78 protein-coding genes, 1 tRNA gene and 1 pseudogene are annotated in these 91,633 nt (G+C 71.3%); 50 read left to right on the top strand and 30 right to left on the bottom strand.

All coding sequences use genetic code 11. The features are described 5' to 3' along the window. Positions 1-185 precede the first annotated feature (185 nt). Complete coding sequence (locus A3IC_RS0134470) at positions 186-857, top strand: C40 family peptidase (RefSeq protein ID WP_425387373.1); 672 nt, start codon at positions 186-188, stop codon at positions 855-857. A 105-nt stretch (positions 858-962) separates the two neighbouring features. On the opposite strand, the gene A3IC_RS0134465 is transcribed toward A3IC_RS0134470, so the two are convergent. Both A3IC_RS0134465 and A3IC_RS0134460 read right to left on the bottom strand, forming a co-directional pair. Next, on the bottom strand, positions 963-1,640 hold the full coding sequence (locus A3IC_RS0134465; protein ID WP_020554637.1) for a LuxR C-terminal-related transcriptional regulator: 678 nt from the start codon (positions 1,638-1,640) through the stop codon (positions 963-965). Then, positions 1,637-2,899, bottom strand: coding sequence for an ATP-binding protein (locus tag A3IC_RS0134460; RefSeq protein WP_052173942.1), 1,263 nt, complete (start codon positions 2,897-2,899; stop codon positions 1,637-1,639). The genes A3IC_RS0134465 and A3IC_RS0134460 overlap by 4 nt, the downstream gene beginning before the upstream one ends. Before the next feature lie 133 nt (positions 2,900-3,032). Between A3IC_RS0134460 and A3IC_RS0134455 the strand changes: the two genes are divergently transcribed. Further along, complete coding sequence (locus tag A3IC_RS0134455) at positions 3,033-4,316, top strand: PspC domain-containing protein (protein WP_020554635.1); 1,284 nt, start codon at positions 3,033-3,035, stop codon at positions 4,314-4,316. Between the two features lie 64 nt (positions 4,317-4,380). Next, on the top strand, positions 4,381-4,842 hold the full coding sequence (locus A3IC_RS58180) for a hypothetical protein (protein ID WP_020554634.1): 462 nt from the start codon (positions 4,381-4,383) through the stop codon (positions 4,840-4,842). A 70-nt stretch (positions 4,843-4,912) separates the two neighbouring features. Here the strand turns inward: A3IC_RS58180 and A3IC_RS0134445 are convergent, their stop codons facing one another. Together A3IC_RS0134445 and A3IC_RS70275 are read right to left on the bottom strand one after the other, a co-directional pair. Continuing rightward, the gene (locus A3IC_RS0134445) at positions 4,913-5,830 is read right to left on the bottom strand and encodes a glutathione S-transferase family protein (protein WP_020554633.1); all 918 of its coding nucleotides are present in this window, start codon (positions 5,828-5,830) and stop codon (positions 4,913-4,915) included. Positions 5,831-5,900: 70 nt separating this feature from the next. Then, a complete protein-coding gene (locus A3IC_RS70275) occupies positions 5,901-7,592 on the bottom strand; it encodes a M23 family metallopeptidase (RefSeq protein WP_020554632.1) in 1,692 nt (563 codons plus the stop codon). A gap of 376 nt (positions 7,593-7,968) precedes the next feature. Here A3IC_RS70275 and icmB point away from each other — a divergent pair, with 376 nt between their 5' ends. From icmB to A3IC_RS0134400, 7 genes are all read left to right on the top strand, one after another. Then, the gene (gene icmB, locus A3IC_RS0134430; protein WP_020554630.1) at positions 7,969-8,379 is read left to right on the top strand and encodes a coenzyme B12-dependent isobutyryl CoA mutase small subunit; all 411 of its coding nucleotides are present in this window, start codon (positions 7,969-7,971) and stop codon (positions 8,377-8,379) included. An 89-nt stretch (positions 8,380-8,468) separates the two neighbouring features. Continuing rightward, positions 8,469-9,821 (top strand): SWIM zinc finger family protein, encoded by a 1,353-nt coding sequence (locus tag A3IC_RS0134425; RefSeq protein WP_040877638.1) that lies wholly within the window; start codon positions 8,469-8,471, stop codon positions 9,819-9,821. Positions 9,822-9,964: 143 nt separating this feature from the next. Continuing rightward, positions 9,965-11,443 carry a DUF5691 domain-containing protein gene (locus A3IC_RS0134420; protein WP_020554628.1) on the top strand — a complete coding sequence of 493 codons (1,479 nt, stop codon included), beginning with the start codon at positions 9,965-9,967 and terminating at the stop codon, positions 11,441-11,443. A gap of 100 nt (positions 11,444-11,543) precedes the next feature. Next, positions 11,544-12,131: a Uma2 family endonuclease gene (locus A3IC_RS63025; RefSeq protein ID WP_052173941.1), complete on the top strand. Its 588-nt coding sequence runs from the start codon at positions 11,544-11,546 to the stop codon at positions 12,129-12,131. Positions 12,132-12,243: 112 nt separating this feature from the next. Next, positions 12,244-13,320 carry an ATP-binding protein gene (locus A3IC_RS0134410; RefSeq protein WP_020554626.1) on the top strand — a complete coding sequence of 359 codons (1,077 nt, stop codon included), beginning with the start codon at positions 12,244-12,246 and terminating at the stop codon, positions 13,318-13,320. Further along, entirely contained in the window at positions 13,320-15,611 is a 2,292-nt protein-coding gene (locus tag A3IC_RS0134405) for a DUF5682 family protein (RefSeq protein ID WP_020554625.1), read from the top strand. Before A3IC_RS0134410 ends, A3IC_RS0134405 begins: the two co-directional genes overlap by 1 nt. Further along, on the top strand, positions 15,608-16,771 hold the full coding sequence (locus A3IC_RS0134400) for a VWA domain-containing protein (RefSeq protein ID WP_020554624.1): 1,164 nt from the start codon (positions 15,608-15,610) through the stop codon (positions 16,769-16,771). The genes A3IC_RS0134405 and A3IC_RS0134400 overlap by 4 nt, the downstream gene beginning before the upstream one ends. Positions 16,772-16,872: 101 nt before the next feature. On the opposite strand, the gene A3IC_RS58170 is transcribed toward A3IC_RS0134400, so the two are convergent. Next, positions 16,873-17,529: a Uma2 family endonuclease gene (locus A3IC_RS58170; protein ID WP_020554623.1), complete on the bottom strand. Its 657-nt coding sequence runs from the start codon at positions 17,527-17,529 to the stop codon at positions 16,873-16,875. Between the two features lie 371 nt (positions 17,530-17,900). On the opposite strand from A3IC_RS58170, the gene sucC reads away from it, so the two are divergent. Next, on the top strand, positions 17,901-19,076 hold the full coding sequence (sucC, locus tag A3IC_RS0134390; protein WP_020554622.1) for an ADP-forming succinate--CoA ligase subunit beta: 1,176 nt from the start codon (positions 17,901-17,903) through the stop codon (positions 19,074-19,076). A gap of 16 nt (positions 19,077-19,092) precedes the next feature. Next, the gene (sucD, locus tag A3IC_RS0134385; protein ID WP_020554621.1) at positions 19,093-19,977 is read left to right on the top strand and encodes a succinate--CoA ligase subunit alpha; all 885 of its coding nucleotides are present in this window, start codon (positions 19,093-19,095) and stop codon (positions 19,975-19,977) included. A gap of 88 nt (positions 19,978-20,065) precedes the next feature. Here the strand turns inward: sucD and A3IC_RS63020 are convergent, their stop codons facing one another. After that, positions 20,066-21,190 (bottom strand): RNA polymerase sigma factor, encoded by a 1,125-nt coding sequence (locus A3IC_RS63020; protein ID WP_020554620.1) that lies wholly within the window; start codon positions 21,188-21,190, stop codon positions 20,066-20,068. A 131-nt stretch (positions 21,191-21,321) separates the two neighbouring features. Between A3IC_RS63020 and A3IC_RS0134375 the strand changes: the two genes are divergently transcribed. Then, positions 21,322-23,091: a cell division protein PerM gene (locus A3IC_RS0134375; protein WP_158696205.1), complete on the top strand. Its 1,770-nt coding sequence runs from the start codon at positions 21,322-21,324 to the stop codon at positions 23,089-23,091. Here A3IC_RS0134375 and A3IC_RS0134370 read toward each other — a convergent pair. Continuing rightward, positions 23,088-23,750 (bottom strand): hypothetical protein, encoded by a 663-nt coding sequence (locus tag A3IC_RS0134370; RefSeq protein ID WP_020554618.1) that lies wholly within the window; start codon positions 23,748-23,750, stop codon positions 23,088-23,090. The genes A3IC_RS0134375 and A3IC_RS0134370 overlap by 4 nt on opposite strands. Positions 23,751-24,061: 311 nt before the next feature. On the opposite strand from A3IC_RS0134370, the gene purN reads away from it, so the two are divergent. Beyond that, positions 24,062-24,706, top strand: coding sequence for a phosphoribosylglycinamide formyltransferase (purN, locus tag A3IC_RS0134365; protein ID WP_020554617.1), 645 nt, complete (start codon positions 24,062-24,064; stop codon positions 24,704-24,706). After that, entirely contained in the window at positions 24,703-26,286 is a 1,584-nt protein-coding gene (gene purH / locus A3IC_RS0134360) for a bifunctional phosphoribosylaminoimidazolecarboxamide formyltransferase/IMP cyclohydrolase (protein WP_020554616.1), read from the top strand. Before purN ends, purH begins: the two co-directional genes overlap by 4 nt. Before the next feature lie 85 nt (positions 26,287-26,371). Here purH and A3IC_RS0134355 read toward each other — a convergent pair whose 3' ends face one another. Beyond that, complete coding sequence (locus A3IC_RS0134355) at positions 26,372-26,995, bottom strand: RDD family protein (protein WP_020554615.1); 624 nt, start codon at positions 26,993-26,995, stop codon at positions 26,372-26,374. Between the two features lie 235 nt (positions 26,996-27,230). On the opposite strand from A3IC_RS0134355, the gene A3IC_RS58160 reads away from it, so the two are divergent. The 3 genes from A3IC_RS58160 (at position 27,231) to A3IC_RS58155 (ending at position 30,794) form a co-directional block, all read left to right on the top strand. Next, positions 27,231-29,420 (top strand): FUSC family protein, encoded by a 2,190-nt coding sequence (locus A3IC_RS58160; protein ID WP_158696204.1) that lies wholly within the window; start codon positions 27,231-27,233, stop codon positions 29,418-29,420. Beyond that, a complete protein-coding gene (locus tag A3IC_RS0134345; protein WP_020554613.1) occupies positions 29,417-30,274 on the top strand; it encodes a bifunctional methylenetetrahydrofolate dehydrogenase/methenyltetrahydrofolate cyclohydrolase in 858 nt (285 codons plus the stop codon). The genes A3IC_RS58160 and A3IC_RS0134345 overlap by 4 nt, the downstream gene beginning before the upstream one ends. 139 nt (positions 30,275-30,413) lie before the next feature. Further along, positions 30,414-30,794 carry a DUF3017 domain-containing protein gene (locus A3IC_RS58155; RefSeq protein ID WP_020554612.1) on the top strand — a complete coding sequence of 127 codons (381 nt, stop codon included), beginning with the start codon at positions 30,414-30,416 and terminating at the stop codon, positions 30,792-30,794. A 51-nt stretch (positions 30,795-30,845) separates the two neighbouring features. Here the strand turns inward: A3IC_RS58155 and A3IC_RS0134335 are convergent, their stop codons facing one another. Further along, complete coding sequence (locus A3IC_RS0134335) at positions 30,846-32,225, bottom strand: type I glutamate--ammonia ligase (RefSeq protein WP_020554611.1); 1,380 nt, start codon at positions 32,223-32,225, stop codon at positions 30,846-30,848. A 232-nt stretch (positions 32,226-32,457) separates the two neighbouring features. Between A3IC_RS0134335 and A3IC_RS0134330 the strand changes: the two genes are divergently transcribed. After that, on the top strand, positions 32,458-33,447 hold the full coding sequence (locus tag A3IC_RS0134330) for a malate dehydrogenase (protein ID WP_020554610.1): 990 nt from the start codon (positions 32,458-32,460) through the stop codon (positions 33,445-33,447). Positions 33,448-33,717: 270 nt separating this feature from the next. Here A3IC_RS0134330 and A3IC_RS0134325 read toward each other — a convergent pair whose 3' ends face one another. Beyond that, positions 33,718-34,677, bottom strand: coding sequence for an ADP-ribosylglycohydrolase family protein (locus A3IC_RS0134325; protein ID WP_020554609.1), 960 nt, complete (start codon positions 34,675-34,677; stop codon positions 33,718-33,720). Positions 34,678-34,826: 149 nt separating this feature from the next. On the opposite strand from A3IC_RS0134325, the gene A3IC_RS0134320 reads away from it, so the two are divergent. Further along, positions 34,827-35,321: a MarR family winged helix-turn-helix transcriptional regulator gene (locus A3IC_RS0134320; RefSeq protein ID WP_020554608.1), complete on the top strand. Its 495-nt coding sequence runs from the start codon at positions 34,827-34,829 to the stop codon at positions 35,319-35,321. A 685-nt stretch (positions 35,322-36,006) separates the two neighbouring features. Here A3IC_RS0134320 and A3IC_RS0134310 read toward each other — a convergent pair. Continuing rightward, positions 36,007-37,326: a cytochrome P450 family protein gene (locus tag A3IC_RS0134310; RefSeq protein WP_020554606.1), complete on the bottom strand. Its 1,320-nt coding sequence runs from the start codon at positions 37,324-37,326 to the stop codon at positions 36,007-36,009. After that, positions 37,323-37,556: an SCO4848 family membrane protein gene (locus tag A3IC_RS58150; protein WP_040877625.1), complete on the bottom strand. Its 234-nt coding sequence runs from the start codon at positions 37,554-37,556 to the stop codon at positions 37,323-37,325. The genes A3IC_RS0134310 and A3IC_RS58150 overlap by 4 nt, the downstream gene beginning before the upstream one ends. A 106-nt stretch (positions 37,557-37,662) precedes the next feature. Between A3IC_RS58150 and A3IC_RS58145 the strand changes: the two genes are divergently transcribed. Continuing rightward, the gene (locus A3IC_RS58145; protein WP_106669090.1) at positions 37,663-38,871 is read left to right on the top strand and encodes a D-alanyl-D-alanine carboxypeptidase family protein; all 1,209 of its coding nucleotides are present in this window, start codon (positions 37,663-37,665) and stop codon (positions 38,869-38,871) included. Positions 38,872-39,046: 175 nt separating this feature from the next. On the opposite strand, the gene A3IC_RS0134295 is transcribed toward A3IC_RS58145, so the two are convergent. Genes A3IC_RS0134295 through trpS form a run of 3 tightly spaced genes read right to left on the bottom strand, consistent with a single transcriptional unit; the run spans position 39,047 to position 41,711 of the window. Beyond that, positions 39,047-40,087, bottom strand: a complete 1,041-nt coding sequence (locus A3IC_RS0134295) for a YihY/virulence factor BrkB family protein (RefSeq protein ID WP_158696203.1) — start codon at positions 40,085-40,087, stop codon at positions 39,047-39,049. Positions 40,088-40,129: 42 nt separating this feature from the next. Beyond that, complete coding sequence (locus tag A3IC_RS0134290) at positions 40,130-40,672, bottom strand: 2'-5' RNA ligase family protein (RefSeq protein ID WP_020554602.1); 543 nt, start codon at positions 40,670-40,672, stop codon at positions 40,130-40,132. Positions 40,673-40,682: 10 nt separating this feature from the next. Next, a complete protein-coding gene (gene trpS, locus A3IC_RS0134285) occupies positions 40,683-41,711 on the bottom strand; it encodes a tryptophan--tRNA ligase (protein ID WP_020554601.1) in 1,029 nt (342 codons plus the stop codon). Positions 41,712-42,145: 434 nt separating this feature from the next. Here trpS and A3IC_RS58140 point away from each other — a divergent pair, with 434 nt between their 5' ends. Both A3IC_RS58140 and rocD read left to right on the top strand, forming a co-directional pair. Further along, positions 42,146-43,054: a dimethylarginine dimethylaminohydrolase family protein gene (locus A3IC_RS58140; RefSeq protein ID WP_052173939.1), complete on the top strand. Its 909-nt coding sequence runs from the start codon at positions 42,146-42,148 to the stop codon at positions 43,052-43,054. Positions 43,055-43,243: 189 nt separating this feature from the next. After that, entirely contained in the window at positions 43,244-44,518 is a 1,275-nt protein-coding gene (gene rocD / locus A3IC_RS0134275) for an ornithine--oxo-acid transaminase (RefSeq protein WP_020554599.1), read from the top strand. A 114-nt stretch (positions 44,519-44,632) separates the two neighbouring features. On the opposite strand, the gene A3IC_RS0134270 is transcribed toward rocD, so the two are convergent. Together A3IC_RS0134270 and A3IC_RS0134265 are read right to left on the bottom strand one after the other, a co-directional pair. Then, a complete protein-coding gene (locus A3IC_RS0134270) occupies positions 44,633-45,235 on the bottom strand; it encodes a TetR/AcrR family transcriptional regulator (RefSeq protein WP_020554598.1) in 603 nt (200 codons plus the stop codon). Positions 45,236-45,293: 58 nt separating this feature from the next. After that, entirely contained in the window at positions 45,294-46,262 is a 969-nt protein-coding gene (locus A3IC_RS0134265) for an acyl-CoA desaturase (protein ID WP_079026853.1), read from the bottom strand. A gap of 344 nt (positions 46,263-46,606) precedes the next feature. Here A3IC_RS0134265 and A3IC_RS0134260 point away from each other — a divergent pair. The 5 genes from A3IC_RS0134260 (at position 46,607) to pth (ending at position 50,992) form a co-directional block, all read left to right on the top strand. Next, positions 46,607-46,679 (top strand) — tRNA-Gln (locus tag A3IC_RS0134260). Between the two features lie 172 nt (positions 46,680-46,851). Then, positions 46,852-48,390: a bifunctional UDP-N-acetylglucosamine diphosphorylase/glucosamine-1-phosphate N-acetyltransferase GlmU gene (glmU, locus tag A3IC_RS0134255; protein WP_040877624.1), complete on the top strand. Its 1,539-nt coding sequence runs from the start codon at positions 46,852-46,854 to the stop codon at positions 48,388-48,390. Then, positions 48,387-49,364: a ribose-phosphate diphosphokinase gene (locus tag A3IC_RS0134250; RefSeq protein WP_020554595.1), complete on the top strand. Its 978-nt coding sequence runs from the start codon at positions 48,387-48,389 to the stop codon at positions 49,362-49,364. The genes glmU and A3IC_RS0134250 overlap by 4 nt, the downstream gene beginning before the upstream one ends. A gap of 410 nt (positions 49,365-49,774) precedes the next feature. Next, the gene (locus tag A3IC_RS0134245; protein WP_020554594.1) at positions 49,775-50,353 is read left to right on the top strand and encodes a 50S ribosomal protein L25/general stress protein Ctc; all 579 of its coding nucleotides are present in this window, start codon (positions 49,775-49,777) and stop codon (positions 50,351-50,353) included. Positions 50,354-50,395: 42 nt separating this feature from the next. Further along, positions 50,396-50,992, top strand: a complete 597-nt coding sequence (pth, locus tag A3IC_RS0134240; protein WP_020554593.1) for an aminoacyl-tRNA hydrolase — start codon at positions 50,396-50,398, stop codon at positions 50,990-50,992. Between the two features lie 101 nt (positions 50,993-51,093). Here the strand turns inward: pth and A3IC_RS58135 are convergent, their stop codons facing one another. Next, entirely contained in the window at positions 51,094-51,576 is a 483-nt protein-coding gene (locus A3IC_RS58135; RefSeq protein WP_020554592.1) for an SUKH-3 domain-containing protein, read from the bottom strand. Position 51,577: 1 nt separating this feature from the next. Next, positions 51,578-52,093, bottom strand: a complete 516-nt coding sequence (locus A3IC_RS58130; protein WP_020554591.1) for a YwqJ-related putative deaminase — start codon at positions 52,091-52,093, stop codon at positions 51,578-51,580. A gap of 289 nt (positions 52,094-52,382) precedes the next feature. Here A3IC_RS58130 and A3IC_RS0134225 point away from each other — a divergent pair, with 289 nt between their 5' ends. The 7 genes from A3IC_RS0134225 to A3IC_RS69075 all read left to right on the top strand — a co-directional run bounded on the left by A3IC_RS0134225 (position 52,383) and on the right by A3IC_RS69075 (position 59,551). Further along, positions 52,383-53,441, top strand: coding sequence for a Gfo/Idh/MocA family protein (locus A3IC_RS0134225; protein WP_040877623.1), 1,059 nt, complete (start codon positions 52,383-52,385; stop codon positions 53,439-53,441). Next, positions 53,441-54,406 (top strand): NAD-dependent epimerase/dehydratase family protein, encoded by a 966-nt coding sequence (locus A3IC_RS0134220; protein ID WP_020554589.1) that lies wholly within the window; start codon positions 53,441-53,443, stop codon positions 54,404-54,406. The genes A3IC_RS0134225 and A3IC_RS0134220 overlap by 1 nt, the downstream gene beginning before the upstream one ends. Before the next feature lie 97 nt (positions 54,407-54,503). Continuing rightward, on the top strand, positions 54,504-55,667 hold the full coding sequence (locus tag A3IC_RS0134215) for a DegT/DnrJ/EryC1/StrS family aminotransferase (RefSeq protein ID WP_040877622.1): 1,164 nt from the start codon (positions 54,504-54,506) through the stop codon (positions 55,665-55,667). Then, positions 55,667-56,377 carry an acetyltransferase gene (locus A3IC_RS0134210; protein WP_020554587.1) on the top strand — a complete coding sequence of 237 codons (711 nt, stop codon included), beginning with the start codon at positions 55,667-55,669 and terminating at the stop codon, positions 56,375-56,377. The genes A3IC_RS0134215 and A3IC_RS0134210 overlap by 1 nt, the downstream gene beginning before the upstream one ends. Beyond that, on the top strand, positions 56,367-57,503 hold the full coding sequence (locus tag A3IC_RS0134205) for a DegT/DnrJ/EryC1/StrS family aminotransferase (RefSeq protein ID WP_245599751.1): 1,137 nt from the start codon (positions 56,367-56,369) through the stop codon (positions 57,501-57,503). The genes A3IC_RS0134210 and A3IC_RS0134205 overlap by 11 nt, the downstream gene beginning before the upstream one ends. Next, positions 57,500-59,023, top strand: coding sequence for an MBL fold metallo-hydrolase (locus A3IC_RS0134200; protein WP_020554585.1), 1,524 nt, complete (start codon positions 57,500-57,502; stop codon positions 59,021-59,023). The genes A3IC_RS0134205 and A3IC_RS0134200 overlap by 4 nt, the downstream gene beginning before the upstream one ends. Positions 59,024-59,395: 372 nt before the next feature. Further along, entirely contained in the window at positions 59,396-59,551 is a 156-nt protein-coding gene (locus tag A3IC_RS69075; protein WP_020554584.1) for a hypothetical protein, read from the top strand. Between the two features lie 142 nt (positions 59,552-59,693). Here A3IC_RS69075 and A3IC_RS0134190 read toward each other — a convergent pair whose 3' ends face one another. The 3 genes from A3IC_RS0134190 to A3IC_RS0134180 all read right to left on the bottom strand — a co-directional run bounded on the left by A3IC_RS0134190 (position 59,694) and on the right by A3IC_RS0134180 (position 63,277). Then, on the bottom strand, positions 59,694-60,950 hold the full coding sequence (locus tag A3IC_RS0134190) for a nucleotide sugar dehydrogenase (RefSeq protein ID WP_026219071.1): 1,257 nt from the start codon (positions 60,948-60,950) through the stop codon (positions 59,694-59,696). Between the two features lie 56 nt (positions 60,951-61,006). Beyond that, a complete protein-coding gene (locus tag A3IC_RS58125) occupies positions 61,007-61,636 on the bottom strand; it encodes a hypothetical protein (RefSeq protein WP_020554582.1) in 630 nt (209 codons plus the stop codon). A gap of 174 nt (positions 61,637-61,810) precedes the next feature. Beyond that, on the bottom strand, positions 61,811-63,277 hold the full coding sequence (locus A3IC_RS0134180; protein WP_020554581.1) for an aldehyde dehydrogenase family protein: 1,467 nt from the start codon (positions 63,275-63,277) through the stop codon (positions 61,811-61,813). A gap of 264 nt (positions 63,278-63,541) precedes the next feature. Between A3IC_RS0134180 and mfd the strand changes: the two genes are divergently transcribed. From mfd to A3IC_RS0134165, 3 genes are all read left to right on the top strand, one after another. Then, on the top strand, positions 63,542-67,099 hold the full coding sequence (gene mfd / locus A3IC_RS0134175) for a transcription-repair coupling factor (protein ID WP_020554580.1): 3,558 nt from the start codon (positions 63,542-63,544) through the stop codon (positions 67,097-67,099). A 198-nt stretch (positions 67,100-67,297) separates the two neighbouring features. Next, a complete protein-coding gene (locus A3IC_RS58120; RefSeq protein WP_158696202.1) occupies positions 67,298-68,017 on the top strand; it encodes a SurA N-terminal domain-containing protein in 720 nt (239 codons plus the stop codon). Positions 68,018-68,038: 21 nt separating this feature from the next. Next, a complete protein-coding gene (locus A3IC_RS0134165; protein ID WP_026219070.1) occupies positions 68,039-69,091 on the top strand; it encodes a nucleoside triphosphate pyrophosphohydrolase in 1,053 nt (350 codons plus the stop codon). A 57-nt stretch (positions 69,092-69,148) separates the two neighbouring features. On the opposite strand, the gene A3IC_RS0134160 is transcribed toward A3IC_RS0134165, so the two are convergent. Genes A3IC_RS0134160 through sdhC form a run of 4 tightly spaced genes read right to left on the bottom strand, consistent with a single transcriptional unit; the run spans position 69,149 to position 72,541 of the window. Then, complete coding sequence (locus tag A3IC_RS0134160; protein ID WP_026219069.1) at positions 69,149-69,931, bottom strand: succinate dehydrogenase iron-sulfur subunit; 783 nt, start codon at positions 69,929-69,931, stop codon at positions 69,149-69,151. After that, positions 69,928-71,685: a succinate dehydrogenase flavoprotein subunit gene (sdhA, locus tag A3IC_RS0134155; protein ID WP_020554576.1), complete on the bottom strand. Its 1,758-nt coding sequence runs from the start codon at positions 71,683-71,685 to the stop codon at positions 69,928-69,930. The genes A3IC_RS0134160 and sdhA overlap by 4 nt, the downstream gene beginning before the upstream one ends. Positions 71,686-71,712: 27 nt before the next feature. Next, positions 71,713-72,159 (bottom strand): succinate dehydrogenase hydrophobic membrane anchor subunit, encoded by a 447-nt coding sequence (locus A3IC_RS0134150; RefSeq protein ID WP_020554575.1) that lies wholly within the window; start codon positions 72,157-72,159, stop codon positions 71,713-71,715. Position 72,160: 1 nt separating this feature from the next. Next, a complete protein-coding gene (gene sdhC / locus A3IC_RS0134145) occupies positions 72,161-72,541 on the bottom strand; it encodes a succinate dehydrogenase, cytochrome b556 subunit (protein WP_040877621.1) in 381 nt (126 codons plus the stop codon). Between the two features lie 395 nt (positions 72,542-72,936). Here sdhC and A3IC_RS0134140 point away from each other — a divergent pair, with 395 nt between their 5' ends. The 10 genes from A3IC_RS0134140 (at position 72,937) to A3IC_RS0134095 (ending at position 87,116) form a co-directional block, all read left to right on the top strand. Further along, positions 72,937-74,844 (top strand): methylmalonyl-CoA mutase family protein, encoded by a 1,908-nt coding sequence (locus tag A3IC_RS0134140; protein ID WP_052173937.1) that lies wholly within the window; start codon positions 72,937-72,939, stop codon positions 74,842-74,844. Further along, the gene (scpA, locus tag A3IC_RS0134135) at positions 74,841-77,057 is read left to right on the top strand and encodes a methylmalonyl-CoA mutase (RefSeq protein ID WP_020554572.1); all 2,217 of its coding nucleotides are present in this window, start codon (positions 74,841-74,843) and stop codon (positions 77,055-77,057) included. Before A3IC_RS0134140 ends, scpA begins: the two co-directional genes overlap by 4 nt. Beyond that, on the top strand, positions 77,057-78,055 hold the full coding sequence (meaB, locus tag A3IC_RS0134130) for a methylmalonyl Co-A mutase-associated GTPase MeaB (protein ID WP_020554571.1): 999 nt from the start codon (positions 77,057-77,059) through the stop codon (positions 78,053-78,055). Before scpA ends, meaB begins: the two co-directional genes overlap by 1 nt. Positions 78,056-78,218: 163 nt before the next feature. Further along, complete coding sequence (locus A3IC_RS0134125; protein ID WP_026219067.1) at positions 78,219-79,448, top strand: amidohydrolase; 1,230 nt, start codon at positions 78,219-78,221, stop codon at positions 79,446-79,448. Between the two features lie 400 nt (positions 79,449-79,848). After that, positions 79,849-80,961 carry a BMP family lipoprotein gene (locus tag A3IC_RS0134120; RefSeq protein ID WP_020554569.1) on the top strand — a complete coding sequence of 371 codons (1,113 nt, stop codon included), beginning with the start codon at positions 79,849-79,851 and terminating at the stop codon, positions 80,959-80,961. Between the two features lie 128 nt (positions 80,962-81,089). Further along, on the top strand, positions 81,090-82,706 hold the full coding sequence (locus tag A3IC_RS0134115) for an ABC transporter ATP-binding protein (protein ID WP_020554568.1): 1,617 nt from the start codon (positions 81,090-81,092) through the stop codon (positions 82,704-82,706). Continuing rightward, entirely contained in the window at positions 82,703-84,034 is a 1,332-nt protein-coding gene (locus A3IC_RS0134110; RefSeq protein ID WP_020554567.1) for an ABC transporter permease, read from the top strand. Before A3IC_RS0134115 ends, A3IC_RS0134110 begins: the two co-directional genes overlap by 4 nt. A gap of 29 nt (positions 84,035-84,063) precedes the next feature. Next, positions 84,064-85,380 (top strand): ABC transporter permease, encoded by a 1,317-nt coding sequence (locus A3IC_RS0134105; RefSeq protein ID WP_020554566.1) that lies wholly within the window; start codon positions 84,064-84,066, stop codon positions 85,378-85,380. 5 nt (positions 85,381-85,385) lie between these two features. Next, the gene (locus tag A3IC_RS0134100) at positions 85,386-85,775 is read left to right on the top strand and encodes a cytidine deaminase (protein WP_020554565.1); all 390 of its coding nucleotides are present in this window, start codon (positions 85,386-85,388) and stop codon (positions 85,773-85,775) included. A 54-nt stretch (positions 85,776-85,829) separates the two neighbouring features. Further along, positions 85,830-87,116, top strand: coding sequence for a thymidine phosphorylase (locus tag A3IC_RS0134095; RefSeq protein ID WP_020554564.1), 1,287 nt, complete (start codon positions 85,830-85,832; stop codon positions 87,114-87,116). Between the two features lie 195 nt (positions 87,117-87,311). On the opposite strand, the pseudogene A3IC_RS72700 reads toward A3IC_RS0134095, so the two are convergent. Then, positions 87,312-87,485, bottom strand: a pseudogene (locus A3IC_RS72700) (putative quinol monooxygenase); the annotation flags it as partial. Positions 87,486-87,682: 197 nt separating this feature from the next. Next, positions 87,683-88,351, bottom strand: coding sequence for a nitroreductase family protein (locus A3IC_RS0134085; protein WP_020554562.1), 669 nt, complete (start codon positions 88,349-88,351; stop codon positions 87,683-87,685). A 68-nt stretch (positions 88,352-88,419) separates the two neighbouring features. On the opposite strand from A3IC_RS0134085, the gene A3IC_RS0134080 reads away from it, so the two are divergent. Next, positions 88,420-88,818 carry a winged helix-turn-helix transcriptional regulator gene (locus A3IC_RS0134080; protein WP_040877620.1) on the top strand — a complete coding sequence of 133 codons (399 nt, stop codon included), beginning with the start codon at positions 88,420-88,422 and terminating at the stop codon, positions 88,816-88,818. Between the two features lie 72 nt (positions 88,819-88,890). Here A3IC_RS0134080 and A3IC_RS69070 read toward each other — a convergent pair whose 3' ends face one another. Then, complete coding sequence (locus A3IC_RS69070; RefSeq protein WP_020554560.1) at positions 88,891-89,061, bottom strand: hypothetical protein; 171 nt, start codon at positions 89,059-89,061, stop codon at positions 88,891-88,893. 64 nt (positions 89,062-89,125) lie between these two features. Then, positions 89,126-90,328, bottom strand: coding sequence for an MFS transporter (locus A3IC_RS58115; protein ID WP_020554559.1), 1,203 nt, complete (start codon positions 90,326-90,328; stop codon positions 89,126-89,128). A 135-nt stretch (positions 90,329-90,463) separates the two neighbouring features. Between A3IC_RS58115 and A3IC_RS0134065 the strand changes: the two genes are divergently transcribed. Then, entirely contained in the window at positions 90,464-91,429 is a 966-nt protein-coding gene (locus tag A3IC_RS0134065; protein WP_052173936.1) for a LysR family transcriptional regulator, read from the top strand. The last annotated feature ends 204 nt before the right edge of the window (positions 91,430-91,633 follow it).

Raw genomic sequence — 91,633 nt, 5'->3', positions numbered from 1 at the left:
TCACCAAGCAGCAGGGCACCGCGAACCAGACGCAGGCCCGGATCACCGAGGAACAGACCGCGCTGAACGCCCTGCGCGATCAGATCGGTGTCCTGGCGGCCAACCAGTACCGCANCGGNGGCCTGCCGCCGTCGCTCTCGCTCGCGCTCAGCGGNGACCCCGAGGGTTACCTGCAGAAGTCGCAGATGATGNCNCAGCTCGACGGCCAACAGGCCGCCAAGCTGAAGCAGATCGCCGCGCAGGCCCGGGTTCTCCAGCAGGACCGCACCGAGGCCTCCTCGCAGCTCGCCGAGCTGGAGAAGCTGCGCACCGAGCTGAACAAGAACAAGACCGAGATCCAGACCAAGCTCGCCGAGGCCCAGCGACTGCTGAACACGCTCAGCGAGAAGCAGAAGAAGGAAGTCCTCGACTCCGACGAGCACGTGGGCAACACCGATACGCGTGGCACCGACCGCAGCTCGCGGGACAAGCCCGACACGCCGCCGCCGGCCACCAATGTCCCCGTTTCCGGCCGGGCGGCAGCCGCGGTCGCGTTCGCGCGGGCGCAGATCGGCAAGCCGTACGTGCCCCGGGGTGTGGGCCCGGACTCCTACGACTGCTCGGGATTGACCCAGGCATCGTGGAGGGCCGCCAACGTCAAGCTGTCCCGCACCACCTGGACCCAGGTCAACGACGGCCAGCGGGTCTCCAAGGACGCGCTCCAGCCCGGCGACCTGGTGTTCTTCTTCGCGGACAACTCGCACGTGGGCATCTACATCGGTGGCGGGCAGATCATTCACGCCCCGCGGCCGGGCAAGAACGTGACCATCGCGCCGGTGAACTCGATGCAGTTCTACGCGGCCGTTCGACCCGGTTAGGCCCGCCGGTCCCGCATACGGACCTGGACAGCGCCCTTTCCCGGATTCGTTCCGGGAGAGGGCGCTGTCGTTGTTCCCGGCTCCGCGTGCGGTCGGGGGCAGGGGTCAGACCAGTCGCCGGTCGGTCGCCCAGCGGGTCAGCTCGTGCCGGTTGGACAACTGCAACTTGCGCAGCACGGCGGACACATGGGTCTCCACGGTCTTGACCGAGATGACCAGCCGGCGGGCGATCTCCTTGTACGCGTAGCCGCGCGCGATCAGCCGCAGCACCTCGCGCTCGCGCTGGGTGAGTCGGTCCAGATCCTCGTCGATCGGCGGCACGTCGGTGGCCGCGAACGCGTCCAGTACGAAGCCCGCCAGACGCGGCGAGAACACCGCGTCGCCCTCGCCGACCCGGCCGATCGCCCGGATCAGCTCGTCGCCGGTGATCGACTTGGTCACGTAGCCCCGGGCCCCGCCGCGGATCACTCCGATCACGTCGTCGGCGGCGTCCGACACCGACAGCGCCAGGAAGCGCACGGCCGGGATCAGCGACGCGCACTGGCGCAGCACCTCGACCCCGCCGCCGCCGGGCAGGTGCACGTCCAGGAGCACCACCTCCGGGCGCGTCTCGGTGACCACGGCCACCGCGCTCGCGACGTCGTCGGCCTCGCCGACCACCTCGACCGCCTCGCCGATCTCGGCGCGCACACCGGTGCGGAACATCCGGTGGTCGTCGACCAGGACCACCCGGGTGCGGGTCGTCCCCTCGGGGTGCTCGGTGCCGATCTCGGTGGCGTTCACGCGTTCGTCCTTCCCACAGCGGCCCGGCCGGCGTCGGCGCGGCGCATCTCCAACTCGACCTCGGTGCCCTCGCCGAGGTCGCTGCGGATGTGCGCGGCGCCCCCGTTGCGGCGCATGCGCCCGATCACGGACTCTCGCACACCCAGCCGGTCGGCGGGCACGCCGTCCGGGTCGAAACCGGGACCGCGGTCGCGGACGAAGACCGTCACCGTGTCCTCGTCGGCCTCGCCGAACACCGAGATCGCCGCTCCGCCCGCGTACTTCGCCGCATTGACCATCGCCTCGCGGGCGGCGGCCACCAGCGCCGCCAGCTTGTCGTCCACCGGGCAGTCTCCCACGCACACCACCTCGATCGACACGCCGTGCGCGTCCTCGACCTCGGCGGCGGTCGAGCGCAGCGCGGCGGCGAAGGTGCGGTCCGGCTCCTCGCCGTCGGGGCGGTACAACCACGCGCGCAGCTCGCGTTCCTGGGCGCGGGCCAGCCGGGCCACCTCGCGCGGGTCGTCGACCTGGCGCTGGATCAGGGTCAGCGTGTGCAGCACCGAGTCGTGTACGTGCGCGGCCACTTCGGCCCGCTCCTGAGCCCGGATCCGAGCCCGGCGCTCGGCGCCCAGCTCGCGGGTCTGCCGGAGCAGATACGGGCCGAAGATGACCAGCAGCCCGACCAGGAGCAGGCCCGCCCCGCGCATCGCGGCCAGCGCGTCGCCGATGCCGCCCCGGCCGAACGAGAAGAACACCAGGCCGGCCAGTACCAGCACGGCGCCGACGACGGTGCGCAGCGCGCCGGCCACCCGGCTGCGGCCGTCGAGCGAGAACCACCGATCGCGCTGCGACTCGTCGGCCTGGCGCCACAGCAGGATCACGCCGGGCCCGGCCACCAGCAGCGGCCAGATCCAGTCGCCGACCTTGGTCCCGCTCGTGGTCGCGCCCACGCCGGTGAGCATGGTCGCCGCGATCAGCACGATGATCAGCGCGAGCGCCTGATGCCGCTCCCGCCCACGTTCGCGCATGGGCGGGGCGGGAGTTGCCCGGCCCTGCGGTACGAAGATCCAAAACGCCGCGTAGAAGGCGATCCCCAACCCCGCGAAGAAGGTCAGCGCGACGAAGGCGATCCGCAGCAGCAGCACCTCGACACCGAGGTGGTCGGACAGGCCGCGTGCGACGCCGCCGGCGAGCCGGTGCGACGAGGCGCGCCGGAGTCCGGGGATCGGCTGCGCGGGCCTGACGGGTGCGGCGGGCGGTGGATATACGGCGGTCACACGACCGATCGTCACACGCCGGCAAGTCCGTACGCATCAGGGCCCGACCCTGATTCGCCCTCGGGGTCGAACCAGGGGTACGCCAGGGCCGAGCCCGATGGGAAGCGGGCCCCGGGGGCGCCACGATGGACCCATGAACGACGACACGAAACCCGGTATCTCGGCCGGCGACCGGGCCGGCGACGTCCCGGGCGGCCCTGCGGGGTCGTCCGCGGCGCCCACGACGACCATTCGCCCCCAACTCCTGCGCAGCACCGAGGACCGGATGGTCTCGGGCGTGTGTGGGGGCCTCGGCGAGCATTTCGGCCTCGACCCGGTGATCTTCCGCATCGTGTTCGCGGTGCTGTCGCTCTTCGGCGGGGTGGGCGTACTGGTGTACAGCCTGGGCTGGCTGTCGATCCCGGCCCGCGGTGAGGAGCAGCCGATGCTGCGCCGAATCCTCGCCGGGAAGTTCGACTACGGGGCGTCGGCAGCCACCGTGGTCGCCGTCATGGGGGTCGCCTTGTTCTTCACCTACCTGGACTCGGGCTTCGGCCCGTCCGTTCCGCTGTTGATGATCACCGCCGTGGTGCTGTTCATGGTGTGGTCCGACACGAAGAAGAAGCAACAGGCCGCCGTCGACGCGGCCGGGGTCGCGGCGATGGCGTCGGCACCCGCCCAGGTCGACACCCGGCCGGACGACGCGACGGTGCCCGGGCCGCCGATGTGGTGGCAGGTGCCGGGCGCGGGTTCGGCGTCCGGGGACGAGGAACCGCCCGCGCAGGCGCCGGCGCCGCAGCGGCCCAGGTGTCCGCGCTCGTACGTGTCCCTGGCCACGCTGTCGGTGGCCACCATGGTCGGCGGTCTGCTGTGGGTGCTCGACCACACCGGGGCCGTGGAGGTGACGTTCACCGTCGCGATCGCGATCCTGCTCGGCATCGTGGGCCTGGGCCTGCTCGCGGGGACCTGGTTCGGCCGGGCGCGGCTGTTGATCCTGCCCGCCCTCGCGCTCACCGCGCTGCTGACCGCGGTCACCGCGATCAGCGTGCCGCTCACCGGCCCGTCGGGCGAGCGCACCTACACGCCCACCACGGTCGCCGCGCTGCCGGCCTCCTACCGCCTGGGCGTGGGCACGATGGACATCGACCTGCGGCGGCTCGACCTCGGGCCGGGCGGCAGCGCGACGGTCAAGGCCCGGATCGGCGCCGGGCAAATCCAGGTCTGGGTGCCCGATGACGTCACGGTGGTGTTCAAGGGCGGCGTCGACCTCGGACAGGTGCGCACGCCGACCGGCCGGGACGACGGCTACCGTCCGGAGCGCACCGAGACCACGGCTCCGGCGGTCGGGCCCGGGCGCGGCACGATCACACTCGACCTGAAGGTCGGCGTCGGCGACGTCGAGCTGCTGGACGGGGACGACGGGCGGGAGCCGCGATGAGCGCGTCGATCGACACCCGAACGACCCGGCGCAGGAGCGTGACCCGGATGGAGGGCGATTCCCGATGAGGCTGAACCGGTACCGCTTCGACCCGATGGCGCTGATTGCGGGCACCGTCTTCGCGGGCATCGCGATCGCCTACCTGCTGCGTGCGTCCGGCACGCTGACGGTGCGCCCCGAGTGGGTCCTGGCCACCGCGGCGATCGGGGTGGGCCTGGCCGGGCTCGCGGGAGCGCTGTGGGCGATGCTGCCCGCGCGCGAGTCCGCGCGGACGGCGTCGATGAGCCGGGTGGCGCCCGCGACCACGTTCGCGCCGACCGCGTCCCACCCGACGGGGGAGGCCGTGGTCGGGCCGCACGCGGGCGCGGCGGTCGGGGGCGAGCCCCATCCGGGTGCGCCGCACGCGGTCGGGGACGAGCCGGACGCGGCCGCGGCGGTCGAGACCGAGGACGATGTCGCGGCCGACCCGGTGGTCGAGGACGAGCGCCCGGACCGGGACCCGCCGACCGTGGACCCGACCGGGTAGCCGCCGGGCGCCACGAGGAGCGGGGGTGGGCCGTCGGCCCACCCCCGCTCCTCGTCGTGCCGTGCCCGCCTCAGCCGCGCCCGTGCGGTGTGTGCCACAGCGCCGGGTCCGGCCCCTTGGGCACGACGCCGGTCGGATTGATCCGGTCGTGGGTGACGTAGTAGTGCCGCTTGATGTGGTCGAAGTCGACCGTGTCGCCGAAACCTTCGGTCTGGAACAGGTCGCGGGCGTAGGCCCACAGGGCCGGATACTCGGTCAGCTTGCGCAGGTTGGTCTTGAAGTGACCGTGGTAGACCGCGTCGAACCGGACCAGTGTGGTGAACAGCCGGATGTCCGCCTCGGTGATCGTGTCGCCGACCAGGTAGCGCTGCCCGGCCAGTCGCTCCTCCAGCGCGTCCAGACGGGCGAACAGCGCGTCGAACGCGGCCTCGTACGCCTCCTGCGTGGTGGCGAACCCGCAGCGGTACACGCCGTTGTTCACGTCCCGGAACACGTCCGCGTTGATCGCGTCGATCTCGGCGCGCAGCCGCTCCGGGTACAGGTCCGGCGCGCCCGCGCGATGCAGCGCGGTCCAGCGGGTGGAGAGGTCGAGGGTGATCTGCGGGTAGTCGTTGGTGACGACGTGGCCGGTGCGCAGGTCGATGATCGCGGGCACCGTCACCCGGCCGCCGTAGGTCGGATCACTGGCCCGATAGGCGTCGGCCAGGAACGCCAGGCCGGTGACCGGATCGCGCCCGTCGGGGTGATTGGTGAACCGCCAGCCGGTCTCGTCCCGGATCGGGTCCACGATCGACAGCCCGAGCGCGTCCTCCAGCCCGAGCAGGCGCCGCACGATCACCGCCCGATGCGCCCAGGGACACGCCAACGACACGACGAGCTGATACCGGCCGGCCTCCGGGTCGGGTCGCCCGGTGAACCGATTGCCCTGCCGGACGAACTCCCCGCTTTTGCCCGACTCGGCCGTGAACTGCGCCTCGGAAGTGGTCATGCGTCCACGGTAGATCGCCGAGCCCGAAACCGGCCGCTCCCGGGCCGTGACCGGCCCGGCGCGCGCGTCCTCAGGTCGGGTCCAGGCCGTTCGCCCGGAGCCAGGGGAGCGGGTTGATCGGGGCGCCGCCGCCCGGGCGGACCTCGAAGTGCAGGTGCGGGCCGGTGCTGTTGCCGGTGTCGCCGCTGTAGGCGATCACGTCGCCCGCCTTGACCGGGCCGGAGCGGACCTTGGCCCGGGTCAGGTGGCAGTACCAGGTCTCGGTGCCGTCCTTGGCGGTCAGGATCACCATGTTGCCGTAGGCCGAGTTCACCTCGGTGCGGACCACGCCGTCCATCACCGCGTACACCGGCGTGTTCAGGTCGACGGGAAAGTCGATTCCGGTGTGCGTGTGCGCCCAGCGGGAGCCGGACGAGCCGAAATAGGCGCTGAGGCCGCGCTGAGCGACCGGGAGCACGTACTTGGGCCTGAGGGACTCCTTGCGCTTGCGCTCGGCTTCCTGGGCCCGTTGTGCCTCTTCCTGACGCTCCTGGAGCGAGATCCGGGCTTGCGTGCGGCTGGCCCGCTCGGCGAAGTCCTCGGCGCCGACCTGGAGGTCCATCAACTGCTTGTCCATCGGCGACATCAGCGGCAGGTCCTCGCCGCCCGCCACCGGGTCCGCGTCCTTGGTCTCGGCGCCCGCCGTGTGCAGGCCGCCGACCGCGGCGACGGCCATCGCGGCCGCGCCCATCACCGCGAGCGGTGCGCCGGCGGTGAGCGGGAACGCGCGTTTGCGCTTGACTCGGGCCTTGTCGGCGGCTTCCTTGGACTTCGCGTCCTTGGACTTCGCCTCCTTGACCGGCCGGCCCCGCCGCTCGACGGCCGGCTCGACCCGTACGTCGGCCGGCTCGGCCTCGTTGTCGGTCGGAGCCGGCACGCTGTCGTCGTGGTCACCGGGATCGAACGCGGGCTCGACCGGCGCGCGGGTCGTGCCGTCGTCGAACAGGTTCGTCGTCGAGCGGTTGCCACCGGACCACATGTCGGCGTCGTCGCGCGCCGGGACGGGGGAGAACCAGGTGTCGGATTCCCAGGCGGCGGTGTCCGAAGCGGCGTACCACATACCGGTGTTCGAACCGCCGTCCCAGGACGGGTCGACGTACGGCGTCGCCGGCGCGGTCTGGACCGCGGTGTCGGTGCCCGCCCAGGTCCGGGTCTGCCCCTGGGGGTCGTAGGCGTCGTACGCGCCGCTTTCGGGTACCGCCGCGTAGCCGTACGCGCCGGTCGCGTCGTAGCCGGTGCCGGTGTCGTAGCCGCCCGTGACCGCGGTGTGCGCGCCGCTGCCGTATCCGTCCGGCGACCCGGACCCGTCGGCTCGGCCGTACGCGTCGTAGGCCGGGACGGCGGTGTATCCCGAGGAGTCGTAGGCGGGTTGGTACCCGGAGGCGTCGTAACCCGAGGAGCAGGAGGCCGCGGAGCCGTAACCCGGCGCGTCGTAGCCGGCGGAGGCGTGGTTCGACGAGGCGTAGTCGACGGCGGCGTAGGTCCCGCTCGCGTCGTATCCGTCGTACGACGCGGCCGGCACGCTCCACCCGCCCGAGGAGTCGACCGCCTGGTACCCGGAACCGGTCGCGTACGCGTTCGCGTCGTACCCGTTGGCCTGGCTGTACCCCTGGTCGTAGCCGCCCTGTAGCGAACCGGGCGGGCCGTAAGGGGAGTACGCGCCCTCGGCGTCCGGGGCGTAGCGACCCTGCTGATCCTCGCTCGGATAGCGAACGTCCGTCACCTACGTCGCCTTCGTCTCGGGGGCTGGTCGGAATCGGACTGTAGTGCTCTTGACGTTCACAGGACAATCCTCGCGATAAGAACCGCAGGTCAGGCCGCCGAGCGGGTGAAGCGGTTCGGCGCGGCCGAACCCGCTCGGGCGAACCGCGGGCCGGCGCCCGCGATCGACCGGTCGCACCGTCCGGCCCGCACGTGCGATCGAGGTGTCGCCCCGGCGGTGCGGCTCGACCGCGGCGGCCGCGACGACGCGTCGATCGGGTGTGCGCTCGCGCGGGACTTTCGTGGCGCGCGGGCCGGCCCGGGACCACCTTGGGCAGGTCGTCGCGGTGGCGGGCTACGCTCCGGGCGAGGGCTTCGCTACGTATATGGAGGCAGTGATGGGTGTTCCCGGACCGATCAGGATCGTGGTGGCCAAGCCCGGACTCGACGGGCACGATCGGGGCGTCAAGGTGGTCGCGCGCGCGCTGCGCGACGCGGGCTTCGAGGTGGTGTACACCGGCCTGCACCAGACCCCGGTCCAGATCGTCGAGACGGCCATCCAGGAGGACGCCGACGCGATCGGCCTGTCCGTGCTCTCCGGCGCGCACATGACGCTGTTCGCGAAGGTCATCGAACTGCTCAAGGAGCGCGAGGCCGAGGACATCCTGGTGTTCGGCGGCGGGATCATCCCGGAGGAGGACGTTCCGGAGCTGAAGCGGATCGGCGTCGCGGCGGTCTTCACACCGGGCGCGCCGACCACGGACATCGTCGACTGGGTCCACGCGCACGTGGCGACCACCCCTGCCTGAGCGGGCACTTCACCCGGTTCCGGACAACCGGCGGGCTCGTTGGATCGGCTCGTGCACACGTGTCGGTGCGGGCCCGTACCGTGACCGTCATGCTGGAACGGTGGACCGCGGAACAGGTGCTGGCACTCGCGCCTGACGTCGCGTCAGGCAAGGCCGGGAGCAGGTTGGCGGTGCCGCGACCATGGTCGGCCGCCGGCGCCGCGGAGTTCGCCGGCGGGGCCGGCGCGGTGTGGGGCGTGTGCGCGGGAAGCGGTGCCACGCCGTACCGCACCGTGGTCGATCTCACCGGCCCCGCGTCGCAATGCTCGTGTCCCAGCCGCAAGTTCCCGTGCAAGCACGCACTGGGCCTGCTGCTCCTGTGGGCTGCCGACCCGGTGGCCGTGCCGGCCGACGCGACCGCCCCCGACTGGGCCGACACGTGGTTGGACGGGCGCCGGGCACGGGCCGAGAAGGCCGCGTCGGCCGGGTCCGCGCCGGCCGACCCCGTCGCGGCCCGGCGGCGGGCCGACCAGCGCACGGCCCAGGTCGCCGAGGGCGCCGAGCGGTTGCGCCGCTGGCTGGCCGACCGGGTCCGGCAGGGCCTGGCGGGCACCGAGCGTGAGGGGTACGCCATGTGGGACGGCATCGCCGAGCGCATGGTCGATGCCAAGGCGCCGGGGCTGGCGGCCCGGCTGCGCGCCGCCGGGGCGATACCGGCGTCCGGGGCGGAGGGTTGGCCGGGCCGCCTTCTCGAGGACTACGCCGAGTTGTGGCTGCTCCTGCGCGCCCACGAACACGCCGACGACCTGGACCCGTCCCTGGTGGCCGGGCTGCGGGCGCGGATCGGCTGGACCGTGGACGCGGAGGATGTGCTGCGCAACGCGCGCGAGGCGGGCACCGTGGTGCGCGACCGGTGGCTGGTGCTGGGCAGCCGGGACAGTACGGACGGCAATCTGACCGAGCGTCGGATCTGGCTGCGCGGCGAGCGCTCCGGCCGACCGGCGCTCGTCCTGGCCTTCGGGCCGCAGGGGCGTGCGCCGCAACTGGCGTTGCCGGTGGGCCGATCGATCGAGGCCGACGCGGCCTTCCACGACGACGCGGTGCCGCTGCGGGCCGCGCTCGGTGAGCGCGCCGGCGCGCCGGTGGAGGGCGGGGAACCGACGGGGGTCGGCCCGGAGGAGGCCACCTTGGGCTATGCCGAGGCGCTACGCAGCGAACCGTGGCTGGAGGCTTGGCCGGTGGTGCTGGCCGACGTGGTCGCGGTGCCGGAGCCGATGGGGTGGCGGATCGCGGGCGCGGACGGGTTCTGGCTGCCGGTGGATCGGGCGCGGACCGGCGAGCAGGCGTTGTGGCGGCTTTCCGCGATGTCCGGGGGCGTGGGGCTGACCGTGTTCGGCGAGTACGGCGCGCGCGGATTCGTCCCGGTGACCGCGTGGCACGAGGGCCGGGCCGTGCAGTTGTAGCCGACCGCGCGCCCTACCCGCCGGCCTCGACTGCGGTCTCGGGTCTCGGCAGGGGGCGTCGCGGGATCGGCCCGGGAGGGCCCGAAAACCATCACCGGTGTCGGTCGGCACTGCCGATCGGCCTGTGCGGAAGGGGAGTTCGGATGCGGGTGGCGGATCCGGTATGGGACGACCTGGTGTCGGCGGCGTTGGTGGGCACCGGACGGCGACCGGCCGCGGAGTTGCCCGCGCAGGACGCGCTCGGGACGCTGGCCGCGCGGGTGGACCGGGCGGACGAGGCGGTGCGGTTGCTCGATCTGGCCGCGATCGTGATGGTGCACCGGCGTGCGGGGCGGCGGGCGCCGGCGGGTGCGCCGCCGGCGCCGTGCGCCGAGGTGGACACGCGGCCGTCGGTGCCGGGGCGGGCCAGGGCGCGGCTGCGGATCCTGCTCGAGGGCGACGGGATGGACTTCCTGCCCGAATGGCTCGCGCTGGCCCGCGCGGCCGGACTGCGCGCGCCCGAGTCCGAGTTGCCCGCGCTGTTGACGGCCGCGCGCTCGCGGACGGATCTGCGCGAGATCGTGGCCGACCTGGCCGGCCCGCGCGGACGCTGGCTGGCCGGGCTCAACCCGGAGTGGGCCTGGCTGACCCGGATCGCGGTGCCGGAACCCGACGATCCGGTCGAGCTGTGGCGGCACGGGCGCTTCGGCGAGCGGCTCGCCGCGTTCGAGGCGCTGCGCACCGATGACCCGGACGCGGCCCGGGGGCTGCTGACCCGGGTCTGGAGCGCCGAGCCCGCCGAGGATCGTGCGGTGTGGGTGGCGGCGCTGGGTACCGGGTTGTCGGCGAGCGACGAGCCGTTCCTTGAGGAGGCGCTGGACGATCGGGCGAAGGTGGTTCGGGTGGCCGCCGCGCGGTTGCTCACCGAACTGCCCGGCTCGGCCTTCGCGGCTCGGATGCGCGAGCGGGCCCTGGCCTGCCTGCGGCCCGGCGGCGCCGGTCGGATGCTGGTGGTGCCGCCGAGCGGATGCGATGCGGCGATGCGGCGGGACGGCATTGCCGAGACGTCGCCGACCGGGCGCGAGGACCACTCGTGGTGGCTGGGCGAGATCGTCGCGGCCACGCCACTCGCGGTGTGGCGGGAGGTGTTCGGGGCCGGCCCGGAGGAGATCGTGGCGCGGGTGTTGCCGCGCCGGTTCGCGGAGGACGTCCGGGACGGGTGGGCCCGCGCGGCGGTGCTCCAGCGCGACGTCGGCTGGGCCCGGGCGCTGGCCGGGCGCGGCGCGCCCACCCGGCTGCTGACCGTGCTGCCGGCGGCCGAGTGCGCCGAACACGTGGCCCGGCACATCGCCGCGCACGGGCTGTCCGAGGCGCTGCAACTGCTGACCAACTGCCCGGCGCCGTGGCCGGCGACGCTGGGCGACGCGGTCCTGGACGCACTCGCGAGCGCGGCCGAGGGCGGCGGCTACCCGTGGAGCTTCAGCGGTGCCCGGGACGTGGCCGGCCGCGGTCTGGACCCGGCCGTGGTCGATCGCGTGGAGCACCTGGCCGCCGGGGACGGCGAATGGCCCAAGGCGTTCCGGGCCCTCGCCGACACCCTCCACTACCGGGCGACGATGCGCGCGGAACTCCTGGACAACTGACCTGCGGGCCCGCTCGCGCCGGGCGGGGGCCGAATCATTCGTCCGAGTGGATGGGCGTATGTCCCACGCCCGGCGGACCTCGCCGCGAGAGGATGGGCGGGTGACCGACGATGCGGATCAGATCGACCCACTGGCGAACCTGCGCCTGACCGCCCTGAGAATGTTGCGCGATTCCGGCGAGTTTCCCGAGAGCGTGCGCTGGGAGGCATCTCCGGCCGGCCTGGTCATGCAGGCATCGCCGGACTGGGAGTACGCCCGGATCCTCACGGGCTTGCGCCATCTGCTCGAACCGGCGCTTCCGGCCGAGATCCTGGTGCTGGAGGGCGTTGCCTTCGTGGTGGGCGTCGGCACCGAACGCACGCCCGACCTCGTCGTCCTCGATCCCCGCAAGAAGGCCGAATTTCGGGACGGGCACGCGACGTCCGCATCAGGGGCCTGGATGTTCGTCGAGGTGACTTCGGACAGTACGCGCCGCGTCGACCTGCGGGAGAAGCCCGACGAGTACGCGCGGGCCGAGGTGCCCGTGACGCTGATCGTGGATCGGCAAAAGCACGAGGTGATCGTGCACTTCGAGCCGGTCGACGGGCGGTACACGTTCACCGAGCGTGTGAGGGCCGGGGCTCCGGTGCGCCTGCCCGAGCCGTTCGACGTGACCATCGAGACCGGGTTCCTGCTCGATCACCTGTGACCTCGGCGGCCCGGAAGGTGTCGGACCCGGGCGGCAGGATGGGTTCTGTTCGGGTTTGTTCGAGCCTTGGGGGAGCGCCGTGACTGTGTCCGCTGAACCGGTTGAGCAGAGTGTGCTTCGGGCCCACGCCGAGGACGCGTTCGCCGACGAACTGGCCGCGCTCGCCGCCGCCGACGAGCGCCCCCGGCCGCCGCGTTGGAAGCTCTCGCCCTGGGCGGTGGCCACCTACCTGCTGGGCGGCACGCTGGCGGACGGGACGGTCATCTCGCCCAAGTACATCGGACCCCGGCGGATCATCGAGGTCGCCGTCACCACCTTGGCCACCGACCGCGCGCTGCTGCTCCTGGGCGTGCCGGGCACGGCCAAGACGTGGGTGTCCGAGCACCTGGCCGCCGCCGTGTGCGGCGATTCCACGCTGCTGGTCCAGGGCACCGCCGGCACTCCCGAGGAGGCCATCCGCTACGGCTGGAACTACGCGCAACTGCTCGCGCACGGGCCCAGCCGCGCGGCCATGGTGGCCGGCCCGGTGATGCGCGCGATGAGCCACGGACTGGTCGCCCGGGTAGAGGAGTTGACCCGCATCCCGGCCGACGTGCAGGACTCGCTGATCACCATCCTGTCCGAAAAGACGCTGCCCGTACCGGAGTTGAACGACGAGGTGCAGGCCGTGCGCGGGTTCAACCTGATCGCCACCGCCAACGACCGCGACCGCGGCGTCAACGACCTCTCGTCCGCGCTGCGCCGCCGGTTCAACACGGTGGTGCTTCCGCTGCCGGCGACCGCCGACGCCGAGGTGGACATCGTCAGTCGCCGGGTGGCCCAGCTCGGCTCCTCCCTCGACCTGCCGCCGGTGGCCGCCGCCGAGGCCGAACTGCGGCGTGTGGTCACGGTGTTCCGCGAACTGCGGGCCGGCCTGACCGAGGACGGGCGGACCAAGCTGAAGACCCCGTCCGGGACGTTGTCCACCGCCGAGGCGATCTCCGTGGTCACCGGCGGCCTCGCGCTGGCCGCACACTTCGGCGACGGCGTGCTGCGCTCGGCGGACGTGGCCGCGGGCATCCTGGGCGCGGTGGTCAAGGATCCGGCGGCGGACACCCTGGTCTGGCGCGAATACCTGGAGACCGCGGTGCGTCCGCGCGCCGACTGGCAGGACTTCTACCGGGCCTGCCGCGCCGCGGACCGTGCCTGATGGCGAACCCCCCGGTCGACCCGCCGATCCTGCTGGGCGTGCGGCACCACGGGCCGGGTTCGGCCCGGGCGGTGGCCGCCGCCCTCGCGCAGGTCGAGCCCGACATCGTGCTGATCGAGGGCCCACCCGAGGCGGACGTGCTGCTGTCCTTCGCCGCCGACCCCGACATGCGACCGCCCGTCGCGCTGCTCGCGCACGCGGCCGACGATCCCGGGCAGGCGGGCTTTTGGCCGTACGCCGACTTCAGCCCCGAGTGGGTGGCGATCCGGTACGCCGGTGCGCACGGCGTGCCGATCCGCTTCGTCGACCTGCCGGTCGCGGTGTCCTTCACGCTCGACCGGGCCCGCAAGGAGCGCGCCGAGACCGCCCCGCCCGAGGACGAGGAGGCCGCGCCCGCCCCGCCGCGGGTCGACCCGATCGCCGAACTCGCCCGACTGGCCGGCCAGGACGACCCGGAGCGCTGGTGGGAGGACGTGATCGAGCACCGGCTGCCCACTGGCGGCGACGCGCTGACCCCGTTCGCCGCGCTCGCCGAGGCGATGGCCGCGCTGCGCGAGGACGAGCCCGAGCCCGACGCGACGGCCGAGCCCGACGTCGAGCGGCTGCGCGAGGCACACATGCGTCAGTGCATCCGGTCCGCGCGCCGCGCCGGCCACCGGCGGATCGCCGTGGTGTGCGGCGCCTGGCACCTGCCCGCGCTGGCCCGACTTCCCTCGGCCGCCGCCGACCGCGCGCTGCTGGCGCCGCACCGGGCCAGGGTCAAGATCGAGACCACCTGGGTGCCCTGGACACACCGGCGGCTGGCGCAGAGCTCCGGCTACGGCGCGGGCGTCGCCTCACCCGGGTGGTACCGACACCTGTACACGAACACCGACGAACGCGAACTGTTGCCCCGCTGGTTCGTCCGGATCGCATCACTGCTGCGCGAGGCGGGCCATCCGGTGTCCTCCGCGCACGTGATCGAGGCCACCCGGCACGCGAGCGCGCTGGCCGCGCTGCGCGGTCGCCCGCTGGCCGGCCTGGACGAGACGATCGAGGCGGTGCGCGCGGTGATGTGCGACGGCGTGACCGGGCCGCTCGCGCTGGTGCACGACGCCCTCGTGGTGGGCGATGCGATCGGTGAGGTACCCGACGCGGTGCCCGCCGTACCGCTCCAGCGCGATCTGTCCCGCGAGCAGCGCCGACTGCGACTGAAGCCCGAGCCCTCCGCCCGCGAACTCGAACTCGACCTGCGCAAGGAGTCGCACGCCGACCGCAGCCGGCTGCTCAACCGGCTCGCCCTGCTGGACATTCCGTGGGGTGTGCCGGCCCGGGCCCGGGAGAGCAAGGGCACCTTCCGCGAGACCTGGCGCCTGGACTGGCAGCCGGAGTTGGCCATCCGGGTCGCCGAGGCCGGCGTGTGGGGGACCACCGTGCTCGCCGCCGCCGCGGCCCGCACGGCCGACCTGGCGATCCGGGCCGAATCGCTCGCCGACGTCACCGAGGTGGCCGAGCGCTGCCTGCGCGCCGACCTGCCCGACGCGCTGCCGCTGATCATGCGCGTGTTGGACCAGCGGGCCGCGCTGGACACCGACGTGGTCAAGCTCGCCGAGGCGCTGCCCGGGCTGGTGCGCGCGCTGCGCTACGGCGACGTGCGCGGCACGGACACCTCCGCGCTGGGCACCGTGGTGGCCGGCCTGGTGGTCCGGATCTGTGTCGGACTGCTGCCGGCCTGCGCGGGTCTGGACGACGACGGCGCCAAGGCGATGCGCCGACACCTGGACGCCGTGCACGCCGCCGTACAACTGCTGAGCGACGAACAACAGCAGGAGTGGTACGCGACCCTGGACCGCCTGGCCGACCGGGAAAACCTGCCGGGCCTGCTCACCGGCCGGGCCACCCGACTGTTGCTCGACCTGGGCCGGCTCGACCCGCGGGCGGCCGCTCCGCGGTTGGCCCGGGCGCTGACCCGAGGCGTTCCGCATCGCGAATCGGCCGCCTGGATCGAGGGCTTCCTGGCGGGCGGCGGCATGCTGCTCGTACACGACGAGCGGCTGATGGCCCTGGTCGACGAGTGGATCACCGACACCCCCGCCGACCTGTTCATCGAGATCCTGCCGCTGCTGCGGCGCACCTTCGCCACCTTCGCGGCGGCCGAACGCCGCATGCTCGGCGAGCGGGTGCGCACCCCCGCACACCCCGCCGCCCAAGCCGCGACCGCCGACCTGTTCGACCCCGGGCGAGCGGACGCCACGCTGCCGTTGCTGGCCGAGATCCTCGGCCTCGAACGCCGAAAGGTGAGCACCCGATGAGCGAGAGCACGGCCGACGAACGTCTGCGCCGCTGGCGGCTGCTGCTCGGCGGCGATGCGGACGGCACCGGCTACGGGCCCACCGGCGAGGACATCCGAATCGACCGGGCCCTGGCCGCGCTGTACCGCCCACAGACCCCGGCGCCGCGCGGCAGCAGACGCGGCAACGGCCCGCGCGCGGCCGGCCTGGGCGCCTCCGCGCCCTCGGTGGCCCGCTGGCTCGGCGACATCCGCGAGCACTTCCCGGCGGGCGTCGTACAGATCCTCCAGCAGGACGCGATCGAGCGACTCGACCTGACCCGGCTGCTCCTGGAGCCGGAGATGTTGGCCGCCGTCGAACCCGACGTACACCTGGTGGGCACCCTGCTCTCGCTCAACAAGCTGATGCCCGAGGCCACCAAGGAGGCCGCCCGCGCGGTGGTTCGCCGGGTCGTCGACGACCTGGAGCGCCGGGTCGCGCAGCGCACCACGAGCCTGGTCCAGGGCGCGCTGGACCGAGCGGCCCGGATCAACCGCCCGCGCCACCACGACATCGACTGGAACGCCACGATCAAGGCCAACCTCAAGCACTATCAGGCCGAGCACCGCACGATCGTCCCGGAGCGCCTGGTCGGCTACGGGCGGCAGCGGCACGGGGTGCACAAGGACGTGATCCTGTGCATCGACCAGTCCGGCTCGATGGCGGCCTCGGTGGTCTACGCGTCGGTCTTCGGCGCGGTGCTGGGCTCGATGCGCTCGCTCAAGACCTCACTGGTCGTCTTCGACACGAGCGTGGTCGACCTCACCGAACAACTGAGCGATCCGGTGGACGTGCTGTTCGGTACCCAACTCGGCGGCGGCACCGACATCAACCGCGCGCTCGCCTACTGCCAATCGTTGATCGGCCGCCCGGCGGAGACGGTCGTGGTGCTGATCAGCGACCTGTACGAGGGCGGTGTGCGGGACGAGATGTTGCGCCGCGCCGCGACCATGCAGGCCGCCGGCACCTCGTTCGTCACCCTGCTGGCCCTCTCCGACGAGGGCGCCCCCGCGTACGACCACACCAACGCGGCAGCGCTGGCCGCCCTCGGCAGCCCGGCCTTCGCGTGCACCCCCGACCTGTTCCCGGAGGTGATGGCAGCGGCGATCCAGGGACTGCCGCTTCCGGTGCCGGAGGCGTAGAAGCGCCCGGAATTCGACCTTCCTCGTGTGGGTCGATCCCGGAGAGGGCGGTCCGATGGTCCGGAACGGTGCCGACCGGTGGTTGCTTGCGACCCGAGACGTCAGGTGAACGCGGCGGTGTCGAGGGTGGGGAGGCCATCCGGGAGTTCGAGCTTGGTACCCAACGCCACATGATGTGCGACGTTGTATCCGGAGTCGACGCCACGATCGACCGGCTCGGAGTAGGCGATCGCCTCACGTTTCCGACGGTCGATCAGCACGTAGATCGGGATCCCCGCCCGGGCGTACGCTCGGTACTTGTCTTCCCGGTCGATCGAGGCATTGCCCGGAGAAGTGATCTCGCCGACAAGGTGAAGCATGGTTGAGGGATACCAACCATCATGGTTCTTGCGGAACGCGAGGTCGGCTGCGTTGGCACGACGGTACTGCACCGCGAAATCCGGGATGAAAGCCGCGGTTACGCGGCCGTCACCATCGGGTTCCGGACAGTAGCCGACTCCCGCCACCGCGTGGGCGACGCCTGCGGTCCGAAGCATGACCAGGATGTCGATCGCCCAGAAGTTGTGCTCCTCGTCGGCGGGCGGCGCCATGCGGTAAATCCCCTCGATGAATTCCACGCGGATCCCCGGGGGAACCGGGAGCGTGGCGATGAACTTCGTCGGGTCACCGACCACGTCCACAAGTGACGTGGTCGGCGGCGCCTCCTCCGCGAGCGCTGTCACGTCTGCTCCTTCGTCGGGACCGACTTGCGCGTCCATGCTGTCCGCTCCGTTCGTTCATTGGCTGGGATTCCGGGTAAGTGTGATTGTCGGCTGGGAGGCTTCGGCGTGGGATCGGCCACACCCCTATCGTTACGTTCCGTTTCGGCGTGTTCCCTGTGTCACGGTGGAACAGGCGTAAACGGGCGGATCTCGACACTCGGCGGGGGCGAGGGTGTGAGGTGCCCGGGGAGTGCGACCAAGACCCTGATTCGGGTCGGGCCATCCCGCCCGATAACCTGCAAGGCGGATCAGCTACGCGTGCGGACGCCGTCCACCAGACCTGGGGGCGAGCCTGCCGGACCTGTGCGACGACGGACGCGGCTGCGCATGTTCCGCATATCCGATCGCGATCACAAGGACGGACCCGCGTGGACCTGTTCGAGTACCAGGCGAGGGATCTCTTCGCTAAGCACGGTGTGCCGGTTCTGCCCGGTGAAGTCGTCTTCACGCCGGAGGAGGCACGGGCCGCCGCCGAGCGCATGGGCGGCAAGGCCGTCGTCAAGGCGCAGGTGAAGGTCGGTGGCCGCGGCAAGGCCGGTGGCGTCAAGCTGGCGTTCAGCACCGACGAGGTCGTCGAGAAGACCGAGCAGATCCTCGGTCTCGACATCAAGGGCCACATCGTCAAGAAGGTCATGCTGGCCGGGCTGGCCAAGCCGGTGGACGAGTACTACGTATCGTTCCTGCTCGACCGCACCAACCGCACCTTCCTCGCGATGGCGTCGGTCGAGGGTGGCGTCGAGATCGAGGTCGTCGCCGAGGAGAACCCGGACGCGCTCGCGAAGATCCCGGTCGACGCGATCGAGGGCGTGACCGAGGCCAAGGCCCGCGAGATCGTCGAGGCGGCGAAGTTCCCGGCCGAGCTGCACGACCAGATCGTCGCGACCCTGAAGACGTTGTGGACCGTCTTCGTCGAGGAGGACGCCACGCTCGTCGAGGTCAACCCGCTGATCAAGTCCGAAGAGGGCAAGATCATCGCGCTGGACGGCAAGGTCTCGCTGGACGAGAACGCCGACTTCCGGCACCCCGACCACGAGGCGCTCGAGGACAAGGACGCGGCCGACCCGCTGGAGGCGGCGGCCAAGGCCAAGGGCCTCAACTACGTCAAGCTCGACGGCTCGGTCGGCATCATCGGCAACGGCGCGGGTCTGGTCATGTCCACGCTCGACGTGGTCGCGTACGCCGGGGAGAACCACGGCGGCGTGAAGCCGGCCAACTTCCTCGACATCGGCGGCGGCGCGTCCGCCGAGGTGATGGCGAACGGCCTGGAGATCATCCTGGGCGACGCCGACGTCAAGTCGGTGTTCGTCAACGTCTTCGGCGGCATCACCGCGTGCGACGCGGTCGCGAACGGCATCGTGCAGGCGCTCGAACTGCTGAAGCAGAAGGGCGAGGCGGTCACCAAGCCGCTCGTCGTGCGTCTGGACGGGAACAACGCGGAGCTGGGTCGCAAGATCCTCACCGACGCGAACCACCCGCTGGTCCAGCAGGTGGACACCATGGATGGCGCGGCCGAGCGGGCCGCCGAGCTCGCTGCCGCGAAGTAAGGGAGACCGACCCAACATGGCTATCTTCCTGACCAAGGACAGCAAGGTCATCGTCCAGGGCATGACCGGCTCCGAGGGGATGAAGCACACCCACCGGATGCTCGCCTCCGGGACGAACATCGTCGGTGGCGTGAACCCGCGCAAGGCCGGCACCACGGTCGACGTGGACGGCACCGAGGTACCCGTATTCGGCACCGTGGCCGAGGCGATGAAGGCCACCGGCGCGGACGTCACGGTGGTCTTCGTGCCGCCGAAGTTCACCAAGGACGCCGTGGTCGAGGCCATCGAGGCCGAGATCGGCCTCGCGGTGGTCATCACCGAGGGCGTGCCGGTGCACGACACCGCGCAGTTCTGGGCGCTCGCCGGCGCCAAGGGCAACAAGACCCGGATCATCGGCCCGAACTGTCCTGGCCTGATCACCCCGGGTCAGTCCAACGCGGGCATCATCCCGGCCAGCATCACCAAGCCGGGCCGGATCGGTCTGGTGTCCAAGTCGGGCACCCTGACCTACCAGATGATGTACGAGCTGGCCGACATCGGCTTCTCGACCGCCGTCGGCATCGGTGGCGACCCGATCATCGGCACCACGCACATCGACTGCCTCCAGGCGTTCCAGGACGACCCGGAGACCGACGCGATCGTGATGATCGGCGAGATCGGCGGCGACGCCGAGGAGCGTGCCGCGGCCTACATCGCCGAGCACATCACCAAGCCGGTCGTCGGCTACGTCGCGGGCTTCACCGCCCCCGAGGGCAAGACCATGGGCCACGCCGGCGCCATCGTCTCGGGCTCGTCGGGCACCGCGCAGGCCAAGCAGGACGCGCTCGAGGCCGTCGGCGTCAAGGTCGGCAAGACGCCGTCCGAGACCGCGCGCCTGATGCGCGAGATCATGGCGGGCTGACCCACCGGTCACCCGTGACCCACGACGCCCCGCGCGCCGCCCTCCAGGCGGCGTGCGGGGCGTCGTGGTTTTCGGACGGACCCGGTGGTCAGCGCGGCGGCACGCGCCGCAGGCCGTTGTCCAGGCAACTCGTGTCCAGCGTGTACCCGGTCTCCGGGGCCAGCAGCGCGGCCGGGCCGATCAGGGCCAGCCGACCGGGCGCGGACAGTGCCGTCGAGGCCGGGCCCGACTGTCCGCGCACGGTGGGGGCCGCCGGGCGGATCAGCGGCGTGATGGACGGCGGCGCGCCGGCGGTCTCCGGGACGGGCGGCCGCGGCCGGCCGGCCGAAGTCGATTCCGGCGCGGCGGCCGCGGGCCCCGGCGGGGCCGCGGCCGGCTCGGGCGGGGCCTCCCGCTCGGCGGGCACCGGCGGCAGCCTGCGCGCGGCCTCCGAGCCGGTGATCGGCTGGACCCGGTAGCCGCCCCGCGCGTCGCGCGAGGTGCCCGGAGTGAGCAGCCGGGGCAGCGAGGCGATCAGCAGGGCGATGATCGCCGCCGTGACCACCGCGGCCAGCACCGAGGTCCGGGCCCTGCTGCCCATCCGGGACACGCGCGGACCGGGCACGCGCGGTTCGTGGCGAGCCGCGAGGTCGCGGGTGATCGTGCTCAGGAAGTCGTGTGCCTCGGGGCAGTTCGGCGACGGGCCGGTCAGTGCGGGCACCAACTCGGCGAGGTCCTCGTGTGCGCGCAGGAGCCGGATCCGGGTGCCCTCGGTGGTCGCCTCGGTCTCGAACGCGACCTGCTCCGGCGGCATCCCGAACAGGTGGCGCAGCACGAACACCCGCCGACGATGGCCGGGCACCCGCTGGAGCGCGCGCAGGAGCGCGATGTCCTGGTCGCGACGCGTGTCGTCCTCGGCGTGCGGGACGACCCGGCCGGTGCGGTCCGGATGCGGTACCAGTCGCCAGACGGCGCGCCGCAGCAGGAACCGATGACCGAGCGCGAGGTCGCCCGCGAGGGTGCGTACGTAGGCGGCGTCGGCGGGGGTGTCGCCGACGTCCGGCAGGTCCCGCCAGACCAGCGCGAACGCGCGCCGGGTCACGTGCGCGGCCCGGGCGGGGCTCGCGGTCAACAGATACGCGTAGCGCGCGATGTCGGGTGCGATCGCCGCGTACAGGGCGTCGAAGCCCGTGGCGCGCCCGCGCGGGTCGGTCCGCTCGTCGTCGATGCCCATGGGGGCCTGAGGTACCCGAGGGTCGATTGATAATGCGTATTCAATGACTTCAATCGATCAAATGGGGTGTTCTGTCACGCCTGATGGCTATATGCGGCTCGGATCGTGGCCGCGTGGGCAGCATGGGGAGCGTGACCGAAACGCCGGAAACCGAGTACGGCCCGTCGTCGCCCCGGACGGCGGCCGGACCCGTCGCGTGGGCGGACGTCGAGCGCCTTCCGGCCTTGCCGCCCGGGGCTCTCGGGGAGGCCCTCGGCCGAACATCCGAGCCGTTGCCGGACGCGGTACCGGACGCGGAGTCCGGCCCGCCCGACGAGCCCGCGCGGGTATCCGGGCCGCCCAAGCCGCCGGAAGCCGCCGCGGCGCCGAAAGCAGCGGATCCGCCGGACCTGCCCGAGTCCGCCGAGTCCCGCGAGTCCCGCGAGTCCCGCGAGTCCCACAGGCCATCCGACGCCGACGCACCCGAGCTCCCCGCGCCGCCGCCCGGCCTGGAATCGCCTTCGATCGTCCTCCTCCGGCCCAGGCCCGGTCGGCCGCCCGGCGCGCTGCCGGTGTCGACCCCCGTCGAGGCTCCCGGCGGGCCCGCGCGGCCCCGAGCGCGGCCGTCGGGCCCACCGCGGCCGAGTCGTCCGCCGGTCGCCGTCCCGGCCGGCCTCCGGGGCGTCGCCGCACCGGCCCGCCTCGCCCGCCGCCGCCCCGACACCGCCCGGATCGTGCAGGCCCTCGCCCGAGGAGTGGCGTCCGCGCTGCTCGTGGTCGGGGCGGGGCTCGGCACCGTGGCGCTGCTCGTGCTGATCGTGGCCATGTGCGGAGCCACCTCGGGCGGCTTCGACCACCCGTCGGCGCTGCTGCGCGTGATCGGCGGGATCTGGCTCGCGGCGCACCACGTCGGCTTCGAGTTCGTCGAGATCAGCCACACCGCGACCGGCTCGGTCGAACCGAACGTGACCGTCGTACCACTGCGGCTGGCCCCGCTCGGCCTGACCGTGCCGCTGATCTGGCTGCTGTGCCGGCTCGGCCGACGGCTCGCGGACGGCCTCGCCGGGACCGCGATCGTGCTCGGGTCGCAGGCGCTGGTGTACACCGGGCTGATGTACGCGGTGGCGGCCGGCGTGGACACGGCGAGTGTGCGGCCGGTGTCCGGCACGGTCGCGATGGCGGCACTCGGTGTCCTGGCGGCGGGAGTGCTGGGTGCGTTCGGGCCCGCGCTGGTTCGGGTGCCGGCCGTGCGCGCGAGCCTGGCCTCGGCCGCGGTGCTCGCGGCGGGAGGGGCGCTCCTGGTGCTCGCGTGCCTGTTCGCGCACGCCGGTCAGGTCCGCATCGCGCTGGCGCTGACCACACACGACGCGATCGGTTTCGCGGCGCTGGCCGTGCTGTGCGCCGTGCTGGTGCCCAACGCGATCGTGTGGGCGGTGTCCTACGCGGCCGGCACCGGGTTCGCGCTCGGCGCGGCCACCACGCTCGCGCCCACCGGCAGTACGTTCGGCCCGCTGCCCACGCTGCCCCTGCTCGCCGCGCTGCCCGGTCCCGCCACGGTGCCTTCCGCCGCGTGGGCGCCCGCCGTGCTCCCGCTGTTCGCGGGCATCGTGGCGGGCTTCTTCGCGGCCCGTGCCGAGCCGCCCCGAGCCTGGCGCGCGGTCACCTCGCACGCCGCCGGGGCGGGCCTGGGGGTCGGCCTGCTCACCCTCGCCTCGACCCGACTGGCCTCCGGCAGCGCGGGCCTGGCCGACCTCGCCGAACTGGGCCCGAACGTGTGGCGCACCGCCGCCGCGCTGAGCGTCGAGATCACGCTGATCGCCGCCCCGACCGCCCTGGCCGCGACCTGGTGGCGCGGTCGGGAGAACCCGAAGGCCGCCTCCACCGAAGCGGAGACGGCCCTCGGAACCACCGGCCCGTCCTAGATCGTGCCGTCCACGAGGAAGTGGTAGCGCTCCGGCAGCTTGTCCAGGCAGCGTTGCTCACCGGTCTTGGTGAGCGCGCTGTCCATGCAGTCGTAGTAGTCCTTGTTGACCGCCTCGAACGTCCACACGCCCAGCACGTAGACCACCGCGATCGCGCCGGTGACCAGGCCGGCGAGTGCGGCGCCGGAGCGGGAGCCCGCCGGTCGGCGCACCCGGGGTCGGTGGGTCGGCCCGCCCGGGGCGTGCCCCGGGTGCCGAGCGGTGCCGCCCGGGCCCTCCTCGATCCGCGGCCCGGCCGAGGCTGGCGTCGTCCCGCGCACCGTCCGGATGCCGAGCACCAGGGCGACCACGCCCAGCACCACGCCGAGCACCAGGCCCAGGTCGGACGGCAGGAACAGTGCGAAGAACACCGCCCACACCCCCGACCACAGCGCCAGTCGGCCATTGCGGACCCGGATGTCCTTCGGGTCGGGCTGCTCGCGCGGTTCGCGCGGCGCCCGCTGTGGCCGGTCCTCGCGGCCGTGCCGATCGCCACCGTTGCCGCCGTCCCCTCGCCCGTTGCCGGGCACGTTCCACGGGGCGGCCGGCGGGCGATCGGGCGTACCCTCCGGCGGCGGGGCGTAGGGATCCCGCTCGTCGGTCTCGTTGCCGGTACTCATCCTCTGCCTGCCCTCGTCGTGCCGGATCGCGGGATTCCCTTCCCAGGATCGTACGTGTGCGGGGTGCACCGTAGCCGGGCGGCGGCGCCGAGAGGCCCCCAGGCCCCGTCACCGGCCCCGTCGCCGGTATCCCACCCCGCCGGTTCGGTACTGCCTACCCCCTGACGCTATCGTTGCCGACGTACGGGCGCCGCTCCGTGTTCCCGCCTCCTGTCGGGGAACGCCCGCCGAACCCGTGCGAGATCCCGGCGAGAGCCCGAATCCCTTTGGTGCCCCTCCCGCCCTTCCCTTCCGGAAAGAGCCGAAAAGCAGTGGCCGTTCACGCCCCGCGTACCCCCGGGCCGGCCCGGCTCGTCGTCCTGGTCTCCGGCTCCGGTACCAACCTCCAGGCCCTGCTCGACGCGTGCGCGGATCCCGCGTACGGCGCGAGCGTGGTGGCCGTGGGCGCCGACCGCGAGCACATCGCGGGGCTGACCCGGGCCGAGCGGGCCGGAGTCCCCACCTTCGTGGAGCGGGTGGGCGACCATGCGGATCGGGCCGGTTGGGATGCCGCGCTCGCCGACGCGGTCGCCGCGTACGAACCTGATCTGGTGGTCTCGGCCGGCTTCATGAAGATCCTGGGCCCGCGTTTCCTGGCCCGCTTCGAGGGACGCACCGTCAACACCCACCCCGCACTGCTGCCCTCGTTCCCCGGCGCGCACGGCGTCCGGGACGCGCTCGCGTACGGCGCCAAGGTGACCGGTTGCACGGTCCACCTCGTGGACGCCGGCGTGGACACCGGGCCGATCATCGCTCAGGGCGTCGTCACGGTCGAGGACGGCGATCACGCCGACGGCGGTGAGGCGCTGCACGAGCGCATCAAGACTGTCGAGCGCACCCTGCTCGTCGAGGTCGTGGGCCGGCTGGCCCGCGAGGGCTACCGCATCGAAGGAAGAAAGGTCCGGATCCCCGCATGACTTCCGCCGCCCCCACCCCCAGCACCGAGAACGAGGCACGTCGCCCCATCCGTCGCGCGTTGATCAGCGTGTACGACAAGACCGGCCTGGAGGAACTGGCCCAGGGCCTGCACGCGGCCGGTGTCGAACTGGTCTCCACCGGCTCCACCGCGGCACGGATCGCCGCCGCGGGCGTGCCCGTGACCAAGGTCGAGGAACTGACCGGCTTCCCGGAGTGCCTGGACGGCCGGGTCAAGACCCTGCACCCGCGCGTGCACGCCGGCATCCTGGCCGACCTGCGCCTGGAGTCGCACCGCGCGCAGCTCGAAGAGCTGGACGTACGACCGTTCGACCTGGTCGTGGTCAACCTGTACCCGTTCACGCAGACCGTCGAGTCGGGCGCGACCGCGGACGAGTGCGTCGAGCAGATCGACATCGGCGGCCCGTCGATGGTCCGCGCCGCGGCCAAGAACCACCCCTCCGTCGCGGTGGTGACCAGCCCGGACCGCTACGCCGACGTGCTCGCCGCGATCGAGGCCGGCGGCTTCGACCTCGCGCAGCGCAAGCGGCTCGCGGGCGAGGCGTTCGGGCACACCGCCGCGTACGACGTCGCGGTCGCCTCCTGGTTCTCGAACAGCTACGCGCCGGCCGACGAGGAGAGCTTCCCGGCCTTCCTCGGCTCGGTCCGTCGCCGGGAGAACGTGCTTCGCTACGGCGAGAACCCGCACCAGGCCGCGGCCCTGTACGTGGACGGCACCGGCGGCCTCGCGGGCGCCGAGCAGTTCCACGGCAAGGAGATGTCCTACAACAACTACATGGACACCGACGCGGCCCGACGCGCCGCGTACGACCACGAGCAGCCCTGCGTGGCGATCATCAAGCACGCCAACCCGTGCGGGATCGCGATCGGCGAGAACGTCGCCGAGGCGCACCTGAAGGCACACGCGAGCGACCCGGTGTCCGCCTACGGCGGCGTGATCGCGGTCAACCGGCCGGTGAGCGTGGCGATGGCCGAGCAGGTCGCGGAGATCTTCACCGAGGTGATCGTCGCGCCGGACTACGAGGACGGCGCGGTCGAGGTGCTCGCCCGCAAGAAGAACATCCGGGTGCTGCGCGCTCCCCAGGCGCCGCGCACGCCGGCCGAGTTCCGCCAGATCGACGGCGGGCTGCTGCTGCAGAACGCGGACCGCTACCAGGCGCCCGGCGACGACGCGGCGGCCTGGACGCTGGCCACCGGTGAGCCCGCCGACATCGAGACGCTGCGCGACCTGGTGTTCGCCTGGCGCTCGGTGCGTGCGGTCAAGTCCAACGCGATCCTGCTCGCGTCCGGCGGCGCCACCGTGGGCGTGGGCATGGGCCAGGTCAACCGGGTCGACTCGGCCAAGCTGGCCGTACAGCGGGCCGGGGAGCGGGCGGCCGGCTCGGTTGCCGCGTCCGACGCGTTCTTCCCGTTCGCCGACGGCCTGGAAGTGCTGATCGCGGGCGGGGTGCGGGCGGTGGTCCAGCCCGGCGGCTCGGTCCGCGACGAGCAGGTGGTCGAGGCGGCGCGCGCGGCCGGGATCACCATGTACTTCACCGGGACCCGGCACTTCTTCCACTGAGCCGCCGACGGCACCGGCCGACCGAAACACACGCGAGGCGCGACCCCGGGCGGGGTCGCGCCTCGCGCGCCGAGTGCGGTGGTGCTCAGACCTTGACCACGACCGTCGAGCAGACCTTGTCCGCGAACGTCTGCTTCTTCGAGTCCCACAGCGGCCACAACCAGCCGACGTAGCACGCGATCGAGTCCAGGAAGTGGGCGATCTGGCGGACGAAGGCCATCCCGAAGCCGGTGGGCATCCCGTCGCTCTCGCGCAGCACCTTGATCCCGACGGCGCCCTTGCCGATGGTCTGGCCGGTCTTGCCCTGGCGGTAGAGCTGCCAGAGCCCGAAGGCGAACAGCAGCAGGCCGCCGACGACCATCACCACGACCGGGCCTGGTCCGCCGTCGTAGCTGGTCGTCTCGCTGCCGTCGAGGTGCTCGGTCACGGTGCTCTCGCTCCCGAACCACAAGAACCCGCCGAGCAGGGGTATCGCGGCCAGCATCATGACGAGCGCGTCGAGGAGGGTCCCGCCCACGCGGCGGCCCCAACTCGCGCAGTAGTCGCCGAGGTTCTGCGGTGGGCCGTAGCCGTAGGGCTGGCCGTAGCCGGCCTGCGGGCCATAGCCGGGCTGACCGTACGCGGGCTGACCGTAGGCGGGCTGACCGTAACCCTGGCTCTCGGCGCCGTAACCGGGCGGCGGGCCGTACGGACCCGGAGGTTGGGACATGCGGAAACTCTCCCCTGGGAACGCGCACACGTGGTGTGCGACGCCGATGGCCCCGGGTTTCGTCGACGCGCGAGCGCCGTGACGGGCCCGGCGTCGCCCCCACCACCCGGGAGCCTGTTGGAGGCGGCACCCTACACCGAGGCGGTTGGCACTCGGTAGGTCTTCGGCGGGTCCGGTGATCGGGATCATGAGGCGGGACTTGGCATTCCCGGCCAAAGGTGCGTTGCATGGGAGCATGCAGGATCAGGCGACCCCGGAACCCCAGCCGCAACGCGCACCACTCGCATTGCCGCCGGGGCCCTCGGCGGCCTCCTCCGACCCGCCCACGCTGCCTCCGTTCCCGGCGGTGCACCCGCCCGAAATGGGCCCGCAGAACCAGATCAAGCCGCTGGTCACGCTCACCGGCAAGCGCTTCACCTGGGCGGCCGGGGTGCGCGCCGCGCTCGGCGTGGGCATCCCGTTCGCGATCGTCACCGCGACCCTGGGCGTCGGCTACGGCACGTTCGCCGCGCTGGGCGGCTACACCGTCCTGTACGCGGCCAAGGAGCCCTACGCGCGCCGGGCGATCACCCTCGCGCTGGTCGGCCTGGGCCTGGCCCTGGCGCTGACCCTGGGCTCGCTCGCGGCCGGCACCGCGTTCCTGTACGTGCCGGTGATCACCCTGGTCGCCACCGTCGCCACCTTCCTGTGCGGCGCGCTGCAGGTGGACCGCCCCGGCGGGTACATGTTCACCCTGGTCTGCGCGATGGGCGCCTTCCTGCCGCACCAACCCGACATGGTCCCCGAGCGGGCCGCGCTGGTGCTCGCGGGCGCCGCCGGCGCGTGGCTGGTGTCGATGTCCGGCTGGCTGCTTCGCCCACGCCACCCCGAGCACATGGCGCTGGCGGCCTGCTTCGAGGCGCTCGCCGACTTCTTCGCCTCGATCGGCGACCAGCCCAGCGACGCCGCCCGACACCGCGCGTCCGAGACGGTGCACAGCGCGTGGGTGAGCGTGTTGCGCGCGGACACCAAGCGCAATCGGCGCACCGGCGAGGCCCGTCGACTGCGGGTGTTGTGCCGGCGCGCGCTCGACCTGTTCCAGGCCGCACAACTGCTGGCCGTGGAACGAACCCGGCCGCTGCCACCGGAGATCGCGGACACCGTGCGCGCACTGGCCGGCGCGGTCGGGCAGCCCACGTTGGTCCCGGTCATGCCCGCGGTACTCGCCGACACCGAGACCGCCGCCGAACGCTACCTGCGCACGGTACTCAGGGCCGCCGCCGCGGAGGCCGGCCAACCGGCGGTGAAGGAGGGCGAGATCATCCCGGGCCGACGGCCCACCGCCGGCGAGCGCATGCGCGCCGCGTTCGACCGCTCCTCCCTGGTTCCGCCGACCGCGCTGCGCACCGGGCTGGGCGTCGGCTCGGCGACGCTGGCCGCCGCGCTGCTGCCGGTGGTGCACCCGGTGTGGGTGGCCATCGCGGCTGGCGCCGCGCTCCAGGGCGGCAACGTCGTGCTCGACTTCGGCCGGGTGCTGCAACGGGCGATCGGCACGCTCGTCGGCGTCGCGGTGATCGCGCTGTTCTTCCACGACCTGATGCCCAACGCGTGGCTCGTGGTGATCGCCGTCGCGCTGCTGTTCGGCGCGACGCAGACCGTGATCGCCCGCAACCTGGCCGTGGGCGCCGCGTGCGTGACCCCCGTCGGCCTCTTCCTGGCCGCCACCGGCCAACCCGGTGCACACGTGGGCGACCTGGCCGCCACCCGGGTGATCGACACCGTCCTGGGCCTGGCCGTCGGCCTGACCGCGAGCCTGGTGTTGTGGCCGCGCGCGTCCGCGACCCGATTGCCGCGCCAACTCGGCCGGACCATCCGGGCCGAGGCGCTGCTGCTGCGGGCCACCGTCACCGGTCGGATCGTGGACGACCGCGCCTGGGGCAGCACCCGCCGGGCGGCCCGGCGCGAGCTGCTCGACCTGTGGAGCGTGTACGAGGCGGCGCTGGGCGAATTCACCGGCCGCCGACTGGACGCCGAGCGGTTGTGGCCCGCGATCGTGACCGCCCAGCGGCTCGGCTACCGGTTGATGACCGCGCCGGAGACCTACCGCACCGAGCCGCCCGAACCGATCCCCGCGGACGACCTCGACCGGCTGGACGCCCATCTGGCCGAACTGGCCTCGGCCGCCGAGGAGCGCCGCTCTCCGGTGCTGCCCGAACAGCCGGATCTGTGGGGGTATCCGGTACTGCGCCAACACCTGAAGCGACTGGGTCGCACGATCGCCCGGGCGAACGAGGCACTGCCCGCCCGGCAGTTGCCCGAGTTCGTCCAGCGGCGCATCCTGGCCCCGCCGGCCCGGCTCCTGTACGGGGCCCGCCGCGCGGCCGGCACGGATACGGGACAATCGCAGCGACCGGCCCCAAACCGTGGACCAGGAGACAGAACTTGAAGGCGCAGATCCTCGACGGCAAGGCCACCGCCACCGCCATCAAAGCCGAACTCGCCGTTCGGGCCGAGGCACTGAAGGCCCGAGGCATCACGCCGGGTCTGGGCACCGTGCTCGTGGGCGACGACCCCGGCAGCCACTCGTATGTGCGCGGCAAGCACCGCGACTGCGCCCAGGTGGGCATCGCCAGCATCCAGCGCAACCTGCCCGCGGACGCGACGCAGGAGCAGGTCGAGGACGTGGTCCGCGAACTCAACGCGGACCCGGCCTGTACCGGCTACATCGTCCAGCTCCCGCTGCCCAGGCACCTGGACGCCAACCGGGTCCTGGAGCTGATGGACCCGGACAAGGACGCCGACGGCCTGCACCCGACGAACCTGGGCCGGCTGGTGCTGGGCCAGGAGGCGCCGCTGCCGTGCACCCCGCGCGGCATCGTCGAACTGCTGCGCCGGCACGACATCGAGATCAACGGCGCCGAGGTGTGCGTGATCGGCCGAGGCGTCACCGTCGGCCGCCCGATCGGCCTGCTGCTCACCCGACGCACCGAGAACGCCACGGTGACCCTGTGCCACACCGGCACCAAGGAACTGCCGTTCCACGTGCTCCAGGCGGACGTGGTCGTCGCCGCGGCCGGCGTGCCCGGCCTGATCAGCGCGGACATGGTCAAGCCCGGTGCGGTGCTGCTGGACGTGGGCATCACCCGCACCGAGCACGGTCTGGTCGGCGACGTGCACCCGGAGGCGTACGAGAAGGCCGCCTGGGTGGCCCCGATGCCCGGCGGGGTGGGTCCGATGACCCGCGCGATGTTGCTCACCAACGTCATCGAGGCCGCCGAGCGGCAGGTCACCAGTCTGTGATCGAACCGCGTCGGGCCCCGGGCCCGGGCCGCGCGATCGGGGGCGTCCGCCCGCGACCCGCGACTCGCGCCCGCCGGGTCCGGGGCCGACGCGGTCCCGGTCATGCCTGGCGCCGCCGGATGAGGAGAGGTGGGACCCTGTGGCAACGGCTCGGGGGCGACGCAAGGACGGCAGGAAGAAGGAGCCGGGCACCTACCTGCCCGAGGGCGGTGCCTCGCCGGCCGGGCCGGGGCCGCTGCGGGAATGGCCCGCGATGGCGGTCTTCGCCTGCCTGATCGCGGCCCTGCTGACCGCCGCGCTCGACGGCTTCCGGATCGCCGCGGTCCTGATCGCGGGCACCTTCCTGGTCGCCGCGACACTGCGGCTGTTCGTATCCGACGTGGGAGTCCTGGCGGTGCGCAGCCGGTTCACCGACGTGGGCGTACTGCTGTTCTTCGGCGCCGCGGTACTGCTCCTGGGGCTGAGCATCCCCGATCCGCTCGTCGATCTGCCGTGGGTGCCCAAGCGCACCGGTTCGTAGGCTCGCGGACGTCGGGCCGAGGGGAGAGCCCTTCCTCGGCCCGACGGCACGTCAGTACAGCCGGCGCGCCTCGCCGGCGATCTCGCTCGGGGTCATCCCGGCGGCCCGGACGATCTCGGCCCGGCGGACCGCGGTGATCGCGTCGAACAGCGTCTCGCCCAGCGCCTCGCGCAGCACCGCGCTCGCCTCCAGAGCCGCCAACGCGGCGGCCGGTGACTCCGGCAGCCTGGGTACGCCGCCCGCCGCGGACGGATCGCCCGGCACCTCCACCGGCAGCCGCAGTCCGTCCTCGATGCCGGCCAGCCCGGCCGCGATCACCGTGCCGACCACCAGGTACGGATTGGCCGTCGCGTCGAAGCACTTGAGCTCCGCGTTCGCCGTGTGCTGCCGCTCGCCCGCCATCCCGGTGACCAGCCGCAGCGCCGCCTCCCGGTTCTCCAGGCCCCAGCAGCGGTACACGCCCGCCCACTGCGCCGGCACCAGTCGCAGGTGGCTGGCCGCCCCCGGGGCACCGATGGCCAGCAGTGCGGGCAATTCGCGCAGGACGCCCGCCAGGAACGCCTCGCCCTCGCGGGTCAGACCCCGCGGCCCCTCGCCGCCGTGGCACAGGTTCATCCCGTCGCGCCACGGCGAGAAGTGCAGGTGGGCGCCATTGCCCACCTCGCCGGGCAGCACGCAGGGCGCGAAGGTGACCGCGTGCCCGTGCCGGGCGGCGACCGCGCGGATCGTCTCGCGCACCAGCACCGTGGTGTCCGCCGCGCCGACCGGGTCCTCCGGCGCCACGGAGACCTCCAACTGGCCCGCCGCGTACTCCGGGTGCACCTGCAACACGCTCACGTCCTGGGCGGCGAGCGCGCGGGTCAACTCGCGCAGTTGGCCGGACACCCGGACCACTCGGGACATCCCGTACGCGGCCTTGTGGAAGGCGGGTACGAAGCGGCCGGCCGAGTCCTCGGTGCCGGTGACCCACTCGACCTCGAAGCCCATCCGCAGCGACAATCCGCGCAGCCCGGCACGCGCGGCCATCCGCCGGGCGAAGGTGCGCTGGCAGCCCGCGTACGGCACGCCGTCCTGGGTGTAGCGGTCGCCGGGCGCCCAGGCCCAGCCCGGCTGCGCGGCCAGCGGGCGCAGCGCCGCCAGGTCGGGGATCAGCCGCAGATCGCCGGCCGGCCCGCCGACCAGCGTGCCGGCGGTGATCGAGTCGTCGGCGAGGAACACGTCGAAGACGGGGGAGAAGCCCACGCCGTGCGTGGCGACCGCGTCCAGGCGTGCGTAGGGGATCGTCTTGACCCGGGTGATGCCGGCGTTGTCCACCCAGCCGAGGGCGACCACGTCGATCGGGTCGGGCGCATCGGCGTCGACCGTCGCCGATGCGCCGAGCGGGCCCGAGGCGGGCCCGCGGGTCGGCTCGGCCGGGTCCGACGCGTGCATGAGTCACCCTCCGGGATCGATCGGGTTCGGTGGGTGACGAACCTACCGGTCGGTTCCGTCGAAACGAAAACCCGGCGGTCGGAAACCGGTTCGGGGCGAACCTCACACCCGTGGTTGGCAAAGCGGCCCCGGGGGCCGGAGTAATGTGGCCGCGAAAAGTATCTCGATGCCGAGCTACCGGCGGACTGCCATCGGCGTCGGATCCCGCCGCAGCAGAGGAGACCCGCGCGCAATGTCCCGTACCCCCGTCAACGTCACCGTCACGGGCGCGGCCGGTCAGATCGGCTATGCGCTGCTGTTCCGCATCGCCTCCGGTCACCTGCTCGGCCCCGACACCCCCGTGCGCCTGCGTCTTCTGGAGATTCCGCAGGCGGTCAAGGCCGCCGAGGGCACCGCGATGGAGCTCGACGACTGCGCGTTCCCGCTGCTCGACGGGATCGACATCTTCGACAACCCGACCGACGGCTTCGCGGGTGCGAACGTGGCCCTGCTGGTCGGTGCCCGTCCGCGGACCAAGGGCATGGAGCGTGGCGACCTGCTGGCCGCCAACGGTGGCATCTTCAAGCCGCAGGGCGAGGCGATCAACGCCGGCGCCGCGGACGACATCAAGGTGCTCGTGGTCGGCAACCCGGCCAACACCAACGCGCTGATCGCGCAGCGGCACGCGCCGGACGTACCGGCCGAGCGCTTCACCGCGATGACCCGGCTGGACCACAACCGCGCGCTGACCCAGCTCGCCAAGAAGACCGGCGTCGCGGTCACCGACATCGCGAAGCTGACCATCTGGGGCAACCACTCGGCCACCCAGTACCCGGACGTCTTCCACGCGCAGATCGCCGGCAAGAACGCCGCCGAGGTGGTCGACGACCAGACCTGGCTCGCGGACACCTTCATCCCGACGGTCGCCAAGCGCGGCGCGGCGATCATCGAGGCGCGCGGCGCGTCCTCGGCGGCGTCGGCGGCCAACGCGGCGATCGACCACGTGCACACCTGGGTCAACGGCACCGCCGACGGCGACTGGACCTCGATGGGCGTCGTCTCGGACGGCTCCTACGGTGTGCCCGAGGGCCTCATCTCCTCCTTCCCGGTCGTCTGCAAGGACGGCAAGTGGGAGATCGTCCAGGGCCTGGACATCAACGAGTTCTCCCGTGGCCGGATCGACGCGTCGGTGCAGGAGCTGGCCGAGGAGCGCGACGCGGTGCGCGAGCTGGGCCTGATCTGACGCCGGATCCGGCCGCTTGAGCCGACTGCGGGATCCGACCGCCTGATCCCGTCCCGGGCCGGGACCGGGGACCGTTCGCCGGTTCCCGGTCGCGGTGGCGATCGATCGACGGTGACGGCTGGTTGCCGAACAAGGGCGGGCCGAACGGCCCGCCCTTGGTGTGTTCCGGGACCCTGCTCGGCACGATCGTGATGCGGGTGCCGAGCACCGGGTGTTCGTCCCGGCGCCGGTCCGGCACCTCTTCCGGGTGCCGTACGTCGGTCGCGGATTTCAGGTCCGGTCCGCCGGCCGCACGCCGCCCGTGTCGACCCAGCCCGGGATCGGCTCGCGGGCGGTGAGCCAGGAATCGTGGATGTCGGCCAGACCCGTGCGCGATGCCACCACGCCTGCCGTGATCGCGCAGGTCGTGTCGACGTCGCCCATGCCCCGGGCCGTTTCCCACAGCGCGTCGGCCAAAGTGTCCAGGTGGTGGGCCGCCGTCCACAGGGCGAACGGGACGGTGTCCGGGGCGCTGATCCGGGTGCCGTTGCCCAGCACGCTCACCGCGTTGCGGACCGAGGAGTCGGCCCGCAGCCGGGATGCGGTGCGGATGCCGGCGGCCACGTCGCTCTCCGGTGTGTGCTCGGCCACCTCGGTCAGGAACTCGACCGGATCCGGGGCCGGTTCGTCCCGCCCGCGGGTCGCCAGCGCCGCCGCGATCGCCACCGCGACCGCGCCCGCCGTCGCCTCCGGGTGGGCGTGCGTGGTCTCGGCGGAGCGCTCGGCCTCGGCCGCGACGTAGGAGAGGTCCTCGTCGGCGTGCCACGCACCCAGCGGCGCGACCCGCATCGCGGCGCCGTTGCCCCACGAGCCCTGGCCCTCGAATTGACGGCGCGTCACCTCGCGCCACGACTCGCCCTCGTGGATCGCGCGCAGCACCCCGTGCATCGACGGACCGTAGCCGCGATGCGGGTCGGCCGTGTAGGACGCGGCGAAGTGCGCGGCCAGTGCGTCCTGATCGACGTCGTCGCACAGGTGCAGGACGCGCAGCACGGACAGCGCCATCGCGGTGTCGTCGGTCCAGTACCAGAGCTCGGCCTCGGGTGCGATCCGGCGGGCCTGACGCTGGGTCGCTTCGGCGCCCTTGTAGGAGAACCACTGTTCGCCGAAGGCGTCGCCGAGGGCGAGTCCGTGCAGGGCACGAGCGGCGTTCGCGACGCGTCGGGTACGGTGCGGGCGGCTATGGTTCATGCGCCTCACCCTGCCGGCCGGGCCCGGCTCGAGCCAGGGATTTCCCGGGTGCTCGAAGCCGCTCGGATCCGCCGGAAAGTGTCGGATATTGCTCAGTCTTATCTCGATATCAAGAGGCTCGGCATCGAACGACTCGCTAGAATGATCCCATGAAAGACGAGGTCGACCGGCTTGTCGCGGCATGGAAGCGGGAGCGCCCGGACCTCGATGTCGAACCCCTCGAAGTACTGAGTCGGGTCACCCGACTGGCGAGGCACCTGGACCGCGCCCGACGTACCGCGTTCTCCGCGCGCGACCTCGAACCGTGGGAGTTCGACGTGCTCTCCGCGCTGCGCCGGGACGGCGCGCCGTATCAGCTCTCGCCCGGCCAGTTGCTCACCCAGACCCTGGTGACCTCCGGGACGATGACCAATCGGATCGACCGCCTCGCCGCCAAGGGCCTGGTGCTGCGACTGCCCGACCCGGACGACCGACGCGGTGTGCTGGTCCGGCTGACCGAGGACGGTCGCGATCGGGTCGACGCGGCGATGGCCGAGCTGCTCGGCCAGGAACGGGCCATTCTGGCCGGCCTGACGGTCGATCAGCAGGCGGCCCTCGCCGGGCTTTTGCGTTCCCTTGTCGCGCCGTTCGACAACCACGCCTGAAACAAACCTCTTTGACCATCTCATGGCCATGATTCACTCTTAGTGATCAAATGTATCAAGCACCCGTTGTGTGCCGGGAACGGCTGCCTGTAGACAAGTCCCTGTTGGGAGCGGAACCGCAAGGGTTCGCCTCGGGGAACAGGAGCAGGGCATGAGGTGCATCATTCGTCCGATCGGCGGCCGGCGCGCGGCGCGCGATCGTGCCGACCGACCCACTCCCGCCGAACTCGCCGCACTGACCGGGCACGACTAGCCCCGGTCCCTCGGGGTGGGGGGAACGGCCTCGCTCATGACCGTGAAGGCGTCTTGGGGAAGTAACGCCGGAACGGTCGGACGGCGGCGGCCGAGGGGTGACACGCCGGGGAAGCGTGGGGGCAGCGAACGCAGGGGGACGGGTGGGGGAAAGCGTGGGGGGAAACGCGGGACGGGCACAGAGGAAGCGGGGCGGGGAAGCGGGGCGGGGAAGCGCGCGCGGGGGCGATGAAACGAGGGGGTCGGGGGCGACTCGGGGAGAAGGGTAGTCGGGGGTAGGTACGGCGGCGGCCCGGTGGATGACGATCCACCGGCCCGCCGCCGTGTTCGCGCGAAGGCGCCGGAACACGAACCTGTCGCCCGAAATCCGGACCCGCGTTCGATTTCCACCCGCCTTCGATCCCGACTCGCCTTCGACCCCGGCGGGATCGGCTCAGTTCGCCGACGATCCCGCTTCCGGTGATTCCGCTGTCGCGGATCCCGCGTCCGGCGTGCGCGTCTCCGGTGTGAAAGTCACCGGCAGCCGCTGCAACCCCCGCATGATCAGCCCGCCGCGCCAGCGCAGTTCGTCCTCGGGCAGCGCAAGCCGTACGTCCGGCAGCCGGCTCAGCAGCGTGCCGATCGCGATCTGGCCTTCGAGCCGGGCCAGCGGTGCACCGATGCAGTAGTGGATACCGTGCCCGAACGCGAGGTGCTGGTTGTCCGCGCGGGCCGGATCCAGCAGGTCGGGCTCGGCGAATCGGCGCGGGTCCCGGTCGGCCGCCGCGAGGACGACCAACACCGGCTCGCCTGCCGGGATTCGCGTGCAGCCGATCTCCAGCTCGGTGGTGCTGAATCGCCACGTGGCCACCTCGACCGGCCCGTCGTAGCGCAGCAGTTCCTCGACCGTGGGCGCGAGCAGCGTCGGGTCGGCCTGGACCGCGAGCCGCTCGGTGTCGTGCGTGAGCAGCGTGAGCAGGCCGTTGCCGATCAGGTTGACGGTCGTCTCGAAGCCGGCGAAGAGCAGGATGAAGGCCATTGCCGCGGCTTCGTCCTCGGTCAGGTGTTCGCCGTGGTCGCTCGCCCGGATCAGCCCCGAGATCAGGTCGTCGTCCGCATCGGTGAGGGTCGCGCGCTTGCGATGGATCAACTCCGCCAGGTACGTGCGCATGTGCCGCACCGCCCGGGCCACCCCGCCACGCGGGCCCGAGCCGTGCCGGATCATCATCCCGGCCCAGGTCCGGAAGTCCGCCTGGTCCTCCTCGGGCACCCCGAGCAGGTCGCAGATCGCGTAGATGGGCAGCGGGAACGCGAAGTCGTGGATCAGATCGGCCTCGCCGGTGCGCGCGAAGTCGTCGAGCAGGCGGTCGGTCAGGGCCTGGATCCGAGGCCGGAACTCCTCCGCCCGGCGCGGCGTGAACGCCTTCGACACCAGCCGGCGCAGCCGGGTGTGGTCCGGCGGGTCGAGGTTGAGCAGGTGCGCGCCGACGCCGGAGCGCTGTTCGCCGGGCACCCCGACCTTGCCCTGCTTCCAGGCCGCCTCCGAGTGCCGCGGGTCCTTGCTCAGCCGCTGATCGGCGAGCGCCTGCTTGGCGTCCGCGTACCGGGTGACCAACCATGCCTCGACGCCGCTGGGCAGCGTGGTGCGGTGCACGGGCGCGTACTCGCGCAGGTGCGCGTAGGCCGGGTACGGGTCGGCGATGAACTCGCGCGAGAACAACTCGGGTCCGGCCGGCACCGCGTGCGCCGGGCATCGGGTGGGGTCGTCGGTCACGGCTGCGGGGTCCGCGCCGCCCGCAGGCCCTTGACGCCGAGCCAGCCGATCGCGTTGCCCGCCGCGAACGAGACGATCGTCAGCGCCAGATGGATCAGGAAGAACGTGGTCGCGCCGTCGTTCCAGGACCGGTCGTCGGCCCAGATGTTCTTGAGGAAGTTCGGCCACAAGATCCAGCTCCAGATGCCGAACAACACCAGACAGGCGGAAATACCTCGGCCGATCCTCAACGTGAAGCACCCGTTCCCGGTCGAAAACTCAGCGAATTTGTCCGGATTCAGTATGCGGCGGCGCGGCCTACGCACCGCAGCCGGGGGCCGACAGTACGCTCATCACATGTTTGATTGGTTCCGGGCTTCTCGGAAGCCGGCCGTGTTCTGTGCTGCCGCGTTCGTTTTCGCGGTCGGTCTTGCTCCTGCCGCCCGGGCCGCCGGTCCCGTCTCGGATCCGCAGCCGCCCTCGCCGATGTCGGATCTGGGCGGGCCACGTCTGGCCCAGTCCGGCGTCCAGAGCGACCTGCCGCCCGGCGCACCGCCGTTGCCCGACGTCGAGGGCTGGGCCTGGGTGGTCGCGGACGCGGACACCGGCAAGATCCTGGCGGCGAAGAACCCGCACTGGAAGTTGCCGCCGGCCAGCACGCTCAAGATGTTGTTCGCCGACACGGTGCTGCCCAAAATCGACCGGAACACCACCCATCAGGTGGTGCCCACCGATCTGCAGAACCTGGGCGAGGGCAGCAGCCTGGTCGGGATAAAGGAGAACGAGACCTACAAGGTCGAGGATCTGTGGCGGGGCGTGTTCCTGCGCTCGGGCAACGACGCGGTGCACGTGCTGTGCGCGATGAACGGCGGCGTGTCCGCGACGGTGCGGCAGATGAACGAGCGGGCCAAGCAGCTCCAGGCGGGCGACACGAACGTGGTCTCGCCGGACGGCTACGACGCGCCCGGGCAGGTCTCCAGCGCGTACGACCTCGCGCTGTTCGCCCGCGAGGGGCTCAAGAACAACGACTTCAGGTCCTACGCGAGTACGAAGGTCGCCGACTTCCCGGGCGTGGCCGGGTCCAAGTTCCAGATCCAGAACACCAATACGATGCTCGGCCAGTATCCCGGCATGATCGGCGTCAAGAACGGCTACACCACCAACGCCGGCAACACCTTCGTCGGCGGGGCGCAACGCGGCAACCACACGCTGCTGGTGAGCCTCATGCACGTCGAGGGCAAGGGCAAGACCTACGAGGAGACCGGGAAGCTGCTCGACTGGGGCTTCGCCGCGCTGGCCCAGGCGAGGCCGATCGGCGCGCTGGTCGAGCCGCTCTCGGTGCCGGGCGAGAAGAAGGACAAGGGCCCGAAGCCGACGGACGCCAAGGGCGGCGAGGCCAAGACCGCGCAGGCGGCGTCCTCTTCGAAGGACAAGGGCTTCAACTGGGGCCTGTGGGCGGGTCTGGGTGTGCCGGCGGCACTCGTGATGGGCGGCGGCGTGCTGTTCGCCCTTCGGCGGCGCGAGGGGCATTCGGGGGTTCGGTTCGAGGATGACTACCTGCGGTAGCCGTTGGTGGGCTTGAGGTGGCCTCAAACGCCGGCCGGGCTGGTGGGCGCTTGGCTCGGGCTGGAAGGTGGGCTCGAGTCGGCCCGGCCGAAGGGTGCTTGGTTCGGGGTGGAAGTGGGCTCGAACTCCCGGCGAACCGAGGGTGTTTGGTTTGGGTCGGCGGGGCCGGGGTGGGTTATCGGCGGTTTCGGGTGAGGCGCTCCAGCAGGATGCCGAGTGTGGCGGTGCCGGCGATCGCCAGGCCGTAGGCGCGGGCCGGGTGGGAGTGCTTCGCGGGGTATCCGGTCAGGTCCAGCGGTGGTTCGGCCGCCGCCTTCTCGGCCGCGGCGTCGGCGTTCTCCTCGGCCTCCGCGGCCTCCTGCGCGTTGGCCGTCCACGCCGCGCAGAACAGCAGCAGTCGGACCACGAAGTAGATCCACAGGAGCAGTGCGACCGGCACGGCGAACGCGCCGTACGCGCTCTTGCCCGCGACACCCGAGATGTATCCGGACACCAACAGCTTGAGCACCTCGAAGCCGATCGCGCCGATCACCGCGCCCTTGACCGCGACCGCGCGGCTCATGGTCAGCCGGGGCATCCCGACCAGCAGGTAGACGAACAGCACCACACTCGCGCCGACCGCGACCGCGAACGCGGCGATCTGCAGCAGGATTCGGCCGACCGGCTGGTGTTCGAGCCCGATCGAGTCGGACAACTGCCGGATCACGATGGTCGCGAACGCGGACGCGCCCACCGACAGGGCGAGCGCCAGCCCCAGGCCGATCAGCACACCCACGTCGGCGACCTTGCGCACGATCACATTGCCGGGTTCCTCCTCCACGTCCCAGATCGCCCGGATGGACGAACGGGTCGCGTCCACCCACCCGGTGCCGGACATCAGGAGCAGCACGCCGCCGATCGCGCCGACCGCGCCCGCGTTGCGCACCAGCGCGTCCAGGTCGAGCTTGTCCGCGATGCCGGGGATCTGCTCGGAGATCTTGTTCTGCATGCGTTGGACCTGGGACTCGTCCAGCGTCGCGGCCACCACCGCCGCCGCGAGCGTGATCAGCGGGAACAGCGACAGGAAGCCGTAGTAGGTCACCGCCGCGGCCAGCCGATTGCCCTGCCGATCGCCGTACCGCGAGTACGCCCGCCACGTCGGACCGATGACCGGGATCCTCGCCAGTCGTTCCTTGATCGCCACGGCTGACTGCTGCCCCTCCGATGCCCGAACCACACGCGACTCCACTTCGTGACCTCCCGCGTGGCCACGAAGGCGTCACACGGGCAGGGGACCTGGCAACGATTGGCCGAACGCGAAGTCGCGTTGCGGACGCCACACCCCGTCGGCGCCGTGCTCGTACAGACTGAAGCCCCAGATCGGGAAGACCGCGTCGTAGTCCACGAGTTCGGCGAACGCGAGGTCGAGCATATGGTCCGGCAGGTGGTGGGCGACGGTCACATGCGGGTGGTACGGGAAGTGCGACTCGCGCTCCAGCGGCCCGGATCGCACCGCGGCCTCGATCCGTTCACACTCCGGGATGCCGCGCGCGACCTGGACGAACACCACCGGCGAGGTCGGCCGGAAGGTGCCGGTGCTGCGCAGGTGTATGTCGAACGGGGCCTCGCCGGCGGCGACCGCGCGTAGATGTTCCTCGACCTCGGACATCGCCTCGTCGGCCACCTCGGTGGGCGGCAGGAGGGTCACGTGGGTCGGGATGGCGTTCGCGAGCGGATCTCCGAACCCGGCGCGGCGAGCCTGGAGCTCACTGCCGTAGGGCTCGGGGATCGCGATCGACACCCCGATGGTGCGCTTCGCCATGTGCTGCGCCTCAGACTCCCGTCCGGCCGGTCACCGGGGGCAGGAAGCCGACACGGTCGTACGTCTTGGCCAGTGTCTCGGACGCCACCGCGCGAGCCTTCTCCGCACCTTGGGCGAGCACCCTGTCCAGCTCGTCCGGGTCGTCCAGGTACGTGCGCACGCGATCCTGGAAGGGCTCCACGAATTCGACGAGCACCTCGGCCACCTCCTTCTTCAGGTCGCCGTAGCCCCTGCCCGCGAATCGCTCCTCCAACGCGGCGATCGAGGTGCCGGACAGCGCCGAGTGGATGGTGAGCAGATTGGACACGCCCGGCTTGTCGGCCTCGTCGAAGCGCACCTCGGTGCCGGTGTCGGTGACCGCGCTGCGGATCTTCTTCGCGCTGACCTTGGGGTCGTCGAGCAGATTGACGATGCCCTTGGGCGCCGAGGCCGACTTGCTCATCTTGATCGCCGGGTCCTGGAGGTCGACGATCTTGGCCGTCTCCTTGACGATGAACGGCTTGGGGACGACGTAGGTCTCACCGAAGGTCGAGTTGAAGCGCTGCGCGATGTCGCGAGTCAGCTCCAGGTGCTGGCGCTGGTCCTCGCCGACCGGGACCGCGTCCGCCTGGTAGAGCAGGATGTCCGCGACCTGGAGCACCGGGTAGGTGAACAGGCCGACCGTGGTGCGGTCGCTGCCCTGCTTCGCGGACTTGTCCTTGAACTGGGTCATCCGCGCGGCCTCGCCGAAGCCGGTCACGCAGTTCATGATCCAGGCGAGCTGCGCGTGCTCGGGCACGTGGCTCTGCACGAACAGGGTGCAGCGCTCGGGATCGAGACCGGCCGCGAGCAGCTGCGCGGCGGACGTCCGGGTGCGGGTGCGCAATTCCTTCGGATCCTGCGGAACCGTGATCGCGTGCAGGTCGACCACACAGTAGAAGGCATCGTGGCTGTCCTGGAGCGGCACCCACTGGCGGATCGCACCCAGGTAGTTGCCCAGGTGGAACGAATCCGCGGTGGGCTGGATTCCGGACAGAACACGGGGACGCGTCGATGCCATGCCGCCATTCTCTCAGGCGCGTGAGGCGGATCCGGTCAGGGGAGCCGCGCGACTCCCGCGCCGGGCGCACAACAAAGCGCGTGGGCGCCCCGGGAAACACGCAACGATCGTGCGGTGGTGGACAACGCAGGCGCCTTTACTCCCCTTTCGAACGCGGCCTAGGCTGTGCAAGGCCGATACAGAGGGTCGTCGACCGCACATCCACGGTGACGCCCGGGTGCGGCTCCCGGCCTGCCGTCTTGCACCGGCCTGCCGCCATGCACGGCTACACCAACGGCACGGCACATCGACGTAGGTCGCGGAAACCCCGCGCACGCGTGCCGCGGCCGTTCGCGAGAAGGGGGTATCGCGTGCGCCTCACCTCGTGCTGCGGTCGATCGGGCCGCTCCGTATCGCGGTCGGAGCGCATATCGCCCGGAGCCGAGCGGGCCCGGGTGCCTCGACAGCGGCGCCGAGGGTTCGTCGCGCCGCGGGCGGCCGAGTCGCGGCACTACGTGATGTGCCCGCCGGTGTTCCTGGACGCGTCCGCGGCCGACGATTCGCGGGGCCTGCCGCACGCGCGCGGGCTCTCGGACTCGTGCGGGCTTGCGGACTCGCGCGGGCTCGCGGAGGAGACCGGGTTCGCGGCGCGGACCACCGCCGCGATGAGTCAGTGGGAGCGGTTGCGCGGGACGCTGATCGCGCTGGGGCATCGGGTGAGCCTGGTGCCGGGCCGGCCGGGGCTGCCCGGCATGGTGTTCGCCGCGCGGGCCGCGACCGTGGTGGGTGGCCGGGTGCTGGGTGCGCGGCCTCGTTCGGCGGATCGCTTCGCCGAGACGCCGGTCTACCTGGAGTGGTTCGAGCGGCACGGCTTCCGGGGCGGCCTGGAACCGGTGTTCGCGCACGAGGGCGAGAGCGACCTGATTCCGGCCGGACCACACCTGCTGGCCGCGGTGGGACCGTTGACGGAGTCGGCCGCGCATGCCGAGGCTGAGGCGTTCTTCGGCCTGCCGGTGCTTCCGCTCGAACTCGCCGACCCGCGGTTTTGCCGGCTCGGCTCGGCGCTGACCGTGCTCGGCGAGCACACCGTGGCCTACTACCCCGGTGCGTTCACGGCACGGGCGCAGCGCCGACTGGCCCGAGTCTTCCCGGAGCGGATCGAGGTCGACGAGGCGGACGCGCTCGCGCTCGGTCTGGACGCGGTCTCCGACGGGCGCAGCGTGCTGCTGGGCGATGCGACACCGACGCTGGCGGCTCGGCTCGCGGGCCGGGGGTTTCGTACGATCGAACTGGACATGTCCGCATTCGCGGCCCACGGTGCGAGCGTGCGCAGTTGCGTACTGGAACTGCGCGCCGATCGTTGATCGCACGTCTTCACGGGGTATCCCGTCTGTGCGCACTCGGGTGAGTTCCACCCTTCTCGCCGCCGATGTGCGCTTTCCTCATTTTCGTACTGCTGTTCGCCCTCGCATCGACCCCACCGTCGGACCGATTCCCAACTCTGTATCGATCTTCACCATTTGTATCGATCTCCACCGTTGCGAAAGGACGTCATGAGCACGCAGCACTCGCCCGTCCCCTCCTCCGAGTACGAGTACGAGTCCGGCGTCGGCCGCCCCGCCGGCCCGGGAGCCGAGAGCGCCCGACTGATCGAGCTGGCCGAGGACTTCGGCGCGCACAACTACCACCCGCTGCCGATCGTGGTGGCCGAGGCGCACGGCGCCTGGATGACCGATGTCGAGGGCCGGCGGTATCTGGACATGCTGGCCGGGTATTCCGCGCTCAACTTCGGGCACGGCAACGCGCGCCTGATCGACGCGGCCAAGCGGCAGTTGGACCGGGTCACGCTGACCAGCCGCGCGTTCCACAACGACCGCTTCGCGCCGTTCTGCGAGCAGCTCGCGCACCTGGCCGGCATGGAGATGGTGCTGGCGATGAACACCGGCGCGGAGGCGGTGGAGACCGCGGTCAAGACCGCGCGCAAGTGGGGCTACGAGGTCAAGGGCGTACCGGACGGGCGGGCCAGGATCGTGGTCGCCGCCGGCAACTTCCACGGCCGCACCACCACGATCGTGAGCTTCTCCACGGACGAGGAGGCGCGCCGGCACTTCGGCCCGTACACCCCGGGCTTCGACGTGGTGCCCTACGGCGACTCGGCGGCGCTGCGCGCGGCGATCACCGACGACACGGTGGCGGTGCTGATCGAGCCGATCCAGGGCGAGGCCGGCGTACTGGTCCCGCCGCCCGGCTATCTGGCCGAGGTGCGCCGGGTGACCGAGGAGCGCGACGTCCTGTTCATCGCGGACGAGATCCAGTCCGGGCTCGGCCGCACCGGCCGCACCTTCGCGTGCGAGCACGAGGGCGTGGTGCCCGACATGTACATCCTGGGCAAGGCACTCGGCGGCGGCATCCTGCCGATCTCGGCCGTGGTGTCCTCGCGCGCGGTGCTCGGCGTCTTCGCGCCCGGCGAGCACGGCTCGACCTTCGGCGGGAACCCGCTGGCCTGCGCGGTGGGCCTGGAGGTGCTGGAGATCCTGCGCTCCGGCGAGTTCCAGCAGCGCTCCGCCGACCTCGGCGACCACCTGCACCGCGAACTCGCCACACTGGTCGGCCACTCGGTGACCGCCGTACGCGGTCGGGGCCTGTGGGCCGGCGTCGACATCGACCCCGGCCACGGCACCGCCCGCGAGGTCTCCAAGGCCCTGATGGACCGGGGAGTCCTGGTCAAGGACACCCACGGCCAGACGATCCGCATCGCCCCGCCGTTGGTGATCTCCAAGGACGACCTGGAGTGGTCCTTGGACCAGTTGCGCGCGGTGCTGGGGTAGCACCGGGACTACGTGGGGACGGCCGCGAAGTCGGGGACTTCGCGGCCGTTGCACGACGAAGGGGGCCGCCCCGGCGGGGCGGCCCCCTTCGTCCGTGTCCGAGGACACCCGTGCTCACGAGCTTCGGCGCCCCACCAGCCTCGGCTTGGGTTCGATGCCGGAGAGGCCGTTCCAGGCCAGGTTGACCAGGTGGGCCGCGACGTCGGCCTTCTTGGGGCGGCGTACGTCCAGCCACCACTGGCCGGTCAGGGCGACCATGCCGACCAGCATCTGGGCGTACATCGGGGCAAGCTTCGGGTCGTAGCCGCGCGACTTGAACTCCAGGCCGAGTACGTCCTCGACCTGGGAGGCGATGTCGCTGATCAGCGACGCGAAGGTGCCGGTGGATTGGGCCACCGGCGAGTCCCGGACCAGAATCCGGAAGCCGTCGGTGTTCTGGTCGATGTAGTCCAGGAGGGCGAAGGCGGCCTGTTCGAGGAGCTCCCTGGGGTGCCCGCCGGTCAGCGCACTGGTCACCATGTCCAACAACGCGCTGGTCTCGCGGTCCACGACAACGGCGTACAGCCCTTCCTTGCCCCCGAAGTGTTCGTAGACCACCGGCTTCGAGACACCCGCCTTGTGAGCGATCTCCTCGACACTCGTAGCGTCGTAGCCACGCTCCGCGAACAGTGTTCGACCGATGTCGATCAACTGCTCGCGACGCTCTTTCCCGGTCATGCGCACACGACCGCCGCCGCGCGGTGCACTCCGCCTGCTGCTTTCGGTCACTCGCCCATCATGCCGCGCGGCGAGCCGCGACCCGTTCCCGGTCCGGCCAACGTACGTCCCAGACCCAGCCGAGCTTCTCCATCCAGCGGATCGCCCGAGCGCTGCTGTCGAGCTGACCGCGCAGCACGCCGTGCCGTGCGCTGGTCTGGTCCGCGTGGTGCAGGTTGTGCCAGGACTCGCCCATCGAGGGGATCGCGAGCCACCACACGTTGCCCGAGCGGTCGCGGGACTTGAACGGATGATCGCCGACCGCGTGGCAGATCGAGTTGATCGACCAGGTCACGTGGTGCAGCAAACCGACCCGGACCAGGCCCGCCCAGAAGAACGCGGTCAGCGCGCCCTGCCACGACCACGACCACAGGCCGCCGACCAGCGCGGGAGCGGCCAGCGAGACCGCGACCCACAGCGGGAACTGGCGGGAGACGCGAATCATGTCGCGGTCCTTGAGCAGGTCGGGCGCGTACTTCTCCTGCGAGGTCTGCTCGACGTCGAACAACCACCCCATGTGGGCCCACCACAGGCCCTTGGCCAGCGCGCCCACGCCGGTGCCGTAGCGCCACGGCGAGTGCGGGTCGCCCTCCTTGTCGGAGAACCTGTGGTGCTTGCGGTGGTCGGCGACCCACCGCACCAGCGGCCCCTGCACGGCCATGTTGCCCGCGATCGCCAGCGCGATCCGGACCGGACGCTTGGCCTTGAACGACCCGTGGGTGAAGTAACGATGGAACCCGATCGTGATCCCGTGGCCGGTGATGGCGTACATCACAACGCCGATCACCACGTCGCGCCAGGACAGTCCCCACCCCCATGCCACCGGCACCGCTGCGACCAGCGCGAGGAACGGGATGCCGATGAAGAGCGCCAACGCGATCTGTTCGGCGAAATGCTTGCGTTCGCCGCCGAGCGTGCCGCGCGGGGCCGCGTCGGTGGCGGACTTCCGTTCGGCTTCGAGCACGCTGGTGCCAGGGGAAGGGGTCATAGGGATTCCCTCAGGTCGGGGGCGGCGAGGCTACGGCGACGTAACCTACGGGGCCGTAAGTTCCGCCAGTATGGCAGGTCATGAGCGGAAAGTGAGGTGTCTGCACCCCCTCCGATTTTTCCCGCGCGCTCGTGGCAAAACCCTTGTGTCGGACGGCTTCCCGGCCCCGCCGCAGGCATGCGCGAGGGATCGGAGCGGCTCTTCGGGCCCGTCGCGTAGCCGTCTCCGGCGACGTTTCACCGGGTCCGCGGAGGGTTATTCGCGCACGAAGAGCCGAGGGGCCGGCATAGTGGGTGCCGTGAAAACGGGATGAACCCGCCTGCCAAGCGGAATGCCCGATTCATTCCGCTATGGTGTAACTCGGCAGCACACGGGGTTTTGGTCCCCATGGTCCAGGTTCAAATCCTGGTAGCGGAGCCTTTCGGCAGTGCCGGCCGCAGCGGCGCGTGGAGCCTTCTCCCGACGGCGCTATCCTCATAGGGCCCGGTTTGTTCGGCTCGGCTTCGTCGTGCCGTCATCTCGTTTCTCCGAAGTCGGCCTTCGGAGTCGTCGGGCATCCCCCGCCAGCGATGCCGAGGAGCCTTGCTCTGTGAGCCCCATCCGCCCGGCTGCCGTCGTCGTACTTGCTGCGGGTGAGGGCACCCGCATGCGTTCCAAGACCACCCCGAAGGTGTTGCACGCCCTGGCCGGTCGGGCCATGGTCGGGCATGTGGTCGAGGCCGCCAGACGGCTGGATCCCGAAGACCTGATCGTTGTCGTCGGCCACGGCCGGGACAAGGTCGCGAGCTACCTGTCCGAGCTGGACCCCGCCGCCCGGGTGGTCGTCCAGGAGCAGCAGAACGGCACCGGTCACGCCGTGCGCGTCGCCCTGGACGGGCTCGCCGAGAGCAACCGGGAGCCGGACGGCGTGGTCCTGGTCACATGCGGGGACACCCCGCTGTTGACCACGGACAGCCTGGCCGCGCTGGTCGCGACCCACGAGAGCGAGGGCAACGCCGTCACCGTGCTCTCCGCGGTCGTGCCCGACCCGACCGGCTACGGCCGGATCGTCCGGGAGAACACCCCCGACGGGCGCGGCGCCGTCACCGCGATCGTCGAGCACAAGGACGCCTCCGCCGCCCAGCGTGCGATCGCCGAGATCAACTCCGGCGTGTACGCCTTCGACGGCAAGCTGTTGCGCGAGGCGCTCGGTCAGATCACGCCGCACAACAGCCAGGGCGAGGAATACCTCACCGACACGCTGCACGTGCTGCGCGAGGGCGGGCACCGGGTGGGCGCGGCCGCGGCCGTGGACCACCGGGAGATCCTGGGCGTCAACGACCGGGTGCAGCTCGCCGAGGCGCGTCGGGTGTTCAACGACCGCCTGGTGGAGGCCGCGATGCGCGCCGGGGTCACCGTGGTCGACCCCGCGACCACCTGGATCGACGTGGACGCCACGTTCGAACCGGATGCCGTGCTCCACCCCAACACCCAGCTGCACGGTGCGACCAGCGTCGCCGCCGAGGCCGTGGTGGGCCCCAACTGCACGCTGCGCGACACCGCCGTCGGCGAGCGGGCCCACGTGTACAACACCACGAGCGAGGGCGCCGAGATCGGCCCCGAGGCCACCGTGGGTCCGTACACCTACCTGCGACCGGGCACCCGGCTCGCCCGGGGGGCCAAGGTCGGCGGCTTCGTGGAGATGAAGAACGCCGTGGTGGGCGAGGGATCGAAGGTGCCGCATCTGTCCTACGTCGGGGATGCGACCATCGGGGTGGGTACCAATATCGGTGCGGCCACGATCTTCGTGAACTACGACGGCGTGAACAAGCACCACACGGTGGTCGGGGACCACGTGCGGGTGGGGAGCGACACCATGCTGATCGCCCCGATCGAGATCGGCGACGGTGCCTACACGGCCGCCGGATCGGCGATCACCGAAGATGTCCCACCCGGCGCGATGGCGGTGGCGCGGGGGCGCCAGCGCAACATCGACGGGTGGGTCGCACGCAAACGCGCGGGAACGGCCTCGGCGCAGGCCGCCGAACGCGCGCTCGCGGTCACGCAGGGCGACTCGGGTGACGTGCACACAACGGCCGGGCCGAACGACGGTTCTGCCGAGGCGAATGGCAAGGAGACGGTGCAGTGAGCGGGATCAAGGTGACGCCTGAGCGCAAGCTCATGCTCTTCACGGGCAGGGCCCACCCCGAACTTGCGAAGGAGGTGGCCTCGGAGCTCGGTGCGGATCTCGTTCCCACCAAGGCCTTCGAGTTCGCCAACGGGGAGATCTACGTACGGTTCGAGGACTCCGTGCGAGGTGCCGACGCGTTCGTGATCCAGAGCCACACGGCTCCGATCAACACGTGGATCATGGAACAGCTGATCATGATCGACGCGCTCAAGCGGGCCTCCGCCAAGCGCATCACGGTCATCGTGCCTTTCTACGGCTATGCCCGGCAGGACAAGAAGCACCGCGGTCGCGAGCCGATCTCGGCCCGTCTGATGGCGGACCTGTTCAAGACCGCGGGGGCCGACCGGCTGATGGCCGTGGACCTGCACACGTCGCAGATCCAGGGCTTCTTCGACGGCCCGGTGGACCACCTGTTCGCGCTGCCGCTGCTGGCCGACCACGTCGGCAAGCGGGTGGACCGCGAGCGGCTCACCGTGGTCTCCCCGGACGCCGGCCGGGTGCGGGTGGCCGACCAGTGGACGGACCGCCTCGGCGCGCCGCTGGCGATCATCCACAAGCGTCGCGACCCCAACATCGCCAACGAGGTCACCGTGCACGAGGTGGTCGGTGACGTCACCGGCCGTACGTGCGTCCTGGTCGACGACATGATCGACACCGGTGGCACGATCTGCGCCGCCGCCGACGCGCTGTACGAGAACGGCGCCGCCGACGTGATCGTGGCCGCCACCCACGCGGTGCTGTCCGGCCCCGCCGTGGACCGGCTGAAGAACTCGCGGATCAGCGAGGTCATCGTGACCAACTCGCTGCCGATCGAGGAGGGGCGTCAGTTCGACAAGCTGACCATCCTGTCGATCGCCCCGATGGTGGGCCGTGCGATCCGTGAGGTCTTCGAGGACGGTTCGGTCACGAGCCTGTTCGACGGCCACAGCTGACCCACGGCACCGCCCGGCTCGGCCCGAATGGGTCGTTTGAGCTGTAACTCGCGTACGCCGCCCGGCCGTTGGGCCGGGCGGCGTATGTGTGCCCACCTGCTTTTCGAGGTATCTTGCCCCGAATGGGGGGTGCTCTGTCACTCGTTCGAGTGGCGCTCGGCGCGACCCGATTTCGGGGTGACCGAGAAGAGCGGGTAGGCTAACGGGGTTGCCCGGCGAGGGATGCGCGCTACTTGCTCCGTGATCGACGCGGTAGTTGTGTGTCGTGTACTCCTCCAAGGCTTTTGCAGGGGACCCGGTGCCACTCGGGCACCTACGAACCGACTCCGGCCATCACCGTCCGCAGTCGATCCGCACCATGGGGACCCCGCCCCGCCATCCGCCATCGCGTCGTTCGAGGAGTACCCGTCGTGTCCGAGGTCCGTATCGTCGCCGAGCCGCGTTCCGAGTTCGGCAAGGGTGCCGCCCGTCGCGCCCGTCGCGCGGGTAAGGTGCCGGCCGTCCTCTACGGTCACGGCTCCGCTCCGCTCCACCTTGCGCTTCCGGGCCACGAGCTCATGCTCGCGCTCAAGACCCCCAACGTCCTGTTCTCGCTGGACATCGACGGCAAGGCGCAGCTCGCCCTGCCCAAGGACGTACAGCGCCACCCGATCAAGCGTCACCTGGAGCACGTCGACCTCCTGATCGTCCAGAAGGGCGAGACGGTCACGGTCGAGGTTCCGGTCAGCACGGTCGGCGAGATCGCCCCGGGCGGCCTGCTCGAGACCGTCGTCCCGGCGCTCCCCGTCGAGGCCGAGGCGACCGCGCTTCCCGAGACCATCGAGATCGACGTGACCGGCCTGGAGCCGGGCGCCTCGGTGCACGCCAAGGACATCAAGCTGCCGAAGGGCACCGCGCTCGCGGGCGACCCCGAAGCGGTCATCCTGCACATCCTCACCCCGTCGGCTCCGGAGCCGACCGCCGAGGAGACCACGGCCGACGAGGCCTGATCGGGTCCGTTGTCGTAGGACGAACGCGGGGACAACAACATCATGAGTGAGTCGCAGGCCCACGCCGGCACGGAGAACAGTCCGTGGTTGGTCGTGGGCCTCGGCAATCCCGGGCCCGAGTACGCCGGGAATCGCCACAACGTCGGGTTCATGGTCGTCGATCTGCTCGCCGAGCGGGATCGTTCGAAGTTCAAGGCGCACAAGTCGCGCGCTCAGGTGGTGGAGACCCGGATCGGCCCGCACCGGGTGGTGCTGGCCAAGCCGATGTCGTTCATGAACCTGTCCGGCGGTCCGGTGACCGCGCTGCGCGACTTCTACAAGATCCCGGTCGCGAACATCATCGCGGTCCACGACGAGTTGGACGTCGACTTCGGCGTGCTGCGGCTCAAGCGCGGTGGCGGCGACAACGGGCACAACGGCCTGAAGTCGATCACCAGGTCGCTCGGACCCGACTACCTGCGGGTGCGGTTCGGCATCGGTCGCCCGCCCGGGCGGATGGACGTCGCCGCGTTCGTGCTCAAGGACTTCTCCGCGACCGAGCGCAAGGAACTCGCGTTCGAGGTGGATCGTGCGGCCGACGCGTGCGAGGCGCTGGTTCGCGAGGGTCTGGAGCGCGCGCAGAACACCTTCAACACCTGACCGACGGCGGTCGGAACACCCGAAACCCGACCGTCTTGTACGGGATGCACGAGTGAGGGCGGGCTCCCCGGGGAGACCCGCCCTCGGCCGTATCCGGGCGGCTACCAGCGCCCGTTGTCGCGGATGCGCACCGGCGCCAGCCCCAGGACCAGCGTGCTGATCGCGGTGTCCATCGACGAGCCGATGAACCACTCGCCGGTGTGGTCCAGGCCGAACACCCGGCCGCTCGGGTCGATCGCCAGATAGCTGCTGCCGTCGTCCTCGTCGCCCAGCGGGGCCAGCGGGGTGCCCAGCGCGCGGCCCACGTCGGTGAGCGTGCGCGGCAGGTGCAGCCCTCGGGTGGGGTCGATGGTGAAGGGTCGGCGGAGCACGTCCTTGCCCGCGCCGCCGATGGCGAAGTGCAGCGTGCCGAACTCGGCCCAGGCCACCAGCGCCGCCGGGAACACGCTGTGCCGGTGCCCGTCGGGCGACTCGTGGTCGCTGATCTGCCGGGCCCACGCCTCGGCCTGGGCCAGCCGGCGTCGACCCACGGTCCAGCCGGCCCGCTTGAGTTCGTGCACCACGTCGGTGGAGAAGCGGGACACGTCAGCCGCTTTCCGTCGGCGCGACGCCGAAGTGTTCGAGCATCGGTGCGCAGGATCGACACGGCGGTTGATACGTGTCGTGTCGTGGGTCGCCGTCCTCGCGGATCCGGCGCAGGGTCAGCTTGGCCCCCTTGAGCGAGCGTCGTGCCTCCTGCACGGTGAACGGCCGCCGGGCCGCCCGCTTGGTGCGCGCCGCCTCGGCCTCGAAAAGGTGCTCGGACACCAGCTCGACCTCGGGGCAGCGGCCCCGCCAGCGCTCGCGTGCCTCGACCGGGAGGGCCATCAGGAAGTCCCGGACCAGCGGATGCGCCGTCGGCACGGTGTCGCCCTTGGCACCGGCCCGGGTGCGGATGCGCTTGCCGATGAACAGCGCGGCCGCCACGGCCGGGAGGATGCTCTCGCGGGTGCCCCCGGGCGCACCCCTCTCGCGCGGGTCGGGACCCGCCGGTTCGAGTTCCGGATCCACTTCCGCCGTACGTTCCTTCGCCAGTGTCGTCGTCGGAGTACCCGCGGCCACGTGGCGTTCCCTTCTCGTTCATGTGCTGCTTCGGTCGACGCGGCTTGTGTCGACGGATCGATCATGCCGGCGCCCGGATCGTGACTGTGCGTGCAACAGCGTGCCAAACGTCTCGGCGACCCGTGTAACCGGGACTCCCGGAAAGATCTTTGCAGTTCGGTCCGACCCGCGGATTTCCCGGTTGGCCCGCGGCGGAGCGGATCGGACGCTAGCTTCGTTCGAGTGGGGGTGCCGTGCGGCGGCTGGGCCCGCGCGGCCGGGGGGTTGCAAGGGGAGTTGACGATCCGTCATGTCGAATTCCGGGTCTGGGCGAGCCATCGGGCTCGCCGTCATAGGGGCCGGCTACTGGGGCCCCAATCTGGTGCGCAACGCGCAGGCCACACCGGCTCTGCGGCTGGAATGGCTGTGTGATCTCGACGAGGCGCGGGCCCGTGCGGTGCTGGGGGATTACAGCACCGTCCGGGTGAGCACGTCCTATCAGGAGGTGCTCGCCGACCCCGCGGTGCACGCCGTGGCGATCGCGACGCCGGCCGCGACGCACTTCGAGCTGGTCGCGGCGGCGCTGGAGGCGGGCAAGCACGTCCTGGTCGAGAAGCCGATCACGGCCGAGCACGCGGACGCGGTCAAGCTGGTCGAACTGGCCGAGCGCAACGGGCTGACGCTGATGTGCGATCACACGTTCTGCTACATGCCGGTGGTCCGGTACATCCGCGAGCTGATCCACGGCGGCGAGCTGGGCGACATCCGCTTCTTCGACTCGGTACGGATCAACCTGGGCCTGGTCCAGCCGGACGTGGACGTGTTGTGGGACCTCGCGCCGCACGATCTGTCCATCCTGGACTTCATCCTGCCGCCCGGGGTGCGCCCGGTGTCGGTGGCGGCCCACGGCGCGGACCCGCTCGGCACCGGCCGGGCCTGCCTGGCCTACCTGGTGTTGCGGCTGAGCAACGAGGCCATCGCACACGTGCATGTGAACTGGCTCTCGCCGACCAAGGTGCGCACCACCATCATCGGCGGCTCCCGGCGCACCCTGGTGTGGGACGACACCAATCCCGCGGCCCGACTCCAGGTGCACGACAAGGGCATCGACCTCGCCGAGGACGCCGCGCTCAGCCGGGAGGCGCGGCGGGAGAAGCTGATCTCCTACCGGGTGGGCGACGTGGTCTCGCCCGCGCTGCCCGAGCGGGAGGCGCTGCGCGCGGTGATGGCCGAGTTCGCCGACGCGATCGGCACGTCCCGGCCGGCGCTGACCGACGGTCGCGCGGGTCTGCGGGTACTGGAACTGTTGGAGGCCGCCTCGCGCAGCCTGGACCTGGGCGGCGCCACCGTCGCGGTGGGAGAACTCTGATGGGTGTCGAGATCGCCGGTTCGCGCTGTGTGGTCACCGGCGGCGCGGGGACCATCGGGTCCACGATCGTCGACCGGCTGCTCGCCGCCGGGGCCGCGCGGGTGGTCGTCCTGGACAACCTGACCCGCGGGCACCGGGGCAACCTGGCCGCGGCGCTGACCGACGAGCGGGTCGAGCTGGTCGACGGCGACATCCGCGACCGGCCGCTGCTGGCCCGGCTGATGCCGGGCGCCGATGTGCTCTTCCACCTCGCCGCGATCCGGATCACGCAGTGCGTGGAGGAACCCCGGCTCGCGCTGGAGGTGCTCGTGGACGGCACCTACGACGTCATGGAGGCGGCGGTCGCCGCCGACGTGCGCAAGGTGGTCACCTCCTCCTCGGCGTCGGTCTACGGGCTCGCCGAACAGTTCCCGACCACCGAGCTGCACCACCCGTACGACAACGACACGCTCTACGGCGCGGCCAAGCTGTTCAACGAGGGCCTGCTGCGCAGCTTCCGGGCGATGTACGGCCTGGACTACGTGGCGCTGCGCTACTTCAACGTCTACGGCCCGCGGATGGACGTGCACGGCCTGTACACCGAGGTGCTGATCCGCTGGATGGAGCGGATCGGCAAGGGGGAACCCCCGTTGATCTTCGGCGACGGCCTGCAGACCATGGACTTCGTGTACACCGAGGACATCGCACGTGCCAACCTCCTTGCCGCGCAAGCCGATGCCGCCGGAGAAGTGTTCAACATCGCGTCCGGGAGCGAGACTTCGCTGCGCGGACTGGCCGAGCGGCTGCTGGCGGTGATGGGCGCGGACGGGCTGGGCATCGAGTACGGCCCGGCGCGCGCGAGCGGTGGGGTGACCCGGCGACTGGCCGATACCACCAAGGCCGCGAGGGAGTTGGGCTTCACCGCGGAGGTGGACATCGACGAGGGGCTGCGCCGACTGGTGGCGTGGTGGCGGGACGCGGTCTGAGCCGATCGGGGCACCGAGGGGGTTCGGTGGGTACCGGGTGCGGGGCGGACGCGGGCGGGACGGGTATGGGCGGGCGACCGGACTGGGGGAAGGCACGATGAGCATGGAACGAATTCCGGTGATGCGGCCCTGGATGGGCGAGGAGGAGGCCGTTGCCGCGGCGGACGCGGTGCGCTCCGGGTGGGTGGCCCAGGGACCTCGGGTGGCCGCCTTCGAGCGGGCGTTCGCGGAGTATGTCGAGGTGCCCGCGGCGATCGCCGTGTCCTCGTGCACCACGGCGCTGCATCTGGCACTGATCAACGCCGGTGTGGGGCCGGGTGACGAGGTCGTGGTGCCGTCGCTGTCCTTCGTGGCCACCGCCAACGCGGTGCGCTACGTGGGCGCGCGCCCGGTGTTCGCCGATGTCGAGCTCGCCACCGGGAACCTGAGTCCGCAGACGATCGAGCCGGTGCTCACCGCCGCGACGCGCGCGGTGATCCTGGTCGACCAGGGCGGCATTCCGGCCGACCTGGACGGTGTGCGGGCGCTGGTGGACGCCCGCGGCATCGTGGTGGTGGAGGACGCGGCGTGCGCGGCGGGCTCGACGTACCGGGGTCGTCCGGTGGGCGCCGGGGCGATGTCCGCGACGTTCTCCTTCCACCCGCGCAAACTGCTGACCACCGGCGAGGGCGGCATGCTCACGCTCGCGCGCGAGAGCGCGGCACCGCGGCTGCGCCGGTTGCGCGAGCACGGGATGAGCGTGAGCGCGGCCGATCGGGACGCGGCGGATCGCGCGGGCGGTGCGCCGGTGGTGGAGAGCTACGACGAACTCGGCTTCAACTACCGGATGACCGACATCCAGGCGGCGGTCGGCCTGGTGCAGTTGGGCCGGCTGCCCGCGATGGTCGCCAGGCGTCGAGAACTGGCGGCTCGATACCGTGAGTTGCTCGCCGGGGTGGCCGGGTTGGAGACGGCGGCCGATCCGGCCCACGGGCTGACCAACTATCAGGCGTTCTGGGTGCTGCTGCCCGAGGACTTCCCGATGTCGCGCGACGACCTGCTCGGGGAACTGGCCCGGGCGGGCATCTCGGCGCGGCGCGGGATCATGGCCGCGCATCTGGAACCGGCCTATGCCGACGTCGAACACGTGCCGCTGCCCGCCACCGAGCGGCTGACCCGGGACTCGCTGATCCTGCCGCTGTTCCACGATTTGACCGAGGCACAGCAGGACCGGGTGGTCGCCGCGGTGCGGGCCGCGGCCGGCGTCCGGGCGGCGGTCTAGTGTCCTTTCGCGATCTGCTGTTGGTCGGCGCCGGCGGGTTCGCCCGGGAGGTTGCCGCGGCCATACCGGATTTTCGTGCGCCGCGCGGGAGTTCGGGATGGCGGCTGCTCGGTTTCCTGGACGAGGATCCGGCCCGATGGCACACCGAGGTGGACGGCTTCCCGGTGCTCGGCGGTGCGGACGCGGTGCACAAGTGGCCGGACGCGCTGGTGGTGGTGTGCGTCGGGAGTCCGACGAACTGGTGGAGTCGCTCGCGGGTGGTGGCCCGGTTGGGCCTGCCGGACACCCGCTGGGCCACGCTCGTGCACGTGAGCGCGGTGGTTCCGCGTACGTGCGAGGTCGGTCCGGGCGCGGTGCTGATGGCGCAGACGGTGTTGACCACCTCGGTCCGGGTGGGAGCGCACGCGCACACCATGCCGCAGGTGGTGCTGACCCACGACGACGACGTGGGCGACTTCGCCACGCTGGCCGCGGGAGTGCGGCTGGCGGGCGCGGTGACGGTGGGCCGGGAGGCGTACCTGGGAGCCGGTGCGCTGGTGCGCGAGCGACGCACCATCGGTGCCCGGTCGCTGGTGGGGATGGGCTCGGTCGTGACGCGGGATGTGCCGCCGGCCGAGGTGTGGGCGGGGGTGCCGGCCCGCCGGCTGCGGTCGGCGCCGACCCCCGCCACTGTCGGGATACCACGAGGGGGAGATGCGGATGAGTGCTGACCTGGACCGGATTCCGTTGGTGGACCTGGCCGCCGCGCATGCCGAGGTGGCCGGCGAGGTCGAGGCCGGCATCGCCCGGGTGCTGGCCACGTGCGCGTTCGTCGGCGGCCCCGACGTCGCGGGCTTCGAGGCCGAGTACGCCCAATTCACCGGCGTCGCGCACTGCGTCGGGGTGGCCAACGGTACGGACGCCGTGGAACTGGCGCTGCGGGTGCTGGGGGTGGGCGCGGGCGCGGGTGTGGTGATGCCCGCGAACACGTTCGTGGCGACCGCCGAGGCGGCCGTCCGAGCGGGCGCGCGGCCGGTGTTCGCGGACGTGGACGACGAGTTCCTCCTGCTGGACCCGCAGCGGGCCGCCGAGGCGCTGAACGGCCCGGTCGAGGCCCGCGCCGTGGTGCCGGTACACCTGAACGGGCAGCTGGCCCCGATGGGCGCGCTGCGGGCGCTGGCGCAGGCGCGCGGGGTGTCCCTGGTCGAGGACGCCGCGCAGTGCCAGGGCGCGACCCAGGACGGCATCGGCCCCGGCGCGTGGGGGCCGGAGGCCATCGCGGCGACCAGCTTCTACCCGGGCAAGAACCTGGGCGCGTACGGCGACGGCGGCGCGGTGGTGACCGGCGACGAGGACTACGCCTCGGCGGTGCGCGAGATGCGCGACCACGGGTCGTCGCGCAAGTACGTGCACACGCGCCTGGGCTTCAACTCACGCCTGGACACCATCCAGGCCGTGGTGCTGCGCGCCAAGCTGCGCCGACTCGCCGACTGGAACGTCCGGCGGCGGGCGGCGGCGGCCCGCTACGACGCGCTGCTCGCCGGCGTTCAGGAGGTGCGGGTGCCGGGCACCGCGCCGGGCAACGAGCACGTGTGGCACCTGTACGCGGTCCGGGTGCCCGAGCGGGACAAGGTGCTCGCGTTGCTGAACGAGGCCGGCGTCGGTGCCGGCGTGCACTATCCCGTGCCGGTGCACCTGCAACCGGCCTTCGCCGAACTGGGCTACGCGCGAGGCGACTTCCCGGTGGCCGAGCGGGCCGCCGAACAGATCCTGACGTTGCCGCTGTACCCGCAGCTGACCGCGTCGCAGCAGGAGCGCGTCGTGGAGGTGCTCGCGGGAGCGCTGAGCCGGCTGTGAGCCCCGGGCCCGACGACGGACCGGCGTGCCTGCCGGCGCCCGGCACGATCCGCCATCTCGGCCACGCGGGCTTCGTGGTCGCCCACGCGGGCGTCTCGCTGCTGATCGACCCGTGGTTCCATCCCGCCTTCCTCGGCGCGTGGTTCCCGTTCCCGGACAATCGCGAGTTGTTGCCCGAGGTGCTGGCCGGCCGATACGACCTGCTCTATCTCTCACACCTGCACGAGGACCACTTCGACGAACGCGTACTGGAGCAACTCGACCGGGACATCACCGTGGTGTTGCCCCGGTATCGGTCCAGGTCGCTGGTCAAGCGGATGAGCGCGCTGGGCTTTCACGAGCAGGTGGTGCTCGGCCATCGCGAGTCGTTCACGCCCGCGCCGGGGCTGACCCTGACCATGCTGCTGGACACCAGCCACAAGGAGGACAGCGGCCTGCTCGTCGACCTGGACGGCTACCGCTTCCTGGACCTCAACGACTGCAACACCCCGCTCGGCGAACTCCCGGGTGACATCGACCTGTTGTCCGCGCAGTTCTCCGGTGCGATGTGGTACCCGAACGCATATGCGTATCCGGAGGAGACCCAGCGCAAGAAGACCGCCGAGGTGCGCTCGGACCTGTTCGACACGCTGGTGCGCAAGGTCCGACTGACCGGTGCGCGCGCCTACCTGCCGTCGGCGGGTCCGCCGGTGTTCCTGGATCCGGAACTCGCCCGGTACAACGATCGGGACGAGACGATCTTCCCGCTGTGGGACGCGTTCGCCGACGACTTCGCCGCGGCCTGTCCGCGGGTGCGGGTGATCGAGGCCGCACCGGGCGACGACCTCGGCGCACCCTCGGGCCCGGTGGCGCACTGGCGCACCGACGCGTACCTGAGCGCCTATCGGGACCGCCGTGAGGCCGAGTGGCGGGCCTATGCGGAACGGGAGTTCGAGCCGGTCGCCCCGGCCGAACTGGACGCCTACCTGGCCCGGTTGCAGAGCTGGAACAAGCGCTTTCTGGGCGACTGGCGCAAGGACGTACGGCTGACCTCGGACGGCGGTTCCTGGTCGGTGCGGCTGGGCCGGATCGCGGGTGACATCGTGTTCGAGGAGGAACCGGTCGACCCCGCCTACACGATCGAGGTCCCGCAGCGGGTGTTGCGCGCGATCGTGGACGGTGCGGTGGGGTGGGAGGAGGCGTTGCTGTCCATGCGCCTGGGCCTGGCCCGCGATCCGGACGTGTTCGACCTGACCCTGATGAGTCTGCTGCGCTACGGCGAACACCCGGCGCAGACCATGCAGATGGTCCGCGAACGCGAATCGGCCGCGCACGGCGAGTCGATTCGGCGGTGCGGGGTGCGGATGCAGCGATTTTGTCCGCACGCCGGCGAGGACCTGTCGCACGCGGACATCGCGGCCGGTGTGCTGGAGTGTCCGCGCCACCACTGGAAGTGGCGCCTGGACACGGGCGAGTGCGTAGCGGGCGGCACCGTGCCGCTGCGGGTCGAGCCGGCCGGCCCCGATGTCCCGGATCGGTGACAGTCGCCGCCGATCGCTCAAGACACGCGTGCGAACTCGCGGCGTTGACATCGCGTCCCGCGCCACGTCGGCAGCCGCCCTGCTCGTCTGATGGGCCGTCACTCCTGCGAGGGAGCCTGCGTCACTCGTTCGCCCTATTTGTTAGATAAGATAATTGATCGCGATATTGCATCCTTTGTATGTCGGTTGCGACGCGTTAGGCATTCAAAAGGAAAACGTTTTTCTCCGAAACGTCCGGGTTCCGTCACGAGCGTGTCATGGCGTGCCGAGTGTCGGCCACGCGGCGGCTGCAGGTGCTGCGGTGTGGCCGTCCGAGTCATTCGTGTTCCCGACCGGGACGGGAGTGGCGCCTGCGATGGCTGGAGGTTGTCCATGAGCACCTGGGGATGGATCTGCCAGGAGAACGGTTGTCCGTCGAAGACCGACGGCGCCCGCCAGCGGTACCGGTCGAAGGACGCGGCGCAGGTGGCGGCCAAGGCGCACACCAAGGCCACCGGGCACAAGACGAAGATCATCGAGTACAGGTAGTCGACGGGTCACGGCCGCCCGAAGACGAGTGGGTCCGAGCAGGTCCGAGCAACGTTCGACCAGGCACGAGCGGGCGCGGGGCGAAGCCGCGCCCGGTGATCGACATCCACGACCACCGGGCGCCCGACGGGCCGGAACGGCCCTACAGCACCTCGATGTTGGGGCCCGCGCCGAGTACCCGTCGGCAGTCGAGCACATAGTCGGCGGCACGCAGCAGATCCAGATCGACGTCGTCGTGATCCACGAGCAGCACCACCGCGTCCGCGGCGGCCACCGTCGCCGCGGTCAACTCCACCCGCCGCAACCGGGCGTCCACGACCTGCGCGAGGTCCACGTGCGGGTCGACGGCGGTGACCTCCGCGCCCAGGTTCAGCAACAACCGGGCCACGTGCGTGGACGGCGACTCCCGAGCGTCGCCGGTGTTCTTCTTGTAGGCGAGTCCCACCAGCAACACCCGGGAGCCGTTGACCGATCGACGCCGGGTGTTGAACGCGGCGGTGAGTCGGCGAATCACGTAGTCCGGCATGTGGTTGTTGACGTCGTTGGCCAACTCCACGAAACGAAAGCTCTGGCCGAGCGCCCGCTGCACCCGCCAGGACAGGTACGACGGGTCGATCGGCAGGCAGTGCCCGCCGACCCCCGGCCCCGGGGTGAAGCGCAGGAAGCCGAACGGCTTGGTCGAGCACGCGTCGATCGCCTCCCACACGTCGATGCCCAGGTCGTGGGCGAACATCGCGACCTCGTTGACGAGCGCGATGTTCACGTGCCGGAAGGTGTTCTCGATCAACTTGACCAACTCGGCCTCCTTCGGCGAGGAGACCGGCACGACGCGGTCGATCAACGAACCGTAGAAGTCCTCCACGACCGCCAGCGAGGCGGCGTCCACCCCGGAGACCACTTTCGGCGTGTTGACCAGGTTCCAGGTGGGGTTGCCCGGGTCGATCCGCTCCGGGCTGTAGCCCAGGTGGAAGTCGCGACCCACGGTCAGGCCCGAGCCCTCCGCCAGGATCGGACCGACCAACTCCTCGGTGGTGCCCGGATAGGTGGTCGATTCGAGCACCACGCACGCGCCGGGCCGCAGATATCGGGCCAGCGTGCTCGCGCACTCCTCGATGTAGCTCAGGTCCGGGACGCCCTCGCGCAGCGGCGTGGGCACGGTGATCACCGCGATGTCGAAGCCGCCCAGATCGCGCGGCTCGGCGGTGGCGCGGTAACTGCCCGCGTCCAGGATCGCCCGCACGTGCGCGGACGGGATGTCCTCGACGTAGGACTCACCCGCCGCCAACCGCTTGACCCGCCCCTCGTCGACGTCGTAGCCGACCACCTCGTGACCCACCTGGGCGGCCCGAACCGCCAGCGGCAGCCCCACATAACCCTGACCGGCGATGACAACACGCATCCGAGACTCCCCCTCCTCGCGCAACCGCCCACCCCCGAGCGGCTGGTGATGCAACGTCAGGGGCGGCCGGGCACGTGATCGGCACGTGGCTTGGCCACCACCCACGACGACACGAGCCCGGCCACCCGCTCGCCGCGCACCACCGCCCCGGGAAAGCGCGAGACCAACTCGCCACGCCGGGCCGGAAACACCCGGGGCGTCGATCCGCCGATCCGCGACCGCAGGTGACCGGGCATCAGGTGCAGCGCGGGCAACGAGGTCTGCGGATCGAGCGGGTGCTCCCGGGCGGCGGTACGCAGCCAGTAGCGCTCCGCCGAGGCGTGCACGACATCGGCCAACCGGGCCCGGGCGGTCGGCGCGGCCAACCGATCGAGCAGCCCGTCGCACACCACCAGGTCGCAACTCCCGGACCACTCCAGCGGATCGGCCGGCTCATGGACCAGCCACGAGGCCGACTCGGCGGATTTGCCCGCGCTCTCGACCACGCGCACGTGCGCGGGCCGCACCGGGGCGTGCCACCAGAACTCGGCCGAACCGCCCAGGTCCACCACCCGCAGCCGCTCGATGTCCGGGAAAGCCTCGCGAAACCACAACCATCGTCGCGCCCGCGCCCCGGCTTCCACCTGCGTGCGCGCGGCCCCCGCGCGCACCGACCAGGCCCGGACCAGACGTTGCGGCTGTGACATCCTGCGGGATCCCCCCTGACGAGCCCGCGACCGAGCGCCCCGGGCCGCCCATCAGGTTATGGCCACAACCCCACCCCCACGCGGGAAACCGGCGAACCCGAGGCGTCCCGGACACGAACGTGCGAACGGCCCCGGGGAAGGATCCCGGGGCCGTCCGCGGTCATCGCGAGCCGGTCAGGCGCTGGGCCAGACGATGCTCTGGATCTCGCTGTAGGCGGCCAGCCCGTACGAGCCGCCGTCGCGGCCGACACCGGACTGCTTGAAGCCGCCGAACGGCGCCTCCATGTTGCGACCCACGGTGTTCACCCCGACACCGCCCGAGCGCAGCCGGCGCGCGATGCCGTAGGCGCGCGTGGTGTCGCCCGCGAACACGTAGGAGATCAACCCGTAGTCCGAGTCGTTGGCGAGCCGGATCGCCTCCTCCTCGTCCCCGTCGAACGGGATCACGGTGACCACCGGGCCGAAGAATTCCTCGCGCGCGATGGTCATCTCGTTGGTCGCGTCCGCGAACAGCGTGGGTGCGACGTAGAAGCCCTTCTCGAAGTCGGGACGCTCGCCGCCGACCACCAGCCGGGCGCCCTCCTCGCGGCCCTTGGCGATCAGCGCCTCCACCCGGCCCCGCTGCACGGCCGAGATGACCGGGGTGACCTGGGTCGCCGGGTCCAGCGGGCTGCCGACCCTGAGCCCGCGCGCGTGCTCCGCGAGCCGTTCCACCAACCGGTCGTAGATGCCGCGCTGGGCGATCACCCGGGTCGGCGCGGTGCAGATCTGGCCGGCGTAGAAACTCCACACCGTGCCGATGCCGTGCACGGCCGCGTCCAGGTCCGCGTCGTCGAGCACGATGCACGCGCCCTTGCCGCCGAGCTCCATCAGCTGGCGCTTGAACGTGCGGCCCGCGACCTCGGCGATCCGCGAACCGATCAGCGTCGAGCCGGTGAAGCTGATCATGTCCACGTGCGGCGAGGCCACCGTCGCCTCGGAGACGTCCACTCCCGAGCCGGTGATGATGTTCAGCACGCCGGCGGGCAGCCCGGCCTCCGCCAGCGCCTCGGCCATCCGGTACACCGCCAGCGGGTCCTGCGGCGCGGGCTTGACCACGACGGTGTTGCCCATCGCCAGGGCCGGCGCGACCTTGCCCGCGGTGTTCGCCAGCGGGTTGTTGTACGACGTGATGCAGGTGACCACACCGACCGGCTGGCGCACCTCCAGCGCGCCGAAGATGCCCGCCCTGCTCAGCGCCGTCTCCGGGGTCGCCTGCGGGTTGAGCGCGAACTCGGTCGGCTCCAGCGCGCCCTTGGCGTAGCGCTTGAAGCGCGAGTACGTGGTGCCCAACTGCATCATGCCCGCGACCGCGAGGGTCGCACCGGTCTCGGCGGAGGCGAGCGGAACCACCTCGCCGCCCATCTTCAGGAACAGATCCGCGGCCCGGTCCAGGATGCCGGCGCGCTCCTCGGGCGTGGTCCGCGACCAGGTGCCGAACGCCTCGGCCGCCGCCGCCGCGGCCGCGTTCGCCTGCTCCACCGACGCCTCGGGCGCCAGGCCCACGACCTCCTCGGTCGCCGGGTTGATCACTTCGTAGTGACCGCGCTCCGGCTCGACCCATTCGCCGCCGATGTAGAGCTTCTGCTGCGCGCTGCTCATCGTGTCCGTCGTCTCCCCTGGTCCAGCCGCTGCCCCGGACTCCCGACGGCCCGTCGAAAATCCGACGGCCCGTCAGATTCCTGTTCGCAGGCCATTGGACCCCCTAACAGTCGCATTGCCAAGAGGGAGAGGTGGGCGGTACTGGTCACAGTCACACGATGTCATCGCGGGCCACACCGACCCCTTCGGGCGTAGGGTTGTCGGGGAACCCCGGTCCTTTTCCAAGGTCGGGGCCGTTCGCGTTGCGGAGGATCCAACCGGCCCATGAGTCTGACCGGTCTGCTAGACATCGTCGTCCAGGACCCCGCCGTCGCCGAGGCGGTGCGGGCCGCGTCCGAGGGCCGCGGTACCGCCCTCGACCTCGTCGGACCACCGGCACTGCGCCCGTTCGTGGTGGCCGCCATCGCGGCCCGCGCGGATCGGCCGGTGCTCGCGGTCACCGCCACCACCCGCGAGTGCGAGGACCTGGTGGCCGCGCTCGGGTCGCTGCTGCCCGAGGACTCCGTCGTGGAATACCCCTCGTGGGAGACGCTGCCGCACGAGCGGCTCTCCCCGCGCTCGGACACCGTCGGGCGCCGACTCGCGGTGCTGCGCAGACTCGCGCACCCGACCACGGGCGGCCTCGCCGACTCCGGCACCGGCACCCTCAAGGTCGTCGTCGCCCCGATTCGCAGCGTGCTCCAGCCCCAGGTCAAGGGGCTCGGCGACCTGGAGCCGGTGGCCCTGACCGCCGGTCGGGAGATCGCCCTCGACACCGTCGTCGAGCAGCTCGCGGCCGCCGCCTACTCCCGGGTCGACCTGGTGGAGAAGCGCGGCGAGTTCGCGGTGCGCGGCGGCATCCTGGACGTCTTCCCGCCGACCGAGGAGCACCCGCTCCGGGTCGAGTTCTGGGGCGACCAGGTCGAGGAGATCCGCTGGTTCAAGGTCGCCGACCAGCGCTCCCTGGAAACCGCCGAGCACGGCCTGTGGGCACCGCCCTGTCGTGAACTGCTGCTCACCGACCAGGTGCGCGAGCGGGCCCGCGAGCTGCTCGTGGAGCACCCCGGGCTGGTCGAGATGCTCGGCCGGATCGCCGAGGGCATCGCGGTCGAGGGCATGGAGTCGCTCGCACCAGCCCTGGTGGACGACATGGAACTGCTCCTGGACGTGCTGCCGGCCGGGAGCCACGTGCTGGTCTGCGACCCGGAGCGGGTGCGCACCCGCTCGGCGGACCTGGTGGCCACCAGCCGCGAGTTCCTGGACGCCTCCTGGGCCGCCGCGGCGGGCGGTGGGGAGAGCCCGATCGACCTGGGCGCCGCGTCGCTGTGGAGCCTGGCGGACGTGCGCGAGCACGCCGCCGAGATCGGCGTGCCGTGGTGGTCGCTCAGCCCGTTCAGCGCCGATGCCGACGACGCGGGCACCGAGATCGGTGCGGTCGAGGTCGAGGCGTATCGCGGCGACGCGCAGCGGGTGCTGGCCGAGATCAAGGGCCGGCTCGCCGAGGACTGGCGCGTGGTGCTGGTCACCGAGGGCCACGGTCCGGCCGCGCGCTTCGTCGAGACGTTGTCCGGCGAGGGCGTGGCCGCCCGCTTGGACGCCGACCTGGACCGGGTGCCGGACACCGGCATCGTGCACGTGACCACGGGCTGTATCGGCCACGGCTTCGGTTCCGAGTCGCTGCGCACCCTCGTGCTCACCGAGGAGGACGTCTCCGGCCAGCGCACCTCCACCAAGGACATGCGCCGGCTGCCCAGCCGGCGACGCAACATGGTCGACCCGCTCCAGCTCAAGCCCGGCGACTTCGTCGTGCACGAGTCGCACGGTGTCGGTCGCTACGTCGAGATGCTCCAGCGCACCGTGCAGGGCGCGCAGCGCGAGTACCTGGTCCTGGAGTACGCGCCGGCCAAGCGCGGCCAACCCGGCGACCGCCTGTTCGTGCCCACGGACCAGCTGGAACAGGTGACCAAGTACGTCGGCGGCGAGAGCCCGTCCCTGCACCGGCTCGGCGGCGCCGACTGGGCCAAGACCAAGGCCAAGGCGAAGAAGGCGATCAAGGAGATCGCCGGCGACCTGATCAAGCTCTACTCGGCCCGGATGGCCGCGCCCGGACACGCGTTCGGCTCGGACACCCCGTGGCAGCGCGAGCTGGAGGACGCCTTCCCCTACGTCGAGACGCCCGACCAGCTCTCCTCGATCGAGGAGGTCAAGGGCGACATGGAGAAGCCGATCCCGATGGACCGGCTGATCTGCGGCGACGTCGGCTACGGCAAGACCGAGATCGCCGTGCGCGCGGCGTTCAAGGCGGTCCAGGACGGCAAGCAGGTGGCCGTCCTGGTGCCCACCACGCTGCTGGTCCAGCAACACTTCTCCACGTTCTCCGAGCGCTACGCGCAGTTCCCGGTCGTGGTGAGGTCGCTGTCCCGGTTCCAGACCGAGACCGAGGCCAAGGCGGTCCTGGAGGGCCTGCGCGAAGGCTCGATCGACATCGTGATCGGCACCCACCGGCTGTTCTCGTCCGATACGAAGTTCAAGGACCTGGGCCTGGTCATCGTCGACGAGGAGCAGCGCTTCGGCGTCGAGCACAAGGAGCAGTTGAAGAAGCTGCGCGCGAACGTGGACGTGCTGACCATGTCCGCGACGCCGATCCCGCGCACCCTGGAGATGGCGGTCACCGGCATCCGTGAGATGTCCACGATCACCACGCCGCCCGAGGAGCGGCACCCGGTGCTGACCTTCGTCGGGCCGTACGAGGAGAAGCAGATGGGCGCCGCGATCCGGCGCGAGCTGCTGCGCGAGGGCCAGGTCTTCTACATCCACAACCGGGTCGAGTCGATCGACCGCGCGGCCGCGCGGATCCGCGAACTGGTGCCCGAGGCCCGGGTGGCGATCGCGCACGGCCAGATGCACGAGAACGCGCTCGAACAGGTGGTCGTGGACTTCTGGGAGAAGGAGTTCGACGTACTGGTCTGCACCACGATCGTCGAATCCGGCATCGACATCTCCAACGCGAACACGCTGATCGTCGAGCGGGCGGACAACTTCGGCCTGTCCCAACTGCACCAGTTGCGCGGCCGGGTCGGCCGAGGCCGCGAACGCGCGTACGCGTACTTCCTGTACCCGCCGGAGAAGCCGCTGACCGAGACCGCGCACGAGCGGCTCGCCACCATCGCCCAGCACACCGAGATGGGCGCGGGCATGTTCGTGGCGATGAAGGACCTGGAGATCCGCGGCGCGGGCAACCTGCTGGGCGGCGAGCAGTCCGGGCACATCGCGGGTGTCGGCTTCGACCTGTACGTGCGCATGGTGGGCGAGGCGGTCAACCAGTACAAGGAACTCGCGGCCGGCGGCGAGGGCGCCGAGGAGCTCTCGGAGATCCGCGTCGAGCTGCCCATCGACGCGCACGTCCCGCACGACTACGTGCCCGGCGAACGGCTGCGGCTGGAGGCGTATCGGCGGATCGCGGCGATCACCTGCGAATCGGACATCGACGCGGTACGGGCCGAACTGGTGGACCGCTACGGGCCGTTGCCGCAGCCGGTGGAGAACCTCCTGGAGGTGGCCCGATTCCGTGCGCACGTGCGCGGCGCGGGTCTGGCCGACGTCACCCTCCAGGGCAACTTCGTCCGGTTCGGACCGGTCGACCTGCGCGAGTCGCAGCAGTTGCGGCTCCAGCGGCTCTACCCGAAGACCCTGGTCAAGACGGCCACCCGGCAGATCCTGGTGCCCAAGCCGATGACCGCCCGGATCGGCGGCCAACCACTGCGCGACGTCGCGCTGCTGGCCTGGGCGCGCGACCTGGTGGACGCGATCCTGCTGGAGCCGATCGGCGCGGCGAGGAAGTAGCGGCGGTTTCCGGGCCGGCGCGGTGCCCCGGCCCGGAAACCGAGCCGGGCGGTCCGCCGACCGGCGCGGATGATCTTGGCGAATGTGCGGACTTCGAGCGTGCCCACCCGTATCTTTGATCGTTGGTCATGGGTCGCACGCCTGCCGTGGCCGACAGTCGTACCGCCGTACAGCGCCATCGAGCCACCGGGAGTTCGTGTGAGTCGCACGTCGCGTTCCGTCCCTGTCGATCCCGCGCGCCACCGGCGGCGATCCGCGGCCCGGGCCCGGGTGGCCGCGCTGGGTCTGGTGCTCGTCACCGGTTTCGCGCTCGCCGGCTGCTCGGAGTCCAAGGCCGGCGCCGCCGCCACGGTCGGCGGGGACCGGATCGAGATCTCCACCCTGAACGCCAAGGTCGACCGGCTTGAGCAGGCGTTCTCCCGCAACAACCTGGCGCTGACCGGCACGAGTGCCCAACTGGAGGCCAACCAGGCCGAGTTGGTACAGCTCATTTCGCGGCGGGTGGTCGACGAGGCGGCCCGGCGCAATCACGTCACGCTGAGCGCGACCCAGGTGCTCCAGGCCCGGCGCACCCTGGAGAAGAGGTTCGGCAGCCCGGAGGCGCTCCAGGTCCGGCTGCTGCAGACGGGGGTGCTGCCCGGCGAGGTGGACGAGTTCGTGCGCACCGAGGCGCTCAAGCCGGAGATCGCCAGGGCGCGCGGGATCCAGCTCGACTCGGCCGAGGCCCAGACCCAGCTGAACGGCTACCTGAGCGACGTGGCGAGCTCGATGAAGATCACCGTGAACCCGCGGTACGGCACCTGGGACTCGGCGAAGCTGGGCACGACGCCCGCCGCGTACTCGTGGCTCGCCGCGGGTACCCAGCCCGCCGCGCCCGGCCTCGTGGAGGTCCCGTCCGGCGCGGAGAGCGGCACCTGACCCGGACCGTAGGCTGGCCGGGTGAGTGACTCGCCTGCTTCCGCGCCGCCCGCCCGTCTCGTCCTGCTCGCCGGTACCCATCGGGTCGCACCCGGTCTGTTGAGCTGGCCCGCGTGGCACACGCTGCGCGAAGCGGCCGGCACGCCGACCGGGTGCGTGCTGACCGCGGACGCCGACCACCCGCAGCTGCCGTACCTGCGCGAGGCGGGCGTCGAAGTCGAGATCGTCGACCTCGACGCGGGCCCGCGCGCGCTTGCCCGCCGGTTGTTGGAGCGGGCCCGGACCGGCTTGGTGGTGTGGCTCGCGGCCACCGACGACGACCCGGGCCTGGGTTCGGCGCTCGCGCAGGTCGCGGCGGGCGGCGAGGACGCCGAGCCGATCCCGGAGATCGAACTGCTGCCCGGCGCGTGGGACCTGCCGGGTGCGCGACTGCTCGACCTGGTCGCGGTGATGGACCGGCTGCGCTCGCCCGGCGGTTGCCCGTGGGACGCGAAGCAGACCCACGAGTCGCTCGCGCGGTACCTGGTCGAGGAGACCTACGAGCTGGTCGACGCGATCGACTCGGGGGACCGGGAGCACCTGCGCGAGGAACTCGGCGACGTGCTGATGCAGGTGTTCTTCCACGCCCGGGTGGCCGAGGAGGACGAGGCCGACCCGTTCTCGATCGACGACGTGGCCGGCGGCATCGTGGACAAGCTGATCAGCCGTCACCCACACGTGTTCGCCGACGTGGAGGCGGACACCCCGGAGGCGGTCGAGGCCAACTGGGACACGCTCAAGGCGGCGGAGAAGAGCGACCGGGACTCGGCGCTGGACGGAGTGGCACTGAGCCAACCGGCGCTGGCGTTGGCGGCGAAGTACTTGTCCCGTACCGCCAAAGCGGGCTTGACCGTGCCCACACCCGCGCTGCCGACGGCCTTCGAGGACGACGACTACGCCGGCCCCGAGGCGATCGGCGACCTGCTGCTCGCCGTCACCGAACTGGCCGCCCGCCAAGGCGTCGACGCCGAGACCGCGCTGCGCGCCGCGACCCTGCGCCACGGCGACCGGGTGCGCGAGGCCGAAGGACGATAGCCGAAACGCACGAGGGCCCGGAACCGATCGGTTCCGGGCCCTCCTCGCGTCAATCGATCACACGCGGCGGAAGATCAGCGCGCGCTTCACTTCCTGGATCGCCTTGGTGACCTCGATGCCACGCGGGCACGCCTCGGTGCAGTTGAAGGTCGTGCGGCAGCGCCACACGCCCTCCTTCTCGTTGAGGATCTCCAGGCGCTCCTCGGCGCCCTCGTCCCGCGAGTCGAAGATGAACCGGTGCGCGTTGACGATCGCGGCCGGGCCGAAGTACTGCCCGTCGCTCCAGAACACCGGGCACGACGTGGTGCACGCCGCGCACAGGATGCACTTGGTGGTGTCGTCGAAACGCTCGCGATCCTCCGGCGACTGCAGTCGCTCGCGCGTCGGCTCGTTGCCGGACGTGATCAGGAACGGCATCACGTCCTTGTACGCCTGCATGAACGGATCCATGTCGACGACGAGGTCCTTCTCCAGCTTCAGACCCTTGATCGCCTCGACCGTGATCGGCTTGGCCATGTCCAAGTCCTTGACCAGGGTCTTGCAGGCCAGCCGGTTGCGGCCGTTGATCCGCATCGCGTCCGAGCCGCAGATCCCGTGCGCGCACGAGCGCCGGAAGGTCAGCGAACCGTCCTGCTCCGCCTTGATCTTCATCATCGCGGTCAGGATGCGCTCGGTCGGGTCGGCCTCGACCTTGAAGTCCTGCCAGTACGGCTCCGCGTCGGTCTCCGGGTTGAACCGGCGGATCCGCAGGGTGATCGTGATCAGGGTGTGGTCACGCTCGGCGGCCGTGGCTCCGTGCCCCTTGCCGGGCGCGGTCTCTTCCACTACGGCAGTCATCAGTACTTACGCTCCATCGGCTGGTAGCGGGTGACCACGACCGGCTTGTAGCCCAGGCGGATCGAGTGCTCGCCCTTCGCGTCGACCTCGCGGTAGGCCATCGTGTGCTTCATGTAGTTCTCGTCGTCGCGCGCCTGGAAGTCCTCGCGGGCGTGCCCGCCGCGGGACTCCTTGCGGTTCTGCGCGCCGACCACCAGGACCTCGGCGAGGTCGAGCAGGAAGCCCAGCTCGATCGCCTCCAGCAGGTCGGTGTTGTACCGCTTGCCCTTGTCCTGGATGGAGACGTCCAGGTAGCGCTTCTGCAGGCCCTTGATGTCGGAGAGCGCCTGCTTCAGCGTCTCCTCGGTGCGGTAGACGCCCGCGTTGGCGTCCATCGTCTCCTGCATCTCGGCGCGGATCGCGCCGACCCGCTCGGTGCCCGCGCTGTCGCGCAGCCGCTCGATCATCTCGACCACGGTGGCCTCGGGGGCCTCCGGCAACTCGACGAAGTCGTGCGACGTGGCGTACTCGGCGGCGGCGATGCCGGCGCGCCGACCGAACACGTTGATGTCGAGCAGCGAGTTGGTGCCCAGGCGGTTGGAGCCGTGCACGGAGACGCAGGCGACCTCGCCGGCCGCGTACAGACCGGGCACCACCGTGGTGTTGTCCGAGAGCACCTCGGCCTCGACGTTGGTCGGGATGCCGCCCATCGCGTAGTGCGCGGTGGGGTACACCGGGACCAGCTCGGTGGTCGGCTCGACGCCCAGGTAGGTGCGCGCGAACTCGGTGATGTCGGGCAGCTTCTCCTCGATCTGCTCCGCCGGCAGGTGGGTCAGGTCGAGGTAGACGTAGTCCTTGTTCGGGCCCGCGCCGCGGCCTTCGAGCACCTCCAGGACCATCGAGCGCGCGACGATGTCACGCGGCGCGAGGTCCTTGATGGTCGGCGCGTAGCGCTCCATGAAGCGCTCGCCGTCGGCGTTGCGCAGGATGCCGCCCTCGCCGCGGGCGCCCTCGGTGAGCAGGATGCCCAGGCCCGCGAGACCGGTCGGGTGGAACTGGTAGAACTCCATGTCCTCCAGCGGCAGCCCCCGGCGCCAGGCGATGCCCATGCCGTCGCCGGTGAGGGTGTGCGCGTTCGAGGTGGTCTTGAAGACCTTGCCGAAGCCGCCGGTCGCGAAGATCACCGACTTGGCCTGGAAGACGTGGATCTCGCCGGTGGCCAGCTCGTACGCGACGACGCCCGAGGTGGTCTTGTTGCCCGCCTCGTCCTCGGCCAGGAGCAGGTCGAGCACGTAGAACTCGTTGTAGAACTCGACGTTCTGCTTGACGCAGTTCTGGAACAGCGTCTGCAGGATCATGTGGCCGGTGCGGTCCGCCGCGTAGCAGGAGCGGCGCACGGCCGCCTTGCCGTGGTCGCGGGTGTGTCCGCCGAAGCGGCGCTGGTCGATCCGGCCCTCGGGGGTCCGGGAGAAGGGGAGGCCCATCTTCTCCAGGTCCAGGACGGCGTCGATCGCCTCCTTGCACATGATCTCCGCGGCGTCCTGGTCGGTGAGGTAGTCACCACCCTTGACCGTGTCGAACGTGTGCCACTCCCAGTTGTCCTCCTCGACGTTCGCGAGGGCGGCGCACATGCCACCCTGCGCGGCGCCGGTGTGCGAACGCGTGGGGTACAGCTTGGTCAGTACGGCGGTACGGCTGCGCTTGCTCGACTCCAGGGCCGCGCGCATGCCGGCGCCGCCCGCGCCGACGATGACGGTGTCGTACTTGTGGGTCTGCATGATGCTCGTTCAGTCCTCGGGTACTGGTCAGCTGCCGATGTTCGGGTCGAAGGTGAAGATCACCAGGGTCCCCAGGAAAAGCACGATCAGCGCGGACGTGTAGAGCAGCGCCTTGAGCCAGAACCGGGTCTGGTCCCGCTCCGCGTAGTCGTTGATGATCGTGCGCAGACCGTTGACACCGTGCAGTTCGGCGAGCCACAGCATGATGAGGTCCCACGACTGCCAGAACGGCGAGGACCAGCGGCCCGCGACGAACGCGAAGCCGATCCGGCTGACCCCGCCGTCGAGTACGAGCTGAATGAGCAGGTGGCCCAGGACCAGAACGACCAGCAGGATGCCCGACAGCCGCATGAACAGCCAGCCGTAGAGCTCGAAGTTGGTCTTGGTCGAACGGGGCGAACGCTTGCTGCGGGGGCTTTCGATCGACGGACCGCCGCCGTGGATCTTGGGCGCGTTCTCAATCGTTGCAGACACGTCAGCTCCCGAAGATGGTCTTGATCGTGTGCTCCAGGATCCGCGGCAGGCTGGCGGCCATCAGGATCAGCCAGACGGCCAGGACGGTCCACAGCATGTGCTTCTGGTAGCGCGGGCCCTTCTCCCAGAAGTCCACCGCGATGATCCGCAGACCATTGAGTGCGTGGAACAGGATGGCCGCGACGAGCCCGTACTCGAGCAGGTTGACGAACGGGTTCTTGTAGATGTCGATCGTCTGGTCGTACGCCTCGGGAGATACGCGAACGAGTGCGGTGTCGAGGACGTGCGCGAACAGGAAGAAGAAGATGAGGACGCCGGTGACTCGATGAGCCACCCAGGACCACATGCCTTCCCGGCCGCGGTAGAGCGTTCCAGCCGGCACGGAAACTACCCTCCGGGTGCGGTACAGGTGGGGACGCGGCCGGCTGGGAGGGTGTCCGCATTCCGTGTCGGACCCTCTGGTTGTCGGTCGGCCCGGCCGGGTATCGGTCGCCCGGCCCCGGCCATGGTAGCCATCGATGAGGGGGCCCCTTGTGGCAGGGCGCGCGATGTGATCCATTCCGCACGACGCGGTGGAACCATCCGGGTGAGCCGGACGTCACGGGTCACGAATTGCTGACGCCCCGTCAGCACTCGTACGGGTGAAAGCGCCACGCTTGCGGACGAAAGTTCGAGGCAAGCGCGGAGGCCCGGATCACAGAGGTGACCGGCCGGTAGGGCCGGCATCACATCGGGAGTGCGTATTCATCCGCCCCGTCGGTCCCTACGATGCGACCCATGACGGAGGCTACTGTCGATGGCGGCACGTCTACCGGATCCACCTTCGCGAGCCAGTTCCCGCAGCCCACGCGGGAACAATGGCAGCGCCTCGTGGCCGGCGTGCTCCGCAAATCGAAGGTGCTGGGCGAGAACGACGCGCCCGAGCGCCCCGAAGACCTGCTGGCGACCACTACCTACGACGGCATCGAGCTGTCCCCGCTGTACACGGAGGCGGCCGCCCGGCCGGGCGTTCCCGGGCTGAGCCCGTTCGTCCGGGGCTCACGCGCGGCCGGACACGCGGCGGACGGTTGGGACGTGCGCCAGTTGCACGCCGACTCCGACCCGGCCCGGGCCAACGAGAGCGTGCTCGCCGATCTGGAGAACGGGGTCACCTCCGTCTTCCTGCAGGTGGGTGACGGCGCGCTGGCGCCGGTCGACCTGGCCCGCGCGCTCGCCGGTGTGCTGCTTGACCTGGCGCCGGTGGCCCTGACCACGGGTGCCGACTTCGTTTCGGCCGCCGACGCGCTGCTCGCCGTCTTCCGCGCGAGCGGCGTCGCCCCGGGCGAACTGCGCGGCAACGTGGGCGCCGACCCGATCTCGCACCACGCGCGCACCGGGGCGGGCGCCGACGTGGCCGCCGCCGCCGAGCTCGCGGCCCGGGTGCACGCGGAGTTCCCGGGCCTGCAGGCCATCGCCGTGGACGGGCAGCCGTACCACGAGGCGGGTGGCTCGGAGGGCCAGGAACTGGGCGCGACCACCGCCGCCGGCGTCGCGTACCTGCGCGCGCTGACCGACGCCGGACTCGACGTGGACACCGCGCTGGGGCTGCTCGAGTTCCGCTTCGCGGCCACCGCCGAGCAGTTCCCGACCATCGCCAAGCTGCGCGCGGCCCGCCGGTTGTGGGCCCGCGTCGCCCAGGCGTCCGGTGCCTCCGCCACGGCCGGTGCCCAGCGCCAGCACGCGCTGACCTCGTGGGCGATGACCACCCGGCGTGATCCGTGGGTCAACATGCTGCGCACCACGGTCGCCTCCTTCGCGGCCGGTGTCGGCGGTGCCGACGCGGTCACCGTGCGCGCCTTCGACGCCGCGATCGGCCTGTCCGACCCGTTCTCCCGGCGGATCGCCCGCAACACGCAGGCGCTGCTCCTGGAGGAGTCGCACCTGGCGCAGGTGATCGACCCGGCCGGCGGCTCGTGGTTCGTCGAACAGCTCACCGACGACCTCGCGCGCACCGGTTGGGCGTTCTTCCAGGAGATCGAGCGGCGCGGCGGAATCGTCGCCGCGCTCGACTCCGGATGGCTCGCCGGGCAGCTGGCCGAGGTGCGGGCCGAGCGGGACAAGGACATCGCCGACCGCACCGACCCGATCACCGGCGTCAGCGAGTTCCCCAACCTGACCGAGGTGCCCGTCGTGCGCGAACCCGCGCCCGACGTCCCGGTCTCCGCCGCCGGGTTGCCCCGGGTGCGCTACGCCGAGGCGTACGAGTCGCTGCGCGACCGCTCGGACGCGCTGCTCGCCGCCTCCGGTGCGCGCCCGAGCGTGTTCCTGGCCACACTGGGCCCGCTCGCGCAGTACACCGCGCGGGCCGGCTTCGCCGCCAACCTGTTCGCCGCCGGCGGCATCGCCACCGTCGAAGCGGGCATCACCGCGACGGACGAGGGCGCGGTCGAGCAGATCCTGGACCGGTGGACGGCGGCCGGCCGGCCGGCGACCGTCGTGCTGACCTCCTCGGAGAAGTTGTACGCGACCCTGGCGGCACCGGTCGCCGCCGCGCTGCGCGAAGCCGGCGCCCGCCGGATCCTGCTCGCGGGCCAAAAGGGGCACGGAGCCGACCTGGACGGGTACGTGTACACCGGGTGCGACGCGCTCGCCGTCCTGCACGCCACCTACGAGACCGCGGCGGATTCCCCGGAGGGGGCGAAATGAGCATTCCCGACTTCACCCAGGTCGAGCTCGACGCGCCCGCGTCCGGTGACCTCGACGCGTGGCGGGACGCCGTGCGCGAGGAGACCGGCAAGGACGCGGACGCGCTGACGCACGACACCCCCGAGGGCATCCCGCTCAAGGCTCTGTACACCGAGGAGGACCTGGAGGGGCTCGACTTCCTGGGCACCTACCCGGGCATCACGCCGTTCCTGCGCGGGCCGTACCCGACGATGTACGTCAACCAGCCGTGGACGATCCGCCAGTACGCGGGCTTTTCCACCGCGGAGGAGTCGAACGCGTTCTACCGGCGCAATCTGGCGGCCGGCCAGAAGGGCCTGTCGATCGCGTTCGACCTGGCCACGCACCGCGGCTACGACTCGGATCACCCGCGGGTGACCGGCGACGTGGGCATGGCGGGTGTCGCGATCGACTCGATCTACGACATGCGTCAGCTCTTCGACGGCATCCCGCTGGACCGGATGTCCGTCTCGATGACGATGAACGGCGCGGTGCTGCCCGTGCTCGCGCTCTACATCGTCGCGGCGGAGGAGCAGGGGGTGGCACCGGAACACCTGACGGGGACGATCCAAAACGACGTCCTCAAGGAGTTCATGGTCCGCAACACCTACATCTATCCGCCCAAGCCCTCGATGTCGATCATCTCCGACATCTTCGCGTACACCTCGCAGAAGATGCCGAAGTTCAACTCGATCTCGATCTCCGGCTACCACATCCAGGAGGCCGGGGCCACGGCCGACCTGGAGCTGGCGTACACGCTCGCGGACGGCATCGAGTACCTGCGCGCCGGGGTCGAGGCGGGCCTGGACATCGACGCGTTCGCACCGCGCCTGTCGTTCTTCTGGGCGATCGGGATGAACTTCTTCATGGAGGTCGCCAAGCTGCGCGCCGCGCGCCTGCTGTGGGCCGACATCGTGAAGTCGTTCGGTGCCAAGAACCCCAAGTCCTTCTCGCTGCGCACGCACTCGCAGACCTCGGGCTGGTCGCTGACCGCGCAGGACGTGTTCAACAACGTGGTGCGCACCTGCCTGGAGGCGATGGCCTCGACCCAGGGGCACACCCAGTCGCTGCACACCAACGCGCTGGATGAGGCGCTCGCGCTGCCGACCGACTTCTCCGCCCGGATCGCGCGCAACACCCAGCTGCTGCTCCAGCAGGAGTCGGGTACCTGCGACGTGATCGACCCGTGGGGTGGCTCGGCCTACATCGAGCGGCTCACCCACGACCTCGCGGTGCGCGCCCGCGAGCACATCGCCGAGGCCGAGCGGGCCGGCGGCATGGCGTCGGCGATCGCCGAGGGCCTGCCCAAGCTGCGGATCGAGGAGGCGGCGGCGCGGACCCAGGCCCGGATCGACTCGGGCCGGCAGTCGGTGATCGGCGTGAACAAGTACCTGGTCGCCAGCGACGAGGCGATAGACGTGCTCAAGATCGACAACAAGGCGGTCCGCGAGGGCCAGTTGGACAAGCTGCGCAGGCTGCGCGAGGAGCGCGACGACGACGCGGTGCGTCGGGCGCTGGCCGCGCTGTCCGGTGCGGCGCAGGCCGACGTCGAGGGCACCCGGCCGCGCGACCTGGAGCACAACCTGCTGGCACTCGCCGTGGACGCCGCCCGGGCCAAGGCCACCGTCGGCGAGATCTCCGACGCGCTGGAGTCGGCGTACGGGCGTCACCAGGCGCAGATCCGGACGCTGACCGGGGTCTACCGGGAAGAGGTGGGCATGTCGCCGAACGTGGAGACGGCCCGCTCGCTGGTCGCCCGGTTCGAGGAGCTGGAGGGTCGCCGGCCGCGGATACTGGTGGCCAAGATGGGCCAGGACGGCCACGACCGGGGCCAGAAGGTGATCGCCACCGCCTTTGCCGACCTCGGCTTCGACGTGGACGTGGGCGCGCTGTTCCAGACGCCGGGCGAGGTGGCCCGGCAGGCGGTCGAGGCGGACGTGCACGTGGTCGGCGTGTCCTCGCTCGCGGCCGGTCACCTCACGCTGGTCCCGGCGCTGCGCCAGGAACTCGCGGCGCTGGACGCGCAGGAGATCATGGTCGTGGTCGGTGGGGTGATCCCGCCCGCCGACGTGCAGCCGCTGCTCGACATGGGCGCCACGGCGGTCTTCCCGCCCGGCACGGTGATCGCGGATGCCGCAGTGGACCTGCTCAAGGGCCTGTACAAGCAGTTGGACCACGAGCTGCCGGTCGACTGATGGCACGCGTGATCGATGTCGGCGCGTACGCCGAAGGCGTGCTCGCGGGCAACCGGACGATCCTGGCCCGGGCGGTCACGCTGGTGGAGTCCACCCGGGCCGACCACCGCGACCTCGCGCAGGAATTGCTGGTCAAGCTGCTGCCGCACGCCGGCGGTGCCCACCGGGTGGGCATCACCGGCGTGCCCGGTGTGGGCAAGTCCACCTTCATCGAGACGCTGGGCACCCGGCTGACCGGCGAGGGGCATCGGGTGGCGGTGCTCGCGGTGGACCCGTCCTCCTCCCGGCACGGCGGCAGCATCCTGGGCGACAAGACCCGGATGGGTCGGCTCGCCGTGGACGACAACGCCTTCGTGCGCCCCTCGCCGACCGCCGGCACCCTGGGCGGCGTGGCGCGGGCCACCCGCGAGTCGATCGTGTTGATGGAGGCGGCCGGCCACGACGTGGTGCTGGTGGAGACGGTCGGCGTGGGCCAGTCCGAGACCACCGTGGCGAACATGGTCGACTGCTTCCTGTTCCTGACCCTGGCGCGCACCGGCGACCAGCTCCAGGGCATCAAGAAGGGTGTCCTGGAGCTGGCCGACGTGGTCGCGGTGAACAAGGCGGACGGCGAGTACGCCCTCGCGGCCCGCCGGGCGGCCCGCGAACTGGCGGGCGCGCTGCGGCTGATGCGCCGGGCGGGCGAGTCGTGGACGACGCCGGTGCTGACCTGCTCCGGCCTGTCCGGCGAGGGCCTGGACGAGGTCTGGGACACCATCCTCAAGCACCGGCAGACCCTGGAGGCGACCGGCGAGTTGGCCGAGCTCCGGCGCCGACAGCAGGTCGACTGGACGTGGGCGACGGTGCACGACTCGCTCCTGGCGGAGCTGCGCGGGCACCCCGCGGTGCGGGCTATCGTGCCCGACCTCGAACGCGACGTCCGGGACGGCAATCTCACCGCGACGCTTGCCGCGTCTCGCATCCTGGACGCGTTCCATGGGCGGCAAGGGCAGTCCTGATCAATCGGGCGCTTGGTTGATACGGGGTCGAGCGCACGGAAGTCGGCCATTGCGGGAACGGGCATACAGGCATACCCCTACCGGCCGTAGCGCATGCGCCGGCGGGAGGCTTTTTTCTCACCCGAACGGGGGTAATTCGCTCCCTACCACGTCGCGAAGACCGATGCAACGTAGTCTTGCGTGGGTGAGCGAATCCCTCCCCGCCCAGGCCGCCGCCAAAGCCGCGGCTTTCGCCGACGAGCTGGTCGCCTTCCGGCGCGACCTGCACATGCACCCAGAGCTGGGTCGGGAGGAGTTCCGTACCACCGGGCTCATCCGGGAACGGCTGGTGCGCGCGGGCCTGCGCCCGCGGCTACTGCCCGGGACGGGCCTGGTGTGCGACATCAGACCCGAGCGGGCGTCACCCGCCGGCCGGGCCGTCGCGGACGACCTGATCGCCTTCCGCGGCGACATCGACGCGCTGCCGGTGGACGACGTCAAGGATGTGCCCTACCGCTCGACGGTGCCCGGCCGGGCGCACGCGTGCGGCCACGACGTGCACACCTCGATCGTGCTGGGCACGGCGCTGGTGCTGGCCGAATTCGCCCGTGAAGGGCTGCTGACGCGGCCGGTCCGGCTGATCTTCCAGCCCGCCGAGGAGAAGCTGCCCGGCGGCGCGCTGGATGTGATCAAGGCCGGGGGCCTGGCGGGCGTCGCGGAGATCCACGCGATCCACTGCGACCCCAAGGTCGAGGTCGGCCGGGTCGGGCTGACCGCCGGCGCGATCACCTCGGCCTGCGACCGGGTGGTGATCACGCTCAACGGGGCCGGCGGCCACACCGCCCGTCCGCATCGCACCACCGACCTGGTCACCGCGCTGGCCAAGCTCGCCTCGGAGCTGCCCTCGGCGTTCTCCCGGCGGATCGACCCGCGCTCGGGCGCCAGCCTGGTGTGGGGACGGATCCAGTCCGGCTCCGCGCCGAACGTGATCCCGCAGTCCGGTGAGTTGGAGGGCACGCTGCGCTGCCTGGACCTGGAGGCGTGGCGGCTGGCTCCGGATCTGATGCACGAGCTGGTGGACTCGATCGCCTCGACCTACGGCGCCAAGTGGGAGCTCGAACACCACCGGGGTGTGCCGCCGGTGGTCAACGACCCGGACGCGGTCGCCGCGATGCGCACGGTCGCGACCGGCGTGCTGGGCGCGAGTGCGGTCGAGGGTACCGAGCAGAGCCTGGGCGGCGAGGACTTCTCGTGGTTCCTGGACCAGGTCCCCGGCGAGCTCACCCGGCTCGGTGTGCGACCCGTCGGGGACCCCGTATACGACTTGCACCAGGGGACGTTCGACGTCGACGAGCGGGCGATCGGGATCGGCGTCGAATTGTTCGTCGGGCTGGCGCTGCGGCCCGTTCGCTGACCCCGGTCGGGCCCGGCGCGCGCCGTGCGGGCGGGAGCACCGAGATGGGACGTATGCGGAACTGTTAACCACCACGACCCCGGTCCCCGTTCCTCCCACGTTCGTAAGTCTGTAATGTTCCGACCCGGTGCCGTTCGATCTCGTGCGGCACCGGGTCTTTTCCGTCTTGTCATGTCGCGGACTGCCCGGTTCCGCGCCGACCCGTCTCGGCTCCGGCCACACAGCCGGGCTAACGGGGCGTGTTGCGGTGGCGATTCACGGATTTTGTCGCTCATATTCTTTTACTAGGTATGCTCTCCGACGGCTAGCAGGTCTACGCGCGTTTACCAGGGAACCAAGCGCGTCAGAGTCTGCATCTGGGAGCAGCGCCCGAAGGGGCGCTCATCGGAAGGAGACACCCGTGCGCCGGGTATCCAAGGTGACCGCAGCTGCGGTCGGCGTCACTCTCGCCCTTACTGCCACCGCCGCGTGCGGTAGCAAGCCCAAGGACGACGACAAGAAGTCGAATTCGGGCACCAGTGCCACCCCGGGTGGGTCGCAGGCCGCCAAGATCGACTTCAAGGCCTGCATGGTGACGGACACCGGTGGCATCGACGACCGCTCCTTCAACGCCTCCTCGTGGGCGGGCCTGCAGCAGGCCAAGTCGGAGCTCGGCGTGGACGTGAAGTACATCACCTCGAAGACCGAGAACGACTACGTTCCGAACCTCAACAGCCTCGTGAACGACAAGTGCGGCCTGATCATCGCGGTCGGCGGCCTGATGGCCGACGCGACCAAGGCCGCCGCGTCCACGCACAAGGACCAGAAGTTCGCGATCGTCGACTCGTCCAGCATCGAGCCGAACGTGCAGGGTCTGCAGTTCAACACGGCCGAGGCCGGCTTCCTCGGTGGTTACCTCGCCGCGGGCTACTCCAAGAGCGGCAAGGTCGCCACCTTCGGCGCGCTGCCGATCCCGCCGGTCACCGTGTTCATGGACGGCTACGTCCAGGGTGTCAGGTACTACAACCAGACCAAGGGCAAGAACGTCCAGGTCATCGGTTGGGACGACGTCAAGGGTGACGGCTCGCTCGCGGGCAAGTTCGACTCGCCGGCCGACGGCGAGCGGATCACCAACGACTTCATCGCCCAGGGCGCCGACGTGATCATGCCGGTCGCCGGCCAGACCGGTCTGGGCGCGGCGTCCGCCGCGCAGAAGAGCGGCGGCAAGGCCAGCATCATCTGGGTCGACCAGGACGGTTACGAGAGCGCCTCGCAGTACAAGTCGGTGTTCCTGTCGACGGTGACCAAGGACATCAAGGGCCAGGTGTTCAACGCGGTCAAGGCCGCGGCGAACAACCAGTTCACCACCAAGGCCACCATCGGCACGCTGGCCAACAACGGGGTCGGCCTGGCGCCGTTCCACGACTTCGACTCGAAGGTCCCCGCCGACCTGAAGGCCGAGCTGAACACGGTCAAGGCCGACATCGTCAGCGGCAAGATCAAGATCACCTCGAAGAACCAGCCGAAGAGCTGACCCAAACGATCGGGCGCCGTGGAAGCAGATTCCACGGCGCCCGTGTCCGTACCGCCCGGGCCCCGCGGGGACCCGGGTCGAACCCGTAGCGGCCCCTTGCGGGGGGCGTAGCCGAGGAGGTCTCCGCGTTGAAGCTCGAACTGCGCGGAATCACGAAACGGTTCGGGTCGCTGGTCGCCAACGACCACATCGACCTGACCGTCGAGCCGGGGGAGATCCACTGCCTTCTCGGTGAGAACGGTGCCGGCAAGTCGACTCTGATGAACGTGCTCTACGGGCTCTACGAGCCCAGCGAGGGCGAGATCGTCGTCGACGGCACCCCCCGCAAGTTCCGGACCGCCGGTGACGCGATCGACGCGGGCATTGGCATGGTCCACCAACACTTCATGCTGGTCCCGGTCTTCACCGTCGCCGAGAACGTGATGCTCGGCCACGAGGAGACCAGGTCGCTGGGCTGGCTGGACCGCCGTCGGGCCCGCAAGAAGGTGCTCGACCTCGTCGACGAGTACGGCCTCAAGGTCGACCCGGACATGCTGGTCGAGGACCTCCCCGTCGGTCTGCAACAGCGGGTGGAGATCCTCAAGGCACTGGTGCGCGACGCCAAGGTGCTGATCCTCGACGAGCCCACCGCGGTGCTCACTCCGCAGGAGACCGAGGAACTGTTCCGGGTGATGCGCGCGCTGCGCGCGTCCGGCCACTCCATCGTGTTCATCACGCACAAGCTCAAAGAGGTCAAGGCCGTCGCCGACCGGATCACCGTGATCCGGCGCGGCAAGGTGGTCGGCACCGCGGATCCGGCCTCCTCGGAGAAGGAACTCGCGTCGCTGATGGTCGGCCGGCCGGTCAAGCTGGTGGTCGACAAGGACCGGGCACAGCCGGGCGAGGTCCGGCTGGCGATCGAGGACCTGACCGTGCTCGACGGCAACGGCCAGGCCGTGGTGGACCGGGTCGACCTGCGCCTGCGCGAGGGCGAGATCCTGGGCATCGCGGGCGTGGACGGCAACGGGCAGAGCGAGCTGACCCAGGCCATCCTGGGCCTGCGCGCGCCCGCCGCCGGGAAGATCAGCCTGGACGGACAGGACCTCGCGGGCAGGAGCCCGCGGCAGATCCTCAACTCCGGCGTGGGCTTCGTGCCCGAGGACCGTCAGCACGACGGCATCGTCGGCGACTTCACCGTGGCCGAGAACCTGGTCCTGGACATGGTCACGCAGGCGCCGTTCGGGCGGCGCGGATCGATCAACCCGGGTGCGGTGCGCGACAACGCGCGGCAGCGGGTCGAGGAATTCGACATCCGCACGCAGACCATCGAGTCGCCGGCCGGCACCCTATCCGGCGGCAATCAGCAAAAGGTCGTCGTGGCGCGCGAACTCTCGCGCCCGCTGCGGCTGTTCATTGCCTCGCAGCCCACCCGAGGGGTGGACGTGGGCGCGATGGAGTTCATCCACAAGCGGATCGTGGCCGAGCGCGACGTCGGCACCCCGGTGATCATCGTGTCCACCGAGTTGGACGAAGTGGTCGCGCTGGCCGACCGGATCGCGGTGATGTACCGGGGTCGGATCGTCGACATCGTGCCGCCCACCACCTCTCGGGGCGACCTGGGTCTGCTGATGGCCGGCGTGATCCCGAGCAGGGATCCGGCCGAGCCGGCACCCGCCGCCGAACCGGACGCGACCGGGACCGAGCCGGCCGCACCGACCGCGACCAACGAGAGCGACGCAACCCCGGGGGAGGAGGACCCAGCGTGACCGAGGACAACAAGAGCACGCCAGGTGAGCCGAGCAAGGCGAAGCCGGCCCCGACCAAGACGACCGAGCCGGCCGGGGCGAGCGCCTCGACGCCCGCCAAGCCCTCGCTCGGTCGAGCCATGCTCGACGCGATCATCACCGGCAACTCGGCCGTGGTGACCTTCCTGGCGATCGTGCTCGCGCTGGTCGTCGGCGGCGTCCTGATGATCCTCGCGGACCAGGACGTGCTCGACGAGTACAAGTACTTCTTCGCCGCCCCGGGCGAGGCGCTGTCCAGCTCCTGGACGCTGGTCTCGGACGCCTACACGGCGATGTTCAAGGGTTCGATCGTGAACCCGGACAGCTTCTCCGAGGGGTCGATCGAGGACATCTTCCGGCCGATCTCGGAGACCATCACCCAGGCCACGCCGCTGATCTTCGGCGGTCTCGCGGTCTCGATCGCGTTCCGCACCGGGCTGTTCAACATCGGTGCCCAGGGCCAGATCATCGCCGGCGCGGTGTTCGCGTCGTGGATAGGGTTCGTCGTCGATCTGCCGCCGGTGATCCACCTCGTCTTCGTGATCCTGGCCGGCGTGATCGGCGGCGGTCTGTACGCGGGCATCGCCGGTTTCCTCAAGGCTCGCTACGGCGCGCACGAGGTGATCGTGACGATCATGCTCAACCACATCGCGGTGCTCATGCTCGGCTGGTTGTTGACCACCGACACCTTCCGCCGCGGCGGCCAGGCGCAGCCGATCGGCAAGGACGCGCACGAGAACGCGGTGCTGCCGAACCTGTTCGGCGACAACCTGCGGATCCACTTCGGCATAATCCTGGCGCTGCTCGCGGCCGGGATCTACTGGTGGTTGCTCAACCGCTCCACGCTCGGCTTCGAACTGCGCGCGGTGGGCTCCAACCCGGACGCGGCGCGTACGGCGGGCATGAGCGTGGCCCGGGCGCAGATCCTGGCCATGGTGATCGCCGGTGCGATGGCCGGCCTCGCCGGTGTCTCGCAGGTGATGAGTTCGACCAACCCGGCGCACACGCTGACCCCGAGCATCGACGCCGGCATCGGCTTCGACGCGATCACCGTGGCCCTGCTCGGCCGCACCAAGCCGCTGGGCACCGTGCTGGCCGCACTGCTGTTCGGCGCGCTGCGAGCGGGCGGTTCGGTGATGCAGGCGTCCGCGAACGTGTCGGTCGACATCGTCATCGTCATCCAGGCCGTGATCGTGCTGTTCGTCGCGGCGCCGCCGCTGGTGCGTTCGATCTTCCGGCTGCGCGGTGCCCGCAAGGGTGCCGAGGGCGGGCCGTTGGCCGCCAAGGAGACCGTGGGGGTCCAGTCATGACCGAGCGGAACCCTGAAGGAGGCACGCAGGTGGCGGACACCGTGATCGCCCCCGACGTGGAGGCCCCGGTGAACCCCACCGGCGAGGCCGCCGACGTGGTGCGGGCCGCGGCCCGCAAGAAGGCCCTGATCACGGGCATCGGCTTCATCCTGGTCGGGCTGTACGCGTTGTGGGCGTTCGGTTTCGGCACCAAGAGCGGCGTCGACGCGGTCTTCGGGATGACCGTGCCCAACCGGGACACCACCGAGGTCGGCGACCTGTCGCTGCCCGCGCGGGCCGTCGCGATCGCGATGTCGGTGCTGTGCATGGTCGCGGGCGTGCTGCGGATCGTGCTGGACCGGTCGCGCCTGGCGATCCGGCTGAGCATCGCGCTGTTCCTGATCGCGTTCGTGATCGCGTTCCTGGTGTGGGCGGTCGCGGGCAAGCAGATGTCCTTCGCGGGCGCCCTGCAGAACACCCTGCTGGCCGCCGTACCGCTGGTGCTCGGCGCGCTCGCGGGTGTGATCGGTGAGCGCTCGGGCGTGGTCAACATCGCCATCGACGGTCAGTTCCTGTTCGGCGCGTTCGCCGCCGCGCTCACCGGCTCGATCACCGGGTCGTTGTGGGCGGGGCTGGCCGCGGGCATGGTCGCGGGCGCGCTGATCGGCGGGCTGCTCGCGGTCTTCGCGGTGCGCTACCTGGTCGAGCAGGTCGTCCTGGGTGTGGTGATCAACCTGCTGGTCACCGGCATCACCGGCTTCCTGTACACGCAGCTGTTGCAAAAGGACCCCGAGGGCTACAACAACCCGGGCGTGTTCGAGAACATCCGGATTCCGGGGCTCGCGGACATCCCGGTGATCGGCCCGGTCCTGTTCGACGTGAACATCATCGTGTACCTGATGTACGCGCTGATCGTGATCGTGCACCTCGGCCTGTTCCACACCCGCTGGGGCCTGCGGGCCCGCGCGGTGGGCGAGCACCCGACGGCGGCGGACACGGTCGGCATCAAGGTCAACGCGACCCGGTACCGCAACGTGATCATGGCGGGCGCGATCGCCGGCATCGGCGGCGCGTTCCTGACCATCGGCACGGTGGGCACCTTCTCGAAGGACATGACCTCGGGCGCGGGCTACATCGCGCTCGCGGCGGTCATCTTCGGGCGCTGGCGTCCGCTGGGCGCGGTGGCCGCGGCGCTGCTGTTCGGCTTCACCAGTGCGCTGGCCACGTCGCTGCAGCCGCTGAACACCTCGATCCCGAGCCAGTTCCTGCAGATGATGCCGTACGTCGTGACGATCTTCGCGGTGGCCGGTCTGGTCGGCAAGGTGCGCGCGCCGGCGGCGGCCAACAAGCCTTACACGAAGGGCTGACGGGCGTGTCGGAGATCGATTGGCCGGCGCTGCGGGACGCGGCGACGGCGGCGATGCGGGGGGCGTACGCGCCGTACTCGAAGTATCCGGTCGGCGCCTCGGCGCTGGTGGACGACGGCCGGATCGTGTCCGGGTGCAACGTGGAGAACGCGTCGTACGGCCTCACGCTGTGCGCGGAGTGCGGCCTGGTGTCCGCGCTGCACGCGAGCGGAGGCGGCCGGCTCGTGGCCTTTTGCTGCGTGGACGGCGAGGGCGCGGTACTGATGCCGTGCGGGCGCTGCCGACAACTGCTGTGGGAGCACGGCGGCGCCGAGATGTTGCTGGAAACCAAGCACGGGGTACGGCCGTTGCGGGAGATCCTGCCGGAGGCCTTCGGGCCCGGCGACCTTCGCTAGCAATTGCTCGTGACCCGAACCGGTCGCCGCGGCGGCCAAGAGAGAACGGACAGCATGGACGCGATTTCGGTCATCCGTACGAAGCGGGACCGCGGTGAACTGACGGCGGCTCAGATCGACTGGGTGGTCGATGCGTACACGCGCGGCGCGGTCGCGGACGAGCAGATGTCCGCGCTCGCGATGGCCATCCTGCTCAACGGCATGACCGCGGCCGAGATCAACCGCTGGACCGACGCGATGATAGCGTCGGGTGAGCGGATGGACTTCTCGACGCTGTCCCGGCCGACCGCGGACAAGCACTCGACCGGTGGCGTGGGCGACAAGATCACCCTGCCGCTCGCGCCGCTGGTCGCCGCGTGCGGCGTGGCCGTCCCGCAACTCTCGGGCCGCGGCCTGGGCCACACCGGCGGCACGCTGGACAAGCTGGAGGCCATCCCCGGGTGGCAGGCGGCGCTGTCCAACGACGCGATGATGCGCGTACTCGAGGACGTCGGTGCGGTGATCTGCGCGGCGGGCGACGGCCTCGCGCCGGCGGACAAGAAGTTGTACGCACTGCGCGATGTGACCGGCACGGTCGAGGCGATACCCCTGATCGCCAGCTCGATCATGAGCAAGAAGATCGCCGAGGGCACCGGCGCGCTGGTGCTCGACGTCAAGGTCGGCTCCGGCGCGTTCATGAAGGACCTGGCCAACGCGCGCGAACTGGCCCGCACCATGGTCCGGTTGGGCGTGGACCACGGGGTCAAGACGGTCGCGCTGCTGACCGACATGTCCACGCCGCTGGGGCTGACGGCGGGCAACGCGCTGGAGGTCCGCGAGTCGGTCGAGGTGCTCGCGGGCGGCGGCCCGGCGGACGTGGTCGAGCTGACCATCGCGCTCGCGCGCGAGATGCTCGCGGCGGCCGGTCAGACCCGGATCGACCCGGCGGACGCGCTGCGCGACGGCTCGGCGATGGACGTGTGGCGCCGGATGATCCAGGCCCAGGGCGGCGACCCGGACGCGAAGTTGCCGGTGGCGCGCGAGACCCAGGTGGTCACGGCGTCGTTGTCCGGTGTGCTGACCCGGGTGGACGCGTACGCGGTCGGCGTCTCGGCCTGGCGCCTGGGCGCGGGCCGGGCCCGCAAGGAGGAGCAGGTCCAGGCCGGCGCGGGCGTCGAACTGCACGCCAAGCCGGGCGACATCGTCACCGCCGGGCAGCCGCTGATGACCCTGCACACCGACACCCCGGAGCGCTTCGGCTACGCGAGCGAGATCCTGGCCGACGCGGTCACCATCGCCCCGGCCGGCACCGCCTTCGAGCCCACCCCGATCCTGATCGACCGGATCGGCCCGACGGCCTGACGGCCCGACCCACGCACCGAGGCCCTCGACTCCCGACCGGGAGGCGAGGGCCTCGTCGTGTGCACGGGTGGATCGGCGGTCGGCCTATTCCACGGGGTACGGGCCGAACATGGTGCCCTCGTGGGCGTCCGGGTCGCGTTCGAGCCAGTCCATCCGGTGTTCGAGGAAGGTGGACACGAACTCGCGCATGTGCGGTTCGAGGTCCTCCGCGGAGCGCCGGACCTCGTACGGGAACAGCGTGCCGTCGGCCTCCTCGTGCAGGTGGTACCGGAGCGAGCCGGGCTCCGCGCGGGTCGGCTCGACCAGGGCCGAAAGCAGCGCCTTGAGTTCGGCGGCGCGGTGCGGCCTGGGGCGGAGCGAGCCGTAGATGGTGTGTGCCGGTCTGCTGCCCTGCGTCGAGGGCCCCGGAGCGGATTTCGACCCGTGCGTGATCGGCTACCCGCGCGACGCACCGGACGGAATCGACGCACGGATCACCGGACTCCAGGACGCCCGATCGTCTCTGGCCGGCATCCTCGCGGCCACCGAACGCGGCACACCGGTCGCCGCGGGATATCGGGTCGAACTCACGGCCGCGGCACGCCGTAGCGGCCGTGGAACACGTTGCGCTCCAGCGCCCGGCGCCCGGGGTGACGCCGGTCCTCGGCCGGTCGGCCGACCGCGACGATCAGCGCTATCGCCAGGTCGTCGCGATCCCCGATGCCGATCGCCTGCTTGACCAGGGCCTCGTCCCAGCCGTTCATCGGCGACGTGGCCAGGCCCAGTTCGCCGGCCGCGAGCATGACGTACGTGGCGGCGATCATCGCGTCCTTGACCGCGTACTCGCGCAACATCCCACGCGCGGCCAGGTCCTGCTGGAACTCCTGCGACGCCGCCGCGAACATGGTGACGAACGCGTCGTTCCAGGCCCCGTTGCGGAGCGCCTGCTCGTACACGTCGGCATGCTCGTCGCGCCACGCCTGCGGCTCGGCGACGAAGACCAGCAATACGGGCGCCTCCCGGGTCTGCGGCTGACCACCGGTGGCCTCGATCAGGCCCGCGCGGCCCACGTCGTCGGTGACCACCACGATCGAGCGGTCCTGAAGGTTCCAGCTCGTGGGGGCCTCGATGGCGAGTTCGAGCAGAGTCCGGAGGGTGTCGGCCGGGATCGCCTCGGGGCGGTAGTGGCGGACGGTGCGGCGGGTGCGGATGGCCTCGGCGACCGAGGCGGTGCGGATCGACGTGTCGTTGCTCATGGCCACAATTTTGGGAGAGTCACTCTCCAGTGGGAAGTAGGCACTAATTGGTGCGCTACTCTCCTCGAATGGTGACCATTGTCGAATCGATCGGCCTTCCCGCCGATGTCTACAGCGCCAAGTGCGCGACGCGTCAGGTCCTGGACCACATCGCCGGCAAGTGGACGGTGCTGATCGTGGACGCGCTGCGGGACGGCACGATGCGGTACACGGACCTGAGCCGCCGGATCGAGGGCGTGTCGCAGAAGATGCTCACCCAGACCCTGCGCGGCCTGGAGGCGGACGGCTTCGTGCTGCGCACGGTGACCCCGACCATCCCGCCTCGGGTGGACTACGAACTCACCGAACTCGGGCGCAGCCTGGGTGAGCCGATCCGCGCGCTGCGCGAATGGACGGAGACGCACATCAACGAGATCGAGCGGGCCAGGGTCACTGCGGCCGAGCGCAAGGCGGCCCTGGGCTACTGAACGGGCACGAGCCGGCCGCCCACCCGCGCGGACGTGCGATCGCGTCGACCCGAGGGCGCACCGTCGCACTCGTCACAGGGTCCGCCACATCAGTGCGGTGATCAGCACGGCCGAGGCCAGGACCACCAGCAGGCAGCCGAGCAGCGCGCAACCCGCGCGCACGGTGTGCGGGCGGTACACCCGGCCGAAGTCGTCGCGGTCGCCCGGGTGGGGGCCCGGGACCGGGTTGTGCCGCTCGTCCATGGGCTCAGCATGCCAAGGCCGGCCGGGGCCCGATCGAGGCCCCCGGCCGACCGGGGCACGCTGCTCAGGCGGTCGAGCGCACGTGTGCGCGGGGGTGCCGCCGGATCGGTGCGGGCGCCGGTGCGCCGGCCACCCGGCCGTGGAGGCCGTGGGCCACCACGCCGGCCGCGGCCATCAGCACCAGCACGAGCACCACCGCACCCGCCCAGCCCCGGCCGTGGAAGGCGACGCCGCCGATCGGGCCGCCGGCGCTCGCCCCGAGGTAGTAGGCCGCCAGGTACAGCGCGGACGCCTGCGCGCGGCCCTCGGTGACCCGCAGGCCGACCGCCGAACTGGCCGCCGAATGGCCCGCGAAGAAGCCCGCGGTGAGCACGATCAGGCCGACCACGACCAGCGCCAGGTTGTCCGGGAGGGTCAGCAGCGCGCCCGCGGCCGTGATCGCCGCCGCGGCCCACAACGTCGCACGGTGCCCGATCCGCCCGACCAGCCGGCCCGAGGCGGCCGAACTGAACGTACCCGCCAGGTAGATCACGAAGATCGCGCCGACCACCGTCTGCGGCAGCCCGAACGGCTCGGCGAGCAACCGGTAGCCGAGGTAGTTGTAGACGGTGCCGAACGCCGCCATGAACACCATGCCGAGCAGGTACAACCGACGCAGCACCGGGTCCGCGAGGTGCGCGCGCAGCACGCCGGTGAGTTGCCGCGCGCTCATCGCCGACGGGGTGAAGTTGCGCGACGGCGGCAGCAACACCCGGAAGGCGACCGCCGACCCCAGCGCCAGCACGCCGACCGCCACCAGGGCGACCCGCCATCCGCCCAGGTCCGAGGCCAGTCCGGTGACCAACCGGCCGCCCATGCCGCCGATGCTGTTGCCCGCCACGTACAGCCCCATCGCCGAGCCCAGCGAGGGCCCGTCGACCTCCTCGGCGAGGTAGGCCATCGCGGTCGCGGGCAACCCGGCCAGGGCGACGCCCTGCGCCGCGCGGAGCACCACGAGCGTGCCGAAGTCCGGGGCGAACGCGGCCAGTACGCCCAGCAGCGCGGCGCCGAACACGGAGATCGTCATCACCCGCGAGCGGCCCCACCGCTCGGACAGCATGCTCACCGGGATCACCGCCAGAGCCAGCGCACCGGTGGTCACCGAGACCGAGAGGCTGGCCGTGGCCGGGTCCAGGTCGAACCCGTCGGACAACTCCGGCAGCAGTGTCTGGGTCGCGTAGAGCATCGCGAAGGTCGAACAACCCGCGGCGAACAGCGCCAGGTTCACCCGGCGATACGCGCGCGAACCGCGCGTGTGCCGGATTGCCGCGGTAGCGGTCGGGACGGTGCTTGGGGCGGGGTCCGATGAGCTGTTCGAGGCGGGCATGAATACGAAACTAGGCCGCGTCTTTTCATGCGTCCAATGCATGTTTGGGCAAGAATCCATGCTGTGTCGTATGACAGCAGATCAGCGGAGGTTTCCGCGGCCATCGTCCCGCTCCTGACGCAATTCGCGGCGGTCGCCCGCGAGGAGCACATCACCCGAGCCGCAGCCGGCCTGGGCATCCCGCAGCCCACGCTCAGCCGCACGATGGCCCGACTGGAGGCGGACGTCGGCGTGCCGCTGCTGGCCCGCACCGGGCGGGGGGTGGCGCTCACCCGACAGGGCCACACCCTGCTCGGCTATGTGGAACAGGCGCTCGCGCTGCTGGAGCGCGGCCTGGACGAGGTGATCGAGGACGTGGGCGGGGCGCGCGGCAAGGTCGCGTTCGGGTTCCTGCACACGATGGGGCCCGAGGCGGTGCCCGGCCTGCTGCGCGCCTTTCGGGTGCACCACCCGGGCATCCGCTTCCAACTCGTCCAGGTGTCGGCGTCGGCGATGCTGGAGCGCATGCGCGCCGGCGAACTCGACCTGTGCCTGACCGCGCCGTTGCCGGACGCACCGGACCTGGCCGTGCGGGCGCTGGATGATCAGCGGCTTTACCTGGTGGTGCCGGCCGACCACCGGCTCGCGCACCGCCGCCGGGTGCGGTTGGCCGAGGCGGCCGAGGACGTCTTCGTGTGCATGGAGCCGGGCTACGGGCTGCGCCGGATCACCGACGCGCTGTTCGCCGAGGCCGGGTTCGTACCCAGGATCGCCTTCGAGGGCGAGGAGGCCGAGACGCTGCGCGGCCTGGTCGCGGCGGGCCTGGGCGTCGCGCTGCTGCCCGCACCCGAGGTGCCGCGCCCGGGCACCGTACACCTGGCCGTCACCGCGCCCCGGGCCTTTCGCACCATCGGGCTGGCCTGGGTACCGGGCCGACCGGAGACCACACCGGTACGCCTGTTCCGCGAGTTCGTCCTCAGCCGCCGCGGCAACCTCCTACACCCGAACCACCCCGAATCCTGAACCCCCACCACCCCCACCGGACCACTCCCCGACGCACCCCCACCCCCACCCCGCCCGCCCTTCGCCACCCCCCGGCGCGTCAGCGCCCCCGACCGCGGCCGCCCCCAGCGATCGACGCGCGAAGCGCGGAGAGCGGCGGAGCCGCAGAACTTGGACTTCGTGGCCCGGAGCGAAGCGGAGGGACACGAAGTCCCGAGCGAGGGG

It is taken from the genome of Embleya scabrispora DSM 41855 (assembly GCF_000372745.1).
Taxonomy (GTDB): Bacteria; Actinomycetota; Actinomycetes; order Streptomycetales; family Streptomycetaceae; genus Embleya; species Embleya scabrispora.
The sequence above is the reverse complement of the archived record's forward strand: the minus strand, read 5'-3'. Positions and strand labels throughout refer to the sequence as shown.

Coding starts and splice junctions, on each gene's coding strand:
- A3IC_RS0134455 (WP_020554635.1), top strand. CDS start 3,033: ATGAACGACGACACGAAACCCGGTATCTCGGCCGGCGACCGGGCCGGC.
- A3IC_RS58180 (WP_020554634.1), top strand. CDS start 4,381: ATGAGGCTGAACCGGTACCGCTTCGACCCGATGGCGCTGATTGCGGGC.
- A3IC_RS0134445 (WP_020554633.1), bottom strand. CDS start 5,830: ATGACCACTTCCGAGGCGCAGTTCACGGCCGAGTCGGGCAAAAGCGGG.
- icmB (WP_020554630.1), top strand. CDS start 7,969: ATGGGTGTTCCCGGACCGATCAGGATCGTGGTGGCCAAGCCCGGACTC.
- A3IC_RS0134425 (WP_040877638.1), top strand. CDS start 8,469: ATGCTGGAACGGTGGACCGCGGAACAGGTGCTGGCACTCGCGCCTGAC.
- A3IC_RS0134420 (WP_020554628.1), top strand. CDS start 9,965: ATGCGGGTGGCGGATCCGGTATGGGACGACCTGGTGTCGGCGGCGTTG.
- A3IC_RS0134405 (WP_020554625.1), top strand. CDS start 13,320: ATGGCGAACCCCCCGGTCGACCCGCCGATCCTGCTGGGCGTGCGGCAC.
- A3IC_RS0134400 (WP_020554624.1), top strand. CDS start 15,608: ATGAGCGAGAGCACGGCCGACGAACGTCTGCGCCGCTGGCGGCTGCTG.
- A3IC_RS58170 (WP_020554623.1), bottom strand. CDS start 17,529: ATGGACGCGCAAGTCGGTCCCGACGAAGGAGCAGACGTGACAGCGCTC.
- sucD (WP_020554621.1), top strand. CDS start 19,093: ATGGCTATCTTCCTGACCAAGGACAGCAAGGTCATCGTCCAGGGCATG.
- A3IC_RS63020 (WP_020554620.1), bottom strand. CDS start 21,190: ATGGGCATCGACGACGAGCGGACCGACCCGCGCGGGCGCGCCACGGGC.
- A3IC_RS0134370 (WP_020554618.1), bottom strand. CDS start 23,750: ATGAGTACCGGCAACGAGACCGACGAGCGGGATCCCTACGCCCCGCCG.
- purH (WP_020554616.1), top strand. CDS start 24,703: ATGACTTCCGCCGCCCCCACCCCCAGCACCGAGAACGAGGCACGTCGC.
- A3IC_RS0134355 (WP_020554615.1), bottom strand. CDS start 26,995: ATGTCCCAACCTCCGGGTCCGTACGGCCCGCCGCCCGGTTACGGCGCC.
- A3IC_RS58160 (WP_158696204.1), top strand. CDS start 27,231: ATGCAGGATCAGGCGACCCCGGAACCCCAGCCGCAACGCGCACCACTC.
- A3IC_RS0134335 (WP_020554611.1), bottom strand. CDS start 32,225: ATGCACGCGTCGGACCCGGCCGAGCCGACCCGCGGGCCCGCCTCGGGC.
- A3IC_RS0134330 (WP_020554610.1), top strand. CDS start 32,458: ATGTCCCGTACCCCCGTCAACGTCACCGTCACGGGCGCGGCCGGTCAG.
- A3IC_RS0134325 (WP_020554609.1), bottom strand. CDS start 34,677: ATGAACCATAGCCGCCCGCACCGTACCCGACGCGTCGCGAACGCCGCT.
- A3IC_RS0134320 (WP_020554608.1), top strand. CDS start 34,827: ATGAAAGACGAGGTCGACCGGCTTGTCGCGGCATGGAAGCGGGAGCGC.
- A3IC_RS58145 (WP_106669090.1), top strand. CDS start 37,663: ATGTTTGATTGGTTCCGGGCTTCTCGGAAGCCGGCCGTGTTCTGTGCT.
- A3IC_RS0134290 (WP_020554602.1), bottom strand. CDS start 40,672: ATGGCGAAGCGCACCATCGGGGTGTCGATCGCGATCCCCGAGCCCTAC.
- trpS (WP_020554601.1), bottom strand. CDS start 41,711: ATGGCATCGACGCGTCCCCGTGTTCTGTCCGGAATCCAGCCCACCGCG.
- rocD (WP_020554599.1), top strand. CDS start 43,244: ATGAGCACGCAGCACTCGCCCGTCCCCTCCTCCGAGTACGAGTACGAG.
- A3IC_RS0134270 (WP_020554598.1), bottom strand. CDS start 45,235: ATGACCGGGAAAGAGCGTCGCGAGCAGTTGATCGACATCGGTCGAACA.
- A3IC_RS0134265 (WP_079026853.1), bottom strand. CDS start 46,262: ATGACCCCTTCCCCTGGCACCAGCGTGCTCGAAGCCGAACGGAAGTCC.
- pth (WP_020554593.1), top strand. CDS start 50,396: ATGAGTGAGTCGCAGGCCCACGCCGGCACGGAGAACAGTCCGTGGTTG.
- A3IC_RS0134225 (WP_040877623.1), top strand. CDS start 52,383: ATGTCGAATTCCGGGTCTGGGCGAGCCATCGGGCTCGCCGTCATAGGG.
- A3IC_RS0134220 (WP_020554589.1), top strand. CDS start 53,441: ATGGGTGTCGAGATCGCCGGTTCGCGCTGTGTGGTCACCGGCGGCGCG.
- A3IC_RS0134215 (WP_040877622.1), top strand. CDS start 54,504: ATGAGCATGGAACGAATTCCGGTGATGCGGCCCTGGATGGGCGAGGAG.
- A3IC_RS0134205 (WP_245599751.1), top strand. CDS start 56,367: ATGAGTGCTGACCTGGACCGGATTCCGTTGGTGGACCTGGCCGCCGCG.
- A3IC_RS69075 (WP_020554584.1), top strand. CDS start 59,396: ATGAGCACCTGGGGATGGATCTGCCAGGAGAACGGTTGTCCGTCGAAG.
- A3IC_RS0134190 (WP_026219071.1), bottom strand. CDS start 60,950: ATGCGTGTTGTCATCGCCGGTCAGGGTTATGTGGGGCTGCCGCTGGCG.
- A3IC_RS58125 (WP_020554582.1), bottom strand. CDS start 61,636: ATGTCACAGCCGCAACGTCTGGTCCGGGCCTGGTCGGTGCGCGCGGGG.
- A3IC_RS0134180 (WP_020554581.1), bottom strand. CDS start 63,277: ATGAGCAGCGCGCAGCAGAAGCTCTACATCGGCGGCGAATGGGTCGAG.
- mfd (WP_020554580.1), top strand. CDS start 63,542: ATGAGTCTGACCGGTCTGCTAGACATCGTCGTCCAGGACCCCGCCGTC.
- sdhA (WP_020554576.1), bottom strand. CDS start 71,685: ATGCAGACCCACAAGTACGACACCGTCATCGTCGGCGCGGGCGGCGCC.
- A3IC_RS0134140 (WP_052173937.1), top strand. CDS start 72,937: ATGACGGAGGCTACTGTCGATGGCGGCACGTCTACCGGATCCACCTTC.
- scpA (WP_020554572.1), top strand. CDS start 74,841: ATGAGCATTCCCGACTTCACCCAGGTCGAGCTCGACGCGCCCGCGTCC.
- meaB (WP_020554571.1), top strand. CDS start 77,057: ATGGCACGCGTGATCGATGTCGGCGCGTACGCCGAAGGCGTGCTCGCG.
- A3IC_RS0134125 (WP_026219067.1), top strand. CDS start 78,219: ATGCAACGTAGTCTTGCGTGGGTGAGCGAATCCCTCCCCGCCCAGGCC.
- A3IC_RS0134095 (WP_020554564.1), top strand. CDS start 85,830: ATGGACGCGATTTCGGTCATCCGTACGAAGCGGGACCGCGGTGAACTG.
- A3IC_RS0134085 (WP_020554562.1), bottom strand. CDS start 88,351: ATGAGCAACGACACGTCGATCCGCACCGCCTCGGTCGCCGAGGCCATC.
- A3IC_RS0134080 (WP_040877620.1), top strand. CDS start 88,420: ATGGTGACCATTGTCGAATCGATCGGCCTTCCCGCCGATGTCTACAGC.
- A3IC_RS69070 (WP_020554560.1), bottom strand. CDS start 89,061: ATGGACGAGCGGCACAACCCGGTCCCGGGCCCCCACCCGGGCGACCGC.
- A3IC_RS0134065 (WP_052173936.1), top strand. CDS start 90,464: ATGCATGTTTGGGCAAGAATCCATGCTGTGTCGTATGACAGCAGATCA.